This window comes from Pseudomonas sp. UW4 (assembly GCF_000316175.1).
GTDB lineage: Bacteria > Pseudomonadota > Gammaproteobacteria > Pseudomonadales > Pseudomonadaceae > Aquipseudomonas > Aquipseudomonas laurylsulfatiphila.
This window is the reverse complement of sequence record NC_019670.1, coordinates 4,441,942-4,557,284: the sequence shown is the minus strand read 5'-3', so window position 1 is coordinate 4,557,284 and position 115,343 is coordinate 4,441,942. Positions and strand designations below refer to the sequence as shown.

At 61.0% G+C, this 115,343-nt stretch carries 104 protein-coding genes and 1 pseudogene (1 of these 105 running past the window's edge); 81 read left to right on the top strand and 24 right to left on the bottom strand.

The window, feature by feature from the left end:
• A protein-coding gene (locus PPUTUW4_RS20045; protein WP_015096314.1) for a retention module-containing protein crosses the window boundary here: on the top strand, window positions 1-9,115 show its 3' portion. Its footprint begins 296 nt before the window's first position; 9,115 of the gene's 9,411 nt are visible here — the last part of the coding sequence; its start codon lies off the left edge, out of view; the stop codon is at window positions 9,113-9,115.
• 121 nt (window positions 9,116-9,236) lie between these two features.
• Here the strand turns inward: PPUTUW4_RS20045 and PPUTUW4_RS20040 are convergent, their stop codons facing one another.
• From PPUTUW4_RS20040 to PPUTUW4_RS20020, 5 genes are all read right to left on the bottom strand, one after another.
• A complete protein-coding gene (locus tag PPUTUW4_RS20040; protein WP_015096313.1) occupies window positions 9,237-10,451 on the bottom strand; it encodes a carboxypeptidase regulatory-like domain-containing protein in 1,215 nt (404 codons plus the stop codon).
• A 102-nt stretch (window positions 10,452-10,553) separates the two neighbouring features.
• On the bottom strand, window positions 10,554-12,524 hold the full coding sequence (gene lapD, locus PPUTUW4_RS20035; RefSeq protein ID WP_015096312.1) for a cyclic di-GMP receptor LapD: 1,971 nt from the start codon (window positions 12,522-12,524) through the stop codon (window positions 10,554-10,556).
• Window positions 12,525-12,546: 22 nt separating this feature from the next.
• Window positions 12,547-13,254, bottom strand: a complete 708-nt coding sequence (gene lapG, locus PPUTUW4_RS20030) for a cysteine protease LapG (protein ID WP_015096311.1) — start codon at window positions 13,252-13,254, stop codon at window positions 12,547-12,549.
• A gap of 274 nt (window positions 13,255-13,528) precedes the next feature.
• Entirely contained in the window at window positions 13,529-13,924 is a 396-nt protein-coding gene (locus PPUTUW4_RS20025) for a YbaN family protein (RefSeq protein ID WP_015096310.1), read from the bottom strand.
• A 10-nt stretch (window positions 13,925-13,934) separates the two neighbouring features.
• A complete protein-coding gene (locus tag PPUTUW4_RS20020) occupies window positions 13,935-14,522 on the bottom strand; it encodes a YecA family protein (RefSeq protein WP_007975277.1) in 588 nt (195 codons plus the stop codon).
• Between the two features lie 275 nt (window positions 14,523-14,797).
• On the opposite strand from PPUTUW4_RS20020, the gene recQ reads away from it, so the two are divergent.
• The 4 genes from recQ to PPUTUW4_RS20000 all read left to right on the top strand — a co-directional run bounded on the left by recQ (window position 14,798) and on the right by PPUTUW4_RS20000 (window position 19,177).
• Window positions 14,798-16,924 (top strand): DNA helicase RecQ, encoded by a 2,127-nt coding sequence (gene recQ, locus PPUTUW4_RS20015; RefSeq protein ID WP_015096309.1) that lies wholly within the window; start codon window positions 14,798-14,800, stop codon window positions 16,922-16,924.
• A 119-nt stretch (window positions 16,925-17,043) separates the two neighbouring features.
• Window positions 17,044-17,478: a MarR family transcriptional regulator gene (locus PPUTUW4_RS20010; RefSeq protein WP_007975279.1), complete on the top strand. Its 435-nt coding sequence runs from the start codon at window positions 17,044-17,046 to the stop codon at window positions 17,476-17,478.
• Between the two features lie 127 nt (window positions 17,479-17,605).
• Window positions 17,606-18,856 (top strand): hypothetical protein, encoded by a 1,251-nt coding sequence (locus PPUTUW4_RS20005; RefSeq protein ID WP_015096308.1) that lies wholly within the window; start codon window positions 17,606-17,608, stop codon window positions 18,854-18,856.
• 33 nt (window positions 18,857-18,889) lie between these two features.
• Window positions 18,890-19,177: a SelT/SelW/SelH family protein gene (locus PPUTUW4_RS20000; RefSeq protein WP_015096307.1), complete on the top strand. Its 288-nt coding sequence runs from the start codon at window positions 18,890-18,892 to the stop codon at window positions 19,175-19,177.
• Here PPUTUW4_RS20000 and PPUTUW4_RS19995 read toward each other — a convergent pair.
• Window positions 19,171-20,064, bottom strand: coding sequence for a DMT family transporter (locus tag PPUTUW4_RS19995; RefSeq protein WP_015096306.1), 894 nt, complete (start codon window positions 20,062-20,064; stop codon window positions 19,171-19,173). The two genes, PPUTUW4_RS20000 and PPUTUW4_RS19995, sit on opposite strands and share 7 nt — an antisense overlap.
• Before the next feature lie 71 nt (window positions 20,065-20,135).
• Window positions 20,136-20,900, bottom strand: a complete 765-nt coding sequence (locus PPUTUW4_RS19990; protein WP_015096305.1) for an AraC family transcriptional regulator — start codon at window positions 20,898-20,900, stop codon at window positions 20,136-20,138.
• 134 nt (window positions 20,901-21,034) lie between these two features.
• Between PPUTUW4_RS19990 and PPUTUW4_RS19985 the strand changes: the two genes are divergently transcribed.
• Window positions 21,035-21,850: a UDP-2,3-diacylglucosamine diphosphatase gene (locus tag PPUTUW4_RS19985; protein ID WP_015096304.1), complete on the top strand. Its 816-nt coding sequence runs from the start codon at window positions 21,035-21,037 to the stop codon at window positions 21,848-21,850.
• A gap of 152 nt (window positions 21,851-22,002) precedes the next feature.
• Here PPUTUW4_RS19985 and PPUTUW4_RS19980 read toward each other — a convergent pair whose 3' ends face one another.
• Window positions 22,003-22,593, bottom strand: a complete 591-nt coding sequence (locus PPUTUW4_RS19980; RefSeq protein WP_015096303.1) for an HD domain-containing protein — start codon at window positions 22,591-22,593, stop codon at window positions 22,003-22,005.
• A 27-nt stretch (window positions 22,594-22,620) separates the two neighbouring features.
• Window positions 22,621-22,932, bottom strand: a complete 312-nt coding sequence (locus tag PPUTUW4_RS19975) for a DUF962 domain-containing protein (RefSeq protein WP_015096302.1) — start codon at window positions 22,930-22,932, stop codon at window positions 22,621-22,623.
• A gap of 160 nt (window positions 22,933-23,092) precedes the next feature.
• Here PPUTUW4_RS19975 and PPUTUW4_RS19970 point away from each other — a divergent pair, with 160 nt between their 5' ends.
• The gene (locus PPUTUW4_RS19970; RefSeq protein WP_015096301.1) at window positions 23,093-24,154 is read left to right on the top strand and encodes an AraC family transcriptional regulator; all 1,062 of its coding nucleotides are present in this window, start codon (window positions 23,093-23,095) and stop codon (window positions 24,152-24,154) included.
• On the opposite strand, the gene PPUTUW4_RS19965 is transcribed toward PPUTUW4_RS19970, so the two are convergent.
• Complete coding sequence (locus tag PPUTUW4_RS19965; RefSeq protein ID WP_015096300.1) at window positions 24,111-25,565, bottom strand: TrkH family potassium uptake protein; 1,455 nt, start codon at window positions 25,563-25,565, stop codon at window positions 24,111-24,113. The two genes, PPUTUW4_RS19970 and PPUTUW4_RS19965, sit on opposite strands and share 44 nt — an antisense overlap.
• A 121-nt stretch (window positions 25,566-25,686) precedes the next feature.
• Between PPUTUW4_RS19965 and PPUTUW4_RS19960 the strand changes: the two genes are divergently transcribed.
• Complete coding sequence (locus PPUTUW4_RS19960) at window positions 25,687-26,253, top strand: NAD(P)H nitroreductase (protein ID WP_015096299.1); 567 nt, start codon at window positions 25,687-25,689, stop codon at window positions 26,251-26,253.
• 136 nt (window positions 26,254-26,389) lie between these two features.
• Here the strand turns inward: PPUTUW4_RS19960 and PPUTUW4_RS19955 are convergent, their stop codons facing one another.
• The 6 genes from PPUTUW4_RS19955 to PPUTUW4_RS19930 form a co-directional block, all read right to left on the bottom strand.
• Window positions 26,390-27,733 (bottom strand): HAMP domain-containing sensor histidine kinase, encoded by a 1,344-nt coding sequence (locus PPUTUW4_RS19955; RefSeq protein ID WP_015096298.1) that lies wholly within the window; start codon window positions 27,731-27,733, stop codon window positions 26,390-26,392.
• 237 nt (window positions 27,734-27,970) lie between these two features.
• Window positions 27,971-28,420 carry a hypothetical protein gene (locus PPUTUW4_RS19950; protein ID WP_015096297.1) on the bottom strand — a complete coding sequence of 150 codons (450 nt, stop codon included), beginning with the start codon at window positions 28,418-28,420 and terminating at the stop codon, window positions 27,971-27,973.
• Window positions 28,421-28,669: 249 nt separating this feature from the next.
• Entirely contained in the window at window positions 28,670-29,347 is a 678-nt protein-coding gene (locus PPUTUW4_RS19945; RefSeq protein WP_015096296.1) for a response regulator transcription factor, read from the bottom strand.
• Window positions 29,348-29,354: 7 nt separating this feature from the next.
• Window positions 29,355-29,768, bottom strand: a complete 414-nt coding sequence (locus tag PPUTUW4_RS19940) for a hypothetical protein (RefSeq protein ID WP_015096295.1) — start codon at window positions 29,766-29,768, stop codon at window positions 29,355-29,357.
• A 111-nt stretch (window positions 29,769-29,879) separates the two neighbouring features.
• Window positions 29,880-30,179 (bottom strand): YciI family protein, encoded by a 300-nt coding sequence (locus PPUTUW4_RS19935; RefSeq protein WP_007975297.1) that lies wholly within the window; start codon window positions 30,177-30,179, stop codon window positions 29,880-29,882.
• A gap of 1 nt (window position 30,180) precedes the next feature.
• Window positions 30,181-30,777: a septation protein A gene (locus PPUTUW4_RS19930; protein WP_015096294.1), complete on the bottom strand. Its 597-nt coding sequence runs from the start codon at window positions 30,775-30,777 to the stop codon at window positions 30,181-30,183.
• Window positions 30,778-30,864: 87 nt separating this feature from the next.
• Here PPUTUW4_RS19930 and PPUTUW4_RS19925 point away from each other — a divergent pair, with 87 nt between their 5' ends.
• The 6 genes from PPUTUW4_RS19925 (at window position 30,865) to PPUTUW4_RS19895 (ending at window position 37,929) form a co-directional block, all read left to right on the top strand.
• On the top strand, window positions 30,865-31,728 hold the full coding sequence (locus tag PPUTUW4_RS19925; protein WP_015096293.1) for a PHP domain-containing protein: 864 nt from the start codon (window positions 30,865-30,867) through the stop codon (window positions 31,726-31,728).
• 13 nt (window positions 31,729-31,741) lie between these two features.
• Entirely contained in the window at window positions 31,742-32,371 is a 630-nt protein-coding gene (locus PPUTUW4_RS19920) for an L-threonylcarbamoyladenylate synthase (protein ID WP_041475076.1), read from the top strand.
• 60 nt (window positions 32,372-32,431) lie between these two features.
• Window positions 32,432-33,190: a ScpA family protein gene (locus PPUTUW4_RS19915; RefSeq protein ID WP_172435665.1), complete on the top strand. Its 759-nt coding sequence runs from the start codon at window positions 32,432-32,434 to the stop codon at window positions 33,188-33,190.
• A gap of 11 nt (window positions 33,191-33,201) precedes the next feature.
• On the top strand, window positions 33,202-34,146 hold the full coding sequence (gene scpB, locus PPUTUW4_RS19910; protein WP_015096291.1) for an SMC-Scp complex subunit ScpB: 945 nt from the start codon (window positions 33,202-33,204) through the stop codon (window positions 34,144-34,146).
• 294 nt (window positions 34,147-34,440) lie between these two features.
• Window positions 34,441-35,661 carry a 23S rRNA pseudouridine(2605) synthase RluB gene (rluB, locus tag PPUTUW4_RS19905; protein WP_015096290.1) on the top strand — a complete coding sequence of 407 codons (1,221 nt, stop codon included), beginning with the start codon at window positions 34,441-34,443 and terminating at the stop codon, window positions 35,659-35,661.
• An 855-nt stretch (window positions 35,662-36,516) separates the two neighbouring features.
• The gene (locus tag PPUTUW4_RS19895) at window positions 36,517-37,929 is read left to right on the top strand and encodes an amino acid permease (RefSeq protein ID WP_015096289.1); all 1,413 of its coding nucleotides are present in this window, start codon (window positions 36,517-36,519) and stop codon (window positions 37,927-37,929) included.
• A gap of 182 nt (window positions 37,930-38,111) precedes the next feature.
• Here PPUTUW4_RS19895 and PPUTUW4_RS19890 read toward each other — a convergent pair whose 3' ends face one another.
• On the bottom strand, window positions 38,112-39,248 hold the full coding sequence (locus tag PPUTUW4_RS19890; RefSeq protein WP_015092973.1) for an IS3 family transposase: 1,137 nt from the start codon (window positions 39,246-39,248) through the stop codon (window positions 38,112-38,114).
• A 147-nt stretch (window positions 39,249-39,395) separates the two neighbouring features.
• Here PPUTUW4_RS19890 and arfB point away from each other — a divergent pair, with 147 nt between their 5' ends.
• Window positions 39,396-39,809, top strand: coding sequence for an alternative ribosome rescue aminoacyl-tRNA hydrolase ArfB (gene arfB, locus PPUTUW4_RS19885; RefSeq protein ID WP_007984117.1), 414 nt, complete (start codon window positions 39,396-39,398; stop codon window positions 39,807-39,809).
• On the opposite strand, the gene PPUTUW4_RS19880 is transcribed toward arfB, so the two are convergent.
• The 6 genes from PPUTUW4_RS19880 to phhA form a co-directional block, all read right to left on the bottom strand.
• On the bottom strand, window positions 39,806-41,005 hold the full coding sequence (locus PPUTUW4_RS19880; RefSeq protein WP_015096288.1) for an MFS transporter: 1,200 nt from the start codon (window positions 41,003-41,005) through the stop codon (window positions 39,806-39,808). The two genes, arfB and PPUTUW4_RS19880, sit on opposite strands and share 4 nt — an antisense overlap.
• 99 nt (window positions 41,006-41,104) lie before the next feature.
• Entirely contained in the window at window positions 41,105-41,302 is a 198-nt protein-coding gene (locus PPUTUW4_RS19875) for a hypothetical protein (RefSeq protein WP_015096287.1), read from the bottom strand.
• Between the two features lie 74 nt (window positions 41,303-41,376).
• On the bottom strand, window positions 41,377-41,508 hold the full coding sequence (locus tag PPUTUW4_RS30515; protein WP_015096286.1) for a hypothetical protein: 132 nt from the start codon (window positions 41,506-41,508) through the stop codon (window positions 41,377-41,379).
• Between the two features lie 264 nt (window positions 41,509-41,772).
• Window positions 41,773-42,966 carry an amino acid aminotransferase gene (locus tag PPUTUW4_RS19870; protein WP_015096285.1) on the bottom strand — a complete coding sequence of 398 codons (1,194 nt, stop codon included), beginning with the start codon at window positions 42,964-42,966 and terminating at the stop codon, window positions 41,773-41,775.
• A complete protein-coding gene (locus PPUTUW4_RS19865; RefSeq protein ID WP_007975310.1) occupies window positions 42,966-43,322 on the bottom strand; it encodes a 4a-hydroxytetrahydrobiopterin dehydratase in 357 nt (118 codons plus the stop codon). Before PPUTUW4_RS19865 ends, PPUTUW4_RS19870 begins: the two co-directional genes overlap by 1 nt.
• Window positions 43,323-43,427: 105 nt before the next feature.
• Complete coding sequence (gene phhA, locus PPUTUW4_RS19860) at window positions 43,428-44,213, bottom strand: phenylalanine 4-monooxygenase (protein WP_007983447.1); 786 nt, start codon at window positions 44,211-44,213, stop codon at window positions 43,428-43,430.
• A gap of 384 nt (window positions 44,214-44,597) precedes the next feature.
• Here phhA and PPUTUW4_RS19855 point away from each other — a divergent pair, with 384 nt between their 5' ends.
• The 66 genes and pseudogenes from PPUTUW4_RS19855 to PPUTUW4_RS19535 all read left to right on the top strand — a co-directional run bounded on the left by PPUTUW4_RS19855 (window position 44,598) and on the right by PPUTUW4_RS19535 (window position 114,705).
• The gene (locus tag PPUTUW4_RS19855) at window positions 44,598-46,157 is read left to right on the top strand and encodes a sigma-54-dependent phenylalanine hydroxylase transcriptional regulator PhhR (RefSeq protein WP_015096284.1); all 1,560 of its coding nucleotides are present in this window, start codon (window positions 44,598-44,600) and stop codon (window positions 46,155-46,157) included.
• Between the two features lie 297 nt (window positions 46,158-46,454).
• On the top strand, window positions 46,455-47,195 hold the full coding sequence (locus PPUTUW4_RS19850) for a flagellar basal body rod protein FlgF (RefSeq protein WP_015096283.1): 741 nt from the start codon (window positions 46,455-46,457) through the stop codon (window positions 47,193-47,195).
• A 45-nt stretch (window positions 47,196-47,240) separates the two neighbouring features.
• The gene (gene flgG, locus PPUTUW4_RS19845; RefSeq protein WP_015096282.1) at window positions 47,241-48,026 is read left to right on the top strand and encodes a flagellar basal-body rod protein FlgG; all 786 of its coding nucleotides are present in this window, start codon (window positions 47,241-47,243) and stop codon (window positions 48,024-48,026) included.
• 52 nt (window positions 48,027-48,078) lie between these two features.
• The gene (flgH, locus tag PPUTUW4_RS19840; RefSeq protein WP_015096281.1) at window positions 48,079-48,774 is read left to right on the top strand and encodes a flagellar basal body L-ring protein FlgH; all 696 of its coding nucleotides are present in this window, start codon (window positions 48,079-48,081) and stop codon (window positions 48,772-48,774) included.
• 27 nt (window positions 48,775-48,801) lie between these two features.
• Window positions 48,802-49,890 carry a flagellar basal body P-ring protein FlgI gene (locus PPUTUW4_RS19835; RefSeq protein WP_015096280.1) on the top strand — a complete coding sequence of 363 codons (1,089 nt, stop codon included), beginning with the start codon at window positions 48,802-48,804 and terminating at the stop codon, window positions 49,888-49,890.
• A gap of 11 nt (window positions 49,891-49,901) precedes the next feature.
• Entirely contained in the window at window positions 49,902-51,188 is a 1,287-nt protein-coding gene (gene flgJ / locus PPUTUW4_RS19830; protein WP_015096279.1) for a flagellar assembly peptidoglycan hydrolase FlgJ, read from the top strand.
• Between the two features lie 23 nt (window positions 51,189-51,211).
• Window positions 51,212-53,257: a flagellar hook-associated protein FlgK gene (flgK, locus tag PPUTUW4_RS19825; RefSeq protein WP_015096278.1), complete on the top strand. Its 2,046-nt coding sequence runs from the start codon at window positions 51,212-51,214 to the stop codon at window positions 53,255-53,257.
• 13 nt (window positions 53,258-53,270) lie between these two features.
• Window positions 53,271-54,842 (top strand): flagellar hook-associated protein 3, encoded by a 1,572-nt coding sequence (locus PPUTUW4_RS19820; protein ID WP_015096277.1) that lies wholly within the window; start codon window positions 53,271-53,273, stop codon window positions 54,840-54,842.
• 115 nt (window positions 54,843-54,957) lie between these two features.
• Window positions 54,958-58,551, top strand: coding sequence for a glycosyltransferase (locus tag PPUTUW4_RS19815; protein WP_015096276.1), 3,594 nt, complete (start codon window positions 54,958-54,960; stop codon window positions 58,549-58,551).
• 465 nt (window positions 58,552-59,016) lie between these two features.
• On the top strand, window positions 59,017-59,790 hold the full coding sequence (gene rfbF / locus PPUTUW4_RS19810) for a glucose-1-phosphate cytidylyltransferase (protein ID WP_015096275.1): 774 nt from the start codon (window positions 59,017-59,019) through the stop codon (window positions 59,788-59,790).
• Window positions 59,772-60,854 (top strand): CDP-glucose 4,6-dehydratase, encoded by a 1,083-nt coding sequence (gene rfbG / locus PPUTUW4_RS19805; RefSeq protein WP_015096274.1) that lies wholly within the window; start codon window positions 59,772-59,774, stop codon window positions 60,852-60,854. Before rfbF ends, rfbG begins: the two co-directional genes overlap by 19 nt.
• Complete coding sequence (gene rfbC, locus PPUTUW4_RS19800) at window positions 60,851-61,411, top strand: dTDP-4-dehydrorhamnose 3,5-epimerase (protein ID WP_015096273.1); 561 nt, start codon at window positions 60,851-60,853, stop codon at window positions 61,409-61,411. The genes rfbG and rfbC overlap by 4 nt, the downstream gene beginning before the upstream one ends.
• Window positions 61,408-62,634 (top strand): class I SAM-dependent methyltransferase, encoded by a 1,227-nt coding sequence (locus tag PPUTUW4_RS19795; protein ID WP_015096272.1) that lies wholly within the window; start codon window positions 61,408-61,410, stop codon window positions 62,632-62,634. Before rfbC ends, PPUTUW4_RS19795 begins: the two co-directional genes overlap by 4 nt.
• The gene (locus PPUTUW4_RS19790) at window positions 62,631-63,752 is read left to right on the top strand and encodes a DegT/DnrJ/EryC1/StrS family aminotransferase (protein WP_015096271.1); all 1,122 of its coding nucleotides are present in this window, start codon (window positions 62,631-62,633) and stop codon (window positions 63,750-63,752) included. Before PPUTUW4_RS19795 ends, PPUTUW4_RS19790 begins: the two co-directional genes overlap by 4 nt.
• On the top strand, window positions 63,749-64,414 hold the full coding sequence (locus tag PPUTUW4_RS19785; RefSeq protein WP_015096270.1) for an acetyltransferase: 666 nt from the start codon (window positions 63,749-63,751) through the stop codon (window positions 64,412-64,414). The genes PPUTUW4_RS19790 and PPUTUW4_RS19785 overlap by 4 nt, the downstream gene beginning before the upstream one ends.
• Window positions 64,415-64,444: 30 nt before the next feature.
• Complete coding sequence (locus PPUTUW4_RS19780) at window positions 64,445-65,173, top strand: cephalosporin hydroxylase family protein (RefSeq protein ID WP_015096269.1); 729 nt, start codon at window positions 64,445-64,447, stop codon at window positions 65,171-65,173.
• 52 nt (window positions 65,174-65,225) lie between these two features.
• Entirely contained in the window at window positions 65,226-68,150 is a 2,925-nt protein-coding gene (locus tag PPUTUW4_RS19775; RefSeq protein WP_015096268.1) for a TIGR00180 family glycosyltransferase, read from the top strand.
• A 134-nt stretch (window positions 68,151-68,284) separates the two neighbouring features.
• On the top strand, window positions 68,285-69,475 hold the full coding sequence (pseC, locus tag PPUTUW4_RS19770) for a UDP-4-amino-4,6-dideoxy-N-acetyl-beta-L-altrosamine transaminase (protein ID WP_015096267.1): 1,191 nt from the start codon (window positions 68,285-68,287) through the stop codon (window positions 69,473-69,475).
• Entirely contained in the window at window positions 69,475-70,095 is a 621-nt protein-coding gene (locus PPUTUW4_RS19765) for a pseudaminic acid biosynthesis-associated methylase (protein WP_015096266.1), read from the top strand. The genes pseC and PPUTUW4_RS19765 overlap by 1 nt, the downstream gene beginning before the upstream one ends.
• The gene (pseF, locus tag PPUTUW4_RS19760; protein ID WP_015096265.1) at window positions 70,092-70,799 is read left to right on the top strand and encodes a pseudaminic acid cytidylyltransferase; all 708 of its coding nucleotides are present in this window, start codon (window positions 70,092-70,094) and stop codon (window positions 70,797-70,799) included. The genes PPUTUW4_RS19765 and pseF overlap by 4 nt, the downstream gene beginning before the upstream one ends.
• A complete protein-coding gene (gene pseG / locus PPUTUW4_RS19755) occupies window positions 70,796-72,301 on the top strand; it encodes a UDP-2,4-diacetamido-2,4,6-trideoxy-beta-L-altropyranose hydrolase (RefSeq protein WP_015096264.1) in 1,506 nt (501 codons plus the stop codon). The genes pseF and pseG overlap by 4 nt, the downstream gene beginning before the upstream one ends.
• On the top strand, window positions 72,294-73,346 hold the full coding sequence (gene pseI, locus PPUTUW4_RS19750; RefSeq protein ID WP_015096263.1) for a pseudaminic acid synthase: 1,053 nt from the start codon (window positions 72,294-72,296) through the stop codon (window positions 73,344-73,346). Before pseG ends, pseI begins: the two co-directional genes overlap by 8 nt.
• Window positions 73,347-73,573: 227 nt before the next feature.
• A complete protein-coding gene (locus PPUTUW4_RS19745) occupies window positions 73,574-74,500 on the top strand; it encodes a ketoacyl-ACP synthase III (protein WP_015096262.1) in 927 nt (308 codons plus the stop codon).
• A gap of 90 nt (window positions 74,501-74,590) precedes the next feature.
• Entirely contained in the window at window positions 74,591-75,883 is a 1,293-nt protein-coding gene (locus PPUTUW4_RS19740; protein ID WP_015096261.1) for a 6-hydroxymethylpterin diphosphokinase MptE-like protein, read from the top strand.
• The gene (locus PPUTUW4_RS19735) at window positions 75,880-76,146 is read left to right on the top strand and encodes a hypothetical protein (protein ID WP_015096260.1); all 267 of its coding nucleotides are present in this window, start codon (window positions 75,880-75,882) and stop codon (window positions 76,144-76,146) included. Before PPUTUW4_RS19740 ends, PPUTUW4_RS19735 begins: the two co-directional genes overlap by 4 nt.
• Window positions 76,147-76,388: 242 nt before the next feature.
• A complete protein-coding gene (locus PPUTUW4_RS19730; protein WP_015096259.1) occupies window positions 76,389-77,240 on the top strand; it encodes a flagellin domain-containing protein in 852 nt (283 codons plus the stop codon).
• Between the two features lie 72 nt (window positions 77,241-77,312).
• Entirely contained in the window at window positions 77,313-77,666 is a 354-nt protein-coding gene (locus PPUTUW4_RS19725; RefSeq protein ID WP_015096258.1) for a flagellar protein FlaG, read from the top strand.
• 83 nt (window positions 77,667-77,749) lie between these two features.
• Window positions 77,750-79,186 carry a flagellar filament capping protein FliD gene (gene fliD / locus PPUTUW4_RS19720; RefSeq protein WP_015096257.1) on the top strand — a complete coding sequence of 479 codons (1,437 nt, stop codon included), beginning with the start codon at window positions 77,750-77,752 and terminating at the stop codon, window positions 79,184-79,186.
• Between the two features lie 129 nt (window positions 79,187-79,315).
• Window positions 79,316-79,711, top strand: coding sequence for a flagellar export chaperone FliS (gene fliS / locus PPUTUW4_RS19715; protein ID WP_015096256.1), 396 nt, complete (start codon window positions 79,316-79,318; stop codon window positions 79,709-79,711).
• A 10-nt stretch (window positions 79,712-79,721) separates the two neighbouring features.
• Window positions 79,722-80,018, top strand: a complete 297-nt coding sequence (locus tag PPUTUW4_RS19710) for a hypothetical protein (RefSeq protein WP_015096255.1) — start codon at window positions 79,722-79,724, stop codon at window positions 80,016-80,018.
• A 172-nt stretch (window positions 80,019-80,190) separates the two neighbouring features.
• Window positions 80,191-81,666: a sigma-54 dependent transcriptional regulator gene (locus tag PPUTUW4_RS19705; RefSeq protein ID WP_015096254.1), complete on the top strand. Its 1,476-nt coding sequence runs from the start codon at window positions 80,191-80,193 to the stop codon at window positions 81,664-81,666.
• Between the two features lie 128 nt (window positions 81,667-81,794).
• Window positions 81,795-83,000: an ATP-binding protein gene (locus tag PPUTUW4_RS19700; RefSeq protein ID WP_162139266.1), complete on the top strand. Its 1,206-nt coding sequence runs from the start codon at window positions 81,795-81,797 to the stop codon at window positions 82,998-83,000.
• A gap of 5 nt (window positions 83,001-83,005) precedes the next feature.
• Window positions 83,006-84,385 carry a sigma-54 dependent transcriptional regulator gene (locus tag PPUTUW4_RS19695; protein WP_015096252.1) on the top strand — a complete coding sequence of 460 codons (1,380 nt, stop codon included), beginning with the start codon at window positions 83,006-83,008 and terminating at the stop codon, window positions 84,383-84,385.
• Window positions 84,386-84,635: 250 nt separating this feature from the next.
• Window positions 84,636-84,962 (top strand): flagellar hook-basal body complex protein FliE, encoded by a 327-nt coding sequence (fliE, locus tag PPUTUW4_RS19690; protein ID WP_008021337.1) that lies wholly within the window; start codon window positions 84,636-84,638, stop codon window positions 84,960-84,962.
• A gap of 16 nt (window positions 84,963-84,978) precedes the next feature.
• Window positions 84,979-86,766, top strand: a complete 1,788-nt coding sequence (gene fliF, locus PPUTUW4_RS19685) for a flagellar basal-body MS-ring/collar protein FliF (protein WP_015096251.1) — start codon at window positions 84,979-84,981, stop codon at window positions 86,764-86,766.
• Entirely contained in the window at window positions 86,759-87,778 is a 1,020-nt protein-coding gene (gene fliG / locus PPUTUW4_RS19680; RefSeq protein ID WP_007983391.1) for a flagellar motor switch protein FliG, read from the top strand. Before fliF ends, fliG begins: the two co-directional genes overlap by 8 nt.
• Window positions 87,779-87,782: 4 nt before the next feature.
• The gene (fliH, locus tag PPUTUW4_RS19675) at window positions 87,783-88,580 is read left to right on the top strand and encodes a flagellar assembly protein FliH (RefSeq protein WP_015096250.1); all 798 of its coding nucleotides are present in this window, start codon (window positions 87,783-87,785) and stop codon (window positions 88,578-88,580) included.
• Window positions 88,570-89,928, top strand: a complete 1,359-nt coding sequence (fliI, locus tag PPUTUW4_RS19670; protein WP_015096249.1) for a flagellar protein export ATPase FliI — start codon at window positions 88,570-88,572, stop codon at window positions 89,926-89,928. Before fliH ends, fliI begins: the two co-directional genes overlap by 11 nt.
• A gap of 6 nt (window positions 89,929-89,934) precedes the next feature.
• Window positions 89,935-90,384, top strand: coding sequence for a flagellar export protein FliJ (gene fliJ / locus PPUTUW4_RS19665; protein WP_015096248.1), 450 nt, complete (start codon window positions 89,935-89,937; stop codon window positions 90,382-90,384).
• Window positions 90,385-90,521: 137 nt separating this feature from the next.
• Window positions 90,522-90,821, top strand: coding sequence for an STAS domain-containing protein (locus PPUTUW4_RS19660; protein ID WP_015096247.1), 300 nt, complete (start codon window positions 90,522-90,524; stop codon window positions 90,819-90,821).
• 5 nt (window positions 90,822-90,826) lie between these two features.
• On the top strand, window positions 90,827-92,533 hold the full coding sequence (locus tag PPUTUW4_RS19655; protein WP_015096246.1) for a fused response regulator/phosphatase: 1,707 nt from the start codon (window positions 90,827-90,829) through the stop codon (window positions 92,531-92,533).
• Between the two features lie 30 nt (window positions 92,534-92,563).
• Window positions 92,564-92,914, top strand: a complete 351-nt coding sequence (locus PPUTUW4_RS19650; protein WP_015096245.1) for an Hpt domain-containing protein — start codon at window positions 92,564-92,566, stop codon at window positions 92,912-92,914.
• 100 nt (window positions 92,915-93,014) lie between these two features.
• A complete protein-coding gene (locus PPUTUW4_RS19645; protein WP_015096244.1) occupies window positions 93,015-94,361 on the top strand; it encodes a flagellar hook-length control protein FliK in 1,347 nt (448 codons plus the stop codon).
• A 238-nt stretch (window positions 94,362-94,599) separates the two neighbouring features.
• Window positions 94,600-95,103 (top strand): flagellar basal body-associated protein FliL, encoded by a 504-nt coding sequence (fliL, locus tag PPUTUW4_RS19640; RefSeq protein WP_015096243.1) that lies wholly within the window; start codon window positions 94,600-94,602, stop codon window positions 95,101-95,103.
• 9 nt (window positions 95,104-95,112) lie between these two features.
• Window positions 95,113-96,081 (top strand): flagellar motor switch protein FliM, encoded by a 969-nt coding sequence (gene fliM / locus PPUTUW4_RS19635; RefSeq protein ID WP_015096242.1) that lies wholly within the window; start codon window positions 95,113-95,115, stop codon window positions 96,079-96,081.
• A 66-nt stretch (window positions 96,082-96,147) separates the two neighbouring features.
• The gene (gene fliN / locus PPUTUW4_RS19630; protein WP_015096241.1) at window positions 96,148-96,594 is read left to right on the top strand and encodes a flagellar motor switch protein FliN; all 447 of its coding nucleotides are present in this window, start codon (window positions 96,148-96,150) and stop codon (window positions 96,592-96,594) included.
• On the top strand, window positions 96,595-97,050 hold the full coding sequence (gene fliO / locus PPUTUW4_RS19625) for a flagellar biosynthetic protein FliO (protein WP_041474932.1): 456 nt from the start codon (window positions 96,595-96,597) through the stop codon (window positions 97,048-97,050). It abuts the gene before it with no gap.
• Complete coding sequence (fliP, locus tag PPUTUW4_RS19620) at window positions 97,050-97,808, top strand: flagellar type III secretion system pore protein FliP (protein ID WP_015096239.1); 759 nt, start codon at window positions 97,050-97,052, stop codon at window positions 97,806-97,808. The genes fliO and fliP overlap by 1 nt, the downstream gene beginning before the upstream one ends.
• A complete protein-coding gene (gene fliQ / locus PPUTUW4_RS19615; RefSeq protein WP_015096238.1) occupies window positions 97,805-98,074 on the top strand; it encodes a flagellar biosynthesis protein FliQ in 270 nt (89 codons plus the stop codon). Before fliP ends, fliQ begins: the two co-directional genes overlap by 4 nt.
• Before the next feature lie 3 nt (window positions 98,075-98,077).
• A complete protein-coding gene (fliR, locus tag PPUTUW4_RS19610) occupies window positions 98,078-98,860 on the top strand; it encodes a flagellar biosynthetic protein FliR (RefSeq protein ID WP_015096237.1) in 783 nt (260 codons plus the stop codon).
• A gap of 3 nt (window positions 98,861-98,863) precedes the next feature.
• Window positions 98,864-100,003: a flagellar biosynthesis protein FlhB gene (gene flhB, locus PPUTUW4_RS19605; protein WP_015096236.1), complete on the top strand. Its 1,140-nt coding sequence runs from the start codon at window positions 98,864-98,866 to the stop codon at window positions 100,001-100,003.
• Window positions 100,004-100,199: 196 nt separating this feature from the next.
• Window positions 100,200-102,329 (top strand): flagellar biosynthesis protein FlhA, encoded by a 2,130-nt coding sequence (gene flhA / locus PPUTUW4_RS19600; RefSeq protein ID WP_015096235.1) that lies wholly within the window; start codon window positions 100,200-100,202, stop codon window positions 102,327-102,329.
• A gap of 11 nt (window positions 102,330-102,340) precedes the next feature.
• Window positions 102,341-103,669, top strand: coding sequence for a flagellar biosynthesis protein FlhF (gene flhF, locus PPUTUW4_RS19595; RefSeq protein WP_015096234.1), 1,329 nt, complete (start codon window positions 102,341-102,343; stop codon window positions 103,667-103,669).
• Window positions 103,670-103,786: 117 nt separating this feature from the next.
• Window positions 103,787-104,617 carry a flagellar synthesis regulator FleN gene (gene fleN, locus PPUTUW4_RS19590; RefSeq protein ID WP_007975361.1) on the top strand — a complete coding sequence of 277 codons (831 nt, stop codon included), beginning with the start codon at window positions 103,787-103,789 and terminating at the stop codon, window positions 104,615-104,617.
• Window positions 104,614-105,354: an RNA polymerase sigma factor FliA gene (gene fliA, locus PPUTUW4_RS19585; protein WP_015096233.1), complete on the top strand. Its 741-nt coding sequence runs from the start codon at window positions 104,614-104,616 to the stop codon at window positions 105,352-105,354. Before fleN ends, fliA begins: the two co-directional genes overlap by 4 nt.
• 168 nt (window positions 105,355-105,522) lie before the next feature.
• Window positions 105,523-105,894 (top strand): chemotaxis response regulator CheY, encoded by a 372-nt coding sequence (locus PPUTUW4_RS19580; RefSeq protein WP_003183998.1) that lies wholly within the window; start codon window positions 105,523-105,525, stop codon window positions 105,892-105,894.
• A 21-nt stretch (window positions 105,895-105,915) separates the two neighbouring features.
• Window positions 105,916-106,704: a protein phosphatase CheZ gene (locus PPUTUW4_RS19575; protein WP_015096232.1), complete on the top strand. Its 789-nt coding sequence runs from the start codon at window positions 105,916-105,918 to the stop codon at window positions 106,702-106,704.
• A 47-nt stretch (window positions 106,705-106,751) separates the two neighbouring features.
• Window positions 106,752-109,034: a chemotaxis protein CheA gene (locus PPUTUW4_RS19570; protein WP_015096231.1), complete on the top strand. Its 2,283-nt coding sequence runs from the start codon at window positions 106,752-106,754 to the stop codon at window positions 109,032-109,034.
• A 48-nt stretch (window positions 109,035-109,082) separates the two neighbouring features.
• Window positions 109,083-110,213: a chemotaxis response regulator protein-glutamate methylesterase gene (locus PPUTUW4_RS19565; RefSeq protein ID WP_015096230.1), complete on the top strand. Its 1,131-nt coding sequence runs from the start codon at window positions 109,083-109,085 to the stop codon at window positions 110,211-110,213.
• Window positions 110,213-110,953, top strand: coding sequence for a flagellar motor protein (locus PPUTUW4_RS19560; protein ID WP_007980738.1), 741 nt, complete (start codon window positions 110,213-110,215; stop codon window positions 110,951-110,953). The genes PPUTUW4_RS19565 and PPUTUW4_RS19560 overlap by 1 nt, the downstream gene beginning before the upstream one ends.
• A gap of 15 nt (window positions 110,954-110,968) precedes the next feature.
• On the top strand, window positions 110,969-111,859 hold the full coding sequence (motD, locus tag PPUTUW4_RS19555) for a flagellar motor protein MotD (protein ID WP_007980739.1): 891 nt from the start codon (window positions 110,969-110,971) through the stop codon (window positions 111,857-111,859).
• A 43-nt stretch (window positions 111,860-111,902) separates the two neighbouring features.
• Entirely contained in the window at window positions 111,903-112,691 is a 789-nt protein-coding gene (locus PPUTUW4_RS19550) for a ParA family protein (RefSeq protein ID WP_007980740.1), read from the top strand.
• Window position 112,692: 1 nt separating this feature from the next.
• Window positions 112,693-112,806 (top strand): annotated as a pseudogene (locus tag PPUTUW4_RS30385) (outer membrane lipoprotein carrier protein LolA); the annotation flags it as partial.
• A gap of 11 nt (window positions 112,807-112,817) precedes the next feature.
• Window positions 112,818-113,753, top strand: coding sequence for a CheW domain-containing protein (locus PPUTUW4_RS19545; RefSeq protein WP_015096229.1), 936 nt, complete (start codon window positions 112,818-112,820; stop codon window positions 113,751-113,753).
• 73 nt (window positions 113,754-113,826) lie between these two features.
• A complete protein-coding gene (locus tag PPUTUW4_RS19540) occupies window positions 113,827-114,312 on the top strand; it encodes a chemotaxis protein CheW (RefSeq protein ID WP_007980742.1) in 486 nt (161 codons plus the stop codon).
• Entirely contained in the window at window positions 114,313-114,705 is a 393-nt protein-coding gene (locus PPUTUW4_RS19535) for a DUF2802 domain-containing protein (protein ID WP_015096228.1), read from the top strand.
• 188 nt (window positions 114,706-114,893) lie between these two features.
• On the opposite strand, the gene PPUTUW4_RS19530 is transcribed toward PPUTUW4_RS19535, so the two are convergent.
• The gene (locus tag PPUTUW4_RS19530; protein ID WP_049810840.1) at window positions 114,894-115,202 is read right to left on the bottom strand and encodes an EscU/YscU/HrcU family type III secretion system export apparatus switch protein; all 309 of its coding nucleotides are present in this window, start codon (window positions 115,200-115,202) and stop codon (window positions 114,894-114,896) included.
• Between the last annotated feature and the right edge of the window lie 141 nt (window positions 115,203-115,343).

Genomic DNA, 115,343 nt, shown 5'->3' with positions numbered 1-115,343 from the left:
AAAAGCCATTGCAGCGGGCGACGACCCGACCCAAACCGCTGAAGCCACCGCTGCCGGGCCGTCTACGACTAGCGGTGTACCGGGCGGCGTCCAGGGCAGCGGCCATAGTTTCGTCATGCTCGAGGAAGTGGGTGGGCGAGTCGAACCCACCATCGGCTTCCCTACTGCCGGTTTCAATGGCATTCCCGAACTTCCCGAAGAACGCCTGAACGCTAATCCGGACAATAACGCTGTAGCGGCCGATACCCCTGTGGTGCCACCAGTGACGCCGCAGGTGCCGAACAATCCGGTCAGCTTCGAAGGTCTGTCGGGGCAGAACGGCGAGCGGACTGTCAATGAAGCCAACCTGACCGACGGTTCGGTGAGGAACGAAGGTTCACTGACGCGAAGCGGCACCTTCACCATCAATGCGCCAGACGGGCTGACCAGCCTGAGCATCGGCGGCATCAACGTGATCAGTGGCGGTGTGGCGGCAGGTTTTGCGCAGTCGATCACCACCCCTCTGGGCAGTACCTTGACCTTCACCAACTACAACCCGGCCACGGGCGTGGTCAGTTACAGCTACACCCTCAATCGTGCCGAAACCCATGCAAGCGGCGAGGGTGCCAATAGTCTTACCGAGCGCGTCACCGTGGTGGCCAGCGACAGCAATGGCGACAGCACTACCGGTACGCTGGATCTCACCATCATCGATGACGTGCCCAAAGCAGTCGATGACAACAATGGCACCGCCTCGGAAACCCTGCTAACGCTGAACGGCAACGTGCTGAGCAACGATGTGCAAGGCGCTGACCGTGTGCCAGTCGGTGAAAACAGCGGGCCGATCACTCCCGGCACTTTCACTGGCACTTACGGCACCCTGGTGCTGAATGCCAATGGCACCTACACCTACACCCTCAACACCAGCGATGCCGATTTCAAGGCCCTGCACGGCGGTGGCGACGGCACCGAAAGCTTCACCTATACGCTGACGGACGCCGATGGCGACAGCAGTACGGCGACCCTGGTGCTGCAGATCCACAACAACGACGATCCGGTGACGATTGGCGGTTTGAACGTCACTGGCGGCGAACTCACCGTCTTCGAGAAAAACCTCGGCGACGGCAGCGCACCGGATGCCACGGCGCTGACCCAGAACGGTACCTTCACCGTTACTGCTCTGGACGGTGTCACCAGCCTGACCGTCGGCGGCATCGCCGTGGTCACCGCGGGTGTGGCGGCGGGCTTCCCGCAGTCGATCACTACCCCGCTGGGCAGCACGCTGACCATCACCGGATTCAACGCGGTGACCGGTGTGGTGAGCTACAGCTACACCCTCAACGACAACGAAGCGCATCCGAGCGCCAACGGCGCCAACACCCTGCCTGAACAGTTCACCGTGACCGCGGTCGACGACAACGGCACCACGACCACCGGTTCATTGGATGTGAATATCGTCGATGACCTGCCTCGAGGCGTGAACGACAGCAACGCTTCGACGGCGTCGGAAACCCTGCTGACCCTCAACGGCAACGTATTGAGCAACGACGTGCAAGGCGCCGACGGGGTAACCATTGGAGAAAACGCCGGCCCGATCACCCCCGGCACATTCACCGGCACCTACGGCACCCTGGTACTTAACGCCAACGGCACTTACACCTACACCCTGAACACCAGCGATGCGGATTTCAAAGCGTTGCACGGCGGTGGCGACGGCACCGAAAGCTTCACCTATACGCTGACGGACGCCGATGGCGACAGCAGTACGGCGACCCTGGTGCTGCAGATCCACAACAACGATGACCCGGTGACGATTGGCGGTTTGAACGTCGAGGGCGGCGAACTCACCGTCTTCGAGAAAAACCTCAGTGACGGCAGTACTCCGGATGCCGCGGCGCTGACCCAGAACGGCACCTTCACTGTTACTGCACTGGACGGTGTCACCAGCCTGACCGTCGGCGGCATCGCCGTGGTTACCGCGGGTGTGGCGGCGGGCTTCCCACAATCGATCACCACGCCATTGGGCAGCACCCTGACCATCACCGGCTTTAACGCGGCGACCGGTGTCGTGAGCTACAGCTACACCCTCAACGACAACGAAGCGCACCCAACGGCCAACGGCGCCAACACCCTGCCTGAGCAGTTCGCCGTGACCCTGGTCGATGACAACGGCACCACGGCCACGGGCAGCCTCGACGTCAACATCGTCGACGACCTGCCGAAAGGCGTGAACGACAGCAATGGCACCGCCTCGGAAACCCTGCTGACCCTCAACGGCAACGTGCTGACCAACGACGTACAAGGCGCCGACCGGGTAACCATCGGTGAAGGCGCTGGTCCGATCACCCCCGGCACTTTCACCGGCACCTACGGCACTTTGGTGCTGAATGCCAACGGCACTTACACCTACACCCTCAACACCAGCGATGCCGACTTCAAAGCCCTGCACGGCGGTGGTGACGGCACGGAAACCTTCACCTACACCATCACCGACGCGGACGGCGACAGCAGCACCGCGAACCTGGTGCTGCAGATCCACAACAACGACGATCCGGTGGTCCTCAACGGCCTCAACGTGTACGGCGGCGAGCTGACGGTCTACGAGAAAAACCTCAATGACGGCAGCAACCCCAACGCGCCAGCCCTGACCCAGAACGGCACCTTCACCGTCACCGCACTGGATGGCATCACGACCCTGACCGTGGGCGGCATCGCCGTGGTCACCGCAGGTGTGGCCGCCGGCTTCCCGCAGTCGATCACCACCCCGTTGGGCAGCACCCTGACCATCACCGGCTTCAACGCCGCGACCGGTGTCGTGAGCTACAGCTACACCCTCAACGACAACGAAGCCCATCCGACCGCCAACGGCGCCAACACCTTGCCTGAACAGTTTGCCGTGACCGCGGTCGATGACAACGGCACCACCGCGACTGGTTCACTGGACGTCAACATCGTCGACGACCTGCCAAAAGGCATGAACGACAGCAATGGCACCGCCTCGGAAACCCAACTGACCCTCAACGGCAACGTATTGAGCAACGACGTGCAAGGCGCCGACCGGGTAACCATCGGTGAAGGCGCTGGTCCGATCACCCCCGGCACTTTCACCGGCACCTACGGCACCTTGGTACTCAACGCCAACGGCACCTACACCTACACGCTGAATACCAGTGATGCCGATTTCAAAGCCCTGCATGGCGGTGGCGACGGCACCGAGACCTTCACCTACACCATAACCGACGCGGACGGCGACAGCAGCACCGCCAACCTGGTGCTGCAGATCCATAACAACGACGATCCGGTGGTCCTCAATGGACTCAACGTGTACGGCGGCGAGTTGACGGTCTACGAGAAAAACCTCAGTGACGGCAGCAACCCCAACACACCGGCCCTGACCCAAAGCGGCACGTTCACCGTTACCGCACTGGACGGCGTCACCACCCTGACCGTCGGCGGCATCGCCGTGGTCACGGGAGGCGTAGCGGCGGGATTTCCACAATCGATCACTACGCCATTGGGCAGCACGCTGACCATCACCGGCTTCAACGCGGCGACCGGTGTCGTGAGCTACAGCTACACCCTCAACGACAACGAAGCGCACCCAACCGCCAACGGCGCCAACACCTTGCCTGAACAGTTTGCCGTGACCGCGGTCGATGACAACGGCACCACCGCGACTGGTTCACTGGACGTCAACATCGTCGACGACCTGCCAAAAGGCATGAACGACAGCAATGGCACCGCCTCGGAAACCCTGCTGACCCTCAACGGCAACGTGCTGACCAACGACGTGCAAGGCGCCGACCGGGTGACCATTGGAGAAAGCACTGGCCCGATCACCCCCGGCACTTTCACCGGCACTTACGGCACCTTGGTACTCAACGCCAACGGCACCTACACCTACACGCTGAACACCAGCGACGCGGATTTCAAAGCGTTGCACGGTGGTGGCGACGGCACCGAGACCTTCACCTACACCCTCACCGACGCGGACGGCGACAGCAGCACCGCCAATCTGGTGCTGCAGATCCACAACAACGACGATCCGGTGGTCCTCAACGGCCTCAACGTGTACGGCGGCGAGCTGACCGTCTACGAGAAAAACCTCATTGACGGCACCGACCCTAACGCGCCGGCCCTGACCCAGAGCGGTACCTTCACGGTCACCGCCCTCGACGGCCTGCAAACCCTGACCGTGGGCGGCATCACCGTGGTCAGCGGTGGCGTGGTAGCCGGGTTCCCGCAAACTGCCGTCACGCCGTTGAGCAGCACCCTGACCATCACCGGCTACAACCCAACCACCGGCGTGATCAGCTACAGCTACACCCTGAACGACAACGAAGCCCATCCAACCGCCGACGGCATCAACAGCCTCATCGAGAACATCGACGTCGTCGCTACCGACACCGATGGCGACATCGCGAACGGGCAGATCAACGTCAACATCATCGACGACCTGCCGACCGCCAAAGCCGATGCGGACTCGGTGCAGGAGGGCGGCACCGTCAGCGGCAATGTGCTGGACAACGACATCGGCGGTGCCGATGGTCCGGCTGCTGCTGGCGCCGTGGTCGGCGTGCGTGCGGGCAGCGATACATCAACCTCGGCCATCGGCGGGCTGGGCAACCCGATCAATGGCACCTACGGTTACCTGACCCTCGATGCCAACGGCAACGCCGTGTATCACAGCACGCCTAACGCGGTGAGCGGCCCCGGCGCGGTGGATGTGTTCACCTATACCGTGCGCGATTCCGACGGTGACGAAAGCACCACCACCATCACCATCGACGTCTACAACATCTGCCTGAAAGCGGTCAGCGACAACGATGTGACGGTCTACGAAAAAGCCCTCGACCTGAGCAAGGGCGGCCAGGACCTGGCCGCCGGTACGGTCGTCGGCAGCGATCCGACCAACACGGGCGAAACCGCTTCCGGCACACTGGTGGGTTCGGTCACTAACGCAGTCGGCGCGATCACCTACGCCCTGGTCGGCAGCAACGTGGGGGCATACGGACAGATTCAGCTCAACGCCAACGGCACCTACACCTACACCCTGACGACCCCGCCGAGCACCACACCAAACGCCAATGACGGCCCGAACGTGATGCACGAGACCTTCAGCTATCAGGCTACCGACTCGCTGGGCAATATCGTCACCAGCACCATCGTGGTGGACATTGTCGATGACGTGCCCAAAGCGATGAACGACAGCAACCTCGGCACCGTCTCGGAAACAGTGCCGAGCCTCAGCGGCGATGTGTTCGGCAACGACGTGATCGGCGCTGATAACGTCGCCGTTGGCCCGGATGCCGGCCCGGTCACCCCAGGCACCTTCACCGGTACCTATGGCACCCTGGTGCTCAATGCCAACGGCACCTACACCTATACGCTCGATCCCAATAGCGCGGACTTCAAAAACCTGCACGGCGGTGGCAGCGATACCGAAACCTTCACCTACACCCTCACGGACGCCGACGGTGACATCAGCACCGCCAACCTGGTGCTGAACGTCTATAACAACGACGATAAGGTCACCCTCAACGGCCTCGACGTGTATGGCGGCGAGCTGACGGTCTACGAGAAAAACCTCAGTGACGGCACCAACCCCAACACCCCGGCCCTGATCCAGAGCGGCACCTTCACGGTTACCGCCCTCGACGGCCTGCAAACCCTGACTGTGGGCGGCATCACTGTCGTCAGCGCAGGCGTGGCCGCCGGCTTCCCGCAAACCGCCGTCACGCCGCTGGGCAGCACCCTGACCATTACCGGATACAACCCGGCCACTGGTGTGATCAGCTACAGCTACACCCTCAACGATAACGAAGCCCATCCAACGGCCAACGGCACCAACAACCTCATCGAGAACATCAACGTCGTAGCCACTGACACCGATGGCGACATCGCGAACGGGCAGATCAACGTCAAGATCGTCGATGACTTGCCGAGCGCCAAACCTGACTCGTCGTCGGTAACGGAGGGCGGCACGGTCAATATCGGTGTGCTGGGCAATGACATCAGCGGCGCCGATGGTCCGGCGACGGTGGTCGGCGTGCGCGCCGGTAGCAATACCTCGACGTCGGCCATTGGCGGGCTGGGCAACCCGATCAATGGCACCTATGGCTACCTGATCCTCGATGCCAACGGCAATGCGGTGTATCACAGCAACCCGGGTTCAGTCGGCGATGCGGGGGCGACCGATACCTTCACCTACACCGTGCGTGACTCCGATGGCGATGAAAGCACCACCACCATCACCATCGACGTGGCCAACAGCATCATCAAGGCCAATCCCGATAGCGACGTGACGGTCTACGAAAAAGCCCTCGACCTGAGCCAGGGCGGCCAGGACCTGGCCGCCGGTACAGTCACCGGCAGCGACCCGGGCAATACCGGCGAAACCGCGTCCGGGACCCTGGTCGGATCTGTCTCGGGTGCCAGCGGCGCGCTCACCTACACCCTGGTCGGCAGCGCCACCGGCACCTACGGGCAAATCCTGCTCAACCCCGACGGCAGCTACACCTACACCCTGACCTCGGCGCCAAAAACCTCGCCGAACGCCAACGACGGTCCGAACAGCCTGAGTGAAAGCATCACCTACAAGGCCACCGATGCGTCTGGCAACAGCAGCACCAGCACCATCGTGGTCAACATTGTCGATGACGTGCCCAAGGCGGTGGCATCGGATCGCTCGGTGGCAGCGGTGGAGATCGATTCAAACCTGCTGATCGTGCTCGATGTCTCCGGCAGTATGGTCGACCCTTCCGGCGTGTCGAACCTGTCGCGGCTGGAACTGGCCAAGCAGGCCATCAGTGCCTTGCTGGATAAATACGACGACCTGGGCGACGTGAAAGTGCAACTCGTCACCTTCAGCAGCAGCGCCACCGACATGACTTCGGTATGGGTCGATGTTGCGACCGCCAAGACCCTGCTTGCCGGCCTCACCGCGAACGGTGGCACCAACTACGACGCGGCCGTGGCGACCATGCAGACCGCGTTCAACACCTCGGGCAAACTGACCGGTGCGCAAAACGTCGGCTACTTCTTCTCCGACGGCAAGCCCACCACCGGCCAGGAAATCGGCACCGCCGACGAAACCGCGCTGAAAGCCTTCCTCGATGCCAACAACATCAAGAACTACGCGATCGGCCTGGGCAGTGGCGTAAGCAACGCGAACCTCAACCCACTGGCCTATGACGGCAATAGCCACACTGACACCAATGCGGTGGTGGTGACCGACCTCAACCAGCTCAACTCGGTGCTGTCCGGCACGGTGAACGGTGCACCGGTGACCGGTTCGCTGCTGGGCGAGGGCGGTGCGTTCGGCGCCGATGGCGGCTTCATCAAGACCATCACGGTGGACGGCACCACGTACACCTACGATCCGAGCGGCAACACCAATCAGGGCTCCCTGAACTTCAGCGGCGGGCTCAACCATGGCACGTTCAACACCGTGGACAACACACTGAACATTGCCACCAACAACAGCGGTACCTTGCAGATCAATCTCGACACCGGTGAATACGCCTACATTTCGCAGAAAACCACCTCGGTGTTGATCACCGAAAACATCGGCTTCACCGTCAGCGACAACGATGGCGACCTGGCCAGCTCCACCCTGACGATCAAAGTCATACCGAACGCACCGCCAGTGGCCGCCGATGACCACGTCATCACCAACGTGCCGTCGAGCAACATCGTGGTGCCGGGCGAACTGTTGCTGGCCAACGACACCGACCCCAATGGCGACCAACTTTCGGCGACACCAACCTCGTTCAACACCGGCTGGGTCTTAAAAGGCGAGGACTTCACCGGTACCGGCGCGATCAGCTTCGCCGGTGAAAACAACAACCCCGCCAACCAGAGTCTGGCCAACGTGCGCAACGCCTTTGCGGCCAACGCGGCGACCATGACGGCGGTGCTGGTGGTCAGTGGCTATCTCAGCGCAGCGAACCAATCCAATGGCAACAATGAAGACCTGATCACGGTCAAACTGAAACAGGGAGAAACGCTCAACCTCGATCACAACCTGGACCCTGGGCACATCACAATGGAGTATTCGCTCAACGGTGGGGCGTTCGTCAGCATCGCCGATGGCGGCACCATCACCGCAGGCGCGGATGGTACTTACCAGATCCACGTGACCAACATCGCCAACACCAGTGGCAGCAATAAGAATTCGGCAGAAAACTACGAACTGACCATGACGGTTAACTACGCCGGTGCGCACGAAGTCACCACGGACTACCACGGTACCTACACCGCCAACGACAACCATGGTGGCAGCGACTCGGCCAACCTGACCATCAGCTATCAGGACGGCCACACCCTCACCGGCACCAGCGGGGATGACATCCTGGTGGCGGGCACGGGCAGCAACATCATCAATGCCGGCGACGGCAACGATGTGCTCACAGCAGGCTCCGGCAACAACGAACTGCACGGCGACGCCGGCAATGACTTGCTCTACAGCGGCCCGGGCAATGACACCCTGGATGGCGGTACGGGCATCGACACGGCCAGCTACGCCCACGCCACCGCCGGGGTCACGGTCGACCTCAGCCTGCTCGCTGCGCAGAACACCCTCGGCGCGGGCACGGACACCCTGATGGCAATCGAAAACCTCACCGGCTCTAACTTCAACGACACCCTGAGCGGCGATAACACCAACAACGTGATCAATGGCGGCCTGGGCAACGACATCCTCAATGGCGGGGGCGGCGATGACTTGCTGATCGGTGGCCTGGGCAACAACACCCTCAGCGGCGGGGCGGGGGACGATACCTTCCAGTGGCTCAAGGGCAACAGCGGCCATGACTTGATCACCGACTTCACGCCCGGCACCGACAAGCTCGACCTGTCGCAACTACTGCAAGGGGAAAACGGCACCACGGCTTCGCTGGATGACTACCTGCACTTCACCGTCACCGGCAGCGGGGCTTCGACGGTGACCAGCATCGACGTCAGCGCCATGGCCGGCGCCGCACCGAACCAGACCATCGACCTGGCCGGCGTCAACCTCGCCAGTCAATACGGTGTCACGCCGGGAGCGGGTGGGGTGGTCGCGAGCGGGCATGACACGGCGACCATCATCAACGGCATGCTCAACGATCATTCGTTGAAGGTGGATACCGTGTGACCTGAAACCTGAACGGAAAAACCCGCCATTGCTGTGTAAGGGATGGCGGGTTTTTTCATTCAATAGTTTCTAACCAGGGCTCTGTCTGGCCACTGGAGACTTTAACGCTTGCGATGACTGCTTATACGTTCGGTACCCCGGTAGTAATCGTCCAGGGGGTGGACTCTGAGTTGTCACCATAGTCTGCCACCGCGATGAATTGATAGGTGGTTCCGTATTCCAGACCTGTAACCAATCTGGCCCATTTACCCGTATCGTCGGTCGGTTCCGGCTTCGGCCCGGTGACGCCATTGATCTTCAGCTTGATCTGCGCTGACTGGGCCGCATCACCCCTGACAATGACATGGTTGTATGGGGTGGTAGCGTTGTCCTGGATCAGGCCGTCCGAATCGTACACACGGGTATTGTGCGGTTTGATGGTGGATTCCACGGTAAAGGTGCGGGGCGGGGCGGTGATTTCCCCATCGCCATAGTCCGCCCTGGCAGCGAGCCTGTAGTCTCCGTCTGTCACATCGAGCAGGATTTTCCAGGCTCCATTGACGGGATCAGCAGTTGCGACGGCATCTTTTATGGGGGCGCCGCCATTGAGTAGCTGAATGCTCTCACCGAGCATGGCATGCCCCTTGATGATCAACTGACTCTTGCCGGTGGTGCAACCTTCAGGAACAGAAGGGCCGTCTTCGGACTCGAGGACGTCATCCAGGCTCAGTTTCATATCCGATGCGACACCGAAGTTGAACACATCGGACTCTTTGCCGTTAGCTGCCCTGATCTTGATCTTGTAGTTGCCACCGGTGATCCCATCAAAGGTGAGATTGAACAAGCCGTCACCATCGACCGTGGCTTTCTTGCCCGTGGGGGTGTTGCCGTTGAACGCTTCAACTTCCATATCGGGAGGTGCGTAACCGGAGAACTCGAGCGAGTCACCGTCGTAGGTATCGCCATCTTTAATCGGGCCATCCTTTCCGATGACTTTGTCTATGATCGGTGTCTCGGTCGCCAAAACGAAAATGTACTGTAAGGAAGAACTTTGAGGCGGTTTTTTTTCCAAAGCGTCAAGGCTGTAGCGCTTGAGGTCCGGCAGTGTGAACTGTTTGGTCCAGTCTCCTGAACCTTCGCTGGTCACGTCAGTGAATCTGATCTCGTCATCGCGAATCCAGAGCTCCGTAGTGGCGCCGGCCGTACCCTTGAAATTCAGGTTTTTGTCAAAAGTAACGCTGTTATTGCCAACGAGATGACCGTTGCTGTCTCGGACTTCATCGAAGGTTACTTTCGCTATTGTTTCACTCTGTGTGTTTGGCATGATTGCCGAGGTTTTCGGGGGATTAGTGGTCATGATGACTCCGGGTGTTGAAGAATTTTGGATGCCGGAGTGATTTAAAACCTCGTCAGATAACCTGCCTACTCTCATAAGTGACAGCTGTAAGTTGGTTTTCGGTCAATGGTCGAAGTTGCCATTGAGGCCTGGCAAGGTTGGCTCCGGCGGCCCGATCAACCGCCCCATCGCGCCGAAAACACCCAGCTCTCTGATGGCCGCCAACTCCCCTGACGTCTCGACCATCTCGGCAATCAACGGCAAATCAATGCTGTGGGTCGCGCGAAAGATTGCGTCGATGAACAGCCGCTTGTCAGGCTGCTCGTCGATGTTGCGAATGTAGGCTCCATCGATTTTCAGGTACGCCAAACCCAACTGGGTGAGGTTGCCGATCTGGCTGAAACGCCCGCCGAAGTGTTGCAGGCCGATGCGATAACCGGTGTTCAGCAGGCTGTGGCTCAAACGCTGCAGTTCTTCGGGGGAGGGCAACTGGCGCTCGTCGATTTCCAGGGTCAGCAGCGGTGCCAGTTCGGGAAGAGAGTCGAGCAGGTCGAGGATTGTTCGCCATTGCAGCGGGTCGCGCAGGGTGCTCCCGTACAGGCTCAATGCCAAGGGCCTGCGGTTGACCACCAGGTCGTCCAGCGTGGCTTCGAGCATGGCCAGGTCGAAGCGTGCCGACCAGCCGAGACGCTCGATCCACGGCAGGAAATGCCCGGCGGCAATTGCCTCGCCCTGTGGATCGAGCAGGCGTGCGAGCACTTTGTGATGCAGTACCTGGCGGGTGTCGGCGCATTGCACGACGGGCTGGAAGTACAACTGCATCTTGCCTTCGCTCAAGGCATCGTCGATCCAGGTGCGCCAGTCGTGCTGGGAGTGATTCGGCGCGGTGTCATGGTGGCCCAGATACACCCAGGGTCGCTCGGGACGTTGCCGGGATTCAGTCAATGCCTGATCAAGGCGCAGCAGTACGTTGCCGATCGGCTCTCCGGGGCGATAGGCGACAACGCCCAGGTGGGCGACGGGCATGCAATCGCTGGCGCCGGTCAGGCGCAGGTTCTCCAGGCTGATGCTGACATCTGTGGCCAGGCGCACGGCACTTTCGGCGTCCAGACCCGGTGTCAGCAGGCTGAATTCGCCACCGCGATTGCGCGCCGCCAGCCAGGTGCGACGTTCCGGCAATTGGGTCAGGCGCCTGAGCAGTTCGCCTGCGGCGCTGATCAGTGCGTCCGTTCGTTGGCCGCCCAGTCGCTGGTTGAGCCCGTTCAGGTCGTTGATCCGCAACATCAGCAGATGACCATCGCGGCTCTGTTCGCACACTCTCAAGTGGTCGGCCAGTTGTTCGTCGAGCAGGCGCCGGTTGGCCAGGCCTGTAAGGCTGTCCAGATAGGATTCGGCCCGCAGTTTTTCGCTGCGCGCAGCTTCTTCGACAAATAGCGCCTTGAGCTTTTCGACCATCTGGTTCATGGCCAGCACCACCCGTTTCAGCTCCGGTGTGCGTGGCAGGTTGGGCAGGCTGAGAAACTCGCGTTTACTGATGGCTTCGGCTTGTCGGACCATGCTGTCGAGCGGGCGGAACTGCCTGCGCAACATCCATCCTCCAATCACCGCACTGAACAGCCCGCATAACAGCAACCAGATCAGGCTGCCTAGGGTGCTGTCCCAGAGTTTGGCCAGGGCGAATTGCGGATTGCTCAGTACTTCGACCCGTGCCAGCTGTTCCCAGCCGCGCATGACCAAGGCGTCGCCACCCTCCGGGCGCAGGTTGACCAGGTTGACGAACCAGTCAGGCACACCGTCGATTTTTGTCGGTGTGCTGCGCTCCACCAGGGTTTGCTGATCCTTGAGCCTGATCACGCGAATGCTGCTGAAATAGCCGCTGTCAAAAATCGAACTGACCATCAGCTCCATCATTGCCGGGTCATCGACCTGTGCCGTCAGCGACAGCCCCAGCGCGGTGGCCGCGTCCTGGGCGTGGGCGCGCAGCTGACTGAGCGTTTGCTCGCGGGAGCTTTCCAGACTGGCAAAAAAACTGCCGCTGAACGCCACCAGCAGGAACAGGCAGATGGCCAGGAACAACTGTTTACGCAGTGTCATATCTCGCTCCTTGCCATGGCGGTTAGCCGTCGCCGATGTCGAACCCTTCACTCTGCATCTTTTTCAACACGTCCTGCCAGCGCGACAGTTTTTTCGAGTCGCTGCTGCGTTGGCTGCCGTTCTTGCCCGGCAGGTACAGGCCTTCGGCGTTGAAGGCGTACACCGGCAGCAAGTCTTTGCGTTGGGAGGCGGGGCGGATATCGCCGATCAGGTTGTCCAGCACCAGTGGATCGGCCGTGGGGGCGCTGTAGAACGTCAGCACCATGTGCGCCTGGTTCTGGCTCAGGGCCTTGACGTAGGTGATGCGCAGTTTTTCGCTGGGAAAACCGAGCCGGCGCAGGCTGAAATACTTCGCCAGCGCGTAGTCCTCGCAATCGGCGGCACCCTTGATCAGGGCTTCGACGGGCGTGGCCCAGTAATCGGTCTGTTGCCAGATGCGCGTGTCGTCCTGGAAATTCAACTGCTGATTGAAGAAGCGGTTCACCGCGTTGAGCTGCTCACGTTCGGGCGCGCCGCGTGCACTTTGCAGCATCTGACTCCACGCCTCGATCCGGTTTCGTGCCGGTCCCGGCGGGCCGTAGCGTTTTTCCACGGTTTGCAGGATCTGCGCAAAATCCCAGTCGGCCCGGACACCGTTGAAAACGGTCAGTAGCAAACCGGCCAGCAGCAACCAGACGCCGAGCCGAAGTCGGAGCGCTGGCCATCCTGGACTACGCAGACTGCGGGCCATGTCTGGCTGCTCGAGTGTAGGTTCGTGGAGTTTAGGTGGAGATTCTGCAGGGGGAGGGCAGGTCGTCGGAGGAAGAGAGTTCGGTGGACGGCTTTTTGTGGCGAGGGGCTTGTCGGATCGCCGCACCGCCCCGTTGGGTTGCGAAGCGACCCCAAACCATTCAATCCAGATATCCCTGGTACACCGCGGCCACCTGTTTTGCGACTGCTACGCAGCCGAACGGGGCGGTGCGGCGATCCGACAAGCCCCCTCGCCACAAGGGTCCCGGGAGACTTCAGGTTTTGCGCAGGGTTTTTTGCCTGAGGATGTAGATCGTCACCAGCACCGCACTGGTCAGCATGAATCCCCGTGCCCAAGGCAGCGGCACCAGATAACAGGACAACAGGATGCTCGCCCACATCAGGCCGATGGCGTAGACCTTGCTCTTGAGCGGAATGCCGTTGCCGTCGAGGTAATCGCGAATCCACGGACCAAGCCGCGGATGCTTGACCAGCCATTGATAGAAACGCGGGGAACTGCGGGCGAAGCAGGCGGCCGCCAGCAGCAGGAAGGGGGTGGTGGGCAATACCGGCAGGAAAATCCCGATGACCCCCAACGCTACGCTCAGCCAGCCGATGGCCAGCAGCACGTAGCGCAACATCAGGGGGCGGTTGCCTATGGGGTTGTCCATAGGCAAAACCTTAGTGGTGACGGGGTTTGAGAATCGCCGGTTTTTCGTCTGGCGCGTTGCACAGCAGGTACAGCGCAGTCAGGGCTTCCGGGATCTGCACGATCATGTCGTCCATCAGGTTGGCGTCGGCGGCAATGTCGGAGAACTCCGGTTGCTCGTCGAACAGGCCCGAACCGACCATGATCGGCAGCAGCATTTCGCTGACTTCGTCTTCGGCGGTTTCAAACCAGGCTTCTTCGCGCAGGAACACGCCCTCCATGAAACCGATGCACCAGCCGCGCAGTTCGGAATCGTCCGGGTCGTCGCCCAGGTCCAGGTCGCACGGCAACTCGAACTCCTCGTCGGAGGCCAGTTGGCGGGCGATGTGGGCCTTGAGGCCGATCAGCGTGGCTTCGATCTCTTCGCGCTGGGCTTCGCCACTGTAATGCGGCTCTTCGGCGAACAGTGCGTCGATCCATTCACGGTCCGGGACCACTTCGGAACAGATCGACAGCGCAGTGAGGTAGCCGTGGGCGGCCACGTAGTCCAGCGCCTCGTCATGCAGTTCATCAGCGTCGAGGAAGACTTGCAGGCGGGTTAGTTGCTCAGCGAAGGACATTAAAGGACTACCTTGGGGAATGTTCGATGCGGGAATTCTAGGCCTTCTTGAGCGCTTGGGCCAGCCGCACGGCATATTTGCACCTTTGTGGGAGTCTTATCAGCGGTGCCCTTTGCCGGACGGGGCTCGGGTATACTCGCGCGTTTTGTGATGCCCTGCTGGCTTCACGGCTGAAATGTGAAGCGTCATGCAATGCGCACTTACGATTTGTCGGTGCAGCATCGCGGGTTCTGAACCAGCCTTGCAGGGATGTTTCGGTGATTTTTGGAGTTTCTATGCTCGAACAGGCTCAACGCGTCCTCAAGGACATCTTCGGCTACGACAGTTTCCGTGGCCGCCAGGGTGCAATCATTGAGCGCGTGGCCAGCGGTGGCGATGCCCTGGTACTGATGCCTACCGGTGGCGGCAAGTCATTGTGTTTCCAGGTCCCGGCGTTGCTGCGCGAAGGCCTGGCCGTGGTAGTTTCGCCGCTGATCGCCCTGATGGACGACCAGGTCGCCACCCTGGAAGAGCTGGGTGTGGCCGCCGCCGCGTTGAACTCCACCCTCAGCGCCGAGCAGCAGCGCGACCTCGCCGCCCGCATCCGCCGCGGTGAAGTGAAAATGCTCTATCTGGCGCCGGAGCGTCTGGTCCAGCCGCGCATGCTGTCATTTCTGCAGGGACTGAACATTTCCCTGTTCGCCATCGACGAAGCCCACTGCGTATCGCAATGGGGGCATGACTTCCGTCCGGAATACCTTCAACTGGGCCAGTTGGCGGAAATGTTCCCCGACGTGCCGCGCATCGCCCTGACCGCCACGGCCGACAAGCGCACCCGGGAAGAAATCGTCACCCGGCTGCACCTGCAAGACGCCGAGCGCTTCCTGTCGAGCTTCGACCGACCGAACATCTTTTATCGCATCGTGCCCAAGGAGCAGCCGCGCAAGCAGTTGCTGGCGTTCCTTTCCGAGCGCCGCAGCGATGCCGGCATCGTGTATTGCCTGTCGCGCAAGAAAGTCGAGGAAGTCGCCGCCTTCCTCAGCGAACAGGGCTTCCCGGCGCTGCCGTACCACGCCGGTCTGCCCAACGATTTGCGGGCTTACCATCAGAAGCGCTTCCTCAACGAAGAAGGCCTGATCATGGTTGCCACCGTGGCGTTCGGCATGGGCATCGACAAGCCCAACGTGCGTTTTGTCGCGCATCTCGATTTGCCGAAATCCCTGGAGGCCTACTACCAGGAAACCGGCCGTGGCGGCCGTGATGGCCTGCCAGCAGACGCCTGGATGGCCTACGGCCTGCAAGACGTGGTGATGCTCAAGCAGATGCTGCAGAACTCCGAAGGCGACGAGCGCCACAAACGCCTGGAGCAGCATAAGCTCGACGCCATGCTCTCGCTCTGTGAAGAAACCCGCTGCCGTCGACAAACGCTGCTGGCCTACTTCGACGAGGACATGCCCCAGCCTTGCGGTCATTGCGACAACTGCGTCGACGGCGTGCAGACCTGGGATGCCACCGAGCCCGCGCGGCAGGCGCTTTCGGCGATCTACCGCACCGGTCAACGCTACGGTGTCGGACACCTGGTGGATGTATTGCTGGGCAAGGACAACGAAAAGGTCCGAAACATCGGCCATCAGCATCTTTCGGTGTTTGGCGTTGGCAAGGCGATGACAGAGGGCGAGTGGCGCTCGTTGTTCCGCCAACTGGTGGCCCGTGGTCTGGCCGACATCGACCTCGAAGGCTACGGTGGCCTGCGCCTGAGCGACAGTTGCCGGCCGCTGCTCAAAGGCGAGGTGACCCTGGAGTTGCGCCGCGACCTCAAGGCGCAAACCGTGGCGAAAAGCAGCAAGAGCCAGGCGAGCCAACTGGTCCGTGGCGAGGAGCGCGAACAGTGGGAAGCCCTGCGTGCCCTGCGGCGCAAGCTCGCCGAAGAACATGGCGTGCCGCCGTATGTCATCTTCCCCGACTCGACCTTGCTGGAGATGCTGCGCAGCCAGCCGACCTCGCTGGCGCAAATGGCCACGGTCAGCGGTGTCGGCGCGCGCAAGCTGGAGCGTTACGGCGAGGCCTTCCTCGAAGTACTCGGTGGCCAGGTCGAGGCACCGAAACCGGTGGCCGACGTACGTCACGAACTGATCACGCTGGCGCGAGCCGGTATGACACCCGTGCAGATCGCCGGTCAGTTGCAGTGCTCGGAAAAGAACGTCTACGCCATGCTGGCCGAAGCGATCGGCAAGCAGCAGTTGTCGCTGGAGCAGGCGCTGGATCTGCCTGAAGACCTGATGGGCGAAGTCCAGGACGCCTTCCTCGACGGCGAGGGCGAATTGCCGCCGGTTTCCGAGATCGCCGCGCTGTTCGCGGGCCGGGTACCGGAAGGGGTTTTGTACTGTGTTCGCGCTGCCTTGCAGTCGGAATTCGAGATTTGAGACATCCGTAGTGCTGATGTAACGATTCAGTACAGATCAAGTCTTGCCTCGGATCGAGGCTCATGCTTAGCTGACTAATAATTAGTTTTTATTTATTTCAGTCTAATCATGAGTGTTTTATGCCGTTAACCGATCAACACCGCTTTGGCATGCAATTGGCCCAGATGTCCCGTGGCTGGCGTGCCGAACTGGACCGCCGTCTGGCGGGCATGGGCTTGTCCCAGGCGCGCTGGCTGGTGCTGCTGCACCTGGCCCGTTTCGAAGAAGCTCCGACCCAGCGGGAGCTGGCACAAAGCGTTGGCGTCGAAGGCCCGACCCTGGCCCGTTTGCTCGACAGTCTGGAAAGCCAGGGGCTGGTGCAACGCCAGGCTGTGCTGGAAGACCGTCGGGCGAAGAAAATCGTGCTCTGCGCCCCGGCGCTTCCCCTGATCGAACAAATTGAAACCATTGCCACGCAACTGCGTCACGAACTGTTCGAAGGCGTCGATGAGGCGGATTTGAAGGTGTGCATGCGGGTTCACGGCCATATCCTGGGCAACCTTGAAAAATCCTGAGGCATAACCGACTGCCAGGCTTTTGAGAGACCGCATTGCGCAGACTATAAGAACTACTCGGCGATATCGTGTTCGTAACGGATGTACGAACGCGTACGGGTAATTTTTGTAGATCTCAAGGATGCTCATGCTCAAGTGTTGGCGGTTGGTTTTGCGCGGTTGTTCACAGGGGTTGCTGGCTGGGGCGGCGGTCACTTACTCGGCATGGGCACCGGCGCAGGGCCTGGGTGAAATCACCCTGCATTCGGCGCTGAATCAACCGCTGCGTGCCGATATCGCCCTGGTGGATGCGGCTGGCCTGGAGGAGGGTGAGCTGTCGGTGAGCCTGGCATCGGCAGACGAGTTCAGCCGTGCCGGGGTCGACCGGGTCTTTTTCCTCGACAACCTGACATTCACTCCGGTCCTGCGCGGCAAGCGCAGCGTGATCCAGGTGACATCCAGCAAACCGGTCAGTGAACCCTTCCTGAATTTCCTCGTGCAGCTCAATCAGCCCAACGCCCGGTTATTGCGCGAGTACACGGTGCTGATCGATCCACCGGGGTCGCCAGGCATTGTTGCCGCCACCGATGAACCGGTTTCCCGTTCCCCGGCGTCTGCATTCCCCAGGGTTCAACCGGTCGAAACGCCGCCACCCGTGGCAAGGACGACGCCAGCAACTGACGTCTCCATGGTTGATCCCGCTGTCGAACAACTGGCTGCCAGCACTCTGCAAAACCACCAGCTTCAATCCACAGTCGATGAACTCAATGCGAAGCTGCAAAGCCAGGATGAGCTGATCGATGGCCAGAAACAGCAGTTGGTCGAGCTGCAAACCCAACTGGCTGAACTCAAGAAGGTAAAGGCGCAACCCATGGTTTCTGATGCAGTGGCACCGGCCCCCGCCATTGCTGACCCCCCCGGGGTTGGCTGGTTGCAGATTGCCGGTGTGTCGGCGTTGATGGGGTTGCTGGCGCTGGGCTGGTTTGTACGTCGTCGGCGCCAGCAGCATCAGGCCACGGATTCAGAGGCTCTGCCGTCGCCACATGAGCCGTCGGCTGAGTTTTTTACCGAGCCAGTGATCTGGCCGCCCGTCGCGCAATCGCCCACTGCGCAGCGCGACGGGGTGCCAGCCAATGTTGAACTCGAGTGGGTCGATAACCGTCATTCCATCCCGGTCGCTGCTGCCGTGGCGGCTCCGGGTTTGGCGATACCCGGCGAATCCGTCATTGACGATGAGTACCGGCTCAACCTGGAGGAGCTGTCCATGGCGTCGAGTTGGGACGTGATCAGCCTGGACGAGACCAGGCAGCCGGTGGCTCTGGCCATGATCGAGCCTGCGTTCGGGTTAGAGGCACAACCTGATCAGCCGACTCGACAGTCACCGGCCGGGCTATCATAGCGGCGTCGTCAAACTCTGGAGTTGCTTCCCATCATGACTGCCCACAAACCGGAAATCGTCATCACCTATTGCACGCAATGCCAGTGGCTGTTGCGTGCGGCCTGGCTGGCCCAGGAACTGCTCAGCACCTTTGGTGACGACCTGGGCAAAGTCTCCCTGGTGCCGGGCACCGGTGGGGTCTTTCATATTTTCTGTGACGCCGTGCAGATCTGGGAGCGCAAGGCGGACGGTGGCTTCCCTGAAGCCAAAGTGCTCAAGCAGCGGGTCCGCGACCAGATCGACCCGGACCGCGACCTGGGGCACAACGACCGCACTCAGTGAGACGCAGCCTCGGCGGTAACGGCTTTCTTGCTCGAACTGCTTGAGAGCCTGCTGGACACCACTATTGCCACAATGATCAAAGCACCTCCCAGCAACATGCGCAGGGTCGGGTTTTCGTTGAACAGCAGCCAGGCGACGGTGATGCCGTAGACCGGCTCCAGGGCGAACACCACGGCGGCGGTGCGTGCCTTGATCACCGCCAGGCTGGCGACAAACAAACTGTGGGCGACACCGGTACAGAACACCCCGAGCAGGCCGATCCACAGCCAGTCGAGGGCGCGTACTTCGCTCAATTGAGGCGCCGCCACGGGCAGCAGGCACAGGGCAACCACCACGTTCTGGCACAGCGCGGCCTGCACGGGCGGGACGCGCCCGGAGCCGGCACGGTTGGTCAGCGACAGCAGGGCAAACAACAACCCGGAACCCACGGCCCACAGCAAGCCGGTGGTGGCGCCGCTGGCCAGGTCAAAATCAGGCGTAACCAGCACCAGCCCGACACTTACCAGCAGCACCAGCACAATCTCATTGGCGCGAATGCGCTCGCGGAAGATCAACCCTTCGAGGATCACGGTAAAGGCCGGGAAACTGGCGAAGCCGAGCGTTGCAATCGCCACGCCTGCGACTTTCACCGCAATGAAGAAACTCACCCAGTGTCCGGCGAGCAACAAGCCGCCGAGCAGCAGCCGACGCCAGTCCACGGCCTCGAGTTTGTGCCAGCGCGTCTGGCTGGCGAACCGTGCAAAAAACGCCAGTGCGAGCACGGCAAAAGCGGCACGGCCGAACACGATGATCGCCGGTGATGCGGCAGCCAGTTTGCCGAACACGCCGGTCAGGCCGAACATCAATGCGCCGATATGCAAGGCGCCAAGTGCGGTACGGGGAGTCATTGCAATCCTTGATGACAAACGAACAGAGGCCTCATTGAAGCGCGTAATGGCCCGTCAAGTCTGTCGGCAGACTAGCGTTTTTTGTCGCCAGCCTCGCGCCGCAGTTTTCCGGGCGATGCCCCGAACTCGCGCAGCACCGCCGCCGCGAAGGCACTCTGGGAGCTGTAGCCGACGCGGCTGGCAATCTCGCCGATGGGCAGCGCCGAGTTGCGCAGCAAGCCCACAGCGATATGCAGGCGTCGGCTGCGGATGTAGTCCATCGGCGTCTGCCCGCATTCAGCCACGAACCGCGCATGCAAACGGGCACTGGAGAGGCCGGCCACCCGGGCCAGGTCGGCCACCTGCAGCGGGTACGCCGCGTACTGATCGATGTGTGCATTCAGCGCGGCATAGGGCAGGCGCCGACCGCCGACGGCATCGGGCCTGGCGTTGTTCAGGCTGGCCAGCAACAGCACCGCACCTTGTTGTGCGATCAGCGGATCCTCGACCGGACTGTTCGCCAGCCAGCTGACCAATTGGCTTTGTCCCGCGTCCAGGGGCAGGCGGCCGGCGTTGTCGAGCAAGCGTCGGCTGGACTCGGCGTGATCGCCCAACGACTGCGAAACCCATTGTTCGCCGGGCACATCCAGCACCAGGCAGCGGCTGCCATTGGCGCTGCCACACGCGTGATGCGCGCCGCAGGGCACCACCACGAAACTCTGCTGGACCACCTGGCTGCCACGGCCGTCAACCTCGAAATCCAGGGCGCCCGAAAGCCCGAACACCAGTTGCGCGTGGTCGTGGCTGTGGACGATCAGGTCGTGGCTGTATTGGCGCAGCGTGAGGATCGGTCTCATCGCGGGTCTCCCGGTTCAGGGCGTCAGTCTACACCGAGCGGGCCAACAAGCGTTGTCACAGGACTGACTTGACGCTGTCATGGACCATTAACCGGGCCACGGCAGACTTGGCAAAACTTGCCAGAGGGTTGCCCATGACCAGCGCCGAGCTCGCCAAACCCACCCGTAAGCAACGCGTACGGACGCTATGGATTTCCGACGTGCATTTGGGCACCCGGGATTGCCAGGCTGAACACCTGTCGCAGTTTCTCAAGGGCTACCACGCGGACAGAATCTACCTGGTCGGTGACATCATCGACGGCTGGAAACTGCGCGGCGGCATGTACTGGCCGCAGGCGCACACCAACGTGATCCGTCGCCTGTTGACCATGAGCAAACGTGGCACCGAGGTGATCTACGTCACCGGCAACCACGATGAGTTTCTGCGCCGCTATTCGAAACTGACTCTGGGCAATATCCAGTTGGTGGACGAAGCAGTACACGTCACCGCCGACGGCCGGCATCTGCTGGTGATCCATGGCGACCAGTTCGATGTGATCACCCGGTATCATCGCTGGCTGGCCTTTCTCGGCGATTCGGCCTACGAATTCACACTGACCCTCAACCGCTGGCTCAATCATTGGCGCGCGCGATATGGCTACGGCTACTGGTCGCTGTCGGCCTACCTCAAGCACAAGGTGAAAACCGCGGTCAGCTTCATCAGCGACTTCGAAGAAGCCATCGCCCATGAATGCGTGAAGCGCGAGCTGCACGGCGTGGTGTGCGGGCACATTCACCATGCCGAGATTCGCAAGGTGGGCGAGGTGGATTATCTCAATTGCGGCGACTGGGTAGAGTCGTGCACGGCGCTGATCGAGCATTGGGATGGTTCGATCGAGCTGTATCGGCTGGCGGATGCCCAGGCGCGGGAGGCGCAGATGAAGGCGGCCAAGGTTGCCGAGTTGGCCTGACAGTCATTCGGTGTTGGTGCTGGCCTCTTCGCGGGCAAGTCGGATCGCCGCACCGCCGCTCCCACAGTGATCCCGGTCGATCACAACTTTTGTATACACCAGAGAACCTGTGGGAGCGGGCTTGCCCGCGAATGGACCGCGCAGCGGTCCTGTCAGGCTGGCGAGTGTTCTTCCATCGCCGCCTTGTAGATCGAGTTCCTGGGGTGCGCAAACAACCGCTCCATCATCGGCTCGAAGAAGCTCAATGGCAGCGTGTCATACGCCGGATCAAACGCCGCCGCATCGTATTTGGCACAGAACTCTGCGGTCGCCTGGTACTGCGGATGGTCCTGGAACTGCTCACGCAGATGCCGATCCATGCCCAGGTGATGAAAGAAGTAGTAGCCCTGGAAAATCCCGTGCTTTTCCACCATCCACAGGTTCTCGGCGCTGACGAACGGCTTGAGGATTGCTGCGGCGATGTCCGGGTGGTTGTAGGAGCCCAGGGTGTCACCGATGTCATGGAGCAGGGCGCAGACCACGTATTCCTCGTCGCGACCATCGCGAAAGGCGCGGGTGGCGGTTTGCAGGGAATGGGTCAGGCGATCCACCGGGAACCCGCCAAAATCCCCCTCCAGTAACTTCAGGTGCGCCACAATCCTTGTCGGCAATTGTCGCGCGTAGGCACTGAAGTCTGCGGCGATGATCGCCCAGTCTTCCTGCGTGCCGTCCTTCATGTGGGTGAAGCGGGCATTGGCATTCATAGGCAACTCTCTTGTGACGGATGTTCTCTAGAACGGAACGCGCCCCAGCACCATGTCCCGGTACATGACAAAATCGCCGAGCAGGCTATAGAGGGGGTGTTGGAACGTTGCCGGGCGGTTCTTCTCGAAGAAGAAGTGACCGACCCAAGCAAAGCTGTAACCTGCCACAGGCAGGGTCCACAACAGCATCCAGGCTCCGCGACCGATGGTCAGCGCCAGTATCAAGATAACCAGCGTCGTGCCGATAAAATGCAGACGGCGGCAGGTACTGTTGCTGTGTTCGCTGAGGTAATACGGGTAGAACTCGGCGAAACTGTTGAATCGTTTGATGTTTTCCACGACTGCGATCTCTGTGGTTATTGTTCTGGCTGCAAGTTGTTCTGCGGGTAGCTTATTTGAGTCTAGAGTGATCAATGGCATCAGCCAGTGACAATAGGCGCCACTTTAGTATCCTTCGGTCAATAGCCGTCGCATGCGGCTCACCATGTAAGAAAACGCCATGAGCGAACGAACGACTTCTGCAAGCTGGGCGATGGGGATTGTCAAAGCGCTGGAGATGGACGGCCTGGATTGCCGGGTTCTGTTCAAGCAGCTGGGGCTCGACTACGCGGCACTGGATGATCCGGATGCGCGCTTCCCGCAAGACTCCATGACACGGCTGTGGCAACGCGCGGTCGAACTGTCCGGCAACCCGGCCATCGGCCTGAACATGGGCAAGGTGGTGCGACCGGCGCAGTTCCATGTGACCGGTTACGCCTTGATGTCCAGCCAGACACTGGCCGAAGGTTTTCAGCGTCTGGTGCGCTATCAGCGGATCATCGCCGAAAGTGCCGACCTGAGTTTCCAGTTGCTGGACGAAGGCTATGCGCTGATTCTGACGGTGCATGGCGACCATCTGCCACCGACCCGGCAAAGTGCCGAAGCTTCACTGGCCTGCGCCCTGGCGCTGTGCAGCTGGTTGACCGGGCGAACGTTGCAACCACGCAAAGTGTTGCTGCAAGGCGCTGAGCCGGCCAATCCGGAACCCTATAAACAAGCCTTCCATTCACCGCTGGTGTTCAACGCGCCTTACGATGCGCTGATTTTCGAGCGTTCGGACATGGAAGCGCCCTTGCCGACGGCCAACGAAGCCATGGCGTTGCTGCATGACCGCTTTGCCGGTGAGTACCTGGCGCGCTTTTCCGAAAGCCGCGTGACGCACAAGGCGCGGCAGGTGTTGTGCCGCCTGTTGCCCCAGGGCGAGCCGAAGCGCGACACCGTGGCGCAGACACTGCATCTTTCCCAGCGCACCTTGCAACGGCGCTTGCAGGAAGAGGGCACGAGTTTTCAGGCGCTGCTGGACGATACCCGCCGCGAACTGGCCGAGCAGTACCTGGCTCAACCGAACATGACCTTGCTGGAAATCGCCTACTTGCTGGGGTTCGCCGATCCGAGCAACTTCTTCCGCGCTTTCCGCCGCTGGTTCGATGCCACACCCGGCGAGTACCGGATGCGGCTGATGCAGGCACCTGAAGCGGTCAATGACGCCAAAATGCCGGAATACACAGCACAAACACAGTGATGATCTCCAGTCGGCCGAGCAGCATGCCGAACGACAGAATCCACTTGGCGGCATCGGGCAGGGTCGCGAAGTTACCTGCCGGGCCGATGGTCTCACCGAGCCCCGGGCCGACACCGGACACGGTACTGGCCGCGCCGGTGAGGGCGGTCATCCAGTCCACGCCGAGCAGCGACAGCAGCAGCGCAATCACGCAGATGGTGATCGCAAAGAAGAACGAAAAGGTCAGGATCGAACGCACGATTTCTTCGTCGAGGCGGTGACCGTTGTACTTCTGCTTGATCACCGCGCGCGGATGAATCAGCTGGTTAAGGTTGGCCTTGAGCAGGATATAGGCCACCTGGAAGCGGAAAATCTTGATACCACCCGCGGTCGATCCGGAACAACCGCCGACAAACCCCAGATAGAAAAACAGCATCAGCGAGAAATTGCCCCAGAGGCTGTAGTCCCCCAGTGCAAAACCGGTGGTGGTCACTACCGACGTCACGTTCAGCGCCACATGCCGCAGCGCCTCCAGCCAATGCAGCTGGGTCGTCCACCAATACCAGGTGCCGAGTACCAGCCAGGTCACCAGCAGCATGCCGAGCAGGCCTTGAACCTGTTCATCCTTGATCAGCGCCCGACGGTTGCCGCGCAACGTGGTGACATACAGGGTGAACGGCAGGGCCCCGAGAATCATGACGACGATCGCGACCCAATGCACCGCAGGCTCCGGCCACTTGGCCAAAGACTGGTCGGAGGTAGAGAAACCGCCGGTGGAAATCGCCGACATGGCGTGGTTGATCGCGTCGAACAGGCTCATCCCGGCCCACCAGAACGCCAGGCTGCCGACAATGGTAATGCCGACGTAGGTTGCCACGATCAGGCGCGCCACCATGTGCGAGCGGGGCATGACTTTTTCCGAGCGGTCCGACGATTCGGTTTGGAACAGCCGCATGCCGCCGATGCGCAGCAGCGGCAGAATCGCCACCGCCATGCCGATGAAGCCGATGCCGCCGAGCCAGTGCAGCAACGAGCGCCACATCAGGATGCCGGGGGACATGGTGTCCAGGCCGCTGAGTACGGTTGCGCCAGTGGCGGTGATGCCGGACATGCTTTCGAAGAACGAGTCGGTGTAGCTGATGTTTTGGGTCAGCAGGAACGGCAGCGCGGCGAAGATGCACACCACCAGCCAACTGCTGACGGTCAGCAGGTACATGTCTCGGGGGCGCAGGTGCACGTGCTCGGGGCGCCCCGGAATCACCAGCGCCAAACCGGCGACAAAGGTGATCATGCTGGCCCAGAGGAACGACGGCAGATCGCTGGTGCGGTCGAAAATGACCAGCGTGGCCATGGGGATGACCATGGAGATCGCCAGCGTGATCAGGAAGATGCCGATGATGAAACCAATGATCCGTAAGGTCGGCAACGCCATGAGGTCCGCTCGGCTGATAGAGGAAAGGGCGCCATTCTACCTGTGAGGCAGGGCATGTAAACCGGCACTGCTGCGGCAGTTACAGCTAGAATAGCCGCACAAATTTTTCAGGAGGTGGCCGATGCAGGCTCTCGACGCTTTGCTCAACCGTGTTTCCGTTCCGCGACTGATTGACCCTGCACCCACTGCCGAGCAGCGCGAGGTGCTGTTCAGTGCCGCCATGCGCGCTCCGGATCACGGTCACTTGCAGCCTTGGCGCTTCCTGACGGTGGAAGGCGCGGCACGCGAGCAAATGGGTGAGCTGCTGGTCGAAGCGGCGAAACTTTCGGACAGCGAAGTCAGCGAAGCGGCCATCGACAAGGCGCGCAATAATCCGCTGCGGGCACCGCTGGTGGTGGTGGTGATTGCGCGGTTGCAGGATCACGTCAAGTATCCGAAGTCCGAGCAGTTGCTGGCGGCGGGCTGTGCGGCCCACGGGATCTTGCTGGCGGCCTATGCGCAGGGCATTGGCGCGGTGTGGCGTACCGGTGACCTGGCGTACTCGCCGCATGTGGCCAAGGGTTTGGGCCTGGCGGAGGGGGAAGAGGTGATTGCTTTCCTGTACCTGGGCACACCGCAGAAAGAACCGCGGGTGGCCGAGAAAGTCGACCTGGCCGAATTCGTCAGCGCCTGGTCCGGGAAGGACTGACACCGCAAACCCTGTGGGAGCGAGCTTGCTCGCGATAGCGGCAGTACATTTAACATTGAAGTGACTGAAAAACCGCCATCGCGAGTAAGCTCGCTCCCACAGTAGATCTGTGTCATTCAGAGTCGGGGTGACAGCCTCAGGGTTGTACGACAGCCCCCGGCACCAACGGCAATTCCAGGCTGGCAATGAACCCGCCTTCAGGGTGATTGGCCAGTACCAGGCAGCCGCCATGGCGCTCCGCCGCTCGCCGGGCGATGGCCAGGCCCAGGCCGTGTCCGGCCGCGGTCTGCCCCGGTGCACGATAGAACGGCTCACCGAGCTGGCTCAAATATTCGGCACTGACCCCGGGCCCGTGATCGCGCACGGTCACGACGATTCGCTCACCCTGACGCAGTGCCTGCATTTCGATCGGCAGGCCACCCACCGGATTGAAACGCTGGGCGTTGCGCAGCAAATTGTCCACGGCCCGTTCGATCATGGTCGGCCAGCCCTTCAGATTCAGTTGCGACTCGGCTTCGAGGTGTACGAGTTGCTCGGGTGAACCGAGTTGAGCATCCTTCTGCAAGGTGTTGAGCAAGGCATTCAGGTCCACCTCTTCGGCACTGGCGTTATCGGAGTCGACCCGCGCCAGTACCAGGATTTCGCTGATCAGCGCTTCCAGTCGGTCGCATTCCCGGGTCAGGCGCGGCCATAGCTGTTCCCGTTCCTGTGGGCCAGCCCGTTCGGCGAGCGCCAGCGCGATACGCAGACGGGCCAGAGGCGAGCGCAGTTCGTGGGAGACATCGCGCAGCAGTTGCCGCTGGCTGCCAATCAGACTCTGCAGGCGCGCACCCATGCGGTTGAAGTCATTGGCCAGGACGCCAAACTCATCGCGACGGTTGGCCAGCTTGACCAGGCTGTTCTGTTGATACGTGGTTTGTCCCAGGTCATGCACCGCTCCGCGCAGACGGCTGAGCGGGCGAGTGATGGAAAAGGTCACCAGCAGGCTGAACAGGGTCAGCACCACCAGGGCGATTCCCAGGGCACTGAGCGGCCAGAGCAGGCTCTCGCGGTGCCAGGCGTTCAGTTCCGGGTGTGGAATGCGATAGATGAACAGGAAGGTGTCACCGGTTTTTTCACTGGTGAACTCATCGGTCAGACGCCGCCATGGCAGGCGCCGGTCATCATTGTTCTGGCGCGCCTCGAAGGCCGCCGCACGTCTGGGGAAGGTGCCGCGCACCACCGGATCGCCGCTTTCGTTAAGCACCTGAACGTCGATGTGATACTGGCGTTTGCGTTGCTGGAGAATGTCCTGGGCGGCGTCTTCGCCCTGACTTTCGTAAGTCTGCGTCCACTGTTCGGCCAGCGTGTTGAGGCCCGGGTGGCGGCTGAGAATCCATGCATCCTGGTTGAGCATGTGCCCGAGCAGGATGGAAAGCCCTGCAACCAGAGCGATGGCCAGCCAGAAGCTGGCCAGGATACGCCAGAACAATGAACGCACAGGAAATCCTCGAACAAACACAGAATCCCATGTAGGAGCGAGCCTGTGGCGAGGGGGCTTGCCCCCGTTCGGCTGCGCAGCAGTCGTAAACCCGTTACATGCGGTTTAACGTTGAGATGCCGGGGTCGCTTCGCAACCCAACGGGGGCAAGCCCCCTCGCCACACAGGCTCGCTCCTACAGTAGATCAAAAGCATCAGACCCAACGGTGTTCAGCCGTCGGGTCCGGGGTCAGCGCATTATTGCGCTTTTTGCGGTTGCTGCGCTTTCCAGGCTTTGAACTCGGCCCATTCGGCGCGACGCTCAGCCTGTTTCTTCTGGATCTCGTCGAATTGCTTCTGTTGATCCGGTTTCAGCAGTGCCCGTACGTCAGCTTCGGCTTTCTTGTGGTTGGCGGCCATTTCATCTTTCATGGCTTTCTGGTCGGCTGGCGAGAGTTTCTCCAGGTACTTGTCAACCAGTTGCTTACGCTCGCGCATCTGCTCGCCCATGATCTTGCGGATCTGCTCGCGCTGTTCGCGGCTCAGGTCCAGTTCACTGTACGGGCCTTTGCCGTGCATGCCGTGCATCTGACCACCGTGGCGCGAACCGTCCATCGGCCCACCCATCGAGCCTGCGCCTTCAGGCATGGCCATGGCCACGGTCGGCAGGGCAGCCGCGAACATCAGAGCGATAAGAGTCTTGCGCATGGTGAATCTCCTTGTCTCGTTCCCGGTACGTTCCGGATGAGTACAGATTACGCAGATCAAGGTCAGCGGCGGTCAGCGAAGGGTAAAGCTTGGGTAAAGACGATTTCGCGCCGACCTGACAAAACTTCAGATGACTGTAGGAGCGAGCTTGCTCGCGAAGATTTCGAGGTCGGCGCTTCTTGTCAGACAGTGCGCGTCATCGTTCACGTCCATCGCGAGCGAGCTCGCTCCTACAGGGGGCACATGGGTTCAGAGGCTGTAGTAGTAGCCGCGGCTGCGCAGGGCCACGATGCGCGGACGGCCGTCGGGGTGTGGGCCGATCTTCTTGCGCAGGTTGCTGACGTGCATGTCCAGGCTGCGGTCGTACAGGGTCAGCTTGCGGCCGAGGGCAATCTGCGCCAGTTCCTGTTTGTCCAGGGGTTCGCCGGGCTGCTTGAGCAGGGCTTCCAGCAGGCGGCTTTCGGAAACGGTGAGGGTGAACTCCTGCTCGTCGACGCTGACCACGCCGCGCACCGGGCTGAAACACAGGTCGCCCAGTTCCAGCTGGCTGGACACCGCTGCCGGGTGGCTGCGGCGCAGGACGGCGCGCAGGCGGGCGGTCAACTCTCGCGGGTCGCAGGGTTTGGCCAGGTAATCGTCGGCGCCAAGTTCCAGGCCGAGAATACGGTCCAGGGGCTCGCCCCGGGCCGAGAGCATCAGCACCGGCAAATCCGGGTGATCGCTGCGCAACTGCTTGAGCAGTTCCAGGCCGCTGCCATCGGGCAGCATCACATCCAGTACCACGGCCGCCGGAGCGGTTTCGGCCAGCGCACGGCGCGCGCTCTGGCCGTCGTGACAGGCTCGTACCTGAAACCCTTCCTGGCTCAGCCAACTGCTCAGGAGCTCACACAGCTCCTGGTCATCATCAATCAGTAACAGCTCGCTCATGACTCACTCAATTTAGCCATTGTCGACGTTTTCGACTTGCTCCACTGGCGAAGATACCGCAGAGCAGCGCCAATAGCGCTACCCCGGCACCAATGACAAACCATTGTTGCTGGTCGGTCAGCAGACGCGGTAGCGGACTGCTGGCCTGGGCTTCCTTGAGTTGCAGCTTCAAGCGCTGGTTCTCCTGGCGCAACCGGGCCAGCAGCGGGCTTTCACGTTCGCCATCGGCAGTTTGCAATTGTTTGCTCAGTTCTTCCCGTTGCCGTTCGCTTTCTTTCAAGCGTTGCTGCAGCTCGGTGATCTGGCTGCCGGCGCTCAAGGAAAGGGGCGTCGAGTTTCCACCCTCGGCGTATTCTTCACCGTGGGCGGGCGCCCCGATCGACAACGTGACCAACATCAGACACAACGGACCCTTGCGCATCGCGACTCCTGATTCCAATACGGGTATTGGGCAAGTTGTCGGCCGATAAACAGGAATAATGAGCGATTGAGAACGCGATGAACCGACAAGGTTCATCGCGTGGGGGATTTGTTACGGCAGGACTTGCTTGAACGGCTTGACCAGAACGTTGGCATAGACACCGGCGGCGATGTACGGATCGGCGTCGGCCCAGGCCTGGGCGGCACCCAGGGAATCGAACTCGGCGACGATCAGGCTGCCGGTGAAACCCGCCGCGCCCGGATCATTGCTGTCGACGGCCGGGTGTGGGCCGGCCAATACGATGCGACCTTCGCCCTTGAGCACTTGCAGGCGCTCGAGGTGCGCAGGCCGTGCGGCCAGGCGGGCTTCCAGGGAGTTGGCGACGTCTGTGGCAATGATTGCGTAAAGCATGTCAGTCCTCGGTTTTTGGCGTAGTGGTGTCGGCATCGTGCAGATGGCGGGACAGGTAAATGCCCTGGCCGACCAGGAACAGCAAAGTCATGCCCAGGCTGCCGAAGACCTTGAAGTCGACCCAGTAGCTCTGGAAGGTGAACGCGACAAACAGGTTGGCGGCACCGCAAAACAGGAAGAAAGCGATCCAGGCGATGTTCAGGCGTGTCCAGACCGGCTCCGGCAAGGTCAGCGCGTGGCCCATGATGCGTTTGATCAGCAGGCTGTCACCGACGAAGTGGCTGCCGATGAACGCCAGGGCGAACAGCCAGTTGACCACCGGGGCTTTCCACTTGAGGAACGTCTCGCTGTGGAAGGCCAGGGTCAGGCTGCCGAAGACCAGGCAGGCGATCAGGGTCAGCCACTGGCTCTTCTCCAGCTTGCGCTGTTTGATGAACAGTGTGCCGTAGACCACCAGGGAACTGACGATCAGCATCGCGGTGGCGCTGTAAATACCGCCCACAGTGAGTTCATGGCCGGCGATGTCGACGACCTGTGGATCGATTTTGAAGACGATGAAAAACAGCAGGAGCGGGATGAAATCGATGAATTGTTTCACAGTGGCAGCCAGAAGCAGGATGTGGCGGCATAATAACAAACATATGGGCGCGCGATAGCGCCAGCTGATTTGAGGTTACAAAGCCCTGTGAATGTTGATTTGCACTGCCATAGCACGGCCTCCGATGGCGCCCTGGCGCCTGCGGTTCTGGTGGCGCGGGCGTTCGAGAAAGGCGTGCGAGTCCTGGCCTTGACCGATCACGACACCCTTGAAGGGCTCGACGAGGCGCGGCACGCGGCTGCCGCACTGGGGATGCAACTGGTCAATGGCGTCGAATTGTCCTGCACCTGGGGCGGCGCGACCATTCATGTGCTGGGCTACGGTTTTGACGTGAACGCCGCGCCGCTGGTCGAGGCCATCGCCAGATTGCATGATGGCCGTTGGCTGCGCTCCGAGGAAATCAGCCGCAAACTGGCGCTCAAAGGCATGCCGGGGGCGCTGGATGGCGCCCGGGAGATCCAGCAGGCGCTGGGCGACAGCGGTAACGCGCCGGCCCGCCCGCACTTTGCGGACTGGATGGTGCGTGAAGGTTTCGTCAAGGATCGCGCCGAGGCGTTCCGCAAATGGCTGGGTGCCGGCAAGCTGGGCGACGTCAAGCAACACTGGCCGACCCTGGAAGAAACCGTCGAAACCCTGCGTGCGGCCAAGGCCTGGGTCAGCCTGGCACACCCCTGGCACTACGAATTCACTCGAAGCAAGCGACGTCGCCTGATTGCCGACTATATTCAAGCAGGGGGCCACGCCATCGAAGTGGTCAATGGTTACCAGCCTGCCGAACAAGTGGGCAGCCTGGCCATTCTGGCCCGCGAGTTCGGTCTGCTGGTCAGCGCCGGCAGTGATTTTCATGGCCCCGGAGGCTGGTCGGAGATCGGCGAGTACCGGCCGCTCCCGGAGGATCTGCCACCGCTATGGTGTCGATTCAAACATGACCCAGTTATTGCCGCCGTCTGAACAGGTAGAGAATGTGAGTCAATTTTTCCAGATTCATCCGGAAAACCCGCAAGCGCGCCTGATCAAACAGGCGGTCGAAATCATCCGCAAGGGCGGGGTGGTGATATATCCCACAGACTCTTCCTACGCCATTGGTTGCCAGATCGGCGACAAGGTGGCTGTGGAGCGCGTTCGGCGCCTGCGGCAGCTGGATGAAAAGCACAATTTTGCGCTGATCTGCAGCGATTTGTCGCAACTGGGACTGTTTGCCAAGATCGACACCGGCACTTTCCGCATTCTCAAGGCTCATCTTCCGGGGCCTTATACCTTCATTCTCAACGCCACCCGCGAAGTGCCGCGGTTGTTGTTGCACCCCAAGAAACGCACCATCGGCCTGCGCGTGCCGAGCCACCCGATTGCCCTGGCACTGCTGGAGCAGCTCGGCGAACCTTTGATGAGCGTGACCCTGATCATGCCCGGCGATGAAGATCCGTTGACCGACCCGCACGAGATGCGCCAGTTGCTCGAGCACCAGGTCGACCTGATCATCGACGGCGGTTTCGGCGGGATCAAGGCGTCCACCGTGATCAGCCTCGCCGACGGCGAACCGGAAGTCATCCGCGTCGGTTGCGGCGACCCTGCGCCGTTCATGGTCGAGGCCTAGATGTCCGCAGTAGAACCCGTCGACAGTCAGGCCGGAGCCCAGCAGGAACTGCCCTTCGCCATGGTCTACGGCCAGGCGGTCATGGAAATGCCGCTGGACCTGTACATCCCGCCGGATGCCCTCGAGGTCTTCCTCGAAGCCTTCGAAGGCCCCCTCGACCTGCTGCTGTACCTGATCCGCAAACAGAACATCAACATCCTCGACATCCCGGTGGCGGAAATCACTCGCCAGTACATGGGCTACGTCGAGTTGATGCAGTCGGTGCGCCTGGAACTGGCCGCCGAGTACCTGGTGATGGCCGCGATGCTGGCCGAGATCAAGTCGCGGATGCTGCTGCCGCGGGCCGAAACCATCGAAGACGAAGAGGACGACCCGCGCGCCGAACTGATCCGCCGCTTGCAGGAATACGAGCGTTTCAAGGCCGCCGCCGAAGGCATCGATGGCTTGAGCCGCGTCGGTCGCGACGTGGTGGTGCCCAAACTCGACGCCCCGGAGGCCCGGGCTCGCAAGTTGTTGCCGGACGTGCGCCTGTCCGAGTTGCTGTTGTCCATGGCCGAGGTATTGCGCCGTGGCGACATGTTCGAAAGCCATCAGGTCAGCCGCGAGGCGCTGTCTACCCGCGAGCGCATGAGCGATGTGCTGGAGCGGCTCAAGGGCGGCGGTTTCGTGCCGTTTGTCGAGCTGTTCACCGCTGAAGAAGGGCGCCTTGGCGTGGTGGTGACCTTTATGGCGATCCTTGAGCTGGTCAAGGAATCCCTGGTCGAGCTGGTGCAGAATGAGCCATTTGCCGCGATCCACGTGCGAGCCCGAGCCGAATAACGAGTCGAAACATGAACCTGACTGAACCCCGTGACCTGGCACCCTTGCTTGAAGCCTTTCTGTTGGCTTCGGGAAAGCCGCAATCCCTGGAAAGCCTGTTCGAGCTCTTCGAGGAGGGCGAGCGCCCGGAACCGCCGGTCTTCAAGAAGGCCCTGACAATGCTCGCCAAGTCTTGTGATGGCCGCGCGTTTGAACTCAAGGAGGTGGCCTCGGGGTACCGCCTGCAAATTCGCGAGAAATTTGCGCCGTGGGTCGGGCGTCTGTGGGAGGAGCGCCCGCAGCGTTACTCCCGCGCCATGCTCGAAACCATGGCCCTGATTGCCTATCGCCAGCCGATCACCCGCGGCGAAATCGAAGACGTGCGGGGGGTGGCGGTCAACAGCAACATCGTCAAGACCTTGATGGAGCGCGAGTGGATCCGCATTGTCGGCTACCGCGACGTACCCGGCAAACCGGCGATGTTCGCCACCACCAAGGCGTTCCTCGATCACTTTAACCTGAAAAACCTCGACGACTTGCCACCCTTGGCGGAGCTGCGCGAGCTGGAACCGGACCCGGTGCTGGATTTCGACGACGCCCCCGTACCCGCCGGGTTGCAAGAGTTGGCCGACGCCAGCGCGGAACCGGAAGAACCGAAGGAAGAAACCAGTTTCCACACGCTGTTGCTGGAGCTCGACAGCATGGAGGAGGGGATCAAGACCGATTTCGATGATCTGTTGCGTGATGGCGTGGTGACTGAGTTTGATTCGGAACAGCCCGACATCGAGCCTGAGCCGGACATTGAACCGGAGCAGGAAGACGACATCCTCGGTGTCGCCGAGGCCCGGGAAAAACTCCTGGCCGCGGTTGCTGCGCTTGAGCAGCCAAAGCCTGAGCCTGAACTGAGCGACGAAGAGGCCGAAGCCCTGGCCCTGGCCGAAGCCATCGAGGCCGAGCGCCGTCAGTTCGAAGACTGATCGCAATGTCTGCGATCACCAAAGATCCCTGTGGGAGCGGGCTTGCCCGCGAATGCGGTGGATCAGCCAATAAATATGCCGACTGACACGCCCTCTTCGCGGGCAAGCCCGCTCCCACAGGGGGATGTGTTCACCGCAAGGCTGCGGGTCACCGTTCGGCGCAAAAACCCATAACCTGGCCTTGATGAGCTAGTCTGTGATGCGCAAACGCCCGCATGCGCGTATGATTCGCGACCCTTCGGCGATCCCTTCGCCAAAGTACCCAGATTTCAGACCACACCGGGAGGTGCCCAGATGAGTATCAAAGACCAGCAAGACGACCAGCCAATCGGCCCAGCAGGCGAAAAACTGCAGAAAGTCCTCGCCCGTATCGGCGTCGGTTCGCGCCGTGACGTGGAAGCCTGGATCAGCCACGGCCGCATCAAGGTCAACGGCAAAGACGCCACCCTTGGCCAGCGCGTCGACATGCACGACGCCATCACCATCGATGGCAAGGTGATCAAGCGTGAAGAGGCCGCCGAATCGGTGCGCCGCGTGATCATGTACAACAAGCCCGACGGCGAAATCTGCACCCGTGTCGATCCGGAAGGCCGCCCGACCGTGTTCGACAAGATGCCGCGCCCTAAAGAGGGGCGCTGGATCAACATCGGTCGCCTGGACATCAACACCACCGGTCTGCTGATGTTCACCACCGACGGTGAGCTGGCCAACCGCCTGATGCACCCTTCCTACGAAATGGACCGTGAATACGCGGTACGTGTGCGTGGCGAAGTCGATGACGAGATGATCGAGCGTCTGAAGGCTGGTGTTGTCCTTGAAGATGGCCCGGCCAAGTTCACCGATATCAAGCAGGCGCCAGGCGGTGAAGGTTTCAACCACTGGTACCACTGCGTGGTCATGGAAGGTCGTAACCGCGAAGTTCGTCGCCTGTGGGAATCCCAAGGCCTGGTGGTCAGCCGTCTGAAGCGCGTGCGTTTCGGTCCGGTGTTCCTCAACTCCGACCTGCCGATGGGCCGCTGGCGCGAAATGAGCCAGTACGAAGTCGACATTCTGAGTGCCGAGGTCGGCCTGACGCCGGTCGCGATGCCGCAGATGAACGCCAAGAGCAAAGACAAGCTTGACCGTATGCAGCGCAAGTCGTCGCGTCCGATGGCCAAGACCGAGCGCGTGCGTACCCTGCGTCCAGCCGCTGGGGGGGCTGCCGCTCCTGTTGCTCCACGTGCCAGCCGCGAGCCGCAGATCGAAGGCGAGCGTCCAGGTCGCAAACCTGCTGCGCGCCAGGACGGCGAACGCGGTCCACGCACGCCACGTCCGGCCAATGGCCGTACCGAGCGTGGCGAAGGCCGTGGCACGCCGGTAGCCGATCGCCCGGCCGACACCAAGCGCCCGGCCAAGCCGGCGCCGAAGCGTCCGGGGATCAAGCTGGTCGACGGTGACACGCCATCGGGCAAGCGCCGTGGCGCACCGGCCGGTTCCGGTCAGCGTCCGGGCTTTGGTCGTCGCAAGCCGGAATAATCGGCTGAGCGCTTCATAAAAAACGCACTCAACCTTCGGGTTGGCGTTTTTTTTGGGCTGGCTTTAGCGATGGGGTGATTTCAAGGGCCTCTTCGCGGGCAAGCCCGCTCCCACAGGAGACCGGGTTGTTCTGGAGAAATGCGATCCACTGTGGGAGCAGGCTTGCCCGCGAAGGCGTCAGCGGCAACACCACACACTCCCGAATGGAAACCCGATGTTACGGCCTGTAAAGAAAACCTGACAAAATTCACCGATTAGCCCCGTGGATTCGCCATTCCCGGAATGCCGTAAGAAAACGCTTACGCATCAACGCCTTCCTTCCTCCTTCCAGCCCTCTGGCCCGCTTGTTTCACCGCTCCATGCAGGGTGTTATGCGCGCCATGCCTGTCGTGCAGGTGCATAACAAAAAGGAGGCGCAATGAACGCCGTATTCCATCTCCATCTCTCTGCGAGAGGCGGGTTTCCTGCCTTTCCCGTCGATGATCCGCAAGGATCTGACCCATTTTTTGCAGCCGCCCGGGCTTCCCGGGGCGGACACAGGCAATCCCGGCCATAGACACGCTTGTCCAGCGGGTCTGGCAGCAGGGGGTTACAGGTGTACAATGCGCCGCGTTTTACCTGTGACCTCCTGCGCATTTGCGCAACCCTCAAGGCTATCCGCCTTGTTCACTCCGCCGCGTCACGAGCGTGTCGGGTTCGATTTCGTCACAGATAAAAACAAACAGGTGACGCATGACCGTTGTAAATACGCTGAACTCCTGGTGCCTGCGCTGGGGTTTGATTGGTGCCGCTTAACGCCTTTCTTGAGCAGCAACGTCGACTGAACATCATCAAACCTTGCGTGAGACCCTTTTCATGAGTGGACAAAACCCGCAATCAGGCGAGCTGAAACGCGGCCTGAAAAATCGCCACATTCAATTGATTGCCTTAGGTGGCGCGATCGGTACCGGTCTGTTCCTCGGCTCGGCCGGGGTACTCAAGTCCGCCGGCCCGTCGATGATCCTCGGCTATGCCATCTGCGGCTTCATTGCTTTCATGATCATGCGCCAACTGGGCGAAATGATCGTCGAAGATCCGGTGGCCGGCTCCTTCAGCCACTTCGCCCACAAGTACTGGGGCGGCTTTGCCGGTTTCCTGTCGGGCTGGAACTGCTGGATTCTGTACATCCTGGTGGGCATGTCGGAGCTGACCGCGGTCGGCAAGTACATCCACTACTGGGCGCCGGACATCCCGACCTGGGTTTCCGCAGCGGGCTTCTTTGTGCTGATCAACGTCATCAACCTGGCCAACGTCAAAGTGTTTGGCGAGGCCGAGTTCTGGTTTGCGATCATCAAGGTCGTGGCGATCGTCGGCATGATTGCACTGGGCAGCTACCTGCTGGTCAGCGGCAATGGCGGCCCGCAAGCGGCGGTGAGCAACCTGTGGTCCCACGGTGGTTTCTTCCCGAACGGTGTCAGCGGTCTGGTGATGGCCATGGCTTTCATCATGTTTTCCTTCGGTGGCCTGGAAATGCTCGGCTTCACCGCTGCAGAAGCCGACAAGCCGAAAACCGTGATCCCGAAAGCGATCAACCAGGTGATCTACCGGATCCTGATTTTCTACATCGGTGCCCTGGTGATCCTGCTGTCGTTGACCCCGTGGGACAGCTTGCTGACCACCCTGAACGCCTCTGGTGATTCCTACAGCGGCAGCCCGTTCGTGCAAGTGTTCTCGATGCTGGGCAGCAACACCGCGGCGCACATCCTCAACTTCGTGGTCCTGACTGCGGCGTTGTCGGTGTACAACAGCGGCACCTACTGCAACAGCCGCATGCTGCTGGGCATGGCCGAACAGGGCGATGCGCCGAAAGGCCTGGCGAAGATCGACAAGCGTGGCGTGCCCGTGCGTTCGATCCTGGCCTCGGCCGCCGTGACCCTGATCGCGGTGCTGCTGAACTACCTGATTCCGCACAGCGCCCTGGAACTGCTGATGTCGCTGGTGGTGGCCACCCTGGTGATCAACTGGGCGATGATCAGCTACTCGCACTTCAAGTTCCGCCAGCACATGAACAAAACCAAACAGACGCCGCTGTTCAAGGCCCTGTGGTACCCGTACGGCAACTACATCTGCCTGGCGTTCGTGTTGTTCATTCTCGGTGTGATGCTGTTGATTCCGGGGATCCAGACATCGGTGTACGCGATTCCGGTATGGCTCGTGTTCATGTGGGTCTGCTACGGCATCAAGAACAAGCGCAGTGCGCAACATGCGTTGCAGGCGGCAGTGAAGTAACTCCCCGCAGAAACGACAAACCCGGCCATGCGCCGGGTTTGTTGTTTTCAGGCTCACACAAATCCCCGGTGGGAGCGGGCTTGCTCGCGAATGCGGTGTGTCAGCTAAGTAAATGGTGACTGACACTCCCTCTTCGCGAGCAAGCTGAACTGGTCAACTAATTTTGGACACCAGTTACGGTTTCATGCCGCCAGTTTCTCCATAGCTACCGGCGACCGGTAGCCGTTGTAGCTATGGAGCCTGACGTTGTTGTAACGCATCACATAACGCTGCACATCCACCCGCGCCTCATGTTCCGAGCGGTAGCCATCTTCTGGTACCCACTCTGACTTGAGGCTTCCAAAGAAACGCTCCATCGGAGCGTTGTCCCAGCACTCACCTTTGCGACTCATGCTTTGCAGGAGGCCATGTTTGCGCATTTCTTTCCTGAATTTATGACTGGTGTATTGGCAGCCCTGGTCAGAGTGAAACAGCACCTCTTTTGGCCGGCCTCGCAGGTCGACCGCCATCCGCAACGCTTCGCAGGTCAGCGTGGCATCGGAAATCATCGAAAACGACCAGCCCACGATCCTGCGGGCAAACAGATCCAGCACCGCCGCGAAATACATCCAGCGCGTGCCGACTTTGATGTAGGTCACATCGCCGCACCACACTTGGTTAACCGCAGTGACATCAAACTTGCGCTTGAGCACATGCGGCGCCACCAGCGCCTCAACGCCGGAAGATTTGTACTTGTGCCGCCGCCGTTGATGGCTGGCAACACCGGCTTCGCGCATCAAGCTGCGAGCCATATGTCGCCCGACACGATGCCCCTTGGCTTGCAGTTCCTTGGACAGGGTGCGAGACCCTGCGGACGCTCTGGATTCCTTGTGATGCTTGACCAGCACGGCCTTAAGTTTCTCCCGCTCAGGATTCACCTTGCCCTGACGCTGACGCCAGGCGTAAAAGCTGCTGCGGGTGACTCCAAACGCCCGACAGCAATTGTTAACGCCGTACTGCTCGTCCAGCTCATTGATCAGCGAGAATGATCTTTGGAGTCCAAAAGCAGGAGAGCACTGGCCTTTTTTTAGGATTTCAATGTCCAGGTCTTTTTGCCTGAGCAACGCTTTGAGCTGCTGAATCTCCCGCTGATCGGCGGTGATTGCCTTGGCCCCCACCGGGGTCGAACCCAAGCGTTCTTTGCGAACCTGGTCGACCCAACGGCGCAAGGCCGTAGGGCCAATATCCAAACTGGCACAAACATCGGGAACTGACTGGCCCTCGTCCAGCACCATGCTGGCGGCCTTGAGTTTGAACTCACTGGAATAAGATTTACGCATATCCGAACACCTCAGATTTGGGCGCCATCATAGCGCCCGATTGAAGTGTCCAAAATCATTAGGCCAGTTCAAGCCCGCTCCCACAAGGACCGCGTCTGCCCAGTCTATTCAAGGTATCCTGCACCCTCTGAATACGGACGCTTTTCCATGCTGGTGATTTCCAACAACGTGCATCTGCCCGATGCCGAGATCGAGTTGACGGCCATTCGCGCCCAGGGCGCGGGCGGGCAGAACGTCAACAAGGTGTCGAGCGCGGTGCACCTGCGCTTTGACATTCCGGCGTCGTCCTTGCCCGAGTTCTACAAGGAGCGGTTGCTGGCGTTGCGCGACAGCCGCATCACCAGCGACGGTGTGCTTATCATCAAGGCCCAACAGTACCGGACGCAGGAGCAGAACCGCGCCGATGCGCTGTTGCGCCTGACCGAGTTGATCCAGAGTGCCACCAAGGTCGAGAAAAAGCGCCGTCCGACCAAGCCGACCCTCGGCTCGAAAACCCGTCGCCTCGAATCCAAGAGCAAGCGCGGCAATATCAAGGCCGGGCGCGGCAAGGTCGACTTCTAGCGGGCGTCCCGCGCTTCGCGTTGCTTCGGTGCCTGCCGATACAAGTAAAGGCTCAGCATCAATCCGCTCAATGCGGCGAGGGCGGCAAACAGGAAGATCGAAGCGAAACCGAACCCGGCCGCAATGGCCCCGGCCAGGGGGCCGGTGATCCCCAGCGACAAATCGATGAACAGCGAATAGGCGCCGACGGCTGCGCCACGGCTGGAGGCCGGCACCAGATTCACCGCTTCCACGCCCAGCGCCGGGAACACCAGCGAGAAGCCGAAGCCGCTCAGCGCCGCACCCGCCAATGCCCAATGTGCATCCGGTGCCAGCCACAGCAACAGCAAGCCCAGGGTTTCCACCGACAGGCAGGCAATGGCGACCCGAAAGCCGCCGAGACGGTTGATCAGGTTGCCGAACAGCAGGCGCGCGCCGATGAAGCTGGCGCCGAACAGGCTCAGGCACAGCACCGCGTTGTCCCAGTGTTGCGTGGCGTAATACAGGGTGATGAAGGTGGCGATGGTGCCAAAGCCTATGGAGCCCAGAGCCAGGCCACAGCCGTGGGGGAAGACCCGCCCAAGCACATGCATGAACGGCAGGCGCTCGCCGGCAACGATCGGCGCGGCAGTTTTCGGCCAGGCCAGCAGCAGGCCGAGCACGGCCAGCAGCACAATGCTCACGCCCATGCTCCACAAACCCAGTTGATGGACGATCAGCACGCCCAAGGGCGCGCCGACGGCCAGTGCGCCGTAGCTGGCGATCCCGTTCCAGGAGATGACCTTGGCCGTATTTGCCGCGCCGACCCGGCCGATGCCCCAGCCAATCGAACCCGAGCCCACCAGGCTTTCCGCGCTGCCGAGAACCAGACGACCGATCAACAGGCTGATCAGGCTCAAGGTCGGGAGGCTCTGGGTCCAGGCCGAGATCAACATGAACACGCCGCTCAGGCCGCAACCGGCCAGGCCATACATCACCGCCAGTTTGCTGCCCTTGTTGTCGATGATCTTCCCGGCATAGGGGCGGCTGAGCAGGGTGGCCAGGTATTGCACGCTGATCACCAGGCCCGCGATCACCGCGCCGAAACCCAGGTCGCTGTGGACGTAACCGGGCAATACGGCCAGGGGAATGCCGATGTTCAGGTAGCCGATAAAGGTGAAAAGGACGATGGAAACGACTTGCAGCGTGACCGCCAGGGGGCGCTGGTTTTCAGGCATGGGTAAAGGTCCACGGTAAAGCAGGATAGATAGGCTGCTTATGATAGCGGTGTGGACGGATGTTGGTTGTGAAAAAGTAAAACTATTTGCCCGGCGGTGTCATTGAGCTTTGACGGGAGCAACCAGTTGCGTAGTGACCAGTGCGGCCAGCGCATTTTCCTGGGTGCCGAAGCGGGCGAGCAAGGCGGCTTGTTTCTCGGGGGAGAGGCGATTCCAGATCTCGATCATTTTCTCGGCGGTGCCAATCAGGACGCTGGCCTGCTTTTCATCAAAGGTTTCGTTGAGTTCATCGGTCATGGTGCGGGTTCTCGCTTCAGGCAGTGTGGAAAGCGCATGCTAGCGCTTTCCACACGGTCTGTACGTCGGGTGTTTCAGTCTTCGCTGTCAGCCTGGCGGCGGTCAGTGGCTTCTTTCGGCTCGGGCTGTTGGGCGCCGGCTTGTTGCGTGGTCGTCTGCTCAGGTACGTGCAGGCTTGGGAAGGGGAGATTAGGAATCTCGTGCATGGTTGCGCTCCTCGCTAAGTCTGTTGATAGATCTGGTAGATCCGCGCTTTGAAAAAGCCTGGGCAGGATACAGCAGTAAAAATGACAAACGGACTTTTATATCCATTTGTTTCGACGGATGGGATTGTCTAGACATGACTGGAAGAGCGACACAAAACAAATGTGGGAGCGAGCTTGCTCGCGATAGCGGCCTGACAGTCAACAGAGATGTTGAATGTTATGGCCTCATCGCGAGCAAGCTCGCTCCCACAGGGTTTGGTGGTGTTATTTGCAGACTGCGGCAATCGCCTCGGCCAGCAGATCCAAACGCGTGGCATCGATGCCGGCAACGTTGGCGCGGCCGGAGTTGACCATGTACACGCTGTGATGATCCCGCAGGTTCTTCACTTGTTCTGGCGACAGGCCTGTGTAGGAAAACATCCCGCGTTGCACGCCAATGTGCGCAAACCGCTCGCGCAAACCGTGAGGCTCCAGTGCTTCCACCAGACCGCTGCGCAGTTGGGCGATACGCAAGCGCATGCCTTCCACTTCGTCAGCCCAGAGATTTTTCAACTCCGGGTCGCCGAGGATGGTCGCGACCACGGCCGCACCGTGATCCGGCGGTGTCGACCACAGGTTGCGGGCGATGTTGGCCAGCTGGCTGCGGATATCGGTGAGCTTGTCGGCGCTTTTCGCACAGACAATCAGCGCGCCGGTGCGGTCGCGGTACAGGCCGAAGTTCTTCGAGCAAGAGCTGGTGATCAGCAGTTCCGGCAACTCGGCGGCGAACAGCCGGGTCGACCAGGCATCCTGCTCCAGGCCATCGCCGAATCCTTGATACGCGAAGTCGATCAGTGGCAGCAGTTCGCGCTTGCGTACTACCTCCAGCACCCGCTGCCAGTCATCCTGGGACAGGTCGAAACCGGTCGGGTTGTGGCAGCAGGCATGCAGCAACACCACGTCACCCTTGGGCGCTTCGTTGAGCACTGCCAGCATGCCGTCGACATCCAGTCGGTTGTCGCTGCCGACGTAGGGGTAATGGCTGACCTTGACTTTGGCGGCCGCGAAAATGCTTTCGTGGATCGGCCAGGTCGGGTTGCTCAACCAGACGCCGCGCCCTGGCAGGCACTGGGCGATGAAGTCAGCGCTCAGGCGCAAGGCCCCGGTGCCACCCGGAGTCTGGGTGGCGCCGGCGCGTTGTGCGCTGATCAGCTTCGAGTCGGCGCCCAGCACCAGCTCATTGATCGCTTTGCCGAACGCCGGTTCGCCATGACCACCGATGTAGGTCTTGGTGGACTGGCGATCCACCAGGCGCTGCTCGGCAAGTTTCACCGACTCGAGAATCGGCGTCAGGCCTTGGGCGTCTTTATAGACACCCACGCCCAAATCGAACTTGCGCGGGTTCGGGTCCTGCGCGTAGGCCTCCATCAGGCCCAGAATCGGGTCGCCGGGCACTCGGCCGATGGCGTCGAAGTGCATTACTTGCGCCCCTCAGCGTCCTTCGCTACTTCGTCAGTGCGCGCGGCCATGATGAAGTCGTTGCGGTGCAGGCCCTTGATCGAGTGGCTCCACCAGGTCACGGTCACTTTGCCCCACTCGGTCAGCAGGCCCGGGTGATGGCCTTCAGCCTCGGAGATTTCACCGACGGCGTTGGTGAAGGCCAGTGCATGTTTGAAGTTCTTGAACAGGAAGACCTTTTCCAGCTGCATGATGCTGTCGCGTACTTCGATGTTCCAGTCCGGGATCTGCTTGATCAGGATCGGCAGTTCTTCGTCGCTAACTTGTGGGGCGTCGGCGCGGCAGGCTTCGCAATGGGCTTGGTTCAAGGTGGACATGGTGTGTTTCCTGTAATCGAGTGTTTTTATATCGGTCGACAGTGCCGTCACGCTAAACCAAAGCGACGGTGACTGACAGACTCACTTGTCAGCAAAAGTCGCGGTTCACGCGGCCTTTGGGGGGAATTTCGGCGTGTGCAGACCCATCTGCATCGCTTGCTTGACCATGCCCATGATGTCTTCGTGGGCCAGGTCGAACAGGCGCTTGAGGTTCGGCAGAACGAAATACAGGGGTTGCAGGATGTCGATGCGGTAAGGCGTGCGCATGCATTCCAGAGGGTCGAAGGCTTGATGTTCAGGCTCGTTCGACAGGCTGTAGACGGTCTCTTTCGGAGAGGACAGGATGCCGCCGCCGTAGATGCGCTGGCCTTGCGGGGTATCGACCAGGCCGAACTCGATGGTCATCCAGTACAGGCGCGCCAGGTACACGCGTTCTTCCTTGGACGCCTTGAGGCCGAGCTTGCCGTAGGTGTGGGTGAATTCAGCGAACCAGGGATTGGTCAGCAGCGGGCAGTGACCGAAGATCTCGTGGAAAATGTCCGGCTCTTGCAGGTAGTCCAGTTCTTCGCGGGTACGAATAAAGGTCGCCACCGGAAACTGCTTGCTGGCCAGCAATTCGAAAAAGGTCTGGAAGGGAATCAATGCGGGAACCCGGGCAACCTGCCAGCCGGTGGTTTCACCGAGGACCTTGTTGATTTCACCGAGTTGAGGAATGCGGTCGTGGGGCAGACCGAGTTTTTCGATACCGTCCAGGTACTCCTGGCACGCACGCCCTTCGATCACTTTCAGTTGGCGAGTGATCAGCGTGTTCCACACCGCGTGTTCTTCGGCGGGGTAGTCGATAAAACCTTGCGCATCGGGCTCGCGAGCCACGTATTGCGTCTGCTTCATGCTGCTCTCCTGCTAGGGGATTTCGTTCTTGTTATGTACTGCTATGGACCTAGAAATACCCCAAGGATTGCACTGTTGCAGCAGGTGATCGGCGTCTCGGGCAGGAAAAACCCTCAATAATCGTAAAGTTTTCGTTACGTTATGATGGTTGGCGCGTAGCTATTGAGATTTGCAGGTATGAAAAACGCTTTGTCTGTCACATAATCTTGACGACTTTCTGAGCTCCTCGGCAGAAAAATATGCCCGAAGGCGCTGCAATACCCTTGTGGGAGCGAGCTTGCTCGCGATGAGGGTGTGTCAGAAGAGATTAATTTGCATGACCCACCGCTATCGCGAGCAAGCTCGCTCCCACAGGTTCAATCACTGCTTTTTCAGGCCTTTTTCATGCGTATCAAAGTCCATTGCCAGAACCGCATCGGTATCCTGCGCGACATTCTCAACCTGCTGGTGGAGTACGGGATCAACGTGGCCCGCGGTGAGGTGGGGGGTGAGCATGGCAACGCCATCTACCTGCATTGCCCGAACCTGATCAACATTCAGTTCCAGGCACTGCGTCCGAAATTCGAAGCGATTGCCGGGGTCTTCGGCGTCAAGCGTGTAGGGCTGATGCCCAGCGAGCGTCGGCACATGGAACTCAATGCCCTGCTCGGTGCGCTGGAGTTTCCGGTGCTGTCGATCGACATGGGTGGTTCCATCGTCGCGGCCAACCGGGCAGCGGCGCAGTTGCTGGGGGTGCGGGTCGACGAGGTGCCGGGTATTCCATTGTCGCGCTACGCCGAAGATTTCGATTTGCCAGAACTGGTGCGTGCCAACAAATCGCGAATCAACGGGCTGCGGGTCAAGGTCAAGGGTGACGTGTTCCTGGCCGACATCGCGCCGTTGCAGTCGGAGCACGACGACAGCGAGGCCATGGCCGGTGCCGTGCTGACGCTGCACCGCGCCGACCGGGTGGGTGAACGCATCTATAACGTGCGCAAGCAGGAATTGCGTGGCTTCGACAGCATCTTCCAGAGCTCGAAAGTGATGGCCGCGGTGGTGCGCGAAGCACGGCGCATGGCGCCGCTGGATGCGCCGCTATTGATAGAGGGCGAAACCGGCACCGGCAAAGAGTTGCTGGCGCGGGCCTGCCATCTGGCCAGTCCGCGTGGGCAGTCGCCGTTGATGGCGCTCAATTGTGCCGGGCTGCCGGAGTCCATGGCCGAGACGGAGCTGTTCGGTTATGGCCCCGGTGCCTTTGAAGGGGCGCGGGCCGAAGGCAAGCTCGGGCTGCTGGAGCTGACGGCGGGCGGTACGCTGTTTCTCGATGGCGTCGGGGAAATGAGCCCGCGCTTGCAGGTGAAATTGCTGCGCTTTTTGCAGGACGGCTGCTTCCGTCGTGTGGGCAGCGACGAGGAGGTCTACCTCGACGTGCGAGTGATCTGCGCGACCCAGGTCGACCTGTCCGAACTGTGCGCGCGCGGCGAGTTCCGCCAGGACCTCTATCACCGCTTGAATGTGTTGTCGCTGCACATCCCGCCGCTGCGCGAATGCCTCGACGGTTTGACGCCGCTGGTGGAGCACTTCCTCGATCAGGCCAGTCGGCAGATCGGTTGCCCGTTGCCGAAACTGGCCCCTGCGGCCATGGAGCGGCTCAGCCACTACCATTGGCCGGGCAACGTGCGGCAACTGGAGAACGTGCTGTTCCAGGCGGTTTCCCTGTGCGACGGCGGCACGGTCAAGGCCGAGCATATTCGCCTGCCGGATTATGGCGTGCGTCAGCCCCTTGGCGATTTTTCGCTGGAGGGCGGGCTGGACGAGATTGTCGGGCGTTTCGAGAAGGCGGTGCTGGAGCGGTTGTATTCCGAGCATCCGAGCAGTCGGCAGCTGGGCAAGCGGTTGGGAGTTTCGCATACCACCATTGCCAACAAGTTGCGTGAGTATGAGGTGGGCAAAAACGAGTCCTGACTTAAGCTTGCTGTGTTTGTGCCGGCCTCTTCGCGGGCAAGCCCGCTCCCACAGGTTTGGTGAACGCCACAGATCACTGTGGGAGCGGGCTTGCCCGCGAAGAGGCCGGCACTTGCCACCCACCGGCATGACACCGCCGGTTTTTCGTCTTTGACACAAATCACCAATCCCCTCTGATCTCCTCAAGTCCCCTGTTTACCGGGCCCCGCGCCGCCAAAAACAAGTTGGTCTGCAAATTGCTTATGGCTCAGCAACACAGCAGTGGGCGGCAAACGTCCGGCAGGCAGAGGAAAGAGTGTGGACAAGTACCTTTATGTGGCAATGACCGGCGCCAGCCAGAATGCACTGGCGCAAAAGGCGCATGCCAACAACCTCGCGAACATCTCCACCAACGGCTTCCAGAAAGACCTGGAGCAGGCCCGTTCGATGCCGGTGTTCGGTGACAGCTTTCCGGCGCGTGCGTTTGCCATGTCCGAACGCCCGGCCACGGACTTCTCCCCGGGCTCACTGGTGGAAACCGGCCGCGACCTCGACGTTGCCGTGCAAGGCGGCGGCTGGATTGCCGTACAGAATCCCGATGGCGGTGAAAGCTACGTGCGCACCGGCAGCCTGAACGTTGACGCCCTGGGCGTGCTGCGTGCCGGCAACGGCATGCCGGTCATGGGCAATGGCGGGCCGATTGCCGTGCCGCCGGAGCAGCAGATCGAAGTCGGCGAGGACGGCACCATCAGCATCCGCGCGATGGGCGAAGGTCCGCGGGTGATGGCTGAAGTGGACCGCATCAAGCTGGTCAACCCGGACCTGAAGAACATGACCAAAGGCCTGGATGGTTCGATCCACACCAAGGACGGCAAGCCGGCGCAGGCCGATGCCGACGTCAAGCTGGTGTCCGGGTTCCTCGAGTCGAGCAACGTCAATGCCGTGGAAGAGATGACCTCGGTACTGGCCTTGTCCAAGCAGTTCGAGCTGCACATCAAGATGATGAACACCGCCAAAGACGATGACCAGGCCATGGCTCGGGTCTTGCAGATCAGCTAATTACCAGAACGTCGCGCCGTAAAACAGGCGCACGAGGAGAATCGAATGCTTCCGGCTCTATGGGTTGCCAAAACAGGTCTGTCCGCCCAGGACACCAACCTGACCACCATTTCCAACAACCTGGCGAACGTGTCGACCACGGGTTTCAAACGTGATCGCGCCGAGTTCCAGGACCTGCTCTACCAGATCAAGCGTCAGCCAGGCGCCCAGTCGACCCAGGACAGCGAACTGCCGTCGGGTCTGCAACTGGGTACCGGTGTGCGCATCGTCGGCACCCAGAAGAACTTCACCGCCGGCAGCCTGCAAACCACCGAGCAGCCACTGGACATGGCCATCGACGGTCGCGGTTTCTTCCAGATCCTGCAACCGGACGGCACCACGTCCTACACCCGTGACGGTACCTTCCACCTGGACTCCAACGGCCAGATCGTCAACGCCAGCGGTTTTGCCCTGGAGCCGGCGATTGTCATTCCGAACGATGCGCAGACCTTCACCGTCGGCCGCGACGGCACCGTGTCCATCACCATTGCCGGCAACCCGGCTGCCCAGGTGATCGGCAACCTGCAAACCGCCGACTTCATCAACCCGGCCGGCCTGCAGGCAGTGGGCAACAACCTGTTCCTGGAAACCGCCGCCAGTGGTGCGCCGCAAGTCGGCACACCGGGCCTGAACGGTTTCGGCACCACGCTGCAGAACACCCTGGAAACCTCCAACGTCAGCACCGTTGAGGAGATGGTCAACATGATCACCACCCAGCGCGCCTACGAGATGAACTCCAAGGTGATCTCCACCGCCGACCAGATGCTCTCGTTCGTAACGCAGAACCTGTAATCAAGTCTATGGGGCGGCCATGAGGCTGCCTGCAACACCGTGAGGTAGGGTCATGAATCGCTATGTATCTGTTCTGGCACTGAGTGGGATCGCCGCGCTCGCAGGTTGCGTGCCTGCGACGCCCAAACCCAATGACCCTTACTACGCTCCGGTGTTGCCGCGCACGCCGTTGCCGGCGGCTGCCAACAACGGTTCGATCTATCAGGCCGGTTTCGAACAGAACCTCTACAGCGACCGCAAGGCGTTCCGGGTCGGTGATGTCATCACCATCACCCTGAACGAAAGGACCCAGGCCAGCAAAAACGCCAACTCGCAAATCGGCAAGAACAGCAAGGCCAACATCGGCCTGAGTTCGCTGTTCGGCAGCAGCGCCACCACCAACAACCCGTTCGGCGATGGCGACCTGAGCCTGAGTGCCAGCTACGAAGGTGACCGCGCGACCAAGGGTGACAGCAAGGCGGCGCAGGGCAATACCCTGACCGGCTCGATCACCGTGACCGTTGCCGATGTGTTGCCCAACGGCATCATCGCGGTGCGCGGCGAGAAGTGGATGACCCTCAACACCGGTGATGAACTGGTGCGGATTGCCGGCCTGGTTCGCGCCGATGACATCTCGACCGACAACACCGTGTCGTCGACCCGCGTCGCCGATGCGCGCATTACCTACTCGGGCACCGGCTCGTTTGCCGATGCGAGTCAGCCAGGCTGGTTCGACCGTTTCTTCCTCAGCCCGCTGTTCCCTTTCTAGGTGGTTACGTTGAATTTCAGAAGTCTCATGATGGCTGCGTTCATGATGTCCGCAGCGTTCAACGTTCAAGCCGAGCGCCTGAAGGACATCGCCAGCATTTCCGGCGTGCGTTCCAACCAGTTGATCGGCTACGGCCTGGTGGTCGGACTTAACGGCACCGGCGACCAGACGACGCAGACCCCGTTCACCCTGCAGACCTTCAACAACATGCTCTCGCAGTTCGGCATCAAGGTGCCGCCGGGTTCGGGCAACGTGCAGTTGAAGAACGTGGCGGCCGTGTCGATCAGCGCCGACCTGCCGGCGTTCGCCAAGCCGGGTCAGCAGGTCGACATCACTGTTTCCTCCATCGGCAACTCCAAGAGCTTGCGCGGCGGCACCTTGCTGCTGACGCCACTCAAGGGGATCGACGGCAACGTCTATGCGGTGGCCCAGGGCAACCTGGTGGTTGGCGGTTTCGATGCGGAAGGGCGCGACGGCTCGAAGATCACCGTCAACGTTCCGTCGGCCGGGCGCATCCCCGGTGGTGCATCGGTGGAGCGCGCGGTGCCGAGCGGTTTCAACCAGGGCAACAGCCTGACGCTGAACCTCAACCGTTCCGACTTCACCACCGCCAAGCGCATCGTCGACAAGATCAACAACATGCTCGGCCCTGGCGTGGCCCAGGCCATCGACGGCGGTTCGATTCGCGTCACCGCGCCGCTTGATCCAAGCCAGCGGGTCGACTACCTGTCGATCCTGGAAAACCTCGAGATCGATCCGGGCCAGGCGGTGGCGAAAGTCATCATCAACTCCCGTACCGGCACCATAGTGATTGGCCAGAACGTCAAGGTTTCTCCGGCCGCCGTGACCCATGGCAGCCTGACCGTGACCATCACCGAAGACCCGATCGTCAGCCAGCCCGGCCCTCTGTCCAATGGCACGACGGCGGTGGTGCCGCGTTCGACGGTCAATGCCCAGCAGGAAGCCAAGCCGATGTTCAAGTTCGGCCCTGGCACCACCCTCGACGAGATCGTGCGGGCGGTGAACCAGGTCGGCGCGGCACCGGGTGACCTGATGGCCATCCTCGAAGCGCTGAAGCAGGCCGGAGCCCTGCAAGCCGACCTGATCGTGATCTGAGGACGGCCATCGTGGATATGCGCAAGAGCGGTCTGGTCAGCAGCAGCGATTCGGGTTCCTACTCGGACCTCAATCGTCTGAATCAGCTCAAGGTCGGCGACAAGAACAGCGACGACAACATGCGCAAGGTGGCGCAGGAGTTCGAGTCGCTGTTCCTCGGGGAAATGCTCAAGTCCATGCGTTCGGCCACTGACGCGCTGGGCCAGGACAATCCGATGAACACCCCGGCGGCCAAGCAATATCAGGAAATGTACGACCAGCAACTGGCTGTTTCCATGTCCCGCGAGGGCGGTGGTATCGGTCTGGCTGACGTGCTGATGCGCCAGATGTCGAAGAACAAACCGCTGGCGCCGGGTGAGGCCGCCGCAGCGTCTCTGGCCAAGCAAGAGGCCGCGAAAGCCGCCGTGCAAACGCCGGTGGCGGCCGGCACAACGGCAATCAACGGACCGCTGTCGCGGGTCAATGGCCAGCGTCCGTTGTGGGCTTCGCGCTCGGTCCACGCGCCGCAAGAGGCGGGTGAGGGTGGTCATCGTAATGACATGGCGCTGATCAATCAGCGGCGCCTGGCATTGCCGCCGAAGCTGGCTGATCGTCTGTTGGCAGGGCTGGTGCCTTCGGCGACGCCCGCTGCCACGACGATCAACAAGACCCCGTTGCCTGAGCGCGCGACAAGCACCGGCACGGGACCGCTGTACAACGGCGACTGGCTGGCGACTGCGCAGCAATCCTCCTCTGGCGGCATGCAGATCTACGGTCGCGCCATGGCGCAGATTCCGCTGGCGCCAGCGAAGAAAGCCTTCGGTTCCGCTGACCAGTTCGTCAACACCATGTTGCCGATGGCCAGGGAAGCGGCGGCCCGCATTGGTGTCGATCCGCGTTACCTGGTGGCCCAGGCGGCCCTGGAAACCGGCTGGGGCAAGTCGGTCATGCGTGCTCAGGACGGCAGCAGCAGCCACAACCTGTTCGGCATCAAGGCCGGCAACAGTTGGCAGGGTAATTCGGCGCGGGCGATCACCAGCGAATTCCGAAACGGGCAGATGGTCAAGGAGACGGCCGAGTTCCGTTCCTACGACTCCTACAAGGACAGTTTCCATGACCTTGTGACTTTGTTGCAGACCAATAATCGCTATCAAGATGTCGTGAAGTCGGCCGATAACCCGGAACAGTTTGTACGCGAGTTGCAGAAGGCCGGTTACGCAACCGACCCGGACTACGCGAGCAAGATTTCGCAGATAGCCAAGCAGATGACGAGTTACCAGAACTACGCTGCGGCGGGCGTTTCCACCACGCCTTTATAGGCACAAGGTATAAGGTCTGAAACATGAGTTTGCTCAATATCGGGATGTCGGGGCTGAATGCTGGCCATAACTCGTTGGTGACGACGGGTAACAACATTGCCAACGTCGACACCGCCGGGTACTCGCGCCAGCAAACTGTGCAGGGCACCAAAGGCTCGATTCAGTACGGCAACGTGTTCATCGGTACCGGCACGACGCTGGCCGATGTGCGCCGCGTGTACAACTCCTATCTCGATTCTCAGCTGCGTACCGCCACCTCGCTCGACAGTGAAGCAGCGTCGTACAACGCTCAGGCCACTCCGCTGGACGCCACGCTTTCCGATACCAACACCGGGCTGACCGGTGTGCTGCAAAAGTTCTTCACCTCGATGCAGGGCGTTTCGACTTCGGCCACCGACGACACGTCCCGCCAGTCGGTGCTGACCGGTGCGCAGGCCCTGTCCGCCCGCTTCAATTCGATTGCCAAGCAGTTGAACGACCAGAACACCAACCTGAACGGCAGCCTGGGCGACATGGCGGATCAGGTGAACAAGCTGTCCACCAAGATTGCCACGCTCAATCAGAAGATTTCCGAACTCTCCACCGGCACCAACCAGCCCAACGACCTGCTCGATTCGCGCAACGAAGCCGTGCGTCAACTGTCCGAGCTGGTCGGTACCCAGGTGGTCGAGCGTGGCAACAGCTACGACGTCTACATCGGCAGCGGTCAGCCACTGGTGGTCGGCAACACTACCAACACCCTGCAAACCGTGCCGGGCAAAGATGACCCATCGCGCATGGCGTTGCAGCTCAACCGTGGCTCCAGCACTATCGACGTGACTTCGGTGGTCAGCGGCGGTGAAATCGGTGGCCTGCTGACCTACCGCAAGGAAGTGCTCGACCCGTCGCTCAATGAACTGGGGCGCGTTGCACTGGTGGTGGCGGACCAGATCAATCGTCAGCAGGCGCAGGGCATCGACAAGAACGGTGATTTCGGCGCGGCGATCTTCAGCAACATCAACAGTGCCGCGCTGATCAGTCAGCGCAGCATTGCGGCGGCGGGCAACAGTGCCGGCTCCGGCAACCTGGATGTCACCATCAAGGACACCGGCAAGCTGACCACCAGCGACTATCAGGTGACGTTCACCAGCGCGACCAACTACACCGTCAAGCGCTCGGACGGCACCGACATGGGTGCGTTCAGCACCACCACGACCCCGGCTCCGGTGATCGACGGCTTCAGCCTGAACCTGAACGGCGGTGCGCTGAGCGCCGGCGACTCGTTCAAGGTGACACCGACCCGTGGCGCGGCGGCCGGCATCCAGACCGTGCTCACCGACCCGAAAAAAATCGCGGCCGCAGCCCCCCTGACCGGCGTGACCAGTGCCAACAACACCGGCACCTACACCCAGCCGACGCTGACCAGCACCCTCGATATCTACAACCCGGCGGCCCAGGCGGAAATGCAGACCGCGCTCAAATACTCGACACCGGTCAAGCTGGTGTTCGGGGCAGCCAGCGGCGGTAGCCAGACCTACAACATGGTCGATGCCAAGGGTAACTCGATCGGCGCCGGCACCATCGTTCCCGGCCAGAGCAACACCTTGAACCTGAAAGTGGGCATGGTCGATGCCAGTGGTGCTCCGGTCATGGACACCAGTGTCACGCCGGCCGTGCAGAAGACCTTCACCGTGCAGACCACGGTAGGTGCCACGCCGGCCAGCGGTGAAAGCTTCACCATCAACCTGACTGGCGCGGCGTCTTCGGACAACCGCAACGCCCAGGCGCTGGTTGGATTGCAAACCAAACAGACGGTCGACACCGGCACGGCGAGCAAGGGCATCAGCCTGACCGACGCCTACAACAAGCTGGTGACCAACGTCGGCGCCAAGGCAGCCCAGGGCAAGTCCGACAGCGAAGCCACCACGGCGATCCTGGCCAATGCCAAGGGGGCGCGGGATTCGAATTCCGGGGTAGACCTGGACGAAGAAACCGGCAACCTGGTCAAGTACCAGCAGTACTACACCGCGTCTTCGCAGATCATCAAGGCTGCGCAGGAAATTTTCACCACGCTGATCAACAGCCTTTAAGGAGTCGTAATTCATGCGCATTTCCACCGCCCAGTATTACGAAATCACCGCTGCCAATTACCAGCGCAACTTCAACAAGGCCATCGCGACCAGCAATGAAGCCAGCAGCCTGACCCGCATCAATACCGCCGCCGATGATCCGATCGGCGCCGGTCGTTTGCTGCAACTGGGTCAGCAGAGCGCGATGCTTGATCAGTACGGCACCAACATCGGCAGCACCAAGAATGCGTTGAGCCTGCAGGAAACGACGCTCAACGCCATCGGTACTGCCTTGCAGCGCGCCAAGGAATTGGCCCTCGCCGCCAGCAACGGCATTGCCACCGACGCGGACCGCAAGGCCTATGCGTCGGAACTGGGGCAGATCCAGCAACAAGTGCTGGGCCTGATGAACTCCAAGGATTCGAGTGGCAACTACCTGTTCTCCGGTTCGAAAACCGACACCGCGCCTTACTCGCAGAACTCGGACGGCACCTACACCTACAACGGTGACCAGACCAGCGTCGACCTCGGCATCGGCGATGGCATGACGGTGGCGACCAACACCACCGGTTGGGATGCGTTCCAGCAGACCATCAACACCAGCCGCACCAAGGCCACCCTGACCGCTCCGGCGGTGGATGACGGTCGCGTGGTGTTGTCCAACGGTACGGTCGGCTCCAGCTCCACCTACAACGCCAAGTTCACGGGCGGCCAGCCCTACACCGTCAGCTTCCTCAGCAGCACCCAGTTGAGGATCACCGACTCGCTGGGCAACGACGTGACCACCGAAGCCAGCCAGAGCGGTGTCATCAGCAACGCCAACGGTGCCAACCAGACGGTCAGTTTCCGTGGCGTCGACCTGAAGCTGAACATCAACCTCAAAGCCGGCGATACCAACCCGGACGCGGTGATCGCCGGTCACAGTTTCAACCTGTCTTCCTCGTCGGACACCTTCAACACGTCGCGCAGCGCCGGGAACCCGTCGACCGCGGTCATCACCGGTTCCAGCGTGACGGACCCGACGGCGTACACCAATGCCTTCCCGTCGGGCGGGGCGATCCTCAAGTTCACCAGCGCCACCGCTTTTGACCTGTATGCGGCGCCGATCACCGCCGACAGCAAGCCGGTATCGTCGGGCACCGTATCCGGCGGCAACGCCACTGCGGCGGGCGTGACCTTTGCCTTGGGCGGCGGCGCCCCGGCGTCCGGCGATCAGTTCGTGATTCAATCCAATAATCATCAGACCCAGAACGTGCTCGACACCCTGGGCCAGATGATCACCGCACTGAATACGCCAATCGACGGCGACTCGGTGGCCAAGCAGCAGTTTCTCGGCGCCATGGAGTCGGGAATGGGCAACATCGACAGTGCGGCGAACCAGATCGGCTCGGCCATCACCTCGATTGGTGCTCGTGGTCAGGCACTGGATAACCAGACTGCGACCAACGAAAGCCTGATCCTGGCGAATACCGCGAGCCAGTCGTCGATTCGCGATTCGGACCCGGCTGAAGTCATGACCCGCCTGACCTTGCAGCAGACCATGTTGCAGGCTGCACAGCTGGCGTTCAGCAAGATCTCTCAGTTGGGCCTGTTCAACAAGATCTGACGGTGGTCGGGCGCGCAGGCGCCCGCTTGCCTTGCCCCTTGAGCATTTATCGTCTTTTTTGCGGTAACCAAGGGCTCGCTTTTCAGGGCGGGCTCGCACCGCCTGTGAGCCCGCCGTGAATTCACTTCCGCTTGTCAGCCTGGTCATCCCCGCCTTCAATCCACGCTTTTTCGGTCGTGCGTTGCACACGGCTGTGAGCCAGAGCTACGGCAATCTGGAAATCATCGTTTGCGATGACAGTCGCGGTCATGAGATCGAAGAGATCGTGGCTTCGGCGGTTGGGCAGGGGGCGACCGTGCGCTATGTGCGCAACGCCCGAACCCTGGGCCTGGTGGGTAACCTTCAGGCTTGCCTGGAGCAGGCGCAAGGCGAGTACATCAAGTTTCTTTGTGATGATGACCAGTTGTTCTCGGCCTGCATCGAGGTTCAGGCCCAGGCGCTCATCGACTGCGCTGACGTCAATCTGGTGGTGGCCCAGCGGCTGCTCTGGGATGCCGACGACATGCCGCTGCCTTCGCGCCTGGAGAACACTCCGCTATCCCCGGTGGGCGGGGTGTTCAAGGGCGAGGACTTGCTGGCGATCTTCGAAAACTTCCCGGTCAACATCCTCGGTGGTTTCAGCAACGCGATGTTCCGTCGGGCTGACGTGCTCGAACTGTTCCCGGCGCTGACTCAGCCCGGCCATTGCTTCGTCGCGACCCTCGATTTCGCCTTGTACGTCTGCCTGATGCGGCGCGGCAATCTGGCGGTGTCCAATCATGTACTCGGCGTCGAACGCTTGTACCCGGAGCGTTTGAGCGGCCAGCAATCGATGAAAGACGCGGCCGAAACCGAGCGGCAATGGTTGTCGCAAATGCTCAAGGCCCGCGGTGGCGAATCCGCACCGGCTCAGGGTTGGGTGCGCTACGTACCACTGACCCAGGTGGACGAAACGCCACGGGTTTGGGAAGAGTTGCCGCTGAGCCGGACCCTGGGTACAAAGCAGACCACCCAGGATTGGCACGTCGGCATCGCCAGTGTCAGTTTCGCCCAGTTGTATGCCCAGTGGCTGGCGTGTCGCACGCTCACTGACGGTCAGCGCGAACTGCTGCCGGACACGCTGGAAGCCTGGCCAACCCGACCCAAAATCGTGCCGATCATCATTGATGAGCAAGGCAGCCGTTCGGCGCTGGAACTCACCCTGCAGTCACTGGCGGAGCAGGATTACGCCCCTGAACTGACGCTGGTGCTGTCGGCATCCTGTACTGAGGCCAGGCTGGACGAGCGTGTGTTCCGCTTGCCTTTGCAGGACGACTGGCAGCAGCAGCTCAACGAGCTGTTGCCACAACTGGAAGGCGCTGACTGGTTCTATCTGCTGCGTGCCGGTGATCGTCTGGTGGCGCCGGCCTTGCTGGTCATGGCTGAACGAATTGCGCTGTCACGCGAATTGACCTGCCTGTACAGCGACGAAGGTGGCCTGCATCAGGGGGAGTCGGCCGAACCTGCATTCAAACCGGACTTCAACCTCGATCTCATGCGCAGCTACCCTTACGTCGGGCGAGCGCTGGCGTTCCAGCGCGAGCAGTTCCTGGCGCTCGGTGGTTTCGATTCGACCTACGGCGAACTGGCCCCTCACGATGTCTTGTGGCGAATGGTTGAAAGTGCCGGCACGCAGGTGATCGGGCACGTTTGCGAGGTGCTGCTGGAGTCGGCATTCGATTTGGCCAAATGGCTGTCGCTGCCGGACGTGGTGGACACCAATCCGCGCCTGCTGGAGGCGCATTTGCATCGCCTGGGTGTCGCCCACGACATTCGCCAGGGCAGTTCGCCGCTGCTCAACCGGGTCGATTACCTGCATGCCGATCGGCCGCTGGTGTCGATCGTGATCGTCAGCAAGGACCAGACCCTGGCGTTGCAACGCTGTGTCGAAAGCCTGCTGGAGAAAACCGCGTACGGCGAATACGAGTTGCTGTTGGTCGACAATGGCAGCCAGAGCGCAGAGGCGCTTGAGTGGTTCGCCGGCATGGCGCAATTGGGCAGCGAGCGGATACGGGTGCTGCGCTGTGAGTTGCAAGGCAATGCGGCAGCGGTGCGTAATTTCGCCGTGCAGCAGGCGGCTGGCGAATACGTCCTGATGCTCAATCCCTACACGGTGATCACCCAGGCGCAATGGCTGGGCGAGTTGCTCAATCATGCACAGCGTCCGGAAGTCGGCGTGGTTGGGGCCAAGCTGTTCAACCCCGATGGCCGCGTGCTGCATGCCGGCCTGATCCTCGGGTTGCAAGGGCCGGCCGGCGTGCCATTCCATGGTGAGACGCTGCACGCGGCGGGCTACATGTACCGCTTGCAGGTCGCTCACAATTTCAGTGCCGTCGGCGGCGATTGCCTGATGGTGCGCAAGGCGGTTTTTGATGCGGTCGGTGGCCTGGATGAGCAGGACCTGGCGCAGTCCCTCAACGAGGTGGATCTGTGTCTGCGCGTCGGCCAGGAAGGTTACCTGGTGGTCTGGACGCCTCACGCTCAAGTGGCGTTGGGCGCGCAACCGGCTGCGGTTGCGCAGGAAGGTGATCAGGCCCGGGCCGAGCAGGAACAGGAAGTTTTCTATAAGCGCTGGCTGCCGATCGTGGCCCGTGATCCGGCCTACAACACCAACCTGGCGTTGCAGGGGTTGGGCGGGGCGAGCTTCAGTCTCGAGCCCGGCCTGCGATCCGGCTGGAGCCCGTTTTCCAAGGCGCACTTGCCGAAGATTCTCGCGTTGCCGGTCAACGCATCCGCCATCGGCCATTACCGGGTCACGCAACCGCTGATCGAGCTCGAGGCGGCCGGCAGGGCTCGGGGGCGCATTCATTACAACCTGCCGACCATCATCGAGGTCGAACGCCATTCGCCTGACGTGATCATCTTGCAGGGGCGCTATTCCGAAGGTCCGATCAACGAAATCCCGAGCCTGCAAAAGTATTCCAGCGCACGGCGCATCTATGAGCTGGATGACTTCGTGATCAACGTCCCGCACCGCAATGCGCATATCCGCAACATGCCGGGCAAGGACGAAATGGAGAAGCTGGTCCGGCGCGCCATCGGCATGTGCGATCGGGTAGTGGTCTCCACCGAGCCGCTGGGTAACGCGCTGTCGGACATGCATCACGACATTCGCGTGGTGCCCAACATGTTGGCGTCGCACTTGTGGACCGACTTGCGCAGTCAGCGCCGCACCTCGAAAAAACCTCGGGTTGGCTGGGGTGGCGGCACCAGCCACCACGGTGACCTGGCGGTGATCGCCGATGTGGTCCGCGAACTGGCCAATGAAGTCGACTGGGTGTTCTTCGGCATGTGCCCGGACGATCTGCGCCCGTACATGCATGAGTTCCATGGCGTGATCGGGCTGGACGTCTACCCGGCCAAGCTGGCCAGCCTGAACCTGGACCTGGCATTGGCGCCCCTGGAGTTCCACATTTTCAACGACTGCAAGAGCAACCTGCGCTTGCTGGAGTATGGCGCCTGCGGTTACCCGGTGATCTGCACCGACACCGAAGCCTATCGCGGCTACCTGCCGTGCACCCGGATCAAGACCAACTCCACGGATGAATGGCTGCAGGCGATCCGCATGCACCTGGCCGATCCGGACGCCAGCTATCGCATGGGCGATGAGTTGCGCGAGATCGTGCTGCGTGACTACGTGCTGCGCGGCGACAATTTGCGCTACTGGGAAAATGGCTGGCTGGCGGACTGACCGTTCGCACCTCTCTCCAGACCAGGCAGGCGACGTTGAGTCGCCTGCCTTTTTTTGCTTATTTCACTGGCTTGAGCATGGGCACGGCCCCTTGTAGGAGCCAGCTTGCTGGCGATGGTCGTTAACGATAACGCGGGTGAACTGGATAAACGCGGCGCACTTGAGTCCATCGCCAGCAGGCTGGCTCCTACAGTTTCCCAGCGTGGGCACGCTCCCCTTGTGGGAGCTGGCTTGCCAGCGATGGTCGTTAACGATAACGCGGGTGAACGGGATGAACGGCTCCTACATGCCTGGTAGCGGATTGAGGGAGCTGGCGCGTTTCCTGCAAGTCCCCCTTATATCGCCATAAAACGAGCACTTCCGGTGAGTCCGGTGGCGTCCAGAACGGCGGCAGGTTTAACCCAGATGGCCCGCAAAAGCTTGATACAGCTTGGCTGAGCCCTGTGACGAACAAGAGGGAAAGGGATGAAGGCAGTTATTTTGGCGGGTGGACTGGGTACGCGCATCAGCGAGGAGTCGCACCTCAAGCCCAAGCCGATGATCGAAGTCGGCGGCAAGCCAATTCTCTGGCACATCATGAAACAGTACTCCGCTCACGGAATCCACGATTTTGTGATCTGCCTTGGCTACAAGGGCTATGCGATCAAGGACTTCTTCGCCAACTATTTTCTGCACACATCCGACGTCACGTTCGACATGCGCAACAACCGCATGGATGTTCACCAGAACTACAGCGAGCCATGGCGCGTCACGCTGATCGACACTGGCGAAGAGACCATGACCGGCGGCCGCTTGCGTCGCGCCCGACGCTACCTTGAAGATGAACAGGCCTTCTGCTTTACCTACGGCGACGGCGTGTCGGACCTTAATATCGGTGCCTTGGTGGATTTCCATCTCAAGCACGGAAAACTGGCGACCGTCACTGCGGTACAGCCGCCAGGTCGCTACGGCGCGCTCAATCGCGATGGCGACAAGGTTCTGGGCTTCACCGAGAAACCTCGCGGCGACGGTGGCTGGATCAACGGCGGGTTCTTTGTCCTGTCGCCCAAGGTGCTGCCGTTGATCGACGGCGACGACACCTCGTGGGAATCCGGCCCGCTGGATGGCCTGGCTGCGCGCGGCGAGCTCATGGCGTTCCAGCACGACGGATTCTGGCAACCGATGGACACCCTGCGTGACAAGAACCACCTCGAGGCGTTGTGGCAGAGCGGGGAGGCCCCATGGAAACAATGGGACTGAGCCCGCAATTCTGGCGCGGCAAGCGGGTGCTGGTCACCGGCCACACCGGGTTCAAGGGCAGCTGGCTGACGTTGTGGTTGCAAAGCCTGGGTGCCGAGGTGAGCGGGTTTTCCCTCGACCCGTCCACCGAGCCGAGCCTGTTCGAACTGGCTCGCGTTCACGAAGGCATCAACGATCAGCGCGGTGACTTGCGTGACCTGGGTGCGTTGCTGGAGCTGATCGCCGAGGTCCAGCCGCAAATCGTCCTGCACCTGGCGGCACAACCGCTGGTGCGCGAAGGTTATCGCGACCCGTTGGGCACGTACTCCAGCAACGTCATGGGCACCCTCAACCTGCTCGAAGCGATCCGTCAGGTCGGCGGCGTGCGCGCCTGCGTGCTGGTGACCACCGACAAGGTCTACGCCAATCAGGAATGGCTGTGGCCGTACCGCGAGAACGAAGCGTTGGGCGGGCACGATCCCTACAGCAGCAGCAAGGCGTGCTGCGAATTGCTGGCGCAATCCTATGCCGCCTCGTTCTTTGCACCCCAAAAGCACGCCGAGCATGGCCTGGCGTTGGCCACGGCCCGCGCCGGCAACGTGCTCGGTGGCGGCGACTTCGCCCCGGAGCGGTTGATTCCAGATGTGCTACGGGCATGGTCGGCGGACGAGCCCGTGACCTTGCGCTATCCGCAGGCGGTGCGCCCGTGGCAACACGCGCTGGAACCCCTGGCCGGCTATCTGCAATTGGCTGCCGGCCTGTATGAGCAAGGCCCGAAATTCGCCGGCGCCTGGAATTTCGGTCCCGGTGAAGCGGACATGTGCAGCGTCGGTGAAGTGGTCGAACTGCTCGCCAGCCGTTGGCCGCAAGCGCGCGGACTGCGCATCGAACCGAGCGATATGCACGAGGCCGGCCTGTTGCGCCTGGACAGCAGCCGCGCCCGTCAATTGCTCGGCTGGCAACCGCGCTGGTCGTTGCAGCAGTGCCTGACCCAGACCCTGGATTGGCATCTGGCATGGCAGAACGGCGATGACATGCGCGCCATCAGCCTGGCGCAATTGAACCTGTACCGAGGCGCGCTGTGAGTGAATTTCTACTGAAGGCGTTGCCGTTGAAGGGGTTGTTCTGCGTGCAGCACAAACGCTTCGAGGACGAGCGCGGGCACTTTTCCCGGTTGTTTTGCGAGGGCAGCCTGAGTGCGTTTGGCCAAGCGTTTCATATCCGCCAGATCAATCATTCCTGCACCCGCGAACGCGGCAGTGTGCGTGGCCTGCATTACCAGAATGAGCGCGCGCCGGAAGCCAAGTTGATCACCTGCCTGCGCGGTGAAGTCTGGGATGTCGCGGTGGATTTGCGTCCCGACTCCGAAACTTTCCTGCATTGGCACGCCGAACACCTGCGTGCCGGCGATGGCCGCAGCCTGTTGATTCCGGCCGGGTTCGCCCACGGCTTCCAGACCCTGAGTGCCGACGCCGAGCTGCTTTACCTGCACAGCAACGACTACACACCGGAACACGAAGGTGGTTTGTCCGTGCTCGAACCACGGCTGGCGATTGCCTGGCCGTTGCCTGTCAATAATCTGTCGGTGCGCGATGCCAGTCATCCGCTGCTCGATGAACACTTTGCCGGAGTGCGTCTATGAACTGCCGTGGTTGCGCGACTGCGCTGACCCTGCCGCTGATCGATCTGGGCACCTCGCCGCCGTCCAATGCCTATGTGCGTGCCGACCAGCTGGAGCAGGCCGAACAGTGGGTGCCACTGAAGGTTGCCGTGTGCCAGCAGTGCTGGCTGGTGCAAACCGAGGACTACACCAGCGCCGACAGCCTGTTCGATGCCGAGTACGCCTACTTCAGTTCGTTCTCCAGCACCTGGCTGGCCCATGCAGAGCGCTATGTGGCCGAGATGGTCGAGCGCTTCGGCCTGACCGCCGACAGTCGCGTGGTGGAAGTCGCGGCCAATGACGGGTACCTGTTGCAGTACGTGGCCCGGCGCGGCATCCCTTGCCTGGGCGTCGAGCCGACCCGCAGCACCGCGCAAGCGGCGCGGGAAAAAGGCCTGCAGATCCGCGAACTGTTTTTCGGTCGCGACAGCGCCGTGCAGTTGAAAAACGAAGGCTGGGGCGCCGACCTGATGGCCGCCAACAACGTGTTGGCCCACGTCCCGGACATCAACGATTTTCTGTGCGGTTTCGCAACCCTGCTCAAACCGACGGGCGTGGCGACCTTCGAATTCCCGCAGTTGCTGACGCTGATGGCTGGCCAGCAGTTCGACACGCTGTACCACGAACACTATTCCTATCTGTCGCTGACCGCTGTGCAGACCTTGTGCGAGCGCAATGGCTTGCAAGTGTTCGACGTCAGCCAGCTCTCGACCCATGGCGGTTCGCTGCGGGTGTTCGTGCAGCGACTGGACGGCGAGCGTCGCGAAGTGCAACCGGCGGTCCGGCAGCAGTTGCAGGCCGAACTCGCCGCCGGAGTGAAAACACCGGAGTACTACACGACCCTGGCCCCCGCCGCCGAGCGCATCAAGCATGGCCTGCTGCGTTTTTTGTTGCAGGCCAAGGCCGATGGCAAGCGCGTGGTCGGCTACGGCGCCGCCGCCAAGGGCAACACCCTGCTCAACTACGCCGGGGTCAAGCCGGACCTGTTGGCCTGGGTTGCCGATGCCAACCCGCACAAGCAAGGCAAGTACCTGCCCGGCAGCCGCATTCCGATCGTGTCGCCGGCACAGATCGACATCGAGAAACCGGACTACGTGCTGGTGCTGCCGTGGAACCTGCTGGATGAGATCACCCAGGCCTTTGCCGGCATTCGCGCATGGGACGGTCGTTTTGTCATTGCCATTCCCGAGTTGATCATTCGATGAGCCGAATTCATTACACCAAACCCAGTGTCGGTGAGCTGGAAGCTGACTATGTACTCGATGCCGTCCGCCATGGTTGGGGAGAGCGCTGCTACGAATACCTGACGCGGTTCGAAAAGTCCTTTGCCGAGCACGTGGGTGCGACCTATGCGATTGCAACGTCCAGTTGCACCGGCGCGCTGCACATGGGGATGGCGGCACTGGGCATTGGTGCCGGCGACGAGGTGATCCTCGCCGATACCAACTGGATCGCTTCGGCCGCCCCAGTCACCTATCTGGGCGCGACGCCGGTGTTCGTCGACGTACTGGCTAACAGTTGGTGCCTCGACCCGCAGCAGGTTCGACGGGCGATTACCCCACGAACCAAAGCGATTCTGGCGGTGCACCTCTATGGCAATCTCTGCGACATGGATGCGTTGCTGGCCATCGGTCGCGAGTTTGGCCTGCCCGTCATCGAAGACGCAGCCGAGGCAATTGGCTCGCAGTGGCGCGGTCAGGCGGCTGGCTCGCTGGGCGCGTTCGGCGCGTTCTCCTTTCACGGCACCAAGACCATGACCACCGGCGAAGGCGGCATCTTCGTGACCTCGGACAAGGCCCTGTATGAGCGCGTACTGACCCTGTCCAACCATGGCCGGGTGGCGGGCAGCAGCAAACAGTTCTGGCCGGATTTCCTGGGGTTCAAATACAAAATGAGCAACCTGCAAGCGGCCGTCGGTTGCGCGCAGGTTGAGCGGATCGACGAGTTGATCGAACGCAAGCGTGCGATCTTCGCCAACTACGCCGACGCCCTGGCTGCATTGCCGGGTTTGTCCATGAACCCTGAGCCCGAGCATGTGCGCAACGGTTACTGGATGCCCACCGTGGTCTTTGACCGCGAACTGGGGATTACGCGGGACATGTTGATCGCAGCCTTCCAGGCCGCCGATATCGACGCGCGGGTGTTCTTCTGGCCGCTATCGTCCTTGCCGATGTTCAGCGAACTGACGGCCGACTCGCCCGTGGCGCATTCGCTGCCGGAGCGCGCGATCAATCTGCCGAGCTACCACGACATGACCGATGACGATCAACACCGGGTCATCGAGGTGTTGCGCGCGCTGGTGCTCAAAAGGACCCGGCTATGAAGTTTTACCTGCTGGGGGCGGCCAACCCTGAAGCGGTACGGATGATCCTCACCCTGCAACGCAGCCAGCCGGATGTGCAGTTCGCCTTTCTCGATAATGATCCGGCGAAGCAAGGCACGCTGTTTTATGGCGTGCCAGTGGTGGGTGGCACCGACAAGGTGGCCGAGCTGAAAGGGCCCGACACACGTTTTGTCAATTTGATCACCGGCAGCACCGCGCTGCGTCATCGGACCACCTGCGAGATCGTCGAGGCGGGTGGCACCCTGGGCAACTTCATCCACCCGGGCATCGATCTGACGATGACCACAATGGGCGTCGGCACCTATCTGCAAGAGGGCGTGATCATGCAGGCGCAAGTCAGCCTGGGTGACAACACCAGTATCAGTGCTGGCAGCGTGGTCGGGCATGAGGGGCAGATCGGCCATTCGGTGTTCATGGCGCCGGGTGTCTGCATTGCCGGTTGTGTCGAGATCGGTGACGGCACCTTCATCGGCACCAACGCGACGATCCTGCCGCGTTTGCGCATTGGTCGTTGGGTCACCATCGGTGCGGGCGCCGTGGTGACCAGAGACGTTCCAGACTTCGCGGTTGTAGTGGGCAGTCCCGCCAGGACCATCAAGACCAATTCTGTTTCCATTCAAGACGGTCGGGTTTTCAAGTAACCACCGCGACTAATTTCCGGAGAGCCTGTAATGAATCCTCATGAGCAGTTTCGTGAAGAAGTAAAAGAGAACATCGAAGGCCTGCAACAGGACAAAGCGTTGCAAGCCACGTCGCTGGACTGGGTTGGGACGACCGCCAGGCATAAGTACACCTACAACTTCAGCTGGATGGGCCGCCCGATCATTCAGTTCCCCCAGGACATGGTCGCCATGCAGGAGATCATCTGGGCGCTGCGGCCGGACATCATTGTCGAGACCGGTATCGCCCACGGCGGCTCGCTGGTGTTTTACGCTTCGATGCTGGAACTGATCGGCCATGGTGAGGTGCTGGGCGTCGACATCGATATCCGCCAGCACAACCGTGAAGCGATCGAAGCGCATCCAATGAGCAAGCGGATCCAGATGATCCAGGGTTCGAGTATCGATCCGGCGATCGTCGATCAGGTCCGTCAGCGTGTCGAAGGCAAGAAAGTGCTGGTGGTCCTGGACTCCAATCACACCCACGAGCACGTCCTTGAAGAGCTGCGGGCCTACGCGCCGATGACCTCGGTGGGCAGCTACTGCGTGGTGATGGATACCGTGGTGGAAGACATGCCGGAAGACGCCTTCCCGGATCGCCCGTGGGGCAAGGGCGACAACCCGAAGACCGCGGTATGGGCCTACCTGGAAGAAAACCGTGATTTTGAAATCGACCAGGCCATTCACAGCAAGCTGCTGATCACCGTCGCGCCGGATGGCTATCTGCGTCGCGTGCGGTAATCGACAAGACATCGTTGGGTTTTTTCGGCGATAAGCCGTTGTGGGGAAAGGTATGCAAGGCAAGAACAATTCTGGACACGGGCTGGCACTCAACGAACAGTTGACCGTGGTGCTGATGTCTCACGAGCGGCCGGCGTTTTTACGTCGGGCTGCACGTTTCTACAGCGACTTGCCTTGCAGGATTCTGGTGCTCGATTCTTCGACTGAAGGCCAGCCAGGCCTGGCCGGGCAATGTGAAAATGTGGACTACCAGCATGTCCCGCAGTTTGGCTACTGGGGTGTTCGTGCCAAGCTGGCCTTTGGCGTGGAGCAAGTGACCACACCGTTCATGGTGTTCGCCGCCGACGATGACTTCCATGTGCATGACGCCCTGCGCGCAGCTGTGGCATTCATGGAGGCCAATCCCGACTACGGCCTGTGCCACGGTTACAGCATGATGTACCTGTCACAACCCAATAGCGTCAGCTACTTCCGGCGTGACAAGAAGGTTTGCGAAGACTATTGCTCCGAGCACGCCGAGGAGCGTGTGCTCGATTACATGCACCAGTACCTCCCGCCATTTTATGCCGTGCAGCGCACCGACCTGGTACGTGACTGGTATCAGGTCATGCCCCACGATACGTCCTTTCAATGGCAGGAAATCGGTCACACGCATTACATGCTGGCGCGGGGCAAGGCGCGGATTCTGCCGATCCCGTATGTCGTGCGTGAGATGAATTACGGGTACTCCGACCACAACACCGAGATCTTCCACACGCTGGCTCATACCGATGCCAAGTCGGTCGCCGAGCGTGAAGCCTTCGCCGCGTTCCTCTTCGGGCTGCCGACTCAAGTTCAAGGCCAAGACCCGGAGCAAGGCCGGCAGTTCGCGCTGCAAAGCTTTGAAGCCCTGGCCGATAGTTTGCGCACCGGTCGCGCACTGACCACCGAGCTGATTATCGAGTCCGCCTGGACGAACGTCGAGAAAGGCCCTGAGCGCCGTTTCGGCCCCAAGCAATATGTCGAAATGCCGTTCTACAACCAGGCGTTTTTCGATCAGTTGACCCAGTTCGAGTTCCTGTTGCACGCCATGCCGGCCGGTCGCGTTCAGTTGGCAGGCCTGGAGGGTATCTGGACCCGTCAGCAGAGCCTGATGCTGGCGCGTAACAACGACACGCCGGAAAGTGTGGTCGACCGTTTGTGGCAAGCCCACGACAGCAACGTGTTCAACCGCACGGTGGTCAAGCGTCTGGTCACTCAGCTGGAATTGCTGGGCGAAGATGAAGAGGCGCAGTCCCTACGCGACTGGGCTGCACGCCTTGAGGCGGTGTCGGTCGAGGGTAATTGTGCAACGTTCGACAAGATGCTCTCCGGTCGCCTGCTCAAATGGCTCGCGCCCCGCCAGCCTGATGCTGACGAGGCGGAGTCGATCGCCCAACACCTGGCGGTCAACGGTGGCGGTCCACAGTTCGGGATCTTCCTGCTGGACCTGGACAACGATATCGACAAGCTGCAAGTCTCTCTCGACAGCCTGCTCGAAGGTCACGCCAAGGCGTTCAGGATTGTGGTCTTCACCACCGGTGAAGCCCCAGCGGCGACCACCGCGCAGAACACTCTGCACTTTGTCCGGGTCACGCCAGGCAACTACGTCGACAAACTGAACCAGAGTGCTCGTCAGTCGCCTTGCGACTGGCTGATGCTGGCTGAAGCCGGCGACGAGTTCACCGCCGGCGGCCTGTTGCGCGCCAGCCTGGAACTGCTGTCTGACACGCAATGCCGTGCCGTCGCCACCGACGAAATCCAGCGCACCGCCGAAGGCGCGCTGGTGGACGTGTTCCGTCCGGGTTTCAACCTTGATTTGCTGCAAAGCCTGCCGGCCCTGATGGCGCGTCACTGGCTGATCCGCCGGGAAGTGTTCATTGAAGTCGGCGGCTACCAGCCTGACTTCAGCAAGGCGCTGGAATTCGACTTGCTGCTGCGCATCATCGAGCAGGGCGGCCTCAACGGGCTGGCCCACTTGGATGAACCGCTGGTGATTGCCCGGGCCCCGGTACTGGAAGAGAACGCCGATGAACGCCTGGCATTGTTGCGTCACCTGGGCAATCGTGGCTACAAGGCCAAGGTCACTTCGACGGTGCCGGGTACCTGGCAGATCGACTACCGCCACAGCGAACGCCCGCTGGTGTCGATCATCCTCCCGGCCGGGGATGACCTGACGGCGCTGCAACAGTGCCTGCAAGCCGTGTTGCTGCGAACCCGCTACATCCAGTACGAAGTGCTGATCGCACTCAACCCGAATCAGTCGGCCGAGGTCAACGATTGGCTGGGTACCTACCAGCATCCGAAAGTCAGCGTACTGCGTGCCGACCGGACCTTGAGCGATGTGGCGTTGTACAACGCTGCCAGCCAGCAGGCGCGGGGCGAGTACCTGGTGCTGTTGGCTGCCGACAGTGAAGTGGTCAACCCGAACTGGCTGGAGTCGCTGCTCAATCACGCCCAGCGTCCCGAGGTCGGCGTGGTCGGTCCGAAGTTGATCGACCGCGACGGCAAGGTCACCCAGGCCGGCCTGATCCTTGGCATGAACGGTGGTGTGGGCTCAGCCTTTGTCGGAGAAAAACAAGACGCCGAAGGTTACCTGCACCGGTTGGCGCTGGAGCAGAACTACTCGGCGGTGTCGAAGGTGTGCCTGATGGTGCGTAAGGCGTTGTTCGACGAACTGGACGGTCTGGACGGCGTGACGTTCGCCGACGGCTTGAGCGACGTCGATCTGTGCCTCAGGGCCGGTCAGGCCGGTTTCCTCACCGTATGGACGCCGCGGGTACAGGTCATTCATTGCGGTGAAGTGCCACAGGTGCCGCAGGCCCTCGATGCATTGCGTGACAAGTGGGCGGCAGCCTTTGCCCAGGACCAGGCCTATAACGCCAATCTGGCCTTGAGCGGCAAAGGTTTTGCCCTGGGCGAAGCTGCCCCGGTGAACTGGGTTCAGTTGCTCGGCTAGGCCCGGCGAACAGTTATAAGGATTCAAGGCATGTCCAACGGAACATCGATTTTCATCTCAGGCGACACCGGTTCGTACGGGCGTCATTTCGTCCGTCCTTTGCCGGGCAAGCTCGCCCATGCCTGGATGCCAGCATGATTCCTTACGCTCGGCAAAGCCTCGATCAGGCGGACATCGACGCCGTGGTCAGCGTCCTGCAGTCTGACTGGCTGACCCAGGGGCCGACCATCGAGCGCTTCGAGCGGGCGATGGCCGAGCGCTGCGAAGCTGATTTTGCCGTGGCAGTGTGCAATGCCACGGCGGCCCTGCACATCGCTTGCCTGGCGGCCGGGCTCGGGCCGGGCGACTGGCTGTGGACGACACCGAACACCTTTCTCGCCTCGGCAAACTGTGGTCGCTACTGCGGTGCCGAGGTGGATTTTGTCGATATCGACCCGCTCACCTGGAACCTCGATGCCGGTGCGCTGGCTGTCAAGCTGGAGCGGGCCGAGCGTGAAGGCAGGCTGCCGAAAGTGCTCGTGGCCGTGGCGTTCTCGGGCCAGAGTTGCGACATGCGCAGGATTGCCGCACTGGCCAAGCGCTATGGCTTTACGGTGATCGAAGACGCGGCCCATGCCGCCGGTGCCTCCTACGCCGGGCGCCCGGTGGGGTGTGGCGAGTTTGCCGCGATGACCGTGTTCAGCTTTCACCCGGTGAAGATCATCACCAGTGCCGAGGGCGGCATGGTCATGACCAATTGCCCGGAACTTGCCGAGCGTTTGCAACGCCTGCGCAGCCACGGCATGACCCGGGATCCGCAGCAAATGACCGGACCCAGCCACGGTCCCTGGTACTACGAGCAGGTGGAGCTGGGGTTCAATTACCGTATTACCGACCTGCAAGCGGCCCTTGGCTTGTCGCAGTTGAACAAGCTGGATGAGTTTATCGAGCGTCGGCGTGAACTGGCGGCGCGTTATGACCGTTTGCTGGCGTATCTGCCGTTGACACTACCCGGTGCACAACCTGAGGCCGAGTCGTCCTGGCACCTGTATGTGGTGCGGCTGCAACTCGATCAGATCACGCTCACCCATCGAGAGGTGTTCGAGGGATTGCGGGCTGCCGGGGTCGGGGTGAACCTGCACTATATCCCCGTGCATTTGCAGCCTTACTACCGTGACCTGGGGTTCGCCAAAGGTGATTTCCCGCAGGCCGAGCGTTATTACGCCGAAGCCATCAGCTTGCCGTTGTATCCGTTGCTCAGTCATGAGCAGCAGGACTATGTGGTCGAGCAGATGCAGCAACTGATCGAAATCATCCAGCCATTGCGACGAGTGGGAAATGTGTGATGCGTGAACTGACTGAGCAGGAGGCTTTCTGGCAGGGCGAATTCGGCAACCAGTACGTTGACCGCAATCTCGGACAGCCGCTGGTGGCGGCCAACCTGGCGCTGTTCGCCAAGGCACTGACACGGGTCGGACGCCTCGACAGCCTGTTGGAACTGGGCACCAATGCCGGTAACAACCTGCAGGCTCTGCACCAGCTGTTGCCGCGCTGCGAGTTGTTCGGCGTGGAGATCAATGCCAATGCGTGCGCCGCTGCCAAGGCGTTGGGTATTGCCCACCTCTGGCACGGCTCGCTGTTCGATTTCCCTCGCGAGCGCACCTTCGACCTGACCCTGAGCAAAGGCGTACTGATTCACCTGGCACCGGAGTTGCTGCCGGCTGCGTACGCGCAACTGTATGAGCTGAGCCAGCGCTACATATTGATCGCCGAGTACTACAACCCGGCGCCGGTCGAGGTTCCGTATCGCGGCAACAGCGGCAAGTTGTTCAAGCGCGATTTTGCCGGTGAAATGCTCGATCGCTATGACGACCTGCAACTGCTCGATTACGGTTTTGGCTACCACCGCGATCCACAATTCCCGGTGGATGACATTACCTGGTTTGTCCTGGAAAAACGCCGTTGAACAACGTCGCCATCATCCCGGCCCGCGGTGGCAGCAAACGCATACCCCGCAAGAACCTCAAGCCGTTCGCTGGTGTGCCGATGATTGCCCGCTCGATTCAGGTTGCTCTGGAGTGCGGGTTGTTTTCCCGGGTGGTGGTCAGCACCGACGACGAGGAAATCGCCGGGCTGGCGCGCGACTGTGGCGCTCAGGTGCCCTTCATGCGCCCGGCGGAACTGGCCGACGACTTCACGGGCACCGCCGCGGTGATCGCCCATGCCCTTCAAGCATTGCGCGAACAAGGGGATAATTTTGACCGCGCCTGTTGCATCTACGCGACCGCGCCGTTGTTGCAATCGCGATTTCTTGTCCAGGGGCTGAGCCTGCTGGAACAGCATCCCGACAAGTCTTTTGCATTCTCGGTGTGCGACTTCGGTTTTCCGGTCCAGCGAGCCCTGACCCTTGATGAGCAGGGCGCCCTGACGGCGCTGTACCCGCAGTATCGTGATACCCGCTCCCAGGATCTGCCGAGCGCCTATCAGGATGCCGGGCAGTTCTACTGGGGGCGCAGCGATGCCTGGCTGCGTGGCGAAGTGCTGTATTCACCGTACAGCCTGCCGGTCATCCTGCCGCGGCATCTGGTGCAGGACATCGACACAGCGCAGGACTGGACACGCGCGGAATACCTGTATGCCGCGCTCAAGGCCGCAGGTGAGCTGCAATGAGAGTGCTGATTCGTTCTGACGCCTCGCCGACCATCGGCAGCGGCCACATCGCGCGCTGCCTGTGCCTGGCCCGCGTATTGCGCCGGCAAGGCAGCCACGTGGCTTTCGCCTGTCGCTTGTTGCCGGGGCATCGGCTGGAGGCACTGCGGGCCGAAGGTTTCGAAGCCTTTGAACTGCCCGAGCGCTACAGCGACGAAGACCCGGACCAAGCCATCGAATCCATGTTGCCCTGGCAGGCGGACATCGCCGCGCTCGCACCGTTACTGGAACACCAGCCGGCGTTCGACTGGATCATTGTCGACCACTACGGCCTCGATCATCACTGGCAGACCGCCGCCCGGCGCTTTGCGCCACGGATCGCCGTGGTCGATGACCTCGCCACGCGGACCTACAGCGCCGACCTGTTGCTGAACCAGAATCTCTCGGGTACGCCAGAGGCTTATACCTCGCTGCTGGCGCCCGGCTGCCGGACTTTGTTCGGTCCGCGGTTCGCCATGTTGCGCGACGAGTTCTGCTGCCCGGCCATTGAGATCAAGCCCCGGGCTCGACGTGTACTGGTGAATTTTGGCGGGTTCGACGCGGCCATGCAGACCCATCATGCAATGCTGGCGCTGGCGGACTTTCCCGAACTGGAAGTCGATTTTGTCGCCGGTGCGGGTAATCCGGCCTGGGCGCAGATGCAGGCGTTGGCGGCCAGTCGCCCGCATTGGCGCCTGCACAGTTTTGTCAGCGACTTTTATCGATTGATGACCGAAGCCGACCTGTTTGTCGGGGCTGGAGGCGGCACCAGTTGGGAACGGGCGGCCATGGGGTTGCCGACGATTTGCATTGCCGTATCGAACAACCAGCAGGCCAACGGCGAGGTCATGGCGGCCGCAGGCGCTCATGTGTTCATGGGGGCGCGCGAGCAAGTCAGTGTCGAGCAACTGCGCCTGGCCATCGGCTTTGTCGCGGGTAACCAGGGTTTGCGCCAGAGCCTGGCGCGGCAATCGCGACAACTGGTCGATGGACGGGGTGCGCAGCGGGTGGCGGCTGCACTGGCGGGAGCGGTGCTGAGGATGCGACCGGCGACCCAGGGGGATGCGCAACTCCTGTTCGACGGGCGCAACGCCGAGGCCGTGCGTCGCTGGTCGCTGGAGACCGGCGTGATCGAATGGTCGGCGCATCAGAACTGGCTGACGGCGAGCCTGAGCAATGTCCGGCGGCTGTTGTTGATTGCCGAGGCTGATGACGGCCCGGTCGGTGTGCTGCGCTATGACCTGCGTGGCTTTACCGCCGAAGTGTCGATTTATCTGTTCGAAGGCCGGTTCGGCCTGGGCTGGGGCAGGGCGCTGCTGGCCCGTGGAGAATCTGTTGTGAAGGCCCACTGGCCGGAACTGGAGTCGCTCAGCGCCCAGGTCATGCCCGCTAACCAGCCGTCGCTGAAGGTCTTTCGCGAAGCCGGTTTTACCCAGAGTGACTGCGCGTTCACGCGCGTATTGAAGGATCACGCAGATGACTAGCTTCAAGATTGGCGAGCGCCTGATCGGTGCCGATGCACCGCCCTTCATCATTGCCGAGATGAGCGGCAACCATAACCAGTCCCTGGACATGGCGCTGCAAATTGTCGAGGCCGCGGCCAGGGCCGGCGCCCATGCGTTGAAGCTGCAGACCTACACGGCCGACACCATGACCCTGGATCTGGCCGAGGGCGAGTTTTTCATCAAGGACCCTAACAGCCTGTGGGCCGGTACTTCGTTGTACGCGCTGTACGAAAAGGCCCACACACCCTGGGAATGGCATGCGCCGATTTTCGCACGGGCCAAAGAACTGGGCCTGCTGGCGTTCTCCACGCCATTCGATGACAGCGCCGTGGACTTTCTTGAAAGCCTCGACGTGCCGGCCTACAAGATCGCCAGTTTCGAAAACACCGACCTGCCGCTGATACGCCGGGTGGCCGCGACGGGCAAGCCGCTGATCATTTCCACCGGCATGGCCAGCATCGCCGAACTCGATGAAACCGTGCGCGCCGCCCGCGAGGCCGGGTGCAAGGATCTGGTGCTGCTCAAATGCACCAGCACCTACCCGGCATCACCGGCGAACAGCAACGTGCGCACGATTCCTCATTTGCGCGAGCTGTTCGATTGCCAGGTGGGGCTGTCCGATCACTCCATGGGCGTCGGTGTGTCCGTGGCGGCGGTGGCGCTGGGCGCAACGGTGGTGGAAAAGCATTTCACCCTCGAGCGTGCGGCCGGTGGCGTCGATGCCGCTTTCTCGCTGGAACCCTCTGAACTGGCCAGCCTGGTGATTGAAACCGAACGCGCCTGGCAAGCCATGGGGCACGTGCATTACGGCGTCAGCGAGGCAGAGCGGCCATCCCTGGTGTACCGTCGATCGCTGTATGTCACCCGGGACATGGAGGCCGGCGAGCCCTTCAATGCGACCAACCTGAGAGCCATCCGTCCGGGGCTCGGGCTGGCGCCCAGGCATGCCCCAAGCCTGCTGGAACGCCGTGCCCGTCAGGCCATCAAGCGTGGAACCGCGCTGGATTGGTCGTTGGTCGAATAACCCATAAGCGGGGTGAATCGGCAAAATAGAGTGACCTGCGAGTCATAACGCGCATCTTCACTGTATTGTATTGACCGGGAAGATGGCGCCTGACCCCTTTATCGGGTTCAGTGATAGCCCTTTACGCTTCCCGGCCGTCGCCCCGGGGTGACGGAAATCCAGGTTTGTCGGCGCCCCTCGATTCCTGCGAGTGGTGGTATTGGGCTGTTTATTATTGGGAAGCCGTAATGATTGGCATAAAAAGCATTGCGAGCTACGTTCCTGTAGCCGGCGTGGACAATTACGCACAAGGTGCAAAATTCGAGAAGGATGAAGAATTCATCCTGGGCAAGATCGGTTCGGCTTTCCTGCCGCGCAAGGGCGTTGATCAGGAAACTTCCGATCTGTGCGTTGAAGCGGCCAATGCGCTGTTTGCCAGCAACCCTGATCTGAAACGTGAATCCATTGATGCATTGATCGTCGTCACCCAGAACGGTGACGAAGAAGGCCTGCCGCATACCGCGGCCATCGTGCAGGACAAACTCGGCCTGCCGACCAACGTCGCCGCGTTCGATATTTCCCTGGGCTGTTCCGGTTACGTCTACGGCATCTATGCGATCAAAGGCTTCATGGAGGCCGCCGGCCTGAAGAACGGCCTGCTGATCACTGCCGACCCGTATTCGAAGATCGTCGACCCGGAAGATCGCAACACCACCATGCTGTTCGGCGATGCCGCCACGGCCACCTGGATGGGTGAAGACCCGACCTGGGCACTGGGCAAGGCCAAGTTCGGCACCGACGGTTCCGGCGCTCCGCACTTGAAAGTCACCGACGGCGTGTTCTTCATGAACGGCCGCCAGGTATTCAACTTCGCACTGCTCAAGGTGCCGGCGCATTTGCACGAGTTGCTGGGTGAGTCGCAACTGAGCGCTGACGACATCGATGCGTTCTGCATTCACCAGGGCAGCGCGGCAATTGTCGACGCGGTGGCGCGGCGCTTCGAAGAGTGTCCGCAGAAGTTCATCAAGGACATGGTCGAGACCGGTAACACGGTGTCGTCGAGCATTCCATTGCTGCTGGAAAAGCATATTCTCGATTCCGAATGGAAGCGCGTTGCGCTCAGTGGTTTCGGAGTGGGGCTGTCATGGGGTTCGGCGATCATCTATCGTCCTTGAGTAAAAGTCTTTTCATAAAAAGGCCGGTACAAAAAAGCGCCCAAGGGTTAACCTTGAGCGCTTTTTTGCTTGTAAGGAATGCGAGGTAGCATGAGCGAATGCTTTGAAGACAATGCTCAGGTTATCCAGCGGCGCTGGCCGCCGCTGTATGCGAGATTGAATAAGGAAGATCGCCTGGCCGTCGAGGTCGACCTGATCGAAGGACGGGACTCGACGTTGTGCGTGGGCGGCATCCAGCTCACCAGCCGCCATGATCGTCTGCACGAGGCGCGCCTGCAGGCCGCCAGCCTCCCGCTCGACAAACCACAGCTGCACGTTTACGGCACCGGTTTCGGCGATTTGCCTTGCGTTCTGCTGGAGCGCGCGGGGCTTGAAAAGCTATACGTCCATATTCTCAACGGCGCACTGTTCGCGCTGGTGTTGCAACTGATCGACCAGCGCCAATGGCTGAGTGATCCGCGCGTGCAACTGCTGTATGCCGGCGATATGTCGGACATCTGCACACCGTTTTTTGCATTGCCGGCCGAGTTGCTGCTGGCGGATGACTTCAGCGCGAAGATTCGTGATCGCCTGGTCAGCGAAGTGCATCTGAGTTTCAACAATCGTGATTTCGACCCGCAGTCGCCGGTCATTGTGCAGCGCTTGCACGATACCCTAGACGTGCTGCTGGCCGATGATGATGTGGCGCAGCTATTTGGTACCTGCCCCGATCGTGAAATCTATGTGATCGGCACAGGGCCAAGCCTTGAAGGGAATTTCGAGCGCCTGGCCGCCGTGCGCAATCAAACGCCACGACCTCTGTTCATCAGTGTGGATACCGCTTACAAACCCCTTCGCGAGCACGGGATCAAACCTGACCTGGTCGTGAGCATTGACCAGCGCATCAGTGTGCTGCACTTGCCGGGCGAGGGCTCCGAAGGCATTGCGCTGGTGTACTTGCCATTGAGCGATCCACACATGCTCAAGGCCTGGAAAGGCAAGCGCTACGGCGGTTATTCCGCCAGCCCGGTCTACGCCGCGTTGCGTGAGCAACACCCGCGTGCACAACTCTACGTCAGTGGCAGCGTGATCCATCCGGCGGTCGATCTGGCGGTGAAGATGGGCGCACAGCGCATCACGCTGTTCGGTGCCGATTTTTCCTTTCCAATGAACAGGACCCATACCGGCTGGAATGATGGGGATCTGGGGCCGCCCGTGAATCAGGCCAGGCACTGGGTGCATGATGGTCATGGGCAGAAGGTCAAGACACAGTTGAATTTCCGCAGCTACCTGTGCGAGCTCGAGCGATACATCGCCAGGCATCCCGAGGTGCTTTTTTTCAATAGCAGTCGGGCTGGGGCAATGATTGCCGGGACGCAGTTCAATCAGGATTTCGTGCAATGAAGCCTCTAGTGAAAGGCATTGATGAGTGCCGGCAGTGCGCGGGGTTGTTTCGTCTTGGGTGTGATGTCGAAGCGGCGTTGATCATGGTTGATCTGTTCGATGAAACCCAGCGTCTGTTTGCTAAGGCGCCCCAGGATGCTCAGCAGGCCTGGGCTTTGATGCTCAGGCAAATGCTGGACTGTCAGGAGCGCCAGGATTGGCTGGGACTTGCCGACTTCATGGAGTATGAGCTGGTCGATTTGCTGGACAGCCTGCCGGCCTGAAGGGGCGGCGACAGCTTTGGCACGGGCCTTTGTGGGCCGGACAGTTTCATGGCGTCATTTTTTTACGGTTGAGGGGGCGCTAAGCCCTTGTTTTCTCGGGGGTGGCAGGGTGATGGCATTTTTTTTAAAAAGCCCTCAAGCAACCTGCCAACCCGACGATAACTATTACGAAGGTTCTCTAGGCCATACCCGGCGGTTGCCAGGGCCGGAAGCCGCAGTACCCAACCAACGAGGAATTCGTCATGGCTTTAACCGTAAACACTAACACCACGTCGCTGGGCGTTCAGAAAAACCTGAACCGTGCTACCGATGCACTTTCGACCTCGATGCAACGTCTGTCTTCCGGCCTGAAAATCAACAGCGCCAAGGACGACGCCGCCGGCCTGCAGATCGCAACCCGCATGGCTGCACAGATCCGTGGTGGTACCCAGGCAATCCAGAACGCCAACGACGGTATCTCCGTTGCCCAGACCGCTGAAGGCGCTCTGCAGGCTTCGACCGACATTCTGCAGCGTATGCGTGAACTGGCTGTTAAAGCACGTAACGGTACCAACAGCACTGCTGACCAGACCGCTACCAACTCCGAATTCGCTCAGATGTCTGACGAGATCACTCGTATCTCTGCTTCGACCAACCTGAACGGCAAAAACCTGCTGGACGGCACGGCTGGCACCATGCAGCTGCAAGTTGGCGCCAACACTGGTTCGGCCAACCGCATCGACCTGGTACTGAGCTCCAAGTTCGACGCCGTTTCCCTGTCCGTAGGCAGCGGTACTGTTGTTCTGACCGGTGCAACTTCCGCCACCCTGTCGGCCAACATCGACAACGCGATCACCGCTATCGACGCTGCTCTGGCATCGATCAACGCCACCCGCGCAAACCTGGGTGCTTCGCAAAACCGTCTGACCAGCACCATCTCCAACCTGCAGAACATCGTGGAAAACACCACTGCTGCACAAGGCCGTGTTCAAGACACCGACTTCGCCCAGGAAACCGCGAACCTGACCAAGCAGCAAACCCTGCAACAGGCTTCTACCTCGGTTCTGGCACAGGCCAACCAACTGCCTTCCGCTGTACTGAAGCTGCTTCAGTAATTTCGGAATGAGTTTGGGCGGGGGAGTGTGCTTGCACGCTCTCTCGCTTTTTTACTTTAAGAGGTGATGGGCATGGAGATGAGCGTAAAGCTTGGCGTGTCTTATCCGGCTCCCCAGCCAGCGAGCACCGTCACGGATCAGGCGCCGGAAAAGCCCAAGGCCGTGAGCGTGGCTCCGGAGGCGGACAAGAAGCCGGACAAGGATGACACCCATCTGAAGCAGGCGGTGCAGCAGATCGAAAAGTTTGTACAGTCGATCAAGCGCAACCTGGAGTTCTCGATCGACGAGCAATCCGGAAAGGTCGTCGTCAAAGTGATTGCAAGCGAAACGGGCGAAGTCGTACGACAGATTCCCTCCGCAGAGGCCCTCAAGCTGGCAGAGAGCCTGAGCAATGCGAGCCACGTATTGTTCGACGCCAAAGTCTGATAGCTGGCATGAATAGTGTTTGTACGTTCTTTGGACGCAGGTAAAGGTCAAAAGAGTGGCAGCAACCTGAAGGGAGACTAAAAATGGCAAGTCCAATTTTGCCGGGTACGGGCCTTGGCTCTGGCCTGGATATCGGTGCGATCGTTACTGCGCTGGTCAACGCCGACAAATCGGCGAAACAGACGCAGATCGATACTCAGACCAAAACCAACACGCTGAGGATTTCCGGTGTCGGTTCCCTGAAAAGCGCACTGACGGCCTTTCAGACGGCGCTGACCAATCTGGGCAGCAAGACCAATCCTGCGTTTGCGGGTTTTAGCGCAACTTCGGGTACCCCGTCGATCCTGGGGGTGACTTCCGACAACACCGCCGTTGCCGGCAGCTACAGCGTTGTTGTGAATAACCTGGCCACCAGCTCGAAAGTAGCCAGTGCTTCTTTTGCCGGCGGTGCTGCCAGTGCCATTCCGAGTGGTACTCTGAAAATCAGTCAGAATGGCACTGATTATGATGTCGCGATTCCAGCCAATGCGACCTTGCAAAGCACCCGGGATGCCATCAACTCTGCACAGGCGAGCAATGGTATTTCTGCCAACATCGTGACCGACAGCACGGGTGCGTCGCGACTGGTGATCAGCTCGAACAAGACCGGTGCGGGTTCCGACCTTGTGGTTAGCGGTATCGCCGGCCTTGAAATCGATGGTACCCAACCGATGGGCGCCAACCCTTCGGCTACCAGTTCAGGTGCGGTCAACGGGATTGCGGTGGACGCATCGTTGACCATCGACGGTCTGGCAGTGACCAGCAAGAGCAATACGGTGACCGGTGCAGTCAGTGGCCTGACCCTGAACCTGGCGTCCGCCAGCACCGGTACGCCGCCGGCTGCCGCGACCGTCACTGTCGCGACCAACACCACCGGTTTACAGACATCGATCCAGTCGTTCGTTGATTCCTACAACACCCTGATGAACACCATCAATTCCCTGTCCAAGGCGACGGCGGGTGCCGATGGCAAGCTGACGGTCCAGGCGGCGTTTACCGGTGACTCGATGCCTCGCGCACTGATTTCCGATATTCGCGGCGTACTGACGGCTCCAGGGGCGGGCGGTCCATTGGCCGTGCTGTCGCAGCTCGGCGTGATGACGGACGAAAAAACCGGCAACCTGGCGTTCAACTCGACGACGTTCAACAAGGCGATGACCACTGGCGGCATGAGTGGCCAGGTGCAGCAGCTGTTCAACGGTACCAATGATACCAATGGCCTTCTGGCGCGCATGGGCGCTGCCATCAAGCCTTACGTATCAACGGGCGGGTTGCTGGATCAGCGCAATACCAACCTGCAGAGCCTCAGCAAGAACCTTACGAACCAGCAGTTGGCGCTGGACTTGCGTGTCGAGAACATGACCAAGACGTTGACCGCCAAATACAACGCAATGGACCTTCTGGTCGGGCAAATGAAAGCGACGGCGACAAGCATCACCTCGTTCTTCACGACCTTGAACGCCCAGAAGTCCAACAACTAGTCATGAGCTGACGACAAAAACCCGGCTACGCCTTTTCGCGTGTGCCGGGTTTTTGTCTTCTGATCTAAAGTTTTTTGACTCGCTGACGATACACTGGTCATACGAGTCATTGTGGTAATGAGGTAGAACATGAATCCAATGTTAGCCCTTCGGCAGTATCAGAAAGTGGGTGCGCACGCCCAGACGTCCGAAGCGAGTCCGCATCGTTTGGTGCAAATGCTCATGGAAGGTGGCCTGGACCGTATCGCTCAGGCCAAAGGCGCCCTGGAGCGCAAGGACATTCCCGTCAAGTGTGTATCGATCAGCAAGGCGATTGGCATCATCGGTGGCTTGCGTGAAGGTCTGGATCTTGAAAAGTGCGCCGATACCCTGGGTGAGCTCGACAGTCTCTATATCTACATGATGAAGCGTCTGGCCGAGGCAAACATCAGCAGTGATCCGAAGATTCTCGATGAGGTCGCGGGCCTGCTTCGCACGGTGAAAGAAGGCTGGGACGGTATTGCTGAGCCAGGTCCGCAGTTCTGAGGAGATCGCCATGAGTCTTGTATTGCAGCGAATAGAACAAACCCGTGAAGCGCTGGTAGGTGCCCTGGCTGAGCGTGACTGGGAGGCTATCGGTCAATTGGACCTGGATTGCCGTTCCTGCATGGAAGACGTCTTGAGCGAGGCTTCGCTGGACGAGGAGGTTCTGCGCAGCAATCTTGAGGAGCTGCTGTATGTCTACAAGCAGCTGCTTGAGGTGGCGATGGGGGAGAGGCAGGCGATAGTCGACGAAATGTCTCAGATCCAGCAAGCGCGGAACGCGGCAAAGGTTTACCATCTGTTTGGTTAATTAACCCCAAGTTAATCCAGATATGTGCGCCATAAATTTGACTGTGCACGGTTTTTTGACTTAACTAGTGGCTGGTTCCAGAATTCAGTCGTCTTCAGGCATATCAGGCCTGCAAGCGTTTAGCTTGCCCCAGCATTTTGGGCATTGAGTTGACTAGGGAAGTTGCTATTGCATGTGGCGTGAAACCAAAATTCTGCTGATTGATGACGATAGCGTCCGCCGCCGCGACCTGGCGGTGATTTTAAATTTTCTCGGCGAAGAAAATTTACCCTGCGGTAGCCATGACTGGCAGCAGGCTGTCGGCTCTTTGTCGTCAAGTCGTGAAGTAATCTGTGTCCTGATCGGGACGGTCAATGCTCCTGGTACACTTCTGGGCTTGCTAAAGACACTCTCGACCTGGGATGAGTTCCTTCCGGTTTTGTTAATGGGCGATAATTCTTCCATTGACCTGCCGGAGGACCAGCGTCGCCGGGTGCTTTCGACCCTCGAAATGCCGCCCAGCTACAGCAAGCTGCTCGACTCGCTGCACCGTGCCCAGGTCTATCGCGAGATGTACGACCAGGCCCGCGAGCGCGGTCGTCATCGCGAACCCAACCTTTTCCGCAGTCTTGTCGGCACCAGCCGGGCGATCCAGCACGTCCGCCAGATGATGCAGCAAGTCGCCGATACCGATGCCAGCGTGCTGATCCTCGGTGAGTCCGGCACCGGCAAGGAAGTGGTTGCGCGCAACCTGCATTACCATTCCAAGCGCCGCGAAGCGCCGTTCGTGCCGGTCAACTGCGGGGCGATCCCGGCCGAGTTGCTGGAAAGCGAATTGTTCGGTCATGAGAAGGGCGCCTTCACCGGGGCAATCACCAGCCGTGCCGGTCGATTCGAGCTGGCCAATGGCGGCACCCTGTTCCTCGATGAAATCGGTGACATGCCGCTGCCGATGCAGGTCAAGCTGCTGCGCGTATTGCAGGAGCGCACCTTCGAGCGAGTGGGCAGCAACAAGACCCAGAGCGTCGACGTGCGCATCATTGCCGCGACCCACAAGAATCTCGAAAGCATGATCGAGATTGGCACCTTCCGCGAAGACCTGTACTACCGCCTGAATGTGTTCCCGATCGAGATGGCGCCGCTGCGAGAGCGCGTCGAGGATATTCCGCTGCTGATGAACGAGCTGATCTCGCGCATGGAGCACGAGAAGCGCGGTTCGATCCGTTTCAACTCGGCGGCGATCATGTCGCTGTGCCGGCATGGCTGGCCGGGCAACGTCCGCGAACTGGCCAACCTGGTGGAGCGCATGGCGATCATGCATCCATATGGCGTGATCGGCGTGGTCGAGTTGCCGAAGAAATTCCGCTACGTCGACGATGAAGACGAGCAAATGGTCGACAGCCTGCGCACTGATCTGGAAGAGCGCGTGGCCATCAACGGCCATACCCAGGACTTCACCGCCAGCGCCATGTTGCCGCCGGAGGGCCTGGACCTGAAGGACTACCTCGGTGGACTGGAGCAAGGGTTGATTCAGCAAGCGCTGGATGATGCCAACGGCATCGTGGCCCGCGCGGCCGAGCGTCTGCGTATTCGTCGTACCACGCTGGTGGAAAAGATGCGCAAGTACGGCATGAGTCGTCGTGATGGAGACGAACAGGCGGATGATTGACGCCTGTTTTTCAAGCCATTCATTTATAAGAAGTTTTTTTTAGGCATGGGTATTGCTTCGTTCCTCGCAACGTTCCGTTTCACTGACGGTCAGCCAAGCGAGAGAGCACCATGCCCCCATCCGCCCAGATATCTCCTGCCTCAGATGCTTTTGGGGATGCTTCGCGGCAACCGTCGTCCGTAGAGCAGGCGAGCCGTCTGGGCCTTGAGCAGGCATTCGCGCTGTTCAATCAGATGTCCAGTCAGTTGACCGATTCCTACAGCATGCTTGAAGCCCGGGTCACCGAGCTCAAGGGTGAGCTGGCGGTGGTCAGCGCCCAGCGCATGCAGGAGCTGGCGGAAAAAGAACGCCTGGCCAACCGCCTGCAAAATCTCCTTGATCTGTTACCCGGCGGTGTCATCGTCATCGACGCCCAGGGCATCGTGCGCGAGGCCAATCCGGCGGCGTGCGAGTTGCTGGGCCTGCCGCTGGAAGGTGAATTGTGGCGCCACGTCATTGCCCGCTGCTTTGCGCCGCGCGAAGACGATGGCCATGAGGTCTCCCTTAAGGATGGCCGGCGTCTGTCGATCGCCACGCGCTCGCTGGACGCCGAGCCTGGCCAGTTGGTGTTGCTCAATGACCTTACTGAAACCCGCCATCTGCAGGATCAATTGGCTCGGCATGAGCGTCTGTCGTCGTTGGGGCGCATGGTTGCTTCCCTGGCTCATCAGATACGCACGCCGCTGTCCGCTGCGTTGCTGTACGCCAGTCATTTGGCCGAGCAAGCGTTGCCGGTCGCTACCCAGCAGCGCTTTGCCGGGCGTCTCAAGGAGCGCCTGCACGAGCTCGAGCACCAGGTGCGCGACATGCTGGTGTTTGCTCGTGGTGAGTTGCCGCTGACCGACCGCGTAACCCCTGGCCAACTGATGCAATCGCTGCAGGCGGCCGCACTGACCCACGTGCAGGATCTGCCGATCCGCTGGCAGTGCGACAGTCATTCGGGGGAGTTGCTGTGCAATCGCGACACCCTTGTCGGCGCGATCCTCAACCTGATCGAAAACGCCATTCAGGCCGGTGCCGGTCAACTGCGCCTGAAGATTCACCTCTACACCCGCGGCAACACCCTGCGCCTGTGTGTCAGTGACAGCGGTTCGGGTATCGATGCCGCGGTTCTGGCGCGATTGGGCGAACCCTTTTTTACCACCAAGACCACGGGAACAGGTCTTGGTCTGACCGTGGTCAAGGCAGTGGCCCGTGCGCATCAGGGAGAATTGCAGCTGCGTTCGCGGCTCGGTCGCGGCACTTGCGCGCAGGTGATCCTGCCGCTGTTCAGCAACGCTCAGGGAGCGGAGTGACAGAGATGGGCATCAAGGTTCTATTGGTCGAGGACGACCGTGCGTTGCGCGAGGCACTGGCTGATACGCTGTTGCTCGCGGGGCACGATTACAAGGCTGTGGGCTCGGCGCAAGAGGCACTGGCAGTTGTCGGCGGCGAGGCTTTCAGCCTGGTGATCAGCGACGTCAACATGCCAGGCATGGACGGCCACCAGTTGCTGGGCCTGCTGCGAGCGCGGCAGCCGCAGTTGCCGGTGTTGCTGATGACGGCTCACGGTGCGGTCGAGCGTGCGGTCGATGCGATGCGCCAGGGGGCGGCGGACTACCTGGTCAAACCATTCGAACCCAAGGCTTTGCTCGATCTGGTGGCACGCCATGCCCTGGGCGGTCTTGGTCTGGCCGAAGGAGAGGGGCCGGTAGCGTTCGAGCCGGCGAGCGCGCAGTTGCTCGAGCTGGCGGCGCGGGTTGCGCGCAGTGATTCCACGGTGTTGATCTCGGGTGAGTCGGGCACGGGCAAGGAGGTGCTGGCGCGTTACATCCATCAGCATTCTCATCGGGCCAGTCAGCCGTTCATTGCGATCAACTGCGCCGCGATCCCGGACAACATGCTCGAAGCGACGTTGTTCGGTCACGAGAAGGGTTCCTTTACCGGTGCCATTGCCGCGCAAGCCGGCAAGTTCGAGCAGGCCGACGGCGGCACCCTGCTGCTCGACGAAATTTCCGAAATGCCCCTGGGGCTGCAGGCCAAATTGCTGCGCGTGCTGCAGGAGCGCGAGGTCGAGAGGGTGGGGGCGCGTAAACCGATCACGCTGGATATTCGCGTGGTGGCAACCACCAACCGCGACCTGGCGGGTGAAGTGGCGGCGGGGCGCTTTCGCGAAGATCTCTATTATCGCCTGTCGGTGTTTCCGCTGGCCTGGCGTCCGCTGCGCGAGCGCACCGCTGACATTCTGCCGTTGGCTGAGCGTCTGTTGGCCAGGCACGTCAACAAAATGAAGCATTCGACTGCCAGGTTGTCGCCCGAGGCTCAGGCGTGCCTGATCGGTTATCCGTGGCCAGGTAACGTGCGTGAACTGGACAACGCGATTCAGCGCGCGCTGATATTGCAGCAGGGCGGTCTGATCCAGCCGCAGGACTTCTGTCTGGCCGGGCCGGTGGCCTGCGCTCCGTTGCCTGTGTCGGTTCCGGTGCGGCCTGTGGAGGTCGAGTCCGAGTCGGCCGGTGCGCTGGGGGATGACCTGCGTCGCCGTGAGTTCCAGATGATCATCGATACCCTGCGCGCCGAGCGCGGTCGGCGCAAAGAGGCGGCCGAGCGCCTGGGGATCAGCCCGCGCACCCTGCGCTACAAGCTGGCGCAGATGCGCGATGCCGGCATGGATGTGGAAGCCTTTCTGTTCGCTACCTGAAAGTAGATGCACGCAACGCCGATCTAAAACTGTGGGAGCGAGCCTGCTCGCGAAGGCGGTGTGTCAGGTGCATGAATGTCGACTGACACTCCCTCTTCGCGAGCAGGCTCGCTCCCACAGTGTTTTGCAGTGATTTGCGGGCCAAAGAGCTTTTGTTTGGAGTGGCCATGGAGCTGGCACCCTTGTTGCTAACACCTCATAACCCGCCGAGTGAGTGTCAAAAAATTGCGGGTCGTCAAAGAGAGAAACCATGAGCCAAGGTATTGAATTCAATCGGTTGATGCTGGATATGCGCGCCATGCAAATGGATGCCATGTCTGCGCCGAAATCGACTGCCGTCCCTGAAGTGGCGGGCAGCAGCTTTTCCGACATGCTCGGCCAGGCCGTCAATAAAGTGAACGACACCCAACAGGCTTCCACTCAGTTGGCCAGCGCCTTCGAAATCGGCAAAAGCGGCGTCGACCTGACAGACGTGATGATTTCCTCGCAGAAGGCCAGTGTGTCATTCCAGGCGTTGACCCAGGTGCGCAACAAGCTGGTTCAGGCCTACCAAGACATCATGCAGATGCCGGTTTAAAGGACGAGATTGAGTCATGGCAGAAGCAGTCGCCGATAATGTTCCGGCCAAGGCCACTCCAATAGACGGCAAACCGCCGCTGTTCGGGTTGTCCTTCCTGGAAAACCTCTCCGAGATGACCATGTTGCGTCAGGTGGGCCTGTTGGTCGGTCTGGCAGCGAGCGTGGCGATTGGTTTTGCCGTGGTGTTGTGGTCTCAGCAGCCGGACTACCGGCCTCTGTACGGCAGCCTTGCCGGCATGGACGCCAAGCAGGTCATGGATACCCTGGCCTCCGCCGATATTCCGTATACCGTCGAACCCAACTCCGGTGCCTTGCTGGTCAAGGCCGAGGACCTGTCCCGTGCGCGGCTCAAGCTCGCGGGCGCTGGTGTCACTCCCAGCGACGGCAACATCGGTTTTGAAATCCTCGACAAGGAACAGGGGCTGGGCACCAGCCAGTTCATGGAAGCGACCCGCTATCGTCGCGGACTCGAAGGCGAACTGGCCCGCACCATTTCCAGCCTGAACAACGTCAAGGGTGCCCGCGTGCACCTGGCGATTCCGAAGAGTTCGGTGTTCGTGCGCGACGAGCGCAAGCCGAGCGCTTCGGTGCTGGTTGAACTCTATTCCGGTCGCTCCCTCGAGCCAGGTCAGGTCGTGGCGATCATCAACCTGGTGGCGACCAGCGTTCCCGAACTCAGCAAGTCACAGATCACCGTCGTCGACCAGAAGGGCAACCTGCTTTCTGATCAGGCGGAGAACTCTGAGCTGACCATGGCCGGCAAGCAGTTCGACTACAGCCGCCGCATGGAAAGCATGCTCACCCAACGCGTGCACAACATCCTGCAGCCGGTGCTGGGCAACGATCGCTATAAAGCCGAAGTGTCCGCCGACGTGGACTTCAGTGCGGTCGAGTCGACTTCCGAGCAGTTCAATCCGGATCAACCGGCGTTGCGCAGCGAGCAGTCGGTCAACGAACAACGTACCGCCAGCAATGGTCCGCAGGGCGTGCCGGGTGCCTTGAGCAACCAGCCGCCATCGCCGGCCTCCGCGCCGCAAACCACGGGCGCCACGCCGGGTGCAGCCGGAATGGTGCAGCCAGGCCAGCCACTGGTTGATGCCAATGGCCAGCAAATCATGGACCCGGCCACCGGCCAGCCGATGCTTGCTCCGTACCCTGCGGACAAGCGTCAGCAATCGACCAGGAACTTCGAACTCGACCGTTCCATCAGCCACACCAAACAGCAGCAGGGCCGGTTGAATCGCCTGTCGGTGTCGGTGGTGGTCGATGATCAGGTCAAGATCAACCCGGCCAACGGCGAAACCACCCGTGCGCCGTGGAGCGCCGATGAATTGGCGCGCTTCACCCGTCTGGTGCAGGACGCGGTCGGCTTCGACGCCAGCCGTGGCGACAGCGTCAGTGTGATCAACATGCCGTTCTCCGCCGAGCGCGGTGAGGTGATTGCCGATATTCCGTTCTACTCCCAGCCGTGGTTCTGGGACATCGTCAAGCAAGTGCTGGGTGTGCTGTTCATTCTGGTGCTGGTGTTCGGTGTATTGCGTCCGGTGCTCAACAACATCACCGGTGGTGGCAAAGGCAAGCAGCTGGTCGGTATCGGCAGCGACGCCGAGTTGGGTGGCATGGGCGGTCTGGATGGCGAACTGGCCAACGACCGAGTCAGCCTCGGTGGCCCGACCAGCATTCTGCTTCCGAGCCCGAGCGAAGGTTATGACGCTCAGTTGAACGCAATCAAGAGTCTGGTGGCAGAAGACCCGGGTCGTGTGGCCCAGGTCGTGAAAGAGTGGATTAACGCAGATGAGTGATAACCGAGCCGTTGCCGCCAAACTGTCCAAGGTCGACAAAGCCGCGATCCTGTTGCTGTCCCTGGGCTCCACCGACGCGGCCCAGGTGCTGCGCCACATGGGCCCCAAAGAGGTTCAGCGCGTGGGCGTGGCCATGGCCCAGATGGGTAATGTGCACCGCGAGCAGGTCGAGCAGGTGATGAGCGAGTTCGTCGATATCGTCGGCGACCAGACCAGCCTGGGCGTCGGTTCCGACGACTATGTGCGCAAAATGCTCACCCAGGCCCTGGGCGAAGACAAGGCCAACGGCCTTATCGACCGCATCCTGCTCGGAGGCAACACCAGTGGCCTCGACAGCCTGAAGTGGATGGAGCCGCGCGCCGTCGCCGACGTGATCCGTTATGAGCACCCGCAGATCCAGGCGATCGTGGTGGCCTACCTCGATCCGGACCAGGCTGGCGAAGTGCTCGGCAACTTCGACCACAAGGTGCGACTGGACATCATCCTGCGCGTGTCCTCGCTAAACACCGTGCAACCGGCGGCCCTTAAAGAACTCAACCAGATTCTCGAGAAGCAGTTCTCCGGCAACTCGAATGCCTCGCGCACCACCCTGGGTGGCATCAAGCGTGCGGCGGACATCATGAACTTCCTCGACAGCTCGATCGAAGGCCAGCTCATGGATTCGATCCGCGAAGTCGACGAAGACCTGTCCGGTCAGATCGAAGACCTCATGTTCGTGTTCAACAACCTGGCCGATGTCGACGACCGCGGCATCCAGGCGCTGCTGCGCGAGGTGTCCTCCGATGTGCTGGTGCTGGCCCTCAAGGGGTCGGACGAAGGCGTCAAGGAGAAGATCTTCAAGAACATGTCCAAGCGTGCCGCCGAACTGTTGCGCGACGACCTGGAAGCCAAGGGCCCGGTGCGCGTCAGCGACGTGGAAACCGCGCAGAAGGAAATCCTCACCATCGCCCGCCGTATGGCCGAAGCCGGAGAAATCGTTCTCGGCGGCAAGGGCGGCGAGGAAATGATCTAACACCATGGTCAAGAATGATGATGCACCCACTGACCTGATCCGGGCCAGGGATGTCAGTGGCTTCGATACCTGGGCGCTGCCCAGTTTCGACCCGCCGGAACCCGAGCCGGAACCTGAGCCTGAACCCGAGCCGCCGGAAATGGAGGAAGTGCCGCTGGAGGAAGTCCAGCCACTGACCCTCGAAGAACTCGAAAGCATTCGCCAGGAAGCCTACAACGAAGGTTTCGCGGTGGGTGAGAAGGAAGGTTTCCACAGCACCACGCTCAAGGTCCGCCAGGAGGCCGAAGTGGCCCTGACCGCCAAGATCGGGGCGCTGGAGCAATTGATGACGCATCTGTTCGAGCCCATCGCCGAACAGGACACCCAGATCGAAAAGTCCCTGGTCGACCTCGTGCAGCACATCACCAGACAGGTGATCCAGCGCGAACTGGCCATCGACTCGACGCAGATCGAACACGTCATGCGCGATGCGCTGAAGCTCTTGCCGCTGGGCGTGGGCAATGTGCGGCTGTACATCAACCCGCAGGATTTCGAACAGGTCAAAGCCCTGCGCGAGCGCCATGAAGAAACCTGGCGGATCGTCGAGGACGAGTCGCTGTTGCCCGGCGGCTGCCGGGTCGAAACAGAGCACAGTCGCATCGATGCCACGGTGGAAACCCGTGTCGCGCGGGTGATGGACAAGCTGTTCGACCAGTTGCACGAGCAGGCCCTGCACCCGGCTGCGCCAGACCTGAGCCTGGAACTGCCGGTCGACAGCAAGCCTGCTGCCGCGCCAGAGCCGGATGCACCTGATGCGCCTTGAACGCACCAGCTTCGCCAAGCGCCTGGGCAGCTACGCCGAGGCCACGGGACTGGAGGGCGCACCGATCCTCGAAGGCCGCCTGCTGCGCATGGTCGGCCTGACCCTCGAAGCCGAAGGCCTGCGCGCCGCCATGGGCAGTCGCTGCATGGTCATCAATGGCGACAGCTATCACCCGGTGCAGGTGGAAGCCGAGGTCATGGGCTTCTCTGGCAGCAAAGTCTTTCTGATGCCGGTCGGCAGTGTCGCCGGCATCGCACCCGGCGCCCGAGTGGTGCCGTTGGCGGACAACGGTCGCCTGCCCATGGGCATGAGCATGCTCGGAAGGGTGCTCGACGGTGCCGGTCGTGCACTGGACGGCAAGGGCGGGATGAAGGCCGAAGACTGGGTGCCGATGGATGGCCCGACCATCAACCCGCTCAAGCGCGAGCCCATCAGTGAACCGCTGGACGTGGGCATCCGTTGCATCAACGGCATGTTGACGGTCGGCCGCGGCCAGCGGCTCGGCCTGTTCGCCGGTACCGGTGTCGGTAAATCGGTGTTGCTGGGGATGATGACGCGCTTTACCGAGGCCGACATTATCGTCGTCGGTCTGATCGGTGAGCGGGGTCGTGAGGTCAAGGAATTCATCGAGCACATTCTCGGTGAAGAAGGACTCAAGCGTTCAGTGGTCGTGGCGTCCCCGGCGGACGATGCGCCGCTGATGCGACTGCGCGCCGCCATGTACTGCACGCGCATCGCCGAATATTTCCGCGACAAGGGCAAGAATGTCCTGTTGCTCATGGACTCTCTGACCCGTTTCGCCCAGGCCCAGCGGGAAATCGCCCTGGCCATCGGCGAGCCACCGGCGACCAAGGGCTATCCGCCATCGGTGTTCGCCAAACTACCGAAACTGGTGGAGCGGGCCGGTAACGCAGAGAAGGGCGGCGGTTCGATCACCGCGTTCTACACCGTGCTGTCCGAAGGCGACGACCAGCAGGACCCGATTGCCGACTCGGCACGGGGTGTACTCGACGGGCACATCGTGCTCTCCCGGCGCCTGGCCGAGGAGGGGCATTACCCGGCCATCGATATCGAAGCGTCCATCAGCCGGGTCATGCCGGCGGTGGTGTCGCCCGAGCACATGGTTCGTGCGCAATATTTCAAGCAGCTGTGGTCGCGTTATCAACAGAGTCGCGACCTGATCAGCGTCGGCGCCTATGTCGCCGGCGGCGATCGTGAGACCGACCTGGCGATTTCCCTGCAACCGCAATTGGTCAAATACCTGCGCCAGGGCCTCAACGACAGCATCAGCCTGGGTGAAAGCGAAGCGTATCTCGCCTCGATCTTCGCGCCCGCGGCGGGCGGGTAAGCGGTCATGGCCCAGAGTCGGGCAGGCAGGCTTGCGCCGGTGGTGGAAATGGCCGAAAAGGCCGAGAAAACCGCGGTCCAGCGCCTGGGGCACTTTCAAGGGCAGGTTCGTCTGGCGCAAAGCAAGCTCGCCGACCTCGAAGCCTTCCGCCTCGACTATCAGGAGCAATGGATAGTGCGCGGCAGTGGCGGCGTCTCGGGCCAATGGCTGCTGGGTTATCAGGGCTTCCTGGCGCAGCTGGGCACTGCCATCGACCAGCAGCGGCAAAGCCTGGCCTGGCATCAGAACAACCTGAACAAGGCTCGTGAAACCTGGCAGCAGGCATTTGCCCGGGTCGAAGGCCTGCGCAAGCTGGTTCAGCGCTATGCCGATGAGGCACGGGCGCTCGAAGACCGGCGCGAACAGAAATTGCTGGATGAACTGTCCCAGCGCTTGCCGCGGCAGGATCAGTATTGAATCGGGTGGACCGCGTTATCGTTCATCGCGGGCAAGCCACGCTCCCACAGGATCTTCGCCATTTCCAGCCTTGCCCCAACCTCTACCAGCTGCTAAACCTTGTACAGCAGGTTTACAAATGACAAGGAAGCCATGACATGCCAGTTGTTACAGAAGTCTCACCCGATGGGCGAAAACTGACGATCTCGGTCAAGGGTCGTTTCGATTTCGCCAAGCATCAGGAATTTCGTCAGTCCTACGAAGATAAGCAGCTATCGGCGGTTGTGGTCGACCTGAAAGACGCCACTTACCTCGACAGCTCGGCCCTGGGCATGCTGCTTTTGCTGCGCGATCACGCCGGTGGCGATGACTCCGACATCCGCGTGGTCAACAGCAGTACCGACGTGCGCAAAATCCTCGCCATCTCCAACTTCGACAAGCTGTTCGACATCAGTTGATTGCCATGCAGCCACTGGAGCCGCTGACGATCCTGATTGCCGAGGACAGCGCCGCCGATCGCCTGCTGTTGGCGAGCATCCTGCGCCGCCAGGGGCACGAAGTGCTGACGGCGGCCAACGGTGCCGAATCGGTCGAAGCGTTTCGCCAGCAACATCCGCACCTGGTGTTGATGGATGCGATGATGCCGGTCATGGACGGCTTCGAGGCGGCCCGGCAGATCAAGGCCCTGGCCGGGGAAACCCTGGTGCCGATCATCTTCCTCACGTCCTTGTCCGAAAGCGAGGCGCTGGCCCGTTGTCTGGAGGTCGGCGGTGACGACTTTCTGGCGAAACCCTATAACCAGGTGATTCTCGCGGCCAAGATCAAGGCGATGGATCGCTTGCGGCGCTTGCAGGACACCGTTCTGCAGCAGCGTGACCAGATCGCCAGGCACCACGACTACCTGCTCAACGAGCAGCGTGTGGCCAAGGCGGTTTTCGACAAGGTGGCGCACGCCGGCTGCCTGAACGCCGCGCCGAATATCCGTTATCTGCAATCACCCTATGCGCTGTTCAACGGCGACCTGTTGCTGGCTGCGTTCACCCCGGCCGGCGACATGCACGTATTGCTGGGCGACTTCACCGGCCACGGTCTGCCGGCAGCCGTGGGCGCCATGCCCCTGGCCGAAGTCTTCTACGGGATGACCGCCAAAGGCTATGGCCTGGCGCAAATCCTGCGTGAAATGAATGCCAAGCTCAAGCGCATCCTGCCGGTGGACATGTTCTGCTGCGCCACGATGCTGTGCCTGAGCTTTCAGCGTCGTTTGGTGGAGGTCTGGAACGGTGGAATGCCCGACGGTTACCTGCATCGTATTGCCAGTGGCGAGCGCACCCCTCTGCCGGCGCGGCACCTGCCTTTGGGGGTGCTGAGCCCGGAATCCTTCGACGAGCGCACCGAAGTGTTTCCCATGGCGCTCGGGGATCGGGTGTTCCTCTTGTCCGATGGGGTGATCGACACCTGCGGCGCCAATGAACAGTTGTTTGGCGTGCAGCGACTGCAGCAGGTGTTCGCCGCCAATCGTCAGCCGGATGCGCTGTTCGAAGAGATCGAGCAGGCGCTGCGCGATTTCGGTGGTCAAGCGCGCGACGATGTCAGCATGGTCGAAATCAGCCTGCTGGAGCCGGAGCAGGTCACGCCACCGGCATTGGTCTACTCCGACAGCGGCCAGTCGTGCCCGCTGGACTGGGCGGTGAGTTTCGAGTTCCGCGCCGCCACGCTCAAGCGATTCAATCCCTTGCCCTATCTGTTGCAGTTGCTGCTTGAGGTGCATGGCCTTCGGGCTCAGAGCGGTGCGCTCTACAGTGTGTTGGCGGAGCTCTATTCCAATGCGCTGGAACACGGCGTGCTGGGGCTGGATTCGAGCCTCAAGCGCAATGCGTCGGGTTTTGCGCGGTATTATCAAGAGCGCAATGCCCGGCTCGGCGAGCTGCAGGAAGGCTATGTGCGGGTCCATTTGCAGGTGACGCCGACAGGCGACGGCGGTTGCCTGACGATTCAGGTCGAAGACAGCGGCGAGGGGTTCGATGTCGAGCGGGTGATGGAAAGGCCATTGGACGCCATCCGCCTGTCGGGACGCGGGATCAACCTGATCCGCCAGTTGGGGCGTAATGCCCGCTGGACCGACAATGGTCGAAGTGCACGCGTGGAGTTTATCTGGGAGGCTCTGGCATAATCCGCGCATTCTTGATCAAGGAGTGAGCAAGTGGACGACACACATGTGGATCGCAGCGCGTTGAGTGCATTGCGGGAAGTGATGGAGGAGGGTTATCCGGATCTGCTGGATATCTTTCTTGCGGACTCCGAAGAGCGCCTGAAAGTCCTGAGAGCGGCTGACAGTGCCGCACGGCTCGCTGAAACCGCCCATAGCTTCAAGGGCAGCAGCAGCAATATGGGCGCCCTCAGGCTGACCGAACTTTGCCGCCAGCTTGAGCATGAGGCCGCCAGTTTGCCATGCGCGGCCGTTCAGGAACTGGTCGGCAAAATCGACCGCGAATTCGCCAATATCCGCCCTCTCTACGAAGCAGAGCGAAAGCGTTGCTCGGCGAAAATCTGAGCAAACGCTGCTTTGGTTCTCTATCGAGTGAAACTGGCTCGACCTTTGCAGTTATCTAACCCAACTGTACTTACGAGCCCTGTGCAGCGGAGACCGTTTCATGCCCGTTACCCCCAATATTCTGCTTCAGGCCTCCAGGCAGGCCAAGACTCAGGCTGCCTGCGCCAATCCCCCGGCAGTGGCCGCAGAGCCCGGGGACAAGGCCGCAAGCTTCGCCCGTGTCTACGCCAATCAGGCCCAAAGCAAGCCCAATGCGTTGGCCGATGCTCCGCTCAAACCTGATCGTGACAAGACTTCCGGTGTTGGCGCGAAGAAGGACGCTGGCGACGATAAGTCTGCCGCCGGGGAGCCGGTGGTTGCCGATGGCGGCAAATCCTTGCCTGCCGACCAATCGGTGCGGGCTGACGACAAGACCGCCGGCGAAGATGCGTCAGAGGCCGAGCCGGCTCAGGTCGTCGATGCCGCGCCGGTCGATCCGGCGCTTGATCCCGCATTGCCGCAAGCCATACAGCCAGTGGTGTCAGCGCCAGCAACGCCTGCCGTAGCCGATGCGGTGCAGCCAACGGTTGAAGCGCCGGTTGCTGCGGCGCTCGCGGCTGCAAGCGTTTCGGCGCCGGCCAGCGCTGACGGCGACTTCGATCCCGAGGTCGATCCACTCGACGCCCTGCCGGCGTTACGCCTGGCGATGGAGCAGAGCGGTCACGTGTCGGCTTCCAGTCAAGCGCAACCAAAGGCGGCACCAACACAAGCTGACGGTGAGTTGACGTCGGCGCAAAACTTTGCCGCCGGTATGGCGACCATGCTGGATGTTCAGGCCGACAAGGACAGTGCCGGCAAAGGTGACGACAAGGCTTTCAGCGGCTTGATCGACGACGGCCTGAAGGATCTCAAATCTGCCGGCAGCGACACCCGTGTCGATGATTTCGCCAGCCGTCTGGCCGCGCTGACCCAGGCGGCCACACCGAAGACCGCCAATGCCTTGCCGGTAAACCAGCCGATCGCCATGCACCAGAGCGGCTGGACCGAAGAGGTGGTGAACCGGGTCATGTACCTGTCCAGCGCCAACCTCAAGGCCGCGGACATCCAGTTGCAACCCGCTGAACTGGGGCGTCTGGACATTCGGGTGAACATGGTTCCCGATCAGCAGACCCAAGTCACGTTCATGAGTGCGCATCCTGCCGTCCGTGAGGCGCTTGACAGCCAGGTCCATCGCTTGCGCGACATGTTTGCGCAGCAGGGCATGGGGCAGGTCGATGTCAACGTTTCGGATCAGTCCCGTGGTTCGCAACAAGGGCAGGAACAAGCCCGGCAAAGTCAGACCGGACGGACCAGCGCCAGCGGCGGCCGTATCGACTCCATGGATGACGACCTGACGCCGGGCGTCGCTGAAGTGGCTGCCAATACCACCAGTGTGATCGGCTCCAGCGCGGTCGATTACTACGCCTGATCGGGCTTGTCACCCATCCCTGTGGGAGCGAGCCTGCTCGCGAAAGCGGTGTAACAGTCGATGGAAATGTTGACGGTTAGAATGCTATCGCGAGCAGGCTCGCTCCCACAGTGGTTTTGCCGTGTTCTTCGGAATGCTGGCAGTCCACCGCTCCATCCCCCTCCAACCGTTCTGGCATAACACTTGCTCTTGCCTTGCCGTGCGACTGTGAAACCCCGAATAGTGACGGATTATTGGCATGGCGAAGAGCGACGCAGCAGTAAAAGACCCCGCAACCAAAGGCAAACTCAAGCTGATTATTCTGATCGTGGTGGCCCTGCTGCTGGCGATCGGTGTGTCCGTGGGCGCGACCTGGTACTTCATGCACAGCGCTCAGAACAAGCCTGCCGCCGCCGTGGTGGACGCCGCTCCCGTCGGCAAGCAGCCAGCGATTTTCGAGCCGATGGCACCGGCTTTCGTGGCCAACTTCAACCAGAACGGCCGCCAGCGCTACATGCAGGTGAGCATCACCATGCTCGCGCGCAACCCGGCGGATCTGGAGGCGCTCAAGGTCCACATGCCGGTGATCCGCAACAACCTGGTCATGCTGTTCTCCGGCCAGGACTTTGCGACCCTCGCGTCGCCGGTCGGCCAGGAAATGCTGCGGCAGAAGGCCACCGCCAGCGTCCAGGAAGTGGCGCAGAAAGAGCTCGGCAAAGTGGTGGTCGAACAGTTGCTTTTCACTAATTTCGTACTGCAGTAGGAACACGACATGGCCGTGCAGGACCTGCTGTCCCAGGATGAGATCGACGCGCTGTTGCATGGCGTCGACGATGGTCTGGTACAGACCGAAAACGCTGCCGAACCCGGCAGCGTCAAAAGCTACGACCTGACCAGCCAGGATCGCATCGTCCGTGGACGCATGCCGACCCTGGAAATGATCAACGAACGTTTCGCTCGTTATACCCGCATCAGCATGTTCAACATGCTGCGTCGCTCGGCAGACGTAGCGGTCGGCGGCGTGCAGGTGATGAAGTTCGGCGAATACGTGCACTCGCTGTACGTGCCGACCAGTCTCAACCTGGTCAAGATCAAACCCCTGCGCGGCACCGCGCTGTTCATCCTCGACGCCAAGCTGGTGTTCAAGCTGGTGGACAACTTCTTCGGTGGCGACGGCCGGCATGCCAAGATCGAAGGGCGTGAATTCACCCCGACCGAACTGCGTGTGGTGCGCATGGTGCTGGAGCAGGCGTTCGTCGATCTGAAGGAAGCCTGGCAAGCGATCATGGAAGTCAACTTCGAGTACATCAACTCCGAAGTGAACCCGGCCATGGCCAACATCGTCGGCCCGAGCGAAGCCATTGTGGTGTCGACCTTCCACATCGAACTCGATGGCGGTGGTGGCGACCTGCACGTGACCATGCCGTATTCGATGATCGAGCCGGTGCGCGAAATGCTCGACGCCGGCTTCCAGTCGGACCTCGACGATCAGGACGAGCGCTGGGTCAACGCCCTGCGCCAGGACGTGCTGGATGTCGACGTGCCGATCGGTGCGACGGTGGCCCGTCGTCAACTGCGCCTGCGCGACATCCTGCACATGCAGCCGGGGGATGTGATCCCGGTCGACATGCCGGAAGAAATGATCATGCGCGCCAACGGCGTACCGGCCTTCAAGGTCAAGATGGGTTCGCACAAGGGCAACCTGGCGTTGCAAGTGATCGAGCCGATCGAGCGCCGTTGACCGGCGCTCCTACCCATTCGCGATTAACCGAATTCTGAACTTTTGCTCGCCGAGGACACTGACATTATGAACACGCAAGACGACCAGGCCCTGGCCGATGAGTGGGCCGCGGCCCTGGAAGAAACCGGTGATGCCGGGCAGGCCGACATCGACGCATTGCTTGCCGCCGATTCCGGCAATTCCGCGTCCAACCGCCTGCCAATGGAAGAGTTCGGCAGCGTGCCGAAAAACAACGATCCGGTGAGCCTCGAAGGCCCGAACCTGGACGTGATCCTCGATATCCCGGTGTCGATTTCCATGGAAGTGGGCAGCACCGACATCAACATCCGCAACCTGCTGCAACTGAACCAGGGCTCGGTGATCGAGCTGGATCGCCTGGCCGGCGAGCCGCTGGACGTGCTGGTCAACGGCACGCTCATCGCCCACGGCGAAGTGGTGGTGGTCAACGAGAAGTTCGGCATCCGCCTGACGGACGTGATCAGCCCAAGCGAACGCATCAAGAAGCTGCGCTGAGTGAAAAAGTTTTTCGGGGCTGTGCTGGGGAGCGCGCTGGCCATGCCGTTCAGCGTGCTGGCGGCCGAGCCGGTCGCTACGGCGACCACGGCTGCTGCGCCAGCGGTGAGCAGTGGTGTGGCAGGGCAACTGACGCAGTTGGTGTTCGGCTTGCTGCTGGTGCTGGGGTTGATCTTCTTCCTCGCCTGGTTGCTGCGTCGGGTTCAGCAGGCCGGTCCGGCCGGCAAGGGGCAGGTGATCGAGATTGTCGGCTCCCGCGCGCTGGGGCCTCGCGACCGCCTGATGCTGGTGCAGGTCGGCAACGAGCAGATTCTGCTTGGCCTGAGCCCAGGCAGCATCACTGCGCTGCACGTCCTCAAGGAGCCGGTGCAGGTGCCCAGCACCGAGAAGCCGACGCCGGAGTTTGCGCAGCGCCTGCTCGAGATGCTGGGTAAAGATCAGAAGGATAAGAAGTAATGGGTGCGCTACGCATCGTTTTGACGCTGGCCCTGATGCTGGCCGCACCGCTGGCATTCGCCGCCGATCCGCTGTCGATCCCGGCCATCACCCTGGGCACCAATGCGCAGGGTGCACAGGAATACTCGGTCAGCCTGCAAATCCTGTTGATCATGACCGCGCTGAGTTTTATCCCGGCGTTTGTCATGCTGATGACCAGCTTCACCCGGATCATCATTGTCTTCTCGATCCTGCGCCAGGCCCTGGGTCTGCAGCAGACGCCGTCGAACCAGATTCTCACCGGCATGGCGCTGTTCCTGACCCTGTTCATCATGGCGCCGGTGTTCGACCGGGTGAACCAGGATGCCTTGCAGCCCTATCTGGCGGAAAAACTGACGGCCCAGGATGCGGTCGCCAAGGCGCAGGTGCCGATCAAGAATTTCATGCTCGCCCAGACCCGCACCAGCGACCTTGAGCTGTTCATGCGCCTGTCCAAGCGCACTGACATCGCGACACCGGATCAGGCGCCGTTGACCATCCTGGTACCGGCCTTCGTGACCTCCGAGCTGAAAACGGCGTTCCAGATCGGCTTCATGATCTTCATTCCGTTTCTGATCATCGACCTGGTCGTGGCCAGTGTGCTGATGGCCATGGGTATGATGATGCTCTCGCCGCTGATCATTTCCCTGCCGTTCAAGATCATGTTGTTCGTGCTGGTGGATGGCTGGGCGCTGATCATCGGCACCCTGGCCAGCAGCTTTGGCGGTGTCTCGCCATGACCCCTGAAGTCGCCGTAGACATTTTCCGCGAAGCCCTGTGGTTGACCACCATGATGGTTGCCGTGCTGGTGATTCCTAGCCTGCTGGTGGGGTTGTTGGTGGCGATGTTCCAGGCCGCCACCCAGATCAACGAACAGACCCTGAGCTTTTTGCCGCGCCTGTTGGTGATGCTGGTGACGCTGATCGTCGGCGGGCCTTGGCTCGTACAGACCTTCATGGAATACATTCTGCAGCTGTACGGCAGTATTCCTCAGGTCATCGGCTAAATCATGTCACTGCTAGCGCTGACCGATACGCAGATCAGCACCTGGGTGGCGACGTTCATGTTGCCGCTGTTTCGCGTCGGCTCCCTGCTGATGGTCATGCCGGTGTTTGGCACAACCTTGCTGCCTCGGCGCATCCGCCTGTATTTCGCGCTGGCCATTACCGTGGTCATCGCGCCGGGGCTGCCAGCGATGCCGGCGGTCAATCCCCTGGATCTGAGCGGGCTGTTGCTGATCGCCGAGCAAATCCTCATCGGCGCGGTGATGGGGTTTTCCTTGCAACTGTTCTTCCAGGCCTTTGTGGTGGCCGGGCAAATTGTCGCCATCCAGATGGGCATGGGTTTCGCTTCGATGATCGACCCGGCCAACGGCGTCTCGACGGCGGTGATCGGGCAATTTTTCACCATGCTGGTGACGCTGCTGTTCCTGTCCATGAATGGCCATCTGGTGGTGTTCGAGGTCCTCACCGAGAGCTTCACCACGTTGCCGGTGGGTGGCGGCCTGATGGTCAACCATTACTGGGAGCTGGCCGGAAAGCTCGGCTGGGTGCTCGGTTCGGCGTTGTTGCTGGTGTTGCCGGCGGTCACCGCGCTGCTGGTGGTCAACATCGCGTTTGGCGTCATGACCCGGGCGGCGCCGCAACTCAATATTTTCTCGGTCGGCTTCCCGCTGATCCTGGTGCTTGGCTTGTTTATCGTCTGGGTCGGGTTGGCGGACATTCTCAATCAGTATCAACCGCTGGCCACCGAGGCCTTGCAGTTGTTACGCGAAATGGCGCGGGCGAGCTGAGTCATGGCTGAGAGCGAAAGCGGTCAGGACAAAACAGAAGACCCCACGGAGAAGCGCAAGCAAGACTCCCGTGAAAAGGGTGAGATAGCGCGGTCCAAGGAACTCAACACCCTGGCGATCATGCTGGTCGGTGCCTCGGCGTTGCTGATTTTTGGCGGCGCCATGGCGCAGGACATGATGGAGCTGATGCGCTTCAATTTCTCGCTGCCGCGGGAGGTGATTCTGGATCAGCGCTCCATGGCCAACTACCTGATGCGCTCGGGACAGATTGCCCTGTGGTCGATCCAGCCAGTGATGATCACCTTGGTGCTGGCGGCCATCATCGGTCCGATTTCCCTGGGGGGCTGGCTGTTCGCGGCAAGCTCCATGGCGCCCAAGTTCAGCCGTTTGAACCCCGGTCCCGGCCTCAAGCGCATGTTCTCGACCAAGGCGCTGGTCGAGCTGCTCAAGGCCCTGGCCAAGTTCATCATCATCCTGTTCGTAGCGCTGGCGGTGTTGTCGTCGGACATCGACGACCTGCTGCGTATCGCCCATGAACCCCTGGACATGGCAATCATCCACAGCCTGCAAGTGGTGGGCTGGAGCACCTTGTGGATGGCGTGCGGGCTGATCCTCATCGCTGCGGTAGATGTGCCGGTGCAGCTCTGGGAAAGCCACAAGAAACTGCTGATGACCAAGCAGGAAGTGCGCGACGAGCACAAGGATCAGGAGGGGCGGCCGGAGGTCAAGCAGCGGATTCGACAGTTGCAGCGTGAGATGTCCCAGCGGCGGATGATGGCCGCCATTCCCGAGGCTGACGTGGTCATCACCAACCCGACGCACTACGCCGTGGCGCTCAAGTACGACCCGGAGAAGGGCAGTGCCCCGGTGCTGCTGGCCAAGGGCAGTGACTTCCTGGCCCTGAAGATCCGCGAGATCGCCGCGGCCAACGAGATCCTGCTGCTGGAGTCACCGGCGCTGGCGCGCTCGATTTATTACTCCACCGAACTGGAGCAGGAAATCCCCGGCGGGCTGTATCTGGCGGTCGCGCAGGTACTGGCCTACGTCTATCAGATTCGACAGTACCGGGCGGGCAAGGGCAAACGACCGGATCCGCTCAAGGATGACCTGCCGATTCCGCCGGATTTGCGCCGCGATTCCTGAGTCTAGCGCTCCCACAGGTTCGGCGATAACTTGTGGGAGCGTGGCTTGCCCGCGATGACGTCAGCCCAGGCAGCACATATCCCACTGAAAAATTGCTCTATTTCTCCCTTTGCAAAAGTTGGAAAGCTTCTTGCAGTAGCCGCCCTGCGCCTGCTTCAGGCGTCAAAAGTTTGCTTTAAAGGAACGGGGAAAACCGGTGGATCGCTCTCAGTTAATCAACAGTGCCCGCAGCAACATTGCCGACCTCAGTCGGGGCAATCTGGGCGTGCCGCTGTTGCTGCTGGTCATGCTGGCGATGATGATGTTGCCGGTGCCGCCGTTCCTGCTCGACGTGTTCTTCACCTTCAACATTGCCCTGTCCATCGTCGTGCTGCTGGTGTGCGTCTACGCTTTGCGCCCGCTGGATTTCGCGGTGTTCCCGACCATCCTGCTGGTGGCGACGCTGTTGCGCCTGGCATTGAACGTGGCCTCCACGCGGGTGGTGATGCTCCACGGCCAGGACGGTCACGCGGCCGCCGGCAAGGTGATCCAGGCGTTCGGCGAGGTGGTGATCGGCGGTAACTACGTGGTCGGTATCGTGGTTTTCGCGATCCTGATGATCATCAACTTCGTCGTGGTGACCAAGGGTGCGGGGCGGATTTCCGAGGTGAGCGCGCGTTTCACCCTCGATGCTATGCCCGGCAAGCAAATGGCGATCGACGCCGACCTCAACGCCGGCCTGATCGATCAGGCCCAGGCCAAGGCCCGCCGCTCGGAAGTCGCCCAGGAAGCCGAGTTCTACGGTTCCATGGACGGTGCCAGCAAATTCGTCCGTGGTGACGCCATTGCCGGCCTGTTGATCCTGTTCATCAACCTGATCGGCGGCATGGCAGTCGGTATCTTCCAGCACGGCATGACCTTCGGCGATGCCGGCAAGGTGTATGCGCTGTTGACCATCGGTGACGGTTTGGTGGCGCAATTGCCATCACTGTTGTTATCGACAGCAGCGGCGATCATGGTGACCCGTGCGTCCGGTTCGGAAGACATGGGCAAACAGATCAATCGCCAGATGTTCGCCTCGCCCAAGGCGCTGGCGGTGGCGGCAGGTTTGATGGCGGTCATGGGCCTGGTGCCCGGCATGCCGCACTTCTCGTTCCTGAGCATGGCGGCCCTGGCGGCCGGTGGCGCTTACCTGTTCTGGAAAAAGCAGAACGTCGCCAAGGTTCAGGCCCTGCAAGAGGTCAAGCGCCAGCAGGAGCTGCTGCCGTCGCCGGCCCGTGCCCAGGAAACCAAGGAGCTTGGCTGGGATGACGTGACGCCCATCGACATGATCGGCCTGGAAGTGGGCTATCGCCTGATTCCGCTGGTGGACCGCAACCAGGGCGGCCAGTTGCTGGCGCGGATCAAGGGGGTGCGCAAGAAGCTGTCCCAGGATCTGGGCTTCCTGATGCCGACCGTGCATATCCGTGACAACCTCGACCTGGCGCCAAGTGCCTATCGCCTGACCCTGATGGGGGTGATCCTGGCGGAAGCGGAGATTTACCCGGATCGCGAGCTGGCGATCAACCCGGGGCAGGTCTACGGCACGCTCAACGGCATTACCGCCAAAGATCCGGCTTTCGGCCTGGAGGCGGTCTGGATTGAGATCAGCCAGCGTGCCCAGGCGCAATCCCTCGGTTACACGGTGGTCGATGCCAGTACAGTGGTGGCCACCCACTTGAACCAGATACTCTACAAGCATTCCAGTGAACTGATCGGTCACGAAGAAGTGCAGCAGCTCATGCAATTGCTGGCCAAAAGCTCGCCGAAACTGGCTGAGGAGCTGGTGCCGGGCGTGGTTTCGCTGTCGCAACTGCTCAAGGTGCTGCAAGCGCTGTTGGCCGAGCAAGTGCCGGTTCGCGATATCCGTAGCATTGCCGAGGCCATCGCCAACAATGCCGCCAAGAGTCAAGATACCGCCGCGCTGGTGGCTGCCGTGCGGGTTGGCGTCTCCCGCGCAATCGTCCAAAGCATTGTAGGCACTGAGTCGCAGCTGCCAGTTATCACGCTGGAGCCAAGGTTGGAACAGATATTGCTCAATAGTCTGCAAAAGGCAGGACAAGGCTCGGAAGAGGGCGTTCTGCTGGAGCCAAGCATGGCTGAGAAACTGCAACGCTCGCTGATTGACGCGGCGCAGCGCCAGGAGATGCAAGGTCAGCCGGTGATTCTGCTGGTGGCCGGTCCGGTTCGCGCGATGCTCTCGCGATTCGGCCGGCTCGCAGTCCCGGGTTTGCACGTGTTGGCTTACCAGGAAATCCCTGACAACAAGCAAGTGACCATCGTTGCGACAGTAGGGCCCAACGGCTGAGGTAGTGGTTTATGCAAGTTAAGCGTTTTTTCGCCGCCGATATGCGTCAGGCCATGAAGCTGGTTCGCGATGAGCTGGGCGCTGATGCAGCCATTATCGGCAACCGCCGGATTGCCGGGGGCGTCGAGCTGACGGCTGCGCTGGATTACAAGTTGTCGGCGCTGGCGCCGCGTGTTCCGAACATGGAGCTCGAAGACGAGCTGCGCAAGACTCAGTCGCGGATCGTCACCGCCCAGGCCGAATTGAGCCTGCGTGGCGATGGCGAGAGCGACAATGCGACCAACCGCCAGTTGTTCGCCGGCTTGCCGCTGACCGCAGCCGAGCCGCTGATCGAGCCTACGTATGACCAACCTCGTCGCCCGGCACCAGCTGCTGTACCTGCGTCCGGTGGCGTGGACCCGCGTGCGTTCGACTCGATGCGTTTCGAGCTCAACAGCCTGCGCGAACTCATGGAAGTACAACTCGGGTCCCTGGCCTGGAACCAGCTGCAAGGCAGCCGTCCGGACCAGGCCAACCTCTGGCGTCGCCTGCAACGCATTGGCCTGTCTGGCCCGCTGTCGCGCGACCTGCTGGCACTGATAACCGAAATCCAGGAGCCTCGTCAGGCCTGGCGCATGTTGCTGGCGCACCTGGCGCGCATGATCGTTACCCCGGAAGTCGAGCCTCTGGAAGAGGGCGGAGTCATCGCCATGGTCGGCCCTGCCGGCATGGGCAAGACCACCACCCTGGCCAAGCTGGCTGCCCGTTACGTGCTCAAGTACGGCGCGCAGAACATTGCGCTGGTGAGCATGGACAGCTTCCGCATCGGTGCCCAGGAGCAACTCAAGACCCTGGGGCGCATTCTCAATGTGCCGGTGACCCACGTCGATCCGGGCCAGTCCCTGGTGCAGGCGCTCGATCCATTGCTGCGCAAGCGCGTGGTGCTGATCGATACCGCCGGCCTGCAGGCCAGTGACCCGGCCCTGCGCATGCAGCTCGAAAGCCTGGCCGGTCGTGGCATCCGCTCAAAAAATTATCTGGTCCTGGCAACCACCAGCCAGAAACAGGTTCTAACCGCCGCTTATCACAGTTACAAGCGTTGCGGGCTTGCCGGCTGCATCCTGACTAAACTGGATGAAACGGCAAGCCTGGGCGAGGTGTTGAGCCTGGCCATCAGTCATGAGTTGCCAGTGGCGTACCTGACCGATGGCCCGCGGATTCCGGATGATCTCCATCTGCCGCGCCGTCATCAGTTGGTCAGTCGCGCCGTCAGTGTGCAAATGCAGGAAGAACCCAGCGAAGAAGCCATGGCTGACATGTTCGCTGACATCTACCACAGTCCGACCAAGCAGGTTGGCTGAGGTATTTAATGAATAGTTTTTGTACCTACATCGATGGTCTGCCATGCATTGTTCCGTTTGTGAACGCGCAGCCAGTAATGTGGCCTCCGTCTATGCAAGACAAGGTAAAGAAATAACATGGGCAGCATGCATCCTGTACAGGTGATCGCGGTGACCGGCGGCAAAGGTGGCGTCGGGAAAACTAACGTGTCAGTGAACTTGTCCCTGGCTTTGGCTGAGCTTGGCCGGCGCGTCATGCTGCTGGACGCCGACCTGGGACTGGCGAACGTCGACGTTCTGCTGGGCCTGACACCCAAACGTACCCTGGCCGACGTGATCGAGGGCCGCTGCGAACTGCGCGATGTACTGCTGCAGGGGCCTGGCGGCATCCGTATCGTTCCGGCCGCATCCGGCACTCAGAGCATGGTGCATCTGAGTCCTGCGCAACACGCCGGCCTTATCCAGGCCTTCAGTGATATCGGCGACAACCTCGACGTATTGGTGATCGACACCGCTGCGGGCATTGGTGAGTCGGTCGTCAGCTTCGTTCGCGCAGCCCAGGAAGTGCTGCTGGTGGTGTGCGACGAGCCGACCTCGATTACCGATGCCTACGCCTTGATCAAGTTGCTCAATCGCGACTACGGCATGAACCGCTTCCGCGTCCTGGCCAACATGGCCCAGAGCCCGCAGGAAGGGCGCAACCTGTTCGCCAAGTTGACCAAGGTCACGGATCGCTTCCTCGACGTCGCCCTACAATACGTCGGCGCAGTGCCCTACGACGAAAGCGTGCGCAAGGCTGTGCAGAAGCAGCGCGCCGTCTACGAGGCCTTCCCGCGTTCCAAGTGCTCGCTGGCGTTCAAGGCCATCGCGCAAAAGGTCGATACCTGGCCGCTGCCTGCCAACCCGCGCGGGCACCTGGAGTTTTTCGTCGAGCGTCTCGTGCAGCAAACAGCAGGACCTGTTCTATGACAGCCAGCGGTTACAACCTCTACAAAAAATCGGCTCGTGATGCGCAGTACGAGCTGATCGAGCGTTACGCGCCGCTGGTTAAACGCATTGCCTACCACTTGCTGGCGCGTTTGCCGGCCAGTGTCCAGGTCGAAGACCTGATCCAGGCCGGGATGATCGGCCTGCTTGAGGTATCGAGCAAATATGACGCCAGCAAAGGCGCCAGTTTCGAGACGTACGCGGGCATTCGAATCCGCGGCGCCATGCTCGATGAAGTGCGCAAGGGGGACTGGGCGCCACGTTCGGTTCACCGCAATACGCGCATGGTCAGCGACGCCATTCGCTCGATTGAAGCGAAAACCGGCCGTGACGCTAAAGATCACGAAGTTGCGGCCGAACTCCAATTGAGTCTCGACGATTACTACGGAATTTTGAACGACACCCTGGGCAGCCGGTTATTCAGTTTCGACGATCTGTTGCAGGACGGCGAACACGAAGGGCTGCACGAGGATGGCGCGAGTGCTCATACCGAGCCGTCACGCGATCTGGAAGATGAACGCTTCCAGGCTGCGCTGGCGGATGCGATTGCCAATTTGCCGGAGCGTGAGCGACTGGTGTTGGCGCTGTACTACGACGAAGAGTTGAACCTCAAGGAAATCGGTGAGGTCCTGGGGGTCAGCGAATCGCGGGTCAGCCAGTTACACAGCCAGTGCGCGGCCCGCTTGCGGGGGCGTTTGGGGGAGTGGCGAGCGCGCTGAAGGCAGTGTGGGGGACACTGCGAAAGAGACTGGTGTGGTGTTGAACTGCACAGGTCCCGATCTGTTGTGCTCCAGACAGTCATTGAGTGCTTTGCCGGATTGATTGAAATGGCGCGTCCAGGTGCTGGGCGCGTTTAAGACTGCTTGGAGGTCGAATTGGACAAGAACATGAAAATCCTCATCGTTGATGACTTCTCAACGATGCGGCGGATCATCAAGAACCTGCTGCGTGACCTTGGGTTCACCAACACCGTCGAGGCCGACGATGGCACTACCGCCATTCCGGTGCTCAACAGCGGAAGCATCGACTTTCTGGTAACGGACTGGAACATGCCGGGCATGACCGGCATCGATCTGCTGCGTCACGTGCGTGCCGATGAAAAGCTCAAGCATCTGCCGGTGCTGATGGTGACCGCTGAAGCCAAGCGTGAGCAGATCATCGAAGCGGCCCAGGCCGGCGTTAACGGCTATGTGGTCAAGCCCTTCACGGCCCAGGCGTTGAAAGAAAAAATCGAGAAGATTTTCGAACGCATCGGTTGATGAGTGCGCCACGGGGGAGCTATGGGCAATAACGAAACTTCATTGGGCGACTTTGAATCGACCCTGAAAAAACACGCCGTCGAATTGGTCGAGAGCCTTGAAAAAGGCAAGTTCGGCGACGCGGTGCAATTGATCCATGAGCTCAACCAGACCCGAGACCGCGGCCTGTATCAGGAAGTGGGCAAGCTCACTCGTGAACTGCATAGCGCGATCGTCAATTTCCAGATTGACCCGCACATGCCGCAAGCCGAAGAAGTGTCGCAGATCACCGACGCCACCGAGCGTCTGGGCTATGTGGTCAAGCTGACCGAGGCCGCGGCCAACCGCACCATGGATCTGGTGGAAAATGCCACGCCGCTGGTCAACAGCCTGGCGGACGAAGCCCAGGCCTTGAGCACGGACTGGGGGCGCTTCATGCGTCGTGAAGTCGGTGCCGAAGAGTTTCGTGAACTGGCCCGTCGGGTCGACGGCTTCCTGGCACGCAGCGGCACGGACAATCGCGCGGTGTCGGGCAACCTGAACGATATCCTGCTCGCCCAGGATTACCAGGACCTCACGGGGCAAGTGATCAAGCGTGTGACCCAACTGGTCACCGAAGTTGAAAGCAACCTGCTCAAGCTCGTGCTGATGGCCAGTCAGGTGGACCGCTTTGCGGGCATCGAACATGACCGTCAAGCGATGCTTGCGGAAAAAGATCCACAAAAACATCTCTCTCAGGGTGAAGGTCCGCAGATTCATGCCGATAAAAGAGAAGACGTTGTGTCCGGTCAGGACGATGTGGACGATTTGCTATCCAGCCTGGGATTTTAGAATTTTAGGCATTTTGGGTTTTTAGACCTGTTAGGAGCACCCCCCTGATGAGCTTCGGCGCCGATGAAGAGATCCTTCAGGATTTCCTGGTTGAGGCCGGCGAGATTCTAGAGCAACTGTCCGAACAACTGGTCGAGCTGGAAAGCCGTCCGGATGATGCGGATTTGCTCAATGCAATTTTTCGCGGTTTTCACACTGTAAAAGGGGGCGCCGGCTTCCTCCAGCTCAACGAACTGGTGGAGTGCTGCCACATCGCCGAGAACGTGTTCGACATCCTGCGCAAGGGTGAGCGTCGCGTCGACTCGGAACTGATGGACGTGGTTCTCGAAGCGCTGGACGCGGTGAACGGCATGTTCAGCGAAGTCCGCGAGCGCAGCCCGATCACGGCTGCGACACCTGAGTTGCTGGCGGCGCTGGCCCGTCTGGCCGAGCCTCAATCGGCTGATGAAGTGGTTGCTGCACCTGTTGCCGCCGTGGTTGAAGCGCCGGTGGCTGAAGCCGATTCAGGCGATATTACCGATAACGAATTCGAGCAATTGCTGGACTCGCTCAATGCCGTCAAGGCACAGGCTGAGGCGCCGGCGGTTGCCCACGCAGCTGTAAGAGAGGCACCTGCAAGCGAGACACCTGCAAACGAGGCACCTGCAAGCGACGAAATCACCGATGCCGAGTTCGAGTCGTTGCTCGATCAGTTGCACGGTAAAGGCCAGTTTGCCGTCGATGCGATTGCACAGGTTCCGGCTGCGCCAGAAGCACCGAAAGCGCCGGGCGACAGTTCCGATATTACTGACGACGAATTTGAAGCACTGCTCGACCAGTTGCATGGCAAGGGCAACTTTGCTGTCGAGGCGCTGGAGTCCGCCATTGCTTCGGTGCCTGCACCTGCTGCCCCAAGCGCAGTGGCGGCTGGCAGCGATCTGATTTCCGATCACGAGTTCGAAGCGCTGCTCGACGAATTGCACGGCAAGGGCAAGTTCAGCGAAGTCGGCACCGCGACGGCGGCCAACGGTTCGAACGCGGTTGTTGCGGCACCGGCACCCAAGGCGGCGCCGAAACCTGTGGCCAAGGCCCCCGAGCCAAAAGCCGAGGCCCCGGCCGCCGCTGCACCGGCTGCTGCCCGCGCCCCGGCCGCGCCACCGGCGGAAAAGCCGGCGAGCGAAGCCGAGACCACCGTACGGGTCGATACCGCGCGTCTGGACGAGATCATGAACATGGTCGGCGAGCTGGTTCTGGTGCGTAACCGCCTGGTCCGCCTGGGTCTCAACAGTGGCGACGAAGCCATGTCCAAGGCCGTATCGAACCTCGACGTGGTCACCGCCGACCTGCAAACCGCGGTCATGAAGACCCGGATGCAACCGATCAAGAAAGTCTTCGGGCGCTTCCCGCGCCTGGTTCGCGACCTGGCTCGCCAGCTCAAGAAAGAGATCAACCTGGAACTGGTCGGCGAAGAAACCGACCTCGACAAGAACCTCGTCGAGGCCTTGGCCGACCCGCTGGTCCACTTGGTGCGCAACGCCGTCGACCACGGCATCGAGTCACCGGAAGAACGCGAAGCCTCGGGCAAGGCCCGTGGCGGCAAGGTGATCCTGGCGGCCGAACAGGAAGGCGATCACATCCTGCTGTCGATCTCCGATGACGGTAAAGGCATGGACCCGAATGTCCTGCGTTCCATCGCGGTGAAACGCGGCGTGATGGACAAGGATGCGGCCGATCGACTGAGCGACACCGAGTGCTACAACCTGATCTTCGCCCCGGGTTTCTCGACCAAGACCGAGATCTCCGACGTGTCGGGTCGCGGCGTTGGCATGGACGTGGTGAAAACCAAGATTTCCCAGCTCAACGGTTCGATCAACATCTATTCGGCCAAGGGCCAGGGTTCGAAGATCGTCATCAAGGTGCCGCTGACCCTGGCGATCATGCCGACGCTGATGGTCATGCTCGGCAACCAGGCGTTCGCGTTCCCGCTGGTGAACGTCAACGAGATCTTCCACCTCGACCTGTCGACCACCAACGTCGTGGACGGCCAGGAAGTGGTGATCGTACGGGACAAGGCGCTGCCATTGTTCTACCTCAAACGCTGGCTGGTCAGCTCCGCCGCTCACGAAGAGCAGCGCGAGGGCCATGTGGTGATCCTTTCGGTGGGCACACAGCGAATCGGCTTTGTCGTCGATCAACTGGTGGGCCAGGAAGAAGTGGTCATCAAGCCATTGGGCAAAATGCTCCAGGGAACGCCGGGCATGTCCGGCGCCACCATTACCGGTGACGGCCGCATCGCGCTGATTCTCGATGTTCCGAGCATGCTCAAGCGTTACGCCACCCGGCGTATTTGATTCTGCTGGAGCGGGGCGCCTGGCCTCGCTCCATCTAATGGAGTGTTTATGGCAGTCAAAGTCCTGGTGGTGGACGATTCGGGGTTTTTCCGCCGCCGCGTCTCGGAAATTCTTTCAGCGGATTCGAATATCCAGGTCGTCGGCACGGCGACCAACGGCAAAGAGGCGATCGATCAGGCGCTGGCCCTCAAGCCCGACGTGATCACCATGGACTACGAGATGCCGATGATGGACGGCATCACTGCCGTGCGGCACATCATGCAACGCTGCCCGACCCCGGTCTTGATGTTCTCCTCACTGACCCATGAAGGCGCCCGGGTCACCCTCGATGCGCTGGATGCCGGTGCGGTGGACTTCCTGCCGAAGAATTTCGAAGACATCTCGCGCAACCCCGAGAAGGTCAAGCAACTGCTGTGCGAGAAGATCCTGAGCATCTCGCGCAGTAATCGTCGTGTCAGTCACTACAGCGCTCCGGCGCCTGTCGCTGCGCCAACTCCGACGCCGGCGCCTTCCAGCGTGGGCAGTTTTGCCAGCAGCGCGCCCGCGCGTCCGGCACCGGCACCGATCCCGGCGCGTACGCATGCACCCGCTTCGTCGTCGCCCGCGCCAAAACGCAAAAACTACAAACTGGTGGCCATCGGTACGTCCACCGGCGGCCCGGTGGCCCTGCAGCGGGTCTTGACCCAATTGCCGGCCAACTTCCCGGCCCCGATCGTGCTGGTTCAACACATGCCGGCCGCCTTCACCAAGGCCTTCGCCGAGCGCCTGGACAAGCTCTGCCGCATCAGCGTCAAGGAAGCCGAGGATGGTGACATCCTGCGTCCGGGCCTGGCGTTGCTGGCGCCGGGTGGCAAGCAGATGATGATCGACGGTCGCGGCGCGGTGAAAATCCTCCCGGGTGACGAGCGTCTGAATTACAAGCCGTGCGTGGACATCACCTTCGGTTCGGCAGCCAAGTCCTACGGTGACAAAGTTCTGGCGGTCGTCCTGACCGGCATGGGCGCCGATGGCCGCGAAGGCGCGCGCCTGCTCAAGCAGGGCGGCAGTTCGATCTGGGCGCAGGACGAAGCCAGTTGCGTGATCTACGGCATGCCGATGGCCATTGTAAAAGCTGAACTGGCCGACGCGGTGTACAGCCTCGACGACATTGGCAAGCACCTGGTCGAGGCCTGTATCTGATGGATGTTCTAAGCCTGATCGGCATCATCATGGCCTTTGTCGCCATCATCGGCGGCAACTACCTTGAAGGCGGTCATCTGGGCGCCCTGGCCAACGGCCCGGCAGCGTTGATCGTGCTCGGCGGCACCATCGGCGCGGCGCTGCTGCAATCACCGATGAGCGCCTTCAAGCGCGCCATGCAGATCCTCGCCTGGATCCTGTTCCCGCCTCGCGTCGACCTGGCCGGTGGCATCGACCGCGTGGTGAACTGGAGCCTGACCGCCCGCAAGGAAGGCCTGCTGGGGCTTGAAGGTATCGCCGACGCCGAGCCTGACAATTACGCCCGCAAAGGCCTGCAATTGCTGGTCGACGGCGCCGAGCCGGAAGCGATCCGCAGCATTCTGGAAGTGGATTTCTACACCCAGGAAAGCCGCGATATCGAAGCGGCCAAGGTGTTCGAAAGCATGGGCGGTTACGCGCCGACCATCGGCATCATCGGTGCGGTGATGGGCCTGATTCACGTCATGGGCAACCTGGGGGATCCGTCGCAACTGGGTAACGGCATCGCCGTGGCCTTCGTCGCCACCATCTACGGCGTGGCCAGTGCCAACCTGGTGCTGCTGCCGATTGCCGCCAAACTCAAAGCCATCGCGCTGCGCCAGTCGCGTTATCGCGAAATGTTGCTGGAAGGACTGCTGTCGATCGCCGAAGGTGAAAACCCTCGTTCCATCGAGTTGAAGCTTCAGGGCTTCATGGATTGATGGGAGACATGGAACATGGCACGTCGTCGCCAGCATGAAGAACACGTCAACCACGAACGCTGGCTGGTGTCCTACGCGGACTTCATCACCTTGCTGTTCGCTTTTTTCGTGGTGATGTACTCCATCTCTTCGATCAACGAAGGCAAGTACAAGGTTATTTCCGAAGCCCTGATCGGCGTCTTCACCGATTCCGATCGCGCGCTCAAGCCGATCCCCATCGGTGACGAGCGGCCGAAGACCGTGACCCCGGCCAAGCCGCTGGTCAAGGACAGTGACCAGGTCGATGCCGGTGTCTCCGGCGCCAGCGATCCTCTCAAGAGCATCGCCGACGACATCAGCGCGGCGTTCGGTGACCTGATCAGCTCCAACCAGATGACCGTGCGCGGCAACGAGTTGTGGGTCGAGATCGAGCTCAATTCCAGCCTGTTGTTCGGCAGCGGCGACGCCATGCCCAGCGACATCGCGTTCAACATCATCGACAAGGTCGCAGCGATCCTGAAGCCCTTCGACAACCCGATCCATGTCGAAGGTTTCACCGACGATCAACCGATCCGCACCGCGCAGTACCCGACCAACTGGGAGCTGTCCTCGGCGCGCTCGGCCAGCATCGTGCGCATGCTGGCGATGCAGGGGGTGAACCCCGGTCGCTTGGCGTCGGTGGGCTACGGCGAGTTTCAGCCGGTGGCCAACAATGCCACCGCCGAAGGCCGCGCACGCAACCGCCGCGTGGTGCTGGTGGTGTCGCGCAACCTCGATGTTCGCCGCAGCCTCACCGGCACCGGAACCGCACATGCGCAACCGGATGCCGCATTGAAGCGTGCTGGCACACAAACTGCACCGACCCCGGTCAAGTCGCCGGTACGAGAGAACGCCGTCAATTCTCCGTCACCCGCATTAACACGTTGAGCTATTTCTCGGCCGATCCGTTCGGCCGGGAGGAACAATCCGAATGAGAGTCTGGGCAGTCGCCAATCAAAAGGGTGGTGTCGGTAAAACCACTTCCTCCATCGCTTTAGCCGGGTTGCTGGCCGAGGCGGGCAAGCGCGTGGTCGTGGTCGATCTCGACCCCCACGGCTCCATGACCAGCTACTTCGGCTACGATCCCGACAGCCTGGAACACAGCAACTACGATCTGTTCCTGCACAAGGGCAACGTGCCGCAAGGCCTGCCGGGTCAACTGTTGCTGTCGACCAGCGACGAACGCATTTCCCTGTTGCCGTCCAGCACTGCGCTGGCCACCCTCGAGCGCCAGTCGCCGGGGCAAAGCGGTCTGGGCCTGGTGATTGCCAAGAGCCTGGCGCAACTGTGGCAGGACTTCGATTACGCCGTGATCGACAGCCCGCCCTTGCTCGGCGTGCTGATGGTCAATGCCTTGGCGGCGAGCCAGCAACTGGTGATCCCGGTGCAGACCGAACACCTGGCGGTCAAGGGCCTCGAGCGCATGGTCAACACCCTGGCGATGATCAACCGCTCGCGCAAGCAGGCATTGCCATTCACCATCGTGCCGACCCTGTTTGACCGCCGCACCCAGGCGTCCCTCGGAACCTTGCGCGTGCTGCGCGACAAATTCCCCGACGAAATCTGGCAAGGCTATATCCCGGTGGACACGCGCCTGCGCGATGCCAGTCGTGCCGGGCTGACGCCTTCGCAGTTCGACGGCAAGAGCCGTGGCGTTCTCGCTTACCGTGCGTTGCTCAAGCATCTGCTGGCAGCGCAACTTGTTGCGCAGGTGGCGTGACATGACCTCGATCCCTGCAGGAGCGAGCCTGCTCGCGATGGTCGTCAACGATGACGCGGGAAACCTGGCACCCCGTGGCGCTCTCAGGTTCATCGCGAGCAAGCTCGCTCCTACAAGTGAGCGCTCATGAATCGACTGGTAAAGACAACATCGCGCCCGCAGCTGGCGTTGCAATCGTATCTGGATAACTTGCTGCAAGACGCAACCGAGGAGATGGCCGAGGTTGTCGAAGCGGTGAGCGTCGTCGAAGAGCAAGGCGTGCTGGACGAGTTCCAGGCTGCCGTGCTCGAAGAACAGGCCCGGGATGCGCAGCAAGTCGCGGTAGCAGCCGCTGCGGTGACTGCGCCTTTGGCCAGGACTTCCATCGTCGTGATCGAAGCACCGGAACCCGTTCTGGCACCGATATCGACCATTGCGCCGTTGTTGCAAACCCTGGTGGCTCCGATCGAAGAGGCCGAAGTGCTGGAGACTCCTGTTATCGAGGAGCCTCAGGTACTTGTGCCGCCCGTCGTCGAAGTGCACCTGCCACCAAGCAATACGCCGCCACCGGTGGACACCGAAGGTCGTCCGTCCTGGGCCGCCGAGCCTTTCGAATGCCTGTTGTTCGATGTCGCCGGCTTGACCCTGGCGGTGCCGCTGGTGTGCCTGGGATCGATCTATTCCCTGGCCGGTCACGAGCTGACGCCTTTGTTCGGCCAGCCGGAGTGGTTCCTGGGCATCCTGCCGAGCCAGGCCGGCAACCTCAAGGTGCTCGATACCGCGCGTTGGGTCATGCCCGACCGTTACCGCGACGATTTCAAGCAGGGCCTGCAATACGTGATTTCGGTCCAGGGCTACGAATGGGGCCTGGCGGTGCATCAGGTCAGCCGCTCATTGCGACTGGACCCGAATGAAATCAAATGGAGAAGTCACCGGGGTCAGCGGCCATGGCTCGCCGGCACGGTGATTGAACACATGTGCGCCTTGCTCGACGTCGCCTCCCTGGCGGAGTTGATCGCCAGTGGCGGGGCAAAGCACATGTCCGGCAGCAAGCCGAACCACAAACCGACAAACATCAAATAAACAACAGGTGACGTCATTCGATGGCGTTGCACGGAACACACACCGCCAGGGCGGTTTCTTGAGGGGGCAGGGTATGAATGACAAGGCAACGGCGGCAAAGGGTTCCGAAGATCCGATCCTGCAATGGGTCACCTTCAAGCTGGACAACGAGACCTACGGCATCAACGTGATGCGCGTCCAGGAAGTCCTGCGCTACACCGAAATCGCCCCGGTCCCGGGTGCCCCGAGCTACGTGCTGGGCATCATCAACCTGCGCGGCAACGTCGTCACCGTGATCGACACCCGTCAGCGCTTCGGCCTGATGAATGCCGAGATCAGCGACAACACCCGTATCGTCATCATCGAAGCCGACAAGCAGGTTGTCGGGATCATGGTCGACAGCGTGGCCGAAGTGGTTTACCTGCGTCAGTCGGAAATCGAAACCGCGCCGAACGTGGGTAACGAAGAGTCCGCCAAGTTCATTCAAGGCGTGTGCAACAAGAACAACGAATTGCTCATCCTGGTCGAACTGGACAAGATGATGAGCGAAGAAGAATGGTCGGAACTGGAGAGTATCTGATTGATTCTCGAGGTTGCGGTCATTGTCCTGTTCCTGTTCTGGGCAGGCACGCTGGCAATGTTCCTGGCGTACATTCGCGCCCAGAAGCAGATCGCCGCACAACAGGCCCTGGGCGATGCGCAGCGCGACCAGCGCATCAAGGACCTGGGCAAACGCGTTGACAACTACCAGAACGGCAACGTGCGCATGGGCGAAGACCTGCATGAACTGCGGGCGATCGTTGCGCCGCTGCCGGACAAACTGGCGCAGCTGGAACAGCGCGATCCGACCAGCCTGTCGTTTGCCCAGGCAGCACGATTGGTCGGAATGGGCGCCAGCGTCGACGAACTGACCCAGTCCTGCGGCTTGACCCAGGCCGAGGCGGAGTTGATGAGCAAGCTTCACAAGAACTAGTTAGCTGTAGGAGCGAGCCTGCTCGCGATGGACGTCAACGATAACGCGGGCATTCTGAATGAACGCGTCGCACTTGAGTCCATCGCGAGCAGGCTCGCTCCTACAAAGGTTCGGAGTCGTTCACAAAATCCGGAGCCACCTCTGCCTCCTGTGGGAGCGGGCTTGCCCGCGATGGCGTCCTCGAAACTTCAATAATCATCCCCGCGCTCGGTGATGTCCTTCTCCACCATCAGCGCATCCGGCCCCATCCCCGCCGGAAACTTCCCCTTCAAACTCCACGCAAACGCAATGATCTCGGCAATCGTCAGATACAGCTCCTGTGGAATGCTGTCCCCAAGCTCCATGCGCGCCAGCAGCCTCACCAACTCGGCATTTTCGTAGATCGGCACTTGGCAGTCGCGGGCGATCCGCAGAATTTTTTCCGCCAGTTCTTCGTCGCCCTTGGCGGTGAGGGTGGGGGCGATTTGCCAGATGATTATTTGAATGATGGATGAAATACGTCGCTTGAGTGTTGCAGAATGATTCAAAAAATTTCCTTTATAGGAAAACCAGGTCCTACTTTAAGAAGTCCTGAATAGACCGTTGCGGTCAACTAAGTCCTACAGGATAAAGTATGACCGTTCCTACAGATGAATCTG

Coding starts and splice junctions, on each gene's coding strand:
- PPUTUW4_RS20005 (WP_015096308.1), top strand. CDS start 17,606: ATGCTCAAGTGTTGGCGGTTGGTTTTGCGCGGTTGTTCACAGGGGTTG.
- PPUTUW4_RS20010 (WP_007975279.1), top strand. CDS start 17,044: ATGCCGTTAACCGATCAACACCGCTTTGGCATGCAATTGGCCCAGATG.
- PPUTUW4_RS19780 (WP_015096269.1), top strand. CDS start 64,445: ATGAATCCTCATGAGCAGTTTCGTGAAGAAGTAAAAGAGAACATCGAA.
- flgG (WP_015096282.1), top strand. CDS start 47,241: ATGCTTCCGGCTCTATGGGTTGCCAAAACAGGTCTGTCCGCCCAGGAC.
- PPUTUW4_RS19985 (WP_015096304.1), top strand. CDS start 21,035: ATGACCAGCGCCGAGCTCGCCAAACCCACCCGTAAGCAACGCGTACGG.
- fliQ (WP_015096238.1), top strand. CDS start 97,805: ATGACCCCTGAAGTCGCCGTAGACATTTTCCGCGAAGCCCTGTGGTTG.
- PPUTUW4_RS19570 (WP_015096231.1), top strand. CDS start 106,752: ATGAGCTTCGGCGCCGATGAAGAGATCCTTCAGGATTTCCTGGTTGAG.
- fliA (WP_015096233.1), top strand. CDS start 104,614: ATGACAGCCAGCGGTTACAACCTCTACAAAAAATCGGCTCGTGATGCG.
- PPUTUW4_RS19790 (WP_015096271.1), top strand. CDS start 62,631: ATGAGCCGAATTCATTACACCAAACCCAGTGTCGGTGAGCTGGAAGCT.
- PPUTUW4_RS19950 (WP_015096297.1), bottom strand. CDS start 28,420: ATGCGCAAGACTCTTATCGCTCTGATGTTCGCGGCTGCCCTGCCGACC.
- PPUTUW4_RS19890 (WP_015092973.1), bottom strand. CDS start 39,248: ATGCGTAAATCTTATTCCAGTGAGTTCAAACTCAAGGCCGCCAGCATG.
- motD (WP_007980739.1), top strand. CDS start 110,969: ATGGCACGTCGTCGCCAGCATGAAGAACACGTCAACCACGAACGCTGG.
- PPUTUW4_RS19895 (WP_015096289.1), top strand. CDS start 36,517: ATGAGTGGACAAAACCCGCAATCAGGCGAGCTGAAACGCGGCCTGAAA.
- PPUTUW4_RS20000 (WP_015096307.1), top strand. CDS start 18,890: ATGACTGCCCACAAACCGGAAATCGTCATCACCTATTGCACGCAATGC.
- PPUTUW4_RS19745 (WP_015096262.1), top strand. CDS start 73,574: ATGATTGGCATAAAAAGCATTGCGAGCTACGTTCCTGTAGCCGGCGTG.
- fliF (WP_015096251.1), top strand. CDS start 84,979: ATGGCAGAAGCAGTCGCCGATAATGTTCCGGCCAAGGCCACTCCAATA.
- PPUTUW4_RS19990 (WP_015096305.1), bottom strand. CDS start 20,900: ATGAGACCGATCCTCACGCTGCGCCAATACAGCCACGACCTGATCGTC.
- PPUTUW4_RS19820 (WP_015096277.1), top strand. CDS start 53,271: ATGCGCATTTCCACCGCCCAGTATTACGAAATCACCGCTGCCAATTAC.
- PPUTUW4_RS19940 (WP_015096295.1), bottom strand. CDS start 29,768: ATGCGCAAGGGTCCGTTGTGTCTGATGTTGGTCACGTTGTCGATCGGG.
- PPUTUW4_RS19865 (WP_007975310.1), bottom strand. CDS start 43,322: ATGTCCACCTTGAACCAAGCCCATTGCGAAGCCTGCCGCGCCGACGCC.
- PPUTUW4_RS19960 (WP_015096299.1), top strand. CDS start 25,687: ATGCAGGCTCTCGACGCTTTGCTCAACCGTGTTTCCGTTCCGCGACTG.
- fleN (WP_007975361.1), top strand. CDS start 103,787: ATGGGCAGCATGCATCCTGTACAGGTGATCGCGGTGACCGGCGGCAAA.
- fliS (WP_015096256.1), top strand. CDS start 79,316: ATGAATCCAATGTTAGCCCTTCGGCAGTATCAGAAAGTGGGTGCGCAC.
- PPUTUW4_RS19835 (WP_015096280.1), top strand. CDS start 48,802: ATGATGGCTGCGTTCATGATGTCCGCAGCGTTCAACGTTCAAGCCGAG.
- PPUTUW4_RS19645 (WP_015096244.1), top strand. CDS start 93,015: ATGCCCGTTACCCCCAATATTCTGCTTCAGGCCTCCAGGCAGGCCAAG.
- PPUTUW4_RS19695 (WP_015096252.1), top strand. CDS start 83,006: ATGGGCATCAAGGTTCTATTGGTCGAGGACGACCGTGCGTTGCGCGAG.
- flhF (WP_015096234.1), top strand. CDS start 102,341: ATGCAAGTTAAGCGTTTTTTCGCCGCCGATATGCGTCAGGCCATGAAG.
- PPUTUW4_RS20040 (WP_015096313.1), bottom strand. CDS start 10,451: ATGACCACTAATCCCCCGAAAACCTCGGCAATCATGCCAAACACACAG.
- fliG (WP_007983391.1), top strand. CDS start 86,759: ATGAGTGATAACCGAGCCGTTGCCGCCAAACTGTCCAAGGTCGACAAA.
- PPUTUW4_RS19870 (WP_015096285.1), bottom strand. CDS start 42,966: ATGCACTTCGACGCCATCGGCCGAGTGCCCGGCGACCCGATTCTGGGC.
- arfB (WP_007984117.1), top strand. CDS start 39,396: ATGCTGGTGATTTCCAACAACGTGCATCTGCCCGATGCCGAGATCGAG.
- fliI (WP_015096249.1), top strand. CDS start 88,570: ATGCGCCTTGAACGCACCAGCTTCGCCAAGCGCCTGGGCAGCTACGCC.
- recQ (WP_015096309.1), top strand. CDS start 14,798: ATGCTCGAACAGGCTCAACGCGTCCTCAAGGACATCTTCGGCTACGAC.
- PPUTUW4_RS19945 (WP_015096296.1), bottom strand. CDS start 29,347: ATGAGCGAGCTGTTACTGATTGATGATGACCAGGAGCTGTGTGAGCTC.
- PPUTUW4_RS19965 (WP_015096300.1), bottom strand. CDS start 25,565: ATGGCGTTGCCGACCTTACGGATCATTGGTTTCATCATCGGCATCTTC.
- lapD (WP_015096312.1), bottom strand. CDS start 12,524: ATGACACTGCGTAAACAGTTGTTCCTGGCCATCTGCCTGTTCCTGCTG.
- pseI (WP_015096263.1), top strand. CDS start 72,294: ATGACTAGCTTCAAGATTGGCGAGCGCCTGATCGGTGCCGATGCACCG.
- PPUTUW4_RS19730 (WP_015096259.1), top strand. CDS start 76,389: ATGGCTTTAACCGTAAACACTAACACCACGTCGCTGGGCGTTCAGAAA.
- PPUTUW4_RS19540 (WP_007980742.1), top strand. CDS start 113,827: ATGAATGACAAGGCAACGGCGGCAAAGGGTTCCGAAGATCCGATCCTG.
- PPUTUW4_RS19795 (WP_015096272.1), top strand. CDS start 61,408: ATGAACTGCCGTGGTTGCGCGACTGCGCTGACCCTGCCGCTGATCGAT.
- PPUTUW4_RS19785 (WP_015096270.1), top strand. CDS start 63,749: ATGAAGTTTTACCTGCTGGGGGCGGCCAACCCTGAAGCGGTACGGATG.
- rluB (WP_015096290.1), top strand. CDS start 34,441: ATGAGTATCAAAGACCAGCAAGACGACCAGCCAATCGGCCCAGCAGGC.
- fliD (WP_015096257.1), top strand. CDS start 77,750: ATGGCAAGTCCAATTTTGCCGGGTACGGGCCTTGGCTCTGGCCTGGAT.
- fliL (WP_015096243.1), top strand. CDS start 94,600: ATGGCGAAGAGCGACGCAGCAGTAAAAGACCCCGCAACCAAAGGCAAA.
- fliJ (WP_015096248.1), top strand. CDS start 89,935: ATGGCCCAGAGTCGGGCAGGCAGGCTTGCGCCGGTGGTGGAAATGGCC.
- rfbF (WP_015096275.1), top strand. CDS start 59,017: ATGAAGGCAGTTATTTTGGCGGGTGGACTGGGTACGCGCATCAGCGAG.
- PPUTUW4_RS19560 (WP_007980738.1), top strand. CDS start 110,213: ATGGATGTTCTAAGCCTGATCGGCATCATCATGGCCTTTGTCGCCATC.
- flgH (WP_015096281.1), top strand. CDS start 48,079: ATGAATCGCTATGTATCTGTTCTGGCACTGAGTGGGATCGCCGCGCTC.
- PPUTUW4_RS19970 (WP_015096301.1), top strand. CDS start 23,093: ATGAGCGAACGAACGACTTCTGCAAGCTGGGCGATGGGGATTGTCAAA.
- PPUTUW4_RS19575 (WP_015096232.1), top strand. CDS start 105,916: ATGGGCAATAACGAAACTTCATTGGGCGACTTTGAATCGACCCTGAAA.
- PPUTUW4_RS19775 (WP_015096268.1), top strand. CDS start 65,226: ATGCAAGGCAAGAACAATTCTGGACACGGGCTGGCACTCAACGAACAG.
- PPUTUW4_RS19545 (WP_015096229.1), top strand. CDS start 112,818: ATGAATCGACTGGTAAAGACAACATCGCGCCCGCAGCTGGCGTTGCAA.
- fliN (WP_015096241.1), top strand. CDS start 96,148: ATGAACACGCAAGACGACCAGGCCCTGGCCGATGAGTGGGCCGCGGCC.
- fliR (WP_015096237.1), top strand. CDS start 98,078: ATGTCACTGCTAGCGCTGACCGATACGCAGATCAGCACCTGGGTGGCG.
- flhB (WP_015096236.1), top strand. CDS start 98,864: ATGGCTGAGAGCGAAAGCGGTCAGGACAAAACAGAAGACCCCACGGAG.
- phhA (WP_007983447.1), bottom strand. CDS start 44,213: ATGAAGCAGACGCAATACGTGGCTCGCGAGCCCGATGCGCAAGGTTTT.
- PPUTUW4_RS19740 (WP_015096261.1), top strand. CDS start 74,591: ATGAGCGAATGCTTTGAAGACAATGCTCAGGTTATCCAGCGGCGCTGG.
- PPUTUW4_RS19725 (WP_015096258.1), top strand. CDS start 77,313: ATGGAGATGAGCGTAAAGCTTGGCGTGTCTTATCCGGCTCCCCAGCCA.
- PPUTUW4_RS19765 (WP_015096266.1), top strand. CDS start 69,475: ATGCGTGAACTGACTGAGCAGGAGGCTTTCTGGCAGGGCGAATTCGGC.
- PPUTUW4_RS19995 (WP_015096306.1), bottom strand. CDS start 20,064: ATGACTCCCCGTACCGCACTTGGCGCCTTGCATATCGGCGCATTGATG.
- PPUTUW4_RS19980 (WP_015096303.1), bottom strand. CDS start 22,593: ATGAATGCCAATGCCCGCTTCACCCACATGAAGGACGGCACGCAGGAA.
- pseC (WP_015096267.1), top strand. CDS start 68,285: ATGATTCCTTACGCTCGGCAAAGCCTCGATCAGGCGGACATCGACGCC.
- PPUTUW4_RS19855 (WP_015096284.1), top strand. CDS start 44,598: ATGCGTATCAAAGTCCATTGCCAGAACCGCATCGGTATCCTGCGCGAC.
- PPUTUW4_RS19565 (WP_015096230.1), top strand. CDS start 109,083: ATGGCAGTCAAAGTCCTGGTGGTGGACGATTCGGGGTTTTTCCGCCGC.
- fliH (WP_015096250.1), top strand. CDS start 87,783: ATGGTCAAGAATGATGATGCACCCACTGACCTGATCCGGGCCAGGGAT.
- fliP (WP_015096239.1), top strand. CDS start 97,050: ATGGGTGCGCTACGCATCGTTTTGACGCTGGCCCTGATGCTGGCCGCA.
- PPUTUW4_RS19660 (WP_015096247.1), top strand. CDS start 90,522: ATGCCAGTTGTTACAGAAGTCTCACCCGATGGGCGAAAACTGACGATC.
- PPUTUW4_RS19705 (WP_015096254.1), top strand. CDS start 80,191: ATGTGGCGTGAAACCAAAATTCTGCTGATTGATGACGATAGCGTCCGC.
- PPUTUW4_RS19915 (WP_172435665.1), top strand. CDS start 32,432: ATGGTCTACGGCCAGGCGGTCATGGAAATGCCGCTGGACCTGTACATC.
- PPUTUW4_RS20020 (WP_007975277.1), bottom strand. CDS start 14,522: ATGTCCTTCGCTGAGCAACTAACCCGCCTGCAAGTCTTCCTCGACGCT.
- PPUTUW4_RS20025 (WP_015096310.1), bottom strand. CDS start 13,924: ATGGACAACCCCATAGGCAACCGCCCCCTGATGTTGCGCTACGTGCTG.
- pseG (WP_015096264.1), top strand. CDS start 70,796: ATGAGAGTGCTGATTCGTTCTGACGCCTCGCCGACCATCGGCAGCGGC.
- fliM (WP_015096242.1), top strand. CDS start 95,113: ATGGCCGTGCAGGACCTGCTGTCCCAGGATGAGATCGACGCGCTGTTG.
- PPUTUW4_RS19550 (WP_007980740.1), top strand. CDS start 111,903: ATGAGAGTCTGGGCAGTCGCCAATCAAAAGGGTGGTGTCGGTAAAACC.
- PPUTUW4_RS19880 (WP_015096288.1), bottom strand. CDS start 41,005: ATGCCTGAAAACCAGCGCCCCCTGGCGGTCACGCTGCAAGTCGTTTCC.
- fliE (WP_008021337.1), top strand. CDS start 84,636: ATGAGCCAAGGTATTGAATTCAATCGGTTGATGCTGGATATGCGCGCC.
- PPUTUW4_RS19875 (WP_015096287.1), bottom strand. CDS start 41,302: ATGACCGATGAACTCAACGAAACCTTTGATGAAAAGCAGGCCAGCGTC.
- PPUTUW4_RS19580 (WP_003183998.1), top strand. CDS start 105,523: ATGAAAATCCTCATCGTTGATGACTTCTCAACGATGCGGCGGATCATC.
- PPUTUW4_RS19935 (WP_007975297.1), bottom strand. CDS start 30,179: ATGCTTTACGCAATCATTGCCACAGACGTCGCCAACTCCCTGGAAGCC.
- lapG (WP_015096311.1), bottom strand. CDS start 13,254: ATGGCCCGCAGTCTGCGTAGTCCAGGATGGCCAGCGCTCCGACTTCGG.
- PPUTUW4_RS19710 (WP_015096255.1), top strand. CDS start 79,722: ATGAGTCTTGTATTGCAGCGAATAGAACAAACCCGTGAAGCGCTGGTA.
- flgK (WP_015096278.1), top strand. CDS start 51,212: ATGAGTTTGCTCAATATCGGGATGTCGGGGCTGAATGCTGGCCATAAC.
- PPUTUW4_RS30515 (WP_015096286.1), bottom strand. CDS start 41,508: ATGCACGAGATTCCTAATCTCCCCTTCCCAAGCCTGCACGTACCTGAG.
- PPUTUW4_RS19735 (WP_015096260.1), top strand. CDS start 75,880: ATGAAGCCTCTAGTGAAAGGCATTGATGAGTGCCGGCAGTGCGCGGGG.
- scpB (WP_015096291.1), top strand. CDS start 33,202: ATGAACCTGACTGAACCCCGTGACCTGGCACCCTTGCTTGAAGCCTTT.
- rfbG (WP_015096274.1), top strand. CDS start 59,772: ATGGAAACAATGGGACTGAGCCCGCAATTCTGGCGCGGCAAGCGGGTG.
- PPUTUW4_RS19655 (WP_015096246.1), top strand. CDS start 90,827: ATGCAGCCACTGGAGCCGCTGACGATCCTGATTGCCGAGGACAGCGCC.